General features: G+C 64.2%; 80 protein-coding genes, 2 tRNA genes, 1 other RNA gene and 1 pseudogene. 34 read left to right on the top strand and 50 right to left on the bottom strand.

The window, feature by feature from the left end; all coding sequences use genetic code 11:
- Positions 1-571: 571 nt before the first annotated feature.
- The 3 genes from FHR70_RS23340 to FHR70_RS23330 form a co-directional block, all read right to left on the bottom strand.
- Positions 572-646, bottom strand: a tRNA-Gly gene (locus tag FHR70_RS23340).
- A gap of 57 nt (positions 647-703) precedes the next feature.
- Positions 704-1804, bottom strand: a complete 1101-nt coding sequence (locus tag FHR70_RS23335; protein WP_425487899.1) for a 2'-deoxycytidine 5'-triphosphate deaminase — start codon at positions 1802-1804, stop codon at positions 704-706.
- Positions 1805-1870: 66 nt separating this feature from the next.
- Positions 1871-2500: a CDP-alcohol phosphatidyltransferase family protein gene (locus FHR70_RS23330; RefSeq protein WP_183454747.1), complete on the bottom strand. Its 630-nt coding sequence runs from the start codon at positions 2498-2500 to the stop codon at positions 1871-1873.
- An 88-nt stretch (positions 2501-2588) separates the two neighbouring features.
- Between FHR70_RS23330 and apaG the strand changes: the two genes are divergently transcribed.
- Complete coding sequence (apaG, locus tag FHR70_RS23325; protein WP_183454744.1) at positions 2589-2981, top strand: Co2+/Mg2+ efflux protein ApaG; 393 nt, start codon at positions 2589-2591, stop codon at positions 2979-2981.
- A 9-nt stretch (positions 2982-2990) separates the two neighbouring features.
- On the top strand, positions 2991-4163 hold the full coding sequence (gene argE / locus FHR70_RS23320; protein ID WP_183454742.1) for an acetylornithine deacetylase: 1173 nt from the start codon (positions 2991-2993) through the stop codon (positions 4161-4163).
- Between the two features lie 130 nt (positions 4164-4293).
- On the opposite strand, the gene FHR70_RS23315 is transcribed toward argE, so the two are convergent.
- From FHR70_RS23315 to FHR70_RS23305, 3 genes are read right to left on the bottom strand one after another with little or no spacing between them, the layout of a single operon-like run.
- Complete coding sequence (locus FHR70_RS23315; protein WP_183454740.1) at positions 4294-5283, bottom strand: Hsp33 family molecular chaperone; 990 nt, start codon at positions 5281-5283, stop codon at positions 4294-4296.
- Positions 5280-6206: an ornithine carbamoyltransferase gene (gene argF / locus FHR70_RS23310; RefSeq protein ID WP_183454738.1), complete on the bottom strand. Its 927-nt coding sequence runs from the start codon at positions 6204-6206 to the stop codon at positions 5280-5282. The genes FHR70_RS23315 and argF overlap by 4 nt, the downstream gene beginning before the upstream one ends.
- Complete coding sequence (locus FHR70_RS23305; protein WP_183454736.1) at positions 6203-7408, bottom strand: acetylornithine transaminase; 1206 nt, start codon at positions 7406-7408, stop codon at positions 6203-6205. Before FHR70_RS23305 ends, argF begins: the two co-directional genes overlap by 4 nt.
- A 374-nt stretch (positions 7409-7782) precedes the next feature.
- Between FHR70_RS23305 and FHR70_RS23300 the strand changes: the two genes are divergently transcribed.
- Positions 7783-8322, top strand: coding sequence for a GcrA family cell cycle regulator (locus FHR70_RS23300; RefSeq protein WP_183454734.1), 540 nt, complete (start codon positions 7783-7785; stop codon positions 8320-8322).
- Positions 8323-8400: 78 nt separating this feature from the next.
- Here FHR70_RS23300 and phoB read toward each other — a convergent pair whose 3' ends face one another.
- The 8 genes from phoB to FHR70_RS23260 form a co-directional block, all read right to left on the bottom strand.
- Positions 8401-9117 (bottom strand): phosphate regulon transcriptional regulator PhoB, encoded by a 717-nt coding sequence (gene phoB / locus FHR70_RS23295; RefSeq protein ID WP_183454732.1) that lies wholly within the window; start codon positions 9115-9117, stop codon positions 8401-8403.
- Positions 9118-9119: 2 nt separating this feature from the next.
- Positions 9120-9833: a phosphate signaling complex protein PhoU gene (phoU, locus tag FHR70_RS23290; RefSeq protein ID WP_183454730.1), complete on the bottom strand. Its 714-nt coding sequence runs from the start codon at positions 9831-9833 to the stop codon at positions 9120-9122.
- Positions 9834-9858: 25 nt separating this feature from the next.
- Positions 9859-10677: a phosphate ABC transporter ATP-binding protein PstB gene (gene pstB, locus FHR70_RS23285; protein ID WP_183454728.1), complete on the bottom strand. Its 819-nt coding sequence runs from the start codon at positions 10675-10677 to the stop codon at positions 9859-9861.
- Positions 10674-11579, bottom strand: a complete 906-nt coding sequence (pstA, locus tag FHR70_RS23280; protein ID WP_425487898.1) for a phosphate ABC transporter permease PstA — start codon at positions 11577-11579, stop codon at positions 10674-10676. The genes pstB and pstA overlap by 4 nt, the downstream gene beginning before the upstream one ends.
- 10 nt (positions 11580-11589) lie before the next feature.
- Positions 11590-12564 (bottom strand): phosphate ABC transporter permease subunit PstC, encoded by a 975-nt coding sequence (gene pstC / locus FHR70_RS23275; RefSeq protein ID WP_183454726.1) that lies wholly within the window; start codon positions 12562-12564, stop codon positions 11590-11592.
- A gap of 35 nt (positions 12565-12599) precedes the next feature.
- Positions 12600-13643 (bottom strand): phosphate ABC transporter substrate-binding protein PstS, encoded by a 1044-nt coding sequence (pstS, locus tag FHR70_RS23270; RefSeq protein ID WP_183454724.1) that lies wholly within the window; start codon positions 13641-13643, stop codon positions 12600-12602.
- Positions 13644-13820: 177 nt separating this feature from the next.
- Positions 13821-15119, bottom strand: a complete 1299-nt coding sequence (locus FHR70_RS23265; RefSeq protein WP_183454722.1) for an ATP-binding protein — start codon at positions 15117-15119, stop codon at positions 13821-13823.
- A 57-nt stretch (positions 15120-15176) separates the two neighbouring features.
- On the bottom strand, positions 15177-16238 hold the full coding sequence (locus FHR70_RS23260) for a lysylphosphatidylglycerol synthase domain-containing protein (RefSeq protein ID WP_183454720.1): 1062 nt from the start codon (positions 16236-16238) through the stop codon (positions 15177-15179).
- Positions 16239-16497: 259 nt separating this feature from the next.
- On the opposite strand from FHR70_RS23260, the gene FHR70_RS23255 reads away from it, so the two are divergent.
- The gene (locus FHR70_RS23255; RefSeq protein ID WP_183454718.1) at positions 16498-17889 is read left to right on the top strand and encodes a PAS domain-containing protein; all 1392 of its coding nucleotides are present in this window, start codon (positions 16498-16500) and stop codon (positions 17887-17889) included.
- 6 nt (positions 17890-17895) lie between these two features.
- Entirely contained in the window at positions 17896-18441 is a 546-nt protein-coding gene (cobU, locus tag FHR70_RS23250) for a bifunctional adenosylcobinamide kinase/adenosylcobinamide-phosphate guanylyltransferase (protein WP_183454716.1), read from the top strand.
- Between the two features lie 12 nt (positions 18442-18453).
- On the opposite strand, the gene FHR70_RS23245 is transcribed toward cobU, so the two are convergent.
- Entirely contained in the window at positions 18454-19308 is an 855-nt protein-coding gene (locus tag FHR70_RS23245) for an ABC transporter substrate-binding protein (RefSeq protein WP_183454715.1), read from the bottom strand.
- A gap of 364 nt (positions 19309-19672) precedes the next feature.
- On the opposite strand from FHR70_RS23245, the gene FHR70_RS23240 reads away from it, so the two are divergent.
- Positions 19673-20830, top strand: a complete 1158-nt coding sequence (locus FHR70_RS23240; RefSeq protein ID WP_183454714.1) for a transglycosylase SLT domain-containing protein — start codon at positions 19673-19675, stop codon at positions 20828-20830.
- Here FHR70_RS23240 and FHR70_RS23235 read toward each other — a convergent pair.
- Both FHR70_RS23235 and FHR70_RS23230 read right to left on the bottom strand, forming a co-directional pair.
- A complete protein-coding gene (locus FHR70_RS23235) occupies positions 20785-22107 on the bottom strand; it encodes an MFS transporter (protein WP_183454713.1) in 1323 nt (440 codons plus the stop codon). The genes FHR70_RS23240 and FHR70_RS23235 overlap by 46 nt on opposite strands.
- A 156-nt stretch (positions 22108-22263) precedes the next feature.
- Positions 22264-22494 carry a hypothetical protein gene (locus tag FHR70_RS23230; RefSeq protein ID WP_183454712.1) on the bottom strand — a complete coding sequence of 77 codons (231 nt, stop codon included), beginning with the start codon at positions 22492-22494 and terminating at the stop codon, positions 22264-22266.
- A 190-nt stretch (positions 22495-22684) separates the two neighbouring features.
- On the opposite strand from FHR70_RS23230, the gene ggt reads away from it, so the two are divergent.
- From ggt to FHR70_RS23200, 6 genes are all read left to right on the top strand, one after another.
- Entirely contained in the window at positions 22685-24439 is a 1755-nt protein-coding gene (gene ggt, locus FHR70_RS23225) for a gamma-glutamyltransferase (protein ID WP_183454711.1), read from the top strand.
- Between the two features lie 59 nt (positions 24440-24498).
- Positions 24499-25416 (top strand): dTDP-4-dehydrorhamnose reductase, encoded by a 918-nt coding sequence (gene rfbD / locus FHR70_RS23220; protein WP_183454710.1) that lies wholly within the window; start codon positions 24499-24501, stop codon positions 25414-25416.
- Positions 25417-25484: 68 nt separating this feature from the next.
- Complete coding sequence (locus FHR70_RS23215; protein ID WP_183454709.1) at positions 25485-26675, top strand: O-succinylhomoserine sulfhydrylase; 1191 nt, start codon at positions 25485-25487, stop codon at positions 26673-26675.
- Between the two features lie 306 nt (positions 26676-26981).
- Positions 26982-28118 (top strand): twin-arginine translocation signal domain-containing protein, encoded by a 1137-nt coding sequence (locus FHR70_RS23210; RefSeq protein WP_183454708.1) that lies wholly within the window; start codon positions 26982-26984, stop codon positions 28116-28118.
- Between the two features lie 107 nt (positions 28119-28225).
- Complete coding sequence (locus tag FHR70_RS23205; protein ID WP_183454707.1) at positions 28226-28810, top strand: TRAP transporter small permease subunit; 585 nt, start codon at positions 28226-28228, stop codon at positions 28808-28810.
- A complete protein-coding gene (locus FHR70_RS23200; RefSeq protein WP_183454706.1) occupies positions 28810-30147 on the top strand; it encodes a TRAP transporter large permease in 1338 nt (445 codons plus the stop codon). The genes FHR70_RS23205 and FHR70_RS23200 overlap by 1 nt, the downstream gene beginning before the upstream one ends.
- Here the strand turns inward: FHR70_RS23200 and FHR70_RS23195 are convergent.
- Positions 30138-30473 (bottom strand): hypothetical protein, encoded by a 336-nt coding sequence (locus FHR70_RS23195; protein WP_183454705.1) that lies wholly within the window; start codon positions 30471-30473, stop codon positions 30138-30140. The genes FHR70_RS23200 and FHR70_RS23195 overlap by 10 nt on opposite strands.
- Positions 30474-30925: 452 nt before the next feature.
- A complete protein-coding gene (locus FHR70_RS23190) occupies positions 30926-34411 on the bottom strand; it encodes a cadherin domain-containing protein (RefSeq protein ID WP_183454704.1) in 3486 nt (1161 codons plus the stop codon).
- A 438-nt stretch (positions 34412-34849) separates the two neighbouring features.
- On the opposite strand from FHR70_RS23190, the gene FHR70_RS23185 reads away from it, so the two are divergent.
- On the top strand, positions 34850-35260 hold the full coding sequence (locus FHR70_RS23185) for a hypothetical protein (RefSeq protein ID WP_183454703.1): 411 nt from the start codon (positions 34850-34852) through the stop codon (positions 35258-35260).
- Between the two features lie 287 nt (positions 35261-35547).
- On the opposite strand, the gene FHR70_RS23180 is transcribed toward FHR70_RS23185, so the two are convergent.
- Positions 35548-35623 (bottom strand) — tRNA-Glu (locus tag FHR70_RS23180).
- A gap of 94 nt (positions 35624-35717) precedes the next feature.
- Between FHR70_RS23180 and FHR70_RS23175 the strand changes: the two genes are divergently transcribed.
- On the top strand, positions 35718-36713 hold the full coding sequence (locus tag FHR70_RS23175; RefSeq protein ID WP_183454702.1) for an RluA family pseudouridine synthase: 996 nt from the start codon (positions 35718-35720) through the stop codon (positions 36711-36713).
- Between the two features lie 187 nt (positions 36714-36900).
- On the top strand, positions 36901-37791 hold the full coding sequence (rpoH, locus tag FHR70_RS23170) for an RNA polymerase sigma factor RpoH (RefSeq protein ID WP_183454701.1): 891 nt from the start codon (positions 36901-36903) through the stop codon (positions 37789-37791).
- A gap of 73 nt (positions 37792-37864) precedes the next feature.
- On the opposite strand, the gene FHR70_RS23165 is transcribed toward rpoH, so the two are convergent.
- The 3 genes from FHR70_RS23165 to FHR70_RS23155 form a co-directional block, all read right to left on the bottom strand.
- A complete protein-coding gene (locus FHR70_RS23165) occupies positions 37865-39058 on the bottom strand; it encodes a histidine kinase (protein ID WP_183454699.1) in 1194 nt (397 codons plus the stop codon).
- 33 nt (positions 39059-39091) lie between these two features.
- Positions 39092-40384, bottom strand: a complete 1293-nt coding sequence (locus FHR70_RS23160) for an adenylosuccinate synthase (RefSeq protein WP_183454698.1) — start codon at positions 40382-40384, stop codon at positions 39092-39094.
- Between the two features lie 225 nt (positions 40385-40609).
- A complete protein-coding gene (locus FHR70_RS23155; RefSeq protein ID WP_183454696.1) occupies positions 40610-42496 on the bottom strand; it encodes a hypothetical protein in 1887 nt (628 codons plus the stop codon).
- 912 nt (positions 42497-43408) lie between these two features.
- On the opposite strand from FHR70_RS23155, the gene FHR70_RS23150 reads away from it, so the two are divergent.
- The gene (locus tag FHR70_RS23150; protein WP_183454694.1) at positions 43409-43885 is read left to right on the top strand and encodes a DUF305 domain-containing protein; all 477 of its coding nucleotides are present in this window, start codon (positions 43409-43411) and stop codon (positions 43883-43885) included.
- Positions 43851-44171, top strand: coding sequence for a hypothetical protein (locus tag FHR70_RS23145; RefSeq protein WP_183454692.1), 321 nt, complete (start codon positions 43851-43853; stop codon positions 44169-44171). Before FHR70_RS23150 ends, FHR70_RS23145 begins: the two co-directional genes overlap by 35 nt.
- Positions 44172-44195: 24 nt before the next feature.
- On the opposite strand, the gene FHR70_RS23140 is transcribed toward FHR70_RS23145, so the two are convergent.
- Positions 44196-45059 (bottom strand): type 1 glutamine amidotransferase, encoded by an 864-nt coding sequence (locus FHR70_RS23140; protein WP_183454689.1) that lies wholly within the window; start codon positions 45057-45059, stop codon positions 44196-44198.
- 76 nt (positions 45060-45135) lie between these two features.
- Here FHR70_RS23140 and FHR70_RS23135 point away from each other — a divergent pair, with 76 nt between their 5' ends.
- The gene (locus FHR70_RS23135) at positions 45136-46041 is read left to right on the top strand and encodes a DMT family transporter (RefSeq protein ID WP_183454687.1); all 906 of its coding nucleotides are present in this window, start codon (positions 45136-45138) and stop codon (positions 46039-46041) included.
- Between the two features lie 162 nt (positions 46042-46203).
- Complete coding sequence (gene moaB / locus FHR70_RS23130) at positions 46204-46758, top strand: molybdenum cofactor biosynthesis protein B (protein ID WP_183454686.1); 555 nt, start codon at positions 46204-46206, stop codon at positions 46756-46758.
- 18 nt (positions 46759-46776) lie between these two features.
- Here moaB and FHR70_RS23125 read toward each other — a convergent pair whose 3' ends face one another.
- Both FHR70_RS23125 and FHR70_RS23120 read right to left on the bottom strand, forming a co-directional pair.
- On the bottom strand, positions 46777-47538 hold the full coding sequence (locus tag FHR70_RS23125) for a hypothetical protein (protein ID WP_183454684.1): 762 nt from the start codon (positions 47536-47538) through the stop codon (positions 46777-46779).
- 7 nt (positions 47539-47545) lie between these two features.
- Positions 47546-48037, bottom strand: a complete 492-nt coding sequence (locus FHR70_RS23120; RefSeq protein WP_183454682.1) for a hypothetical protein — start codon at positions 48035-48037, stop codon at positions 47546-47548.
- Between the two features lie 123 nt (positions 48038-48160).
- Between FHR70_RS23120 and FHR70_RS23115 the strand changes: the two genes are divergently transcribed.
- On the top strand, positions 48161-49342 hold the full coding sequence (locus FHR70_RS23115) for a PA0069 family radical SAM protein (protein ID WP_183454680.1): 1182 nt from the start codon (positions 48161-48163) through the stop codon (positions 49340-49342).
- Between the two features lie 242 nt (positions 49343-49584).
- On the opposite strand, the gene purU is transcribed toward FHR70_RS23115, so the two are convergent.
- The 3 genes from purU to FHR70_RS23100 all read right to left on the bottom strand — a co-directional run bounded on the left by purU (position 49585) and on the right by FHR70_RS23100 (position 53435).
- Complete coding sequence (gene purU / locus FHR70_RS23110; RefSeq protein WP_183454678.1) at positions 49585-50457, bottom strand: formyltetrahydrofolate deformylase; 873 nt, start codon at positions 50455-50457, stop codon at positions 49585-49587.
- Positions 50458-50468: 11 nt separating this feature from the next.
- A complete protein-coding gene (gene serA, locus FHR70_RS23105) occupies positions 50469-52061 on the bottom strand; it encodes a phosphoglycerate dehydrogenase (protein ID WP_183454676.1) in 1593 nt (530 codons plus the stop codon).
- Positions 52062-52262: 201 nt separating this feature from the next.
- The gene (locus FHR70_RS23100; RefSeq protein WP_183454674.1) at positions 52263-53435 is read right to left on the bottom strand and encodes a phosphoserine transaminase; all 1173 of its coding nucleotides are present in this window, start codon (positions 53433-53435) and stop codon (positions 52263-52265) included.
- Between the two features lie 245 nt (positions 53436-53680).
- Here FHR70_RS23100 and FHR70_RS23095 point away from each other — a divergent pair, with 245 nt between their 5' ends.
- Together FHR70_RS23095 and FHR70_RS23090 are read left to right on the top strand one after the other, a co-directional pair.
- Positions 53681-54955 (top strand): efflux RND transporter periplasmic adaptor subunit, encoded by a 1275-nt coding sequence (locus tag FHR70_RS23095; RefSeq protein WP_183454672.1) that lies wholly within the window; start codon positions 53681-53683, stop codon positions 54953-54955.
- A 153-nt stretch (positions 54956-55108) separates the two neighbouring features.
- Positions 55109-58270: an efflux RND transporter permease subunit gene (locus FHR70_RS23090; protein WP_183454670.1), complete on the top strand. Its 3162-nt coding sequence runs from the start codon at positions 55109-55111 to the stop codon at positions 58268-58270.
- A gap of 77 nt (positions 58271-58347) precedes the next feature.
- Here the strand turns inward: FHR70_RS23090 and glmM are convergent, their stop codons facing one another.
- From glmM to pal, 5 genes are all read right to left on the bottom strand, one after another.
- Positions 58348-59703 carry a phosphoglucosamine mutase gene (gene glmM / locus FHR70_RS23085; protein WP_183454668.1) on the bottom strand — a complete coding sequence of 452 codons (1356 nt, stop codon included), beginning with the start codon at positions 59701-59703 and terminating at the stop codon, positions 58348-58350.
- 225 nt (positions 59704-59928) lie between these two features.
- Positions 59929-61848 carry an ATP-dependent zinc metalloprotease FtsH gene (gene ftsH, locus FHR70_RS23080; RefSeq protein ID WP_183454666.1) on the bottom strand — a complete coding sequence of 640 codons (1920 nt, stop codon included), beginning with the start codon at positions 61846-61848 and terminating at the stop codon, positions 59929-59931.
- 143 nt (positions 61849-61991) lie between these two features.
- Positions 61992-63017: a tRNA lysidine(34) synthetase TilS gene (tilS, locus tag FHR70_RS23075; protein WP_183454664.1), complete on the bottom strand. Its 1026-nt coding sequence runs from the start codon at positions 63015-63017 to the stop codon at positions 61992-61994.
- A gap of 27 nt (positions 63018-63044) precedes the next feature.
- Positions 63045-64016, bottom strand: a complete 972-nt coding sequence (gene ybgF / locus FHR70_RS23070; RefSeq protein WP_183454662.1) for a tol-pal system protein YbgF — start codon at positions 64014-64016, stop codon at positions 63045-63047.
- Between the two features lie 112 nt (positions 64017-64128).
- Complete coding sequence (gene pal / locus FHR70_RS23065; protein ID WP_183454660.1) at positions 64129-64629, bottom strand: peptidoglycan-associated lipoprotein Pal; 501 nt, start codon at positions 64627-64629, stop codon at positions 64129-64131.
- Positions 64630-64877: 248 nt separating this feature from the next.
- On the opposite strand from pal, the gene FHR70_RS23060 reads away from it, so the two are divergent.
- On the top strand, positions 64878-66389 hold the full coding sequence (locus tag FHR70_RS23060) for a phospholipase D-like domain-containing protein (RefSeq protein WP_183454658.1): 1512 nt from the start codon (positions 64878-64880) through the stop codon (positions 66387-66389).
- An 88-nt stretch (positions 66390-66477) separates the two neighbouring features.
- On the top strand, positions 66478-67092 hold the full coding sequence (locus FHR70_RS23055; RefSeq protein WP_183454656.1) for an HdeD family acid-resistance protein: 615 nt from the start codon (positions 66478-66480) through the stop codon (positions 67090-67092).
- A gap of 68 nt (positions 67093-67160) precedes the next feature.
- On the opposite strand, the gene tolB is transcribed toward FHR70_RS23055, so the two are convergent.
- From tolB to tolQ, 4 genes are read right to left on the bottom strand one after another with little or no spacing between them, the layout of a single operon-like run.
- Positions 67161-68486, bottom strand: a complete 1326-nt coding sequence (gene tolB / locus FHR70_RS23050) for a Tol-Pal system beta propeller repeat protein TolB (protein ID WP_183454654.1) — start codon at positions 68484-68486, stop codon at positions 67161-67163.
- A gap of 25 nt (positions 68487-68511) precedes the next feature.
- Positions 68512-69636: a cell envelope integrity protein TolA gene (tolA, locus tag FHR70_RS23045; protein WP_425487897.1), complete on the bottom strand. Its 1125-nt coding sequence runs from the start codon at positions 69634-69636 to the stop codon at positions 68512-68514.
- Positions 69637-69662: 26 nt separating this feature from the next.
- Positions 69663-70106 (bottom strand): ExbD/TolR family protein, encoded by a 444-nt coding sequence (locus tag FHR70_RS23040; protein ID WP_183454651.1) that lies wholly within the window; start codon positions 70104-70106, stop codon positions 69663-69665.
- 12 nt (positions 70107-70118) lie between these two features.
- Positions 70119-70859: a protein TolQ gene (tolQ, locus tag FHR70_RS23035; RefSeq protein ID WP_183454650.1), complete on the bottom strand. Its 741-nt coding sequence runs from the start codon at positions 70857-70859 to the stop codon at positions 70119-70121.
- A gap of 387 nt (positions 70860-71246) precedes the next feature.
- Here tolQ and FHR70_RS23030 point away from each other — a divergent pair, with 387 nt between their 5' ends.
- Entirely contained in the window at positions 71247-71633 is a 387-nt protein-coding gene (locus FHR70_RS23030) for a nuclear transport factor 2 family protein (protein ID WP_183454649.1), read from the top strand.
- Here the strand turns inward: FHR70_RS23030 and ybgC are convergent.
- From ybgC to FHR70_RS22975, 11 genes are all read right to left on the bottom strand, one after another.
- Positions 71630-72034 (bottom strand): tol-pal system-associated acyl-CoA thioesterase, encoded by a 405-nt coding sequence (gene ybgC, locus FHR70_RS23025; RefSeq protein ID WP_183454753.1) that lies wholly within the window; start codon positions 72032-72034, stop codon positions 71630-71632. The two genes, FHR70_RS23030 and ybgC, sit on opposite strands and share 4 nt — an antisense overlap.
- Before the next feature lie 169 nt (positions 72035-72203).
- Complete coding sequence (gene ruvB / locus FHR70_RS23020) at positions 72204-73250, bottom strand: Holliday junction branch migration DNA helicase RuvB (RefSeq protein ID WP_183454648.1); 1047 nt, start codon at positions 73248-73250, stop codon at positions 72204-72206.
- 142 nt (positions 73251-73392) lie between these two features.
- A complete protein-coding gene (gene ruvA / locus FHR70_RS23015; protein WP_183454751.1) occupies positions 73393-74010 on the bottom strand; it encodes a Holliday junction branch migration protein RuvA in 618 nt (205 codons plus the stop codon).
- 171 nt (positions 74011-74181) lie between these two features.
- Entirely contained in the window at positions 74182-74685 is a 504-nt protein-coding gene (gene ruvC / locus FHR70_RS23010; protein WP_183454647.1) for a crossover junction endodeoxyribonuclease RuvC, read from the bottom strand.
- 108 nt (positions 74686-74793) lie between these two features.
- Positions 74794-75540, bottom strand: a complete 747-nt coding sequence (locus FHR70_RS23005; protein ID WP_183454646.1) for a YebC/PmpR family DNA-binding transcriptional regulator — start codon at positions 75538-75540, stop codon at positions 74794-74796.
- Between the two features lie 132 nt (positions 75541-75672).
- Positions 75673-76368, bottom strand: coding sequence for an exopolysaccharide biosynthesis protein (locus FHR70_RS23000; protein ID WP_183454644.1), 696 nt, complete (start codon positions 76366-76368; stop codon positions 75673-75675).
- Between the two features lie 64 nt (positions 76369-76432).
- Positions 76433-77254 (bottom strand): TIGR00282 family metallophosphoesterase, encoded by an 822-nt coding sequence (locus FHR70_RS22995; protein WP_183454641.1) that lies wholly within the window; start codon positions 77252-77254, stop codon positions 76433-76435.
- A 9-nt stretch (positions 77255-77263) separates the two neighbouring features.
- On the bottom strand, positions 77264-77848 hold the full coding sequence (locus tag FHR70_RS22990; protein ID WP_183454639.1) for a 5-formyltetrahydrofolate cyclo-ligase: 585 nt from the start codon (positions 77846-77848) through the stop codon (positions 77264-77266).
- A gap of 4 nt (positions 77849-77852) precedes the next feature.
- Positions 77853-78008, bottom strand: a non-coding RNA gene (ssrS, locus tag FHR70_RS22985) — 6S RNA.
- Positions 78009-78167: 159 nt separating this feature from the next.
- Positions 78168-78551 carry a cell division protein ZapA gene (locus tag FHR70_RS22980; RefSeq protein WP_183454637.1) on the bottom strand — a complete coding sequence of 128 codons (384 nt, stop codon included), beginning with the start codon at positions 78549-78551 and terminating at the stop codon, positions 78168-78170.
- A gap of 4 nt (positions 78552-78555) precedes the next feature.
- Positions 78556-78849: a DUF4164 domain-containing protein gene (locus FHR70_RS22975; RefSeq protein ID WP_183454749.1), complete on the bottom strand. Its 294-nt coding sequence runs from the start codon at positions 78847-78849 to the stop codon at positions 78556-78558.
- 242 nt (positions 78850-79091) lie between these two features.
- Here FHR70_RS22975 and tkt point away from each other — a divergent pair, with 242 nt between their 5' ends.
- The 9 genes from tkt to FHR70_RS22930 all read left to right on the top strand — a co-directional run bounded on the left by tkt (position 79092) and on the right by FHR70_RS22930 (position 89306).
- On the top strand, positions 79092-81026 hold the full coding sequence (tkt, locus tag FHR70_RS22970) for a transketolase (RefSeq protein ID WP_246408486.1): 1935 nt from the start codon (positions 79092-79094) through the stop codon (positions 81024-81026).
- 45 nt (positions 81027-81071) lie between these two features.
- Positions 81072-82079, top strand: coding sequence for a type I glyceraldehyde-3-phosphate dehydrogenase (gene gap / locus FHR70_RS22965; protein ID WP_183454633.1), 1008 nt, complete (start codon positions 81072-81074; stop codon positions 82077-82079).
- Positions 82080-82092: 13 nt separating this feature from the next.
- Positions 82093-83283 carry a phosphoglycerate kinase gene (locus tag FHR70_RS22960; RefSeq protein ID WP_183454631.1) on the top strand — a complete coding sequence of 397 codons (1191 nt, stop codon included), beginning with the start codon at positions 82093-82095 and terminating at the stop codon, positions 83281-83283.
- A 129-nt stretch (positions 83284-83412) separates the two neighbouring features.
- Complete coding sequence (fba, locus tag FHR70_RS22955; protein ID WP_183454629.1) at positions 83413-84501, top strand: class II fructose-bisphosphate aldolase; 1089 nt, start codon at positions 83413-83415, stop codon at positions 84499-84501.
- Between the two features lie 238 nt (positions 84502-84739).
- Positions 84740-85390 (top strand): thiamine phosphate synthase, encoded by a 651-nt coding sequence (locus tag FHR70_RS22950; RefSeq protein ID WP_183454627.1) that lies wholly within the window; start codon positions 84740-84742, stop codon positions 85388-85390.
- Positions 85390-86289, top strand: coding sequence for a tetratricopeptide repeat protein (locus FHR70_RS22945; protein WP_183454625.1), 900 nt, complete (start codon positions 85390-85392; stop codon positions 86287-86289). Before FHR70_RS22950 ends, FHR70_RS22945 begins: the two co-directional genes overlap by 1 nt.
- A gap of 129 nt (positions 86290-86418) precedes the next feature.
- On the top strand, positions 86419-87213 hold the full coding sequence (locus FHR70_RS22940; RefSeq protein WP_183454623.1) for an inositol monophosphatase family protein: 795 nt from the start codon (positions 86419-86421) through the stop codon (positions 87211-87213).
- A 102-nt stretch (positions 87214-87315) separates the two neighbouring features.
- On the top strand, positions 87316-88278 hold the full coding sequence (locus tag FHR70_RS22935; RefSeq protein WP_183454621.1) for a flagellar motor protein MotA: 963 nt from the start codon (positions 87316-87318) through the stop codon (positions 88276-88278).
- A complete protein-coding gene (locus tag FHR70_RS22930) occupies positions 88278-89306 on the top strand; it encodes a peptidoglycan -binding protein (protein ID WP_183454619.1) in 1029 nt (342 codons plus the stop codon). The genes FHR70_RS22935 and FHR70_RS22930 overlap by 1 nt, the downstream gene beginning before the upstream one ends.
- Before the next feature lie 126 nt (positions 89307-89432).
- Here FHR70_RS22930 and FHR70_RS22925 read toward each other — a convergent pair.
- A pseudogene (locus FHR70_RS22925) lies at positions 89433-89714 on the bottom strand (methyl-accepting chemotaxis protein); the annotation flags it as partial.

The following is an 89714-nucleotide window of genomic DNA, read 5'->3' as shown; positions in this document are numbered from 1 at the left end:
GAACCTCAAACCATCCCAGTCGCCCAAAGCGCTCAGGATCCTCAAGGCCCCGTCAGGCCAGCCACTCAGTGGCCGCCGTCGATGAAGATGTTCTATCCGAACCCCTTCCCTAGGTCAACATCTTTTTCCGAAGATTTTTCGAAATTAGCGTCGCCTAGCGTCAGGATCCAATAGTACGACAAGCTTCATCGTTCGCAAAGACGGTTTTCGTCTTTGCGTCTACTTGATCCAGATCAATGACATCGATCTGAAACGTTCTCGGTTTCGTCAGAGGAGCCATGGAGAACTACCATATACTGGCGCTCATGGCTCGTGCCGCAGATCAGATCCCTCTGGGATCACCGATCAAGACCCGAAAGAACAGCGTGATCCGGAGACCTCGGCAGCGTCGGCGTCTTTTAAGATTGAAGCTCGCCCGAACTGAATTCCGGCGGGGCTGCGGATATGTCGATTCACGGTTGGTTTGTCAACACCCGGGAGCCGCGCAACTAAGCCTTTTTCCTCTCTCCCTGGCAGCCAAGGTAAACGGAAACGCCGTTCCGCCAGCCTTTGCTTCAAATGTGAAAGGTTTTGGAGCGGGCGATGGGAATCGAACCCACGACATTCAGCTTGGGAAGCTGACGTTCTACCTCTGAACTACGCCCGCGCGCCTTTATTCATATCCGGTCTTTCGGCGACCCTGCAAGGGGGCCAGCTCAAAGGATCAGCGGAAGTGCTTCGAGAGCTTCAGCCCTTGGGCCTGGTAGTTCGAGCCTACCCCGGCACCGTAGAGCACCCTGGGCCGCTCGGCCATGCGTTCATAGACGAGGCGACCGACGATCTGTCCATCCTCCAGGATGAACGGCACGTCGCGGGAGCGCACTTCGAGAACGGCCCGGGCCCCCTCCCCTCCTGCCTCCGCATGGCCGAAGCCCGGATCGAAGAAGCCTGCATAATGAACACGGAATTCACCCACGAGAGGATCGAAGGGCACCATCTCGGCGGCGTAATCCGGCGGAACATGCACCGCCTCCTTGGAGGCGAGGATATAGAACTGCCCCGGATCCAGAATCAGGGTGCGGGATGAATCCGCGTAAAGCGGTTCCCAGAAATCGGCGACGCGGCAGGAGCCCGGCTTGTCCACATCGACAAGCCCCGTGTGCCGCTTGGCCCGATAGCCGATCAGGTTGTCCGGCCCAAAGCCGGCAAGATCCACGCTGACCGCCACGCCATCCTGGATCGAGGGCTCGGCGGACGTCACCACCCGCTCGCGCTGATGAAGGTCCAAGAGTTCTGCATCGCTCAGGCGCACCTCGCCCTTGCGCAGGCGCAACTGGGACAGGCGCGTGCCGGTCCGGACCAGCACCGGGAAGGTGCGCGGCGAGATCTCGGCGTAGAGGCGACCGCGATAGCCGGCTCCAATGGTATCGAATTCCTGGCTGTGATCGGTAATGACGCGGGTGAAGACGTCGATGCGGCCCGTCGAGCTCTTGGGGTTTGCCGCCGCTGAGAGATTCTCCGGCAGGGCCAGTTCCTCCTGGAGCTCCGCGATATAGACGCTCCCGGTCTCCAGGATCGCACCCCGGCTCAGGTCGATCTCATGGAAGCTCAGCTGGTCGAGGCGATCCTGAACCGTATGGTTACGCCCCGGCAGGAAGCTGGCACGGACGCGATAGGCCCTTCGGCCCAATCGGAGATCCAAGCTCGCCGGCTGGATCTGATCGGACGCGAAGGGCGTCTCGGGCTTGATGGCTCCCGCTTCCGCAAGGCGCATGATGGCATCAGCCGATTGGATTCCGTCCTTCAACGCAACCATGTCCGTCATCCGAGAGCCCTGCCGTCCTTGAAATATTGAGCCTGACAGTATCCTCTAAGCCTTGTTACGGAATTCTCAATCGCTTTCCTCAATAGGCTCATCCCGAAAGGCGTGCCAAGCCAGGGTGATGCGGGCGAGCGCACTCATCACGGTCAGCCCGGCGAATGCGTAAGCCAGCACCGGAAAATGCCCCGGGAGCGCGATCATGGCAGCGAAGAACAGGATGGTTTCCGTGCCCTCCATGAAGCCGGCCGTGAAGTAGATGGATTTAATGCCCCGGACATCGCTGGTCATACTGCGCTTGGCGGCGACAGCCGCGAAGGCGAGGAAGCTCGCTCCATTGACATAGAAGGAGAACAGGAGGACCGCCGCCGGCAGAGCGAAGGTGCCCGGATCGCGCAGAGCAAAAGCCAGAGGAATGGCCCCGTAAATGGCAAAATCGAGGACGATGTCGAGAAAGCCGCCCCGGTCCGTGCGCCGGGTCGAACGGGCAATGGCGCCATCGAGGCCATCGAGGAGCCTGTTGAGGCCGAAGAGGGCGAGCGCCACAGCCTCAAGTTCAAGCACGATCATGAGGGCTGCAGCCAGTCCCACTCCCAGCCCTGCCAGAGTCACGGCATTGGCGGAGATGCCGGCCTGCGCCAAGCCCTGCCCCAGCCGATCCAGCGGCGGATCGATCCTGCGTCGCACCCATCCGTCGAGCATGGCCCGTTCTCCTTGGCCTCGATTGACGAGGTGTAAGGAGGGCCTTACCACGGTCCGGTCGAACTCCTCTACTGGCTGAAGGCAGCTCATGTACAAGGCTGTGACCCGCGGCATCTCTGTGACGGTGACACCCCGCTACATGCCCGAAGAATCCTCTCCTGACGACGGCCGCTATTTCTTTGCCTATACGGTGGAAATCATCAACACGAGCCTGGAGCGGGTCCAGCTGCGCGCCCGCCACTGGCAGATCACCGACGAGCACGGCCATGTGCAGGAGGTGCGCGGCACGGGCGTGGTCGGAGAGGAGCCGGTACTAGGACCGGGCGAAAGCTTCAGCTATACAAGCGGCTGTCCTCTGACCACGCCGAGCGGCACCATGCAGGGCACCTACCTGATGGAGACCGCGGGCGGCGAGACCTTCGACGCCGAAATCCCGGCCTTCTCACTCGATATTCCGCGCACAAAGCGCGTGCTGCACTGAGGTTCCCCAATGTCATCCAAAGGCCAGCGGCTCACGCCGCTCGAAATGCTGGCGAAGCTCGTGTCGTTCGACACGGTAAGCTCGAAGTCGAATCTGCCGCTCATCGACTTCGTGGAAGATTACCTGCAGAGCTGGGATGTGCCTTATGTGCGGGTGCCGAACGAGGCGGGCGACAAGGCGGCCCTCTATGCAACGATCGGCCCGCAGGATCGCGGCGGGATCGTCCTCTCCGGCCATACGGACGTGGTGCCAGTGACGGGACAGACCTGGACGACGGATCCCTTCACGCTAAGAGTTGAAAATGGGCGCGCCTATGGACGCGGCGCGGTGGACATGAAGGCTTTCGATGCGCTCGCCCTGGCTCTGATCCCGGAGTTCCAGGCCGCGGACCTCACCACACCGATTCACATCCTGCTGTCCTATGATGAGGAGACGACCTGCCTCGGTGTGGTCGACGTGATCCGGCGCCTCGGTCACGATCTGCCGCTGCCAAAAGCCGCCATCGTCGGAGAGCCGACGATGCTCGAAGTGGTCGATGCACACAAAAGCGTCGTCACCTTCAGCACCACGGTGCACGGCTTCGAGGCGCATTCATCTAAGCCCTATCTCGGTGCCAGCGCCGTGATGACGGCGGCCGAGCTGATTGCAGAGCTCAATCGCATCGCCGACGAGATGATGGAGCGCGGCGACACCAGCGGGCGCTTCGATCCGCCTTACACGACCGTGCATGTGGGGACGATTGCAGGTGGCACGGCGCGCAATATCCTGTCAAAATCCTGCAGCTTCCATTGGGAGTTCCGCGGCCTGCCGAGTCTCGACCCGGAAGAGATCCCGAACCGGCTCACCAAGTTTGTGGAGGAGGTCGCGCTCAAGCGCCTCAACCGCTTCGGAGAGTTCGGACGAGTCGAGACGAAGCTTGAGGTGGCGGTGCCGGGCCTTGCACCGGAGCCGGGATCGTTCGCGGAGATCTTCGCCCTCCGGCTTGCCGGCAAGAACCACACGCAGACTGTCCCCTTCGGCACGGAGGCAGGTCACTATCAGGCGGCAGGCATTCCGACTGTCGTTTGCGGCCCCGGCTCCATCGATCAGGCGCATCAGCCGGATGAATACATCACGTTGGACCAGCTTGAGGCAGGCGCGGCCTTCATGCGGCGGCTCGCGGCTGCGTGCGCGAGTTCCTGAGATTCATCCTCGCGTCATGGCCGGGCTTGTCCCGGCCATCCCCGTCTTTAGGACACCGCGCCACCAAAAACGTGGATGCCCGCAACACGTGCGGGCATGACGAAAGTCTGCAACATGACAGAAAGCTACCTTAAGCTTCCGACTTCGCAATCGCGGCTTCAACCTCGACCGGGTCGAGATCGTAGAAGCGCGAACAGAACTCGCAGGTGATGCCGATGCGGCCGTTGTCGCCCACCATGTCGCGGCGGTCTTCCGGAGAGAAGCGGCGCATCATGCCCATGATCCGCTCATGCGAGCAGGTGCATTCCTCATGCACGTGCTGCCCCTCGAAAACACGCACGCCGCGTTCGTGGAACAGGCGATAGAGCAGCGTCTCGCTAGAAACAGCCGGATCGATCAGCTCGTGATCTTCGATGGTGCCGACCAGCGACTTGGCTTCCATCCAGGCATCGTCCTCGGACGGAGCCGCGAGATCGTTGGAGGGATGTCCCTCCGGGATGTCGCCGGGATGCAGGTCCGCCTGCCGAAGGCGTTCCGAAGACGAGGGCAGGAACTGGATCATCAGACCGCCGGCCCGGTAGGTGTGGCGCCCGTTCTCGAACTGCTCGGCGACGGCGAGGCGCACCTGCGTCGGGATCTGCTCGGACTGGCGGAAATACTGGTCCGCCGCCTCTTCGAAGCCTTGGCCGTCCAATGCGACGACGCCCTGATAGCGACTGCGATCGGAGCCCTGGTCGATGGTCATGGCGAGATAGCCGGAGCCGAGAAGCTCGCCCGTTGTCACGGAGGCTGAATCCAAGGCGTCGAGCCGGTCCTTGTCGAAGCGGGCCGTGGCACGCAGGCGGTCCGGCGCGTTGAAGTCCACCACCACCATGTCGATGATGCCGTCGGTCTTGGTCTGCAGCTGGAAGCGCCCCTCGAGCTTGAGGGACGCCCCGAGCATCACGGTCAGTGCCGCCGCTTCGCCGATGACGCGAGCCACCCTGTCGGGATAGCCATGCCGGGCCAGGATCGTATCGATGGAAGGGCCGAGACGCACCACGCGCCCGCGGACATCGAGGGGCTCGACCGCGAAGGGGAGAACGATGTCGTCATGTCCTTCGAACGAGGCTGAACTCATGCGCTTGCTGCTCCGAGGCACCAGGCCAGGATGCCTTTCTGTGCGTGAAGCCGGTTCTCGGCCTCGTCGAAGACCACGGATTGCGGACCGTCCATCACCTCATCCGTCACCTCCTCGCCGCGATGGGCGGGAAGGCAATGCATGAAGACAGCCTCCTTGTCGGCCACGCCCATGAGCCTGCCGTTGACCTGATAGGGCTTGAGCAGGTTCTGGCGGCGGAACTCGTCGTCGTCGCCCATGGACACCCAGCAATCGGTGATGACCGCGTGGGCGCCCTCGGCGGCCTCGAAGGCATCGGTGGTCACGCTGATCTTGGCCCCTTCCTGTTTCGCCCAGGACAAAAGCTCCGGCCGGGGAGCAAGTTCCGGCGGGGACGCGATCTTCAGGGTGAAATCGAGGCGCGCCGCCGCGTGCACCCAGGAGGCGAGCACGTTGTTGGCATCGCCCGTCCAGGCAACGGTTTTGCCTTCGATGGGGCCGCGATGCTCCTCGAAGGTCATGATGTCGGCCATGATCTGGCACGGATGCGTCATCTTGGTGAGGCCGTTGATCACCGGGATCGAGGCGTATTGGGCGAGCTCGGTCACCATCGCATGGTCCAGGGTGCGGATCATGATCGCGTCCACGTAGCGGGACAGCACCCGCGCGGTGTCGGCGATGCTCTCGCCGCGGCCGAGCTGCATTTCCTTGCCGGTGAGCATCAGGGTCTCACCGCCAAGCTCGCGCATGCCGACGTCGAACGAGACGCGGGTGCGGGTGGAGGGCTTGTCGAAGACCATCGCCAGGACCTTGCCCTCGAGCGGGCGGTCCTTAGCCCTCTCACCGCGGCGGCGCTTGGCCTTGATCTCCGAGCCAATGTTCAGAAGACCCCGGATCTCCGCTCCGGAGAAGTCGCTGAGGTCGAGAAAATGACGAGTCTTCATTGGGCTGCTCCCAGCCGGGCCGACTGCTGCCCAGCTTCAATGGCCGCACAGGCGGCCTCGATGCGTTTGACGGCCTCGCCGATTTCCGCATCGCTGATGATCAGCGGCGGCAGGAGGCGAGCCACGTTGTCGCCGGCCCCGATCACGAGCAGCTTCTCGGCCCGGGCGGCGGCAATGAACTCGGTATTGGGCACGACAATGCGCAGGCCCATCATGAGGCCGTGGCCGCGCACATCCGCGATGACGCCCGGATGGCGATCCTTCAACTCCGCAAGGCGCTGCTTGAGCAGCAGGCCCTTGCGCTCGACCTCCTTCAGGAAGCCGGGTTCCAGGATCACGTCGAGCACCGCGTTGCCCACAGCCATGGCGAGCGGGTTGCCGCCGAAAGTGGTGCCGTGGGTGCCAACCGTCATGCCCTTGGCGGCCTCAGCCGTAGCCAGGCAGGCGCCCATCGGAAAGCCGCCGCCGATGCCCTTGGCCACCGCCATGATGTCGGGCGTCACGCCGGTCCATTCATAGGCAAAGAGCTTGCCGGTGCGCCCGACGCCGGTCTGGATCTCGTCGAAGATCAGGAGAAGGCCGTGGCTGTCGCAGAGATTGCGCAGCTCGCGCAGGAAAGCGTTCGAGACGGTCCGGATGCCGCCCTCGCCCTGGATCGGCTCGATCATGAGAGCCGCGGTCTCAGGACCGATCACCGCCTTCAGGGCGTCGAGATCCTCGACGGGAACCTGATCGAAGCCCTCCACCTTGGGGCCGAAGCCCTCCAGGTACTTGGCCTGACCGCCGGCCGCGATGGTCGCCAGTGTCCGGCCATGGAAGGCACCCTCAAACGTGACAATGCGGAAGCGTTCCGGATGGCCGTTCACGGCATGGTATTTGCGGGCCATCTTGATGGCGGCCTCGTTGGCCTCGGCGCCGGAATTGGAGAAGAAGACCACGTCCGCAAAGGTGTTCTCGACCAGACGCTTGGCCAGCCGCTCACCCTCGGGGATCTGGAAGAGGTTGGAGGTGTGCCAGACCTTGGAAGCCTGCTCCGTCAGGGCCTGCACGAGGTGCGGGTGGGCATGACCGAGGGCATTGACCGCAATGCCGGCCCCGAAATCGAGATATCGCTCGCCATCTCGGCCGAAAAGCCAGGGCCCCTCCCCTTTCTCGAAGGAAAGCTCGGCGCGTGCGTAAGTCGGCAGCAATGGCGATGTCACAGGTTGTCTCCGCCTCCAAGGACCCAAGGTCGCACCCGGGTCCGAAAAAGAAAGCGCCGCCCCAGCGGGGGCGGCACGGCTGGGGATTCTACCGAGGTGCGGGACCCTGTCAATTCAAGAGAAATGAAGTGACTCATCACAAGGAATTTTTACCAAAGGTGAGTTCCTTGGGGAAAACGGCAGGGCTTGTTCGGGGACTCTTGCGCCCGAGTCCACCCATCCTGTAACTTCAGGTCAGTCGAGTACATCATTCGTGCGGCGGCAATCACCCTCAGGAGCGACCCTCGCAACGCGGTCGGACATCAAAACCCTGTCCGCGAGGCATCCGGGATTCTGAGTGTTTGAGGGCCGCCTCCGATGGAGGCAGGTTAAAAATGATAGATGCGGGCGCAACTTGGACGGACGAACGGGTCGAGCTCCTCAAGAAGCTCTGGACCGATGGTTTGAGCGCGAGCCAGATCGCCGCCGAGCTTGGCAACGTGACCCGTAACGCAGTGATCGGCAAGGTTCACCGCCTCGGCCTGTCCGGCCGCGCCAAGGATGCCAAGCCTGCCGCTTCCACTGCGACCGCCCGCCCCCGCAAGGCCACCCGTGCGCCGAGCGCCCCGGCTCCCCTGCCGCCTCAGCCGCATCCCAATAATGTGGTCGTCGCTCCCATCGCCCTCCAGCCCGTCACTCAGGAGCCGAGCGTCTACATCGAGGACGACCTTGCCGTTCCGGTCTCCGAGCGCGTGACCATCATGGACCTGCGCGAGTCCATGTGCCGCTGGCCCATGGGCGATCCGACCAAGCCCGAGTTCCGCTTCTGCGGCGCCCGCTCCATCACCGGCCTGCCCTATTGCACCCATCATGCCCGCGTCGCCTACCAGCCGGTCGCCGACCGCAAGCGCGACCGCAGGCTCGCCAGGGCATAAGCCGATCCATCCATCAGGCAAAAGGGCCACGCTGAAGCGATCAGCGTGGCCCTTTTCTTTATTCAATATCCTTACGGTTCAGGCCTCCAGCGCCTGCTCCTCGCGCGCGAAGGTCTCGTCGAAGGAATAGCCGGCGCCCCGCACGGTGCGGATGGGATCAGGCTTGCGCGGCAGGTTGATCGCCTTGCGCAGGCGGCCCACATGAACGTCCACCGTGCGCTCGTCGATATAGACGTCGTGGCCCCAGACGGCATTGAGCAGATGCTCTCGGGAAAAGACCCGGCCTGGGCTCTGCATCAGGAACTCCAGCAGGCGGAACTCCGTAGGACCCAGGTGAAGTTCCTGACCGGCGCGGCGCACTCGGTGGGTTTCGCGGTCGAGCTCGATATCGCCGGCTCTCAGAAGAGTTGCGATATGGGCAGGCTTTGTCCGGCGCAGGAGCGCCCGCACCCGAGCCAGCAGCTCCGGCACCGAGAAGGGCTTGACGATGTAATCGTCGGCACCGGTGGACAGGCCGCGGATGCGGTCCCCCTCCTCACCGCGGGCGGTCAACATGATCACCGGCAGGCGTTCGGTTTCCGACCGCGCGCGGATGCGGCGGCACAGCTCGATGCCGGACAACCCGGGCAGCATCCAGTCGAGCAGCACGATGTCGGGCACCTGCTCGCGCAGGCGGATCTCCGCCTCGTCGCCGCGGGACACGCTGTCCACCTCGTAGCCCTCAGCCTCGAGGTTGTAGCGCAGGAGGAGCATCAAGGGCTCCTCATCCTCCACGATCAGAACGCGCGGCCCCATGATCAAACTCCGGCTTCAACCGATGCATCGATGGACCGGTCGTTCTTGGGCCGGTCGATGGCCAGCGTCTCGCCCGTGACGAGGTAGTGGACCGTCTCGGCGATGTTGGTGGTGTGATCGCCGATGCGCTCGATGTTCTTGGCGCAGAAAAGGAGATGCGTGCAGAACGAGATGTTGCGCGGGTCTTCCATCATGTAGGTGAGGAGTTCCCGGAACAGGGACGTGTAGAGCGCATCGATGGCGCCATCGCGCTTCCAGACGTCGAGCGCCTTCGCCGTGTCCTTCTGCGCATAGGCATCGAGCACGTCCTTGAGCTGGCCCATCACCAAGTCGTTCATGTGCCGGAGCCCGACCACGATCTTGTGCGGCTGGAAGTCGTCGCCGATGGCAAGCGCCCGCTTGGCGATGTTCTTGGCCAGATCGCCGATGCGCTCTACGTCACCGGCGATACGGATCGCCGAGATGGTCTCGCGCAGATCGACCGCCAGGGGCTGACGGCGGGCAATGGTGAGAATGGCGTTCTCCTCCACCTCGCGATGGAGAACATCGAGGCGTGGGTCCGAGGCGATCACCGTCTGGGCCAGAGGCTTGTCGTGGCGGGCCAGCGCGGCGACGGAATCAACCAGCATCTTCTCGGCGATACCGCCCATTTCGGCGATGCGCTGTCGGAGCCCCTGGAGATCGGCGTCGTAGGAGCTGACGATATGCTCTGACATGGAAGTCCTCCGTGAACCGCTTCAATCAGCCGAAGCGGCCCGTGATGTAGTCCTGGGTCTGTTTCTTAGCGGGGTTCATGAACATCTTCGTGGTCGGGCCGAACTCCACGAGTTCGCCGAGATACATGAACGCCGTGAACTGCGAGATGCGCGCCGCCTGCTGCATGTTGTGCGTGACGATCACGATGGTGAATTCGGAGCGGAGCTGCTCGATCAGCTCTTCGATCTTGCCGGTGGAGATCGGGTCGAGCGCCGAGGTCGGCTCGTCGAGAAGGATCACCTCGGGACGCTGAGCGATGGTGCGCGCGATGCACAGGCGCTGCTGCTGGCCGCCGGACAGACTCATGCCGGACTGACGCAGCTTGTCCTTCGCCTCGTCCCACAGAGCCGCCTTGCGCAAGGCCTCCTCGACACGTCCGTCGAGTTCGGATTTCGGCAGCTTCTCATAGAGTTTGATGCCGAAAGCGATGTTGTCGTAAATCGACATGGGGAACGGCGTCGGCTTCTGGAACACCATGCCGACGCGGGCGCGCAGCTCGTTCACGTCGATGGACGGTGACAGGACGTTCTGGCCGTCGAGCAGGATCTCGCCATCGGCGCGCTGCTCGGGATACAGGCTGTAGATACGGTTGAACGTGCGCAGCAGCGTCGACTTCCCGCAACCGGAGGGACCGATCAGCGCGGTCACCTGCCGGTCGTAAAAATCGAGGTTGATATCCTTGAGACTGCGGAAGTCGCCATAATAGAAGTTGAGGTTTCGAACGGCGATGCGCACCGGCGCTTCGGCATTCCCGGCGGCAGCTTTTCCGACGGCGCTGCTCGTGTTGAGGGCAATCGTGCTCATCGGACTTTATCCTTCCTCAGGAGCAGGCGCGCCACGACAGACAGCGCCAGGATCGACATGGTGATGATGAGGGCACCGGCCCATGCCAGTTCGCGCCAATTCTCATAAGGCGAGAGGGCGAACTGGTAGATCATGACCGGAAGGTTGGCGACCCCCCCCATCAGGTTGGGGTTGAACCAGAAATTGTTGTTGAGGGCCGTGAACAGCAGCGGGGCGGTTTCGCCCGCGATGCGGGCGGTGGCCAGCAGCACGCCGGTGACCATGCCGGCGCGCGCCGCCTTCCAGCTGATCTTGATAATGACGGTCGACATGGGCGCGCCGAGTGCGGCACCAGCCTCACGGAGCGAACCCGGCACGAGGCGCAGCATGTCCTCGGTGGTGCGCACGATCACCGGTACGGCGATAATCGCAAGCGCAACGCCCCCGGCCCAGCCGGAATATCCGCCCATGGGCTGCACCATGAGCATATAGACGAACAGGCCGATGAGAATGCTGGGTGCCGCGAGCAGGATATCGTTTACGAAACGGATAACCTCCGCGAGCTTAGAGTTCTTGCCGTATTCGGCAAGATAGGTCCCTGCCAGCACGCCGATGGGCGTTGCGACCACGATGCCGAGAACCGTCAGGATGAGGCTGCCGACGATGGCGTTGGCGATGCCGCCGCCTTGGCTCCCCGGTCCTGGCGTCGTCTCGGTGAACACCGCCGGCGACAGGCCGCCGATGCCTTCGACGAGCAGCATCAGAAGGATCCAGCCGAGGACGAAGGCGCCCAGAACCGTGAACAGGGTGCAGATGATCTTGAGGGCGCGGTCGGCCACATGGCGGCTGCGACGCACCCGCCCCCAGGGGGCAGGAGCCGTCATCGGCTCGGGTGAGGCCCGGTGCTGCAGAGCGGTGTCCATCATCGTCTCCTCAACCTACCTTCACCCGTGACACCAGCAGACGGGCGAGCACGAGCACGGCGAACGTGACCAGGAACAGGATGCAGCCCAGCGCCATGAGCGCGTTCAGCTGCAGGCCGATGGCCTCGTTGAATTCGTTGGCGATGCGCGACGCGATGGTGGAGCCCGGATCGAAGAGCGAACCCGACAGGCGGTTGGCGTTGCCGACCACAAAGGTCACGGCCATGGTCTCGCCGAGCGCGCGGCCGAGCCCGAGCATGACCGCACCGATGATGCTGACGCCCGCCTGCGGCAGGAGCACGTTGCGCACAACCTCCCAGGTGGTGCAGCCGATACCGTAGGCGCTCTCCCGCAGCACGGACGGGATCTGATCGAGAATGTCCCGTGCGATGGAGGCGATGAACGGGATGATCATGATCGCCAGGATGATGCCGGCCGTCAGGATGCCGACGCCGGAGGGCGTGCGGGCATACAGGATGGTGCCGATGATGGGCATGCCCTCGACGATGTTGGAGACGGGGATCTGCACGTAATTCGCGAACAGAGGCGCGAAGACGAAGAGGCCCCACATGCCGTAGATGATGCTGGGGACAGCCGCGAGCAACTCGATGGTGGTCGCCACCGGCCGTTTCAGCCAGGGCGGGCAGAGCTGCGTCAGGAAAATGGCGATACCGAGTGACAAAGGCACGCCGATGACCAGGGCGATCAGTGCCGTGGTCAGGGTGCCGACGATGGCCACCCAGGCGCCGTACTGGTCCTCGTTGACGTTCCAGACGCTTGACGTGATGAACCCGAGGCCGAATTCACGGAAGGCCGGCATTCCGCCGTAGATCATCGATCCGATGATCCCAAGGAGCACGATCAGCACCAGAAGAGCCGATGCGAGGCTCGCTAAGCGGAAGAGTGCATCGAAGCTTGGAGGAGAGGACCGGCGAGCGGGAGCATCCGCGCTCGAAACGAGACGTTCATGCGAGAGAGCTACCATTCGCCGATCCGCTATGCTGGTTGATCGAGGTCAGATTACTGCGTGAAGACAGGCTGACCCGAAACGTTCTTGATCTCGCTCTTCCAGGTCGCGCGCACCTGATCCTTCAGCTGGGCGGGAAGCGGCACATAGTCGAGATCAACAGCCATCTTGTCGCCGTTCTTGAACGACCAGTCGAAGAATTTCAGGGCCTCGGCCACCTGCTCCGGCTTCTCCGGGCTCTTGGGAACGAGGATGAAGGTCGGAGCCGTGATCGGCCAAGCCTCGTCGCCGGCCTGGTTCGTCAGCGAGATGCCGTAGCCGGGGGCCGACTTCCAATCGGCATTGGCGGCGGCAGCCTGAAAGGTCTTGGCTTCCGGCGAGACGAACTTGCCGTTCTTGTTCTGGAGCTGGGCGAACGGAATGCTGTTCTGCTTGGCGTAGGCATATTCAACGTAGCCGATCGAGTTCGGCACCTGCTTCACGAGAGCGGCAACGCCCTCATTGCCCTTGCCGCCCTGGCCGACGGGCCATTGCACCGAGGAGCCGGCGCCCGGTCCGCTCTTCCAGCCTTCCGAGACCTGGGACAGATAGGTGGTGAACACGCTGGTGGTGCCCGATCCGTCGGAGCGGTAGACCGGGGTGATCGAGGCGTTGGGAAGCGTCACGCCCTGGTTCGCCTGCGCGATCTTGGCATCGTTCCACTTGGAGATCTTGCCGTTGAAGATATCGGCAAGAACTTCGCCCGTCAGCTTCAGCTGGCCGGCGGAAACGCCCTGAACGTTATAGACGGCGACCACGCCGCCCATGACCGCCGGGAACTGGACGAAGCCGTCCTTCTGAAGCTCTTCGCCCTTCAGCGGAGCATCGGTGGCGCCGAAATCGACAGTCTTGGCCCGGATCTGGCGGATGCCGCCGCTGGAGCCGATGGACTGATAGTTCAGCCGGTTGCCCGTTTCCTTGTTATAGGCCTCGGCCCATTTGGCGTAGATCGGGAACGGGAACGTCGCGCCTGCGCCGGTAATGTCAGCGGCAGAGGCCGTGGTCGTGAGGCTCGCGACGGCAAGGCCGGCCGCAATGGCGTAGGACATGATCTTCAAGGGTCAATCTCCTGTTCATGCACTGTGACAGGCGGCTTGAAAGCGCTGGGCCGTGTCACGCGATGGGACAGCTAGGCCCGACGGATGTCTCCTCTACGACAGTTGGATGACAATTACATGACACCCCCAAAGGATCCCTTGTGGGGTCTCGATTTCGTCTCTGGGAAAATCGCCCGGTCAGGAGCGGGCTTCGGGCAATGTCACCGTAAAACGTGCCCCCTGCCCCGGCTCGCTCGCAATATCGAAATGGCCGCGGTGGCGGTTGACGATGTGCTTGACGATGGCGAGCCCCAGGCCCGTTCCGCCCTTGTCGCGGCTCTGCGCCACATCGGCCCGGTAGAACCGCTCGGTCAGGCGCGGCAGGTGCTCGGGCGCGATGCCCGGCCCGTAATCCTGGACGGCAAAGGTGACGTGGGGCCCCTGCTCGCCATGGGAGGGACCGATGCTGGCGATCTCCACGTCCACCCTGCCACCGCTCTCGCCATATTTCACGGCATTCTCGATCAGGTTCTCGGCGACGCGCAGGAGCTCGTCGCGGTCGCCGCGCACGAGGATGGGCTGCCCTGGCAGCTTGGCCTGGATGACGACGCCCCTCTCCCGTGCCATGGGCGACAGGGTTTCGATCATCTGGGACACGATGGAGGCCAGATCGACATTCTGGGTCGGGGAGAGATGCGCCCGCATCTCGATGCGGGACAGAGACAGGAGATCGTCGATCAGGCGCTTCATGCGCTCGGCCTGCCCCTTCATGATGTCGAGAAAGCGCTCCCGGGCCTTCACATCATCGCGGGCCGGGCCCTGAAGGGTCTCGATGAAGCCGAGCACCGAAGCCAGCGGGGTGCGCAGCTCATGGCTCGCATTGGCCACGAAATCGGCCCTCATTGCCTCCAGCCGGCGAGCCGAGGTGAGATCGCGAAAGAACAGGACAACCCCGGCCTGGACCCCGGTGCTGGGCGCATCGGCCTGGAGGGGCCCGAGATGGACTTCGAAGGTGCGCTCGGTGGGAATCCGCTCCGAATACTCCACTTTCAGAGGTTCACCCGTCTCCAGAGCCCTCTGGATGCCGTCGAGCACGTCGGGGCTACGGAGCGCGAAGGACAAAGGGTGCCCGGTCTTCAATCCGCTCAGGAGCCCGTACGCGGCTTTGTTGCCCTCTAGGACGACGGCACGCTGGTCCACCAGGATGACCGGATCGGGGATCTGAGCCAGGACGGCTTCGGCGATGCTCGATTGCTGGGGTTTGCTTGTCTGCGACCGGGCTCCGACCCCCAGGCTGCGCTTGGGCCCGGCGACCACAAAGCCCGCGAGTATGGCGATGGCCGCCCAAAGCAGAAGCCAGGCATCCCCGTTGCCCTGCACCAGCGCGACGACCACCATGACGAAGCACGCAACCACCGCAGCCCGCAGGGCTGCATCACGCAAGAGCGCGGCGCCCTGAGGTTTGGGTTCCGGCGTCGGATCGTCGGGAGCGCTCATGGAACAGGAGGTCTCGGAGAGGTTGCACGCCTTCTTTAAGGCAGGCTCCCGCAGGTGTCATCTCCCGCCAAGCTCTGCTCCGGCGACCTCATCCTCATCGGGCTTGAAAGCGAGCCGAGCTCCCCGGATCCGGTTGCGGATCTCGTAGCCGCCGAGGAGCGCCAGGGCGACCACGAACGGAATGAGGTAATAGCACAGGCGGTAGAGGAGCAGCGCCCCGAGAACCGGCTCCCTCGGATAGCTCGAGAGGGCGAGAAGGATGGTCGCCTCGAAGACGCCCAGGCCTCCCGGCGCATGGCTCGCCACCCCAAGCATGACGGCGAAGATGTAGACCGCCACGAAGGTTTCGAAGCCGAGATTGTGCCCGCCCGGCAGGAGCACGAAGAGCACGCCCGCGCCGGCGCAGACGTCGGCTGCGCCGATCAGGATCTGCGCAAGCGACAGACGAAAACCTGGCAGCTCAAGCTTCCAGCCCTGGATCTTGACCGAACGGCGCTTGAGAGAAACCCAGATCATGTAGGCGGCGACGAAGACGGCCGCGCCCAGGCCGACAAGCTGGTTCATCCAGATATGGGTGTAGACGAGGCTCGCCAGTTCGTCGGCCTTGCTGATCAGGCTCCAGGCGAGCACGAGGGCCATGCCGAGCCAGAAGGTCACCCCGGCGATGACGGTGAGGCTCGCCACCCGTCCCGGCTTCACACCCTTGGGCGAATAGATCCAGTAGCGGACCGTTCCGGCCGTGAGCAGCGGGAACCCCAGGGTGAAGCTCACCGCGTAGCTCGTGAAGGAGGCGAGCGCCGTAGTGCGGTAGGGTATCTGCAGCTTGAGCTGGCGGAGCGCAATGGCGTCGTAGCAGGTCAGCAAGCCATAGCTGATCGCCGTGAAGAGCACCGCCAGTCCGATCTGACGGAAGCTTGCGGCCGTGAACGCGGATTTCAGCTCGTTGATGTCGATATCAGACACAATGTGCCAGAGGACGACGAGCGAAGCGCCGAACAGGAGAATGCTCGCTGCCATTCCGATCCAGGCAAAACGGCGGGAGCGGCGCTCCTTCGGCTGAAGGGCCTCGGCAGATGACATCTCCGGCGGAGACACCGGGCGGGAGCTCATATCGTTCATGAAAACTGTCAATCAGCCTCAGCGTAGGAAAGGCCGCGGGTGCGTGGGCTGTCCTGCATCTAGGCGCTGGCGAGGAGAACTACCAGACGCAGGCGGCCTTTTAATGGTTTCGCAAGACTGGCGCTACTCTCTGGGCCGAGAAAATCCACATCGGAGCGGATGTGGGTTGTCAGCCTCGAAAAAGGCCTACAACAATGCTTCCCTGATCGAAGCCGGCTTGTGAGTGACTTTGGCCGCATGGATGGCCCGGGAGTTCTGCGTGGATTTCAAGGATACAGAGACCCAATATGCCGTTCTGGCGGAATCCCTGCCGCAACTCGTCTGGTCGGCCCGACCTGATGGATCTGTCGACTATGCCAACCGCCGCTGGCGTGAATATACGGGACGTTCAAGCGAGCAGATTCTCGGAAACGGCTGGCAGGAATCCATCCATCCGGACGATCTGGCGCAGACCCGGGACCATTGGCAGCGCTCGCTAGATGCCGGGCAGGCGTATGAGTGGGAGCACCGGATCAGGAACGCAACCGGCGACCATCAATGGTTCCTGAGCCGCGCCATTCCGATCCAGGACCTCACCGGCAAGATTACCCGCTGGTTCGGCACGAGTACCAATATCGACGAGCAGAAGAAGGCTGACGAGGCGGTCCGAATGCTCGAAAGCCAGTATCGTTTGGCTCTCGAGGCGGCCAATCTCGGAACCTGGCAGATCGATCTGAATAACAACCAGATCACCTGGGATGAGGAAAGCTGCGCGCTCTACCACATTCCTCACAATGGATTGTACAGCCTCTCGCTCGACGAAGCCTTGAACATCATCCATCCCGAGGACCGGGAGGATGTGAGGACACGGATCGCCGCTGCAGCGGCCCCGGGATCGGATGGCAAGTACGACAATCGCTACCGGGCGCAGCTCCCTGACGGGAGCCTCCGCTGGTTCCGTTCCCACGGACGAGCCCTTCACGTGAATGACGGCGGCACGCGCCGCGCCATCAGCCTTTACGGCGTGATCAGCGACATCACGGAGCGCCATACGCTCGAAGAGGCGCAGAAGCTTCTGACCAGGGAACTCAATCACCGCGTGAAGAACCTGTTCGCCATCGCGAACGGCATGGTCTCGATGACGGCCCGCACGGCCAAAGACACCAAGGAAATGGCGACGGCCCTGCGGGGGCGGCTCAGCGCCCTGTCACGCGCCCATGAGCTGGTCCAGCCTGCATCCGCAACAGAGCCGGGCTCCGGCACCGACGTTGAGCTCTCCCGGCTGATCGAAGCTGTCCTTGAGCCCTACAGGCAGTCTGGCCAGAACAGGATCGCCATCGAAGGACCCAGCGTTGCCGTGGGCTCCAACACGACGACGAGCCTTGCCTTGGTTCTGCATGAGCTTGCCACCAATGCGGCCAAATATGGGTGCCTGTCCTGTGCGGAGGGTGAGCTCACCATCCATTGGACGCTTCGGGAGGAGAACGTGGATCTCCTCTGGACCGAAAGCGGCGGACCGCCCATTGCCGCTCCGCCAAGCTTTGAGGGCTTCGGCACGCAGCTGTCCCAGCGCAGCATCGCCGGGCAACTCGGGGGCACCCTCGAGCGCGAGTGGCGGCCGGACGGCCTGCGTGTTCACATGGTCATTCCCGTCAACCGGCTGAGCGCCTGACCGGCCATGCCCGTCCACCGTCGTGTCCTGGTTTTGGGCGGAGCGCGTTCCGGCAAGAGCCGCACCGCCCTGCAGCTTGCCGAGCAGACCTCATCGCAGCGGATCTATATCGCGACGGCGCAAGCCTTCGACGACGAGATGCGCGAGCGCATTGCTCTCCATCGCCTGGAGCGCGACCGCTCCTGGCAGACCGTGGATGCCCCATTAGAGCTGGTGCAGGCCATCCAGACTCAGACAAATCCTGAGAAGGCCGTGCTTGTCGATTGCCTGACCCTTTGGCTCTCCAACGTCGTGCTTGCCGAGCGCGACCCGTCCCGTGAGGCCGATGAACTGATCCGCGCGACTCGGGAAGCCCAGGGGCCCCTCATCCTGGTCTCGAACGAAGTGGGTCAGGGCATCGTCCCCTCGACCCCTCTCGGGCGTTCCTTCCGCGATGAGCAGGGCCGCCTGAACCAGAAGATGGCGGAAGCCTGCGATGCGGTGATCTTCGTGGCCGCAGGCTGCCCCATCCTGCTGAAGCCCGCTCCCCGGCTGGATCTGAGACTGGCCTGAACACGGCAACAATCAGGGCAGCTTGGACCTCACCTCATCGGCCAAGGCTTCGATCATGGCAGGCGTCGAGGGACCTCCGCAGATCGTGAGACGGCCCGGAACGGCGAGGCGCCGCTCGCGCGGCACGGCGGCGGCCAGCGCGGGATGGGCGAAGAGAGCCGTGCCATTGTCGATCGCCTGCTGCGACCCAGCATCGACGAGCATCAGGTCCGGCGGGGTGATGACGATCGTCTCCAGGCGTACGACGCCTCCGTTTTTCTGACCCAGAACCTCCTGATGCAGCGTGAAGCCCATCTGCGTCAGCACTTCGCCTAACGGCGAACGGGCATCTGTCACCCACCCTCCCCGCTCGTAGACCAGAATGCTGCGCCCGTCCGGGATAATAGCCTTCGCCCGATCCAAAGCCGCATCGATTCGGGCAATGAGGGCCTCGCCGCGATCCACATGTCCGAGCCGGCCGGCAAGGAGCCGGATCTGCTCGCGCCCTTCCGTCAGTCCCTGCCAGGGGCCAAGCTGGAGAACCTCCAAGCCCTGCCGCTTCAGGACGGCCACCTGATCCTGCTGGCCGTAGGTTCCGGTCAGCACCAGATCGGGCCTGCTGAACAGAAGAGCCTCTGCTCCACCCTTGTTCAGAGGCAGGCCTGCCGCCTGCTCTGCCATGAAAGAGACAGATGGATCGTGGGCAAGCCGGCTCAAAGATGCGATCTGGTGACGATCAGCCAGAGCCAGCAGCAATTGGTCCGTGCAGAGATTGAGGGAGGCGACCTGCTGCGGCTTCGGCTGAGCTACAGCCGTAGAGATTCCCCAGAGGCAGCCGATCAGAAAGGCCCATCCGATACGGCCGCCATCGCAAAGCTTCGAGATCATCCGCCAACACCTATGAAGCCTGTTCGCTGAGGCCTGCGGCCTCACAATCAAAGCAGGATGCCATGCTTCAGGGCAAGCTGAGCAATTTCCCAAGTGCGGCGGAATGACCCGCAACATTGAGATAATCGTCTGTCTCAGAAGCGTTTTCGAACGTGTATTTCCTTAGACTTTAGAGAATTCTTGAAGATTATCCCCTTCGTCCGGATAGTTGCAAAAGGTCGCACGTGGGAACAAAGTCCAAATTCACCGTTAAGCTGACCCATTCTGGACATATCTGGCACGCACATACTGACCTCGCTTGAACGAAGAACAACCGCAAACCTGTCTCGGCAGCGAAGCGGCGCATTCTAGGGGGCTTCTTCATATGCTGATTGCTCTGACGGCGTCTCGCGACGCATGCCAGCAGAAGACTACTTGTCTCGATTTCGGAAAGGACGGCGGCTTCCAGACCCGCCGTACGGCTCAGAAGCACCCCACCTTTCAAGGTGGTCAGACCCTGCTCAACCTTACCAAGATGCTCGGCCTTGGCGCCTGCATGACCCTGGCCCTCGGCACCGCTGCCATGCCCCAATCCGCTTCCGTCGCGGAGCAGAAGTCAACTCTTCCGGCAGCTTTCGATGCTGGCGAAAAGTCCATCAGGATCCCGGATCAGCACGCGCAGCCGTTCACTCTATCTGTCACCGATGCCGCTTCGGCTGATCCGCTCGAAGCTATCGCTCCAGTGCCGGCAGCTGAGACCAATCAGGCCTACCTGCAAAGGCAGATCATCCTGTCCATTCCTCTGACCAATCCGCCGACCACGGAAGGCAGCGAGGACGACAAGCCCGTCTCGCGGGAGCTCACGGATCACATGGAATTCGAGGAAATGCGCGTTCCCGTGTGGATCGTGGATACGATCCTGCGCGCTTCCAAGATGACCGGCGCTGACCCTGTCTACATGATGGCTCTTGCGGACAAGGAATCGAGCTTCCTGCCGGGCAACAAGGCCTCGACATCCTCGGCCGTCGGCCTGTTCCAGTTCATCACGAGCACATGGCTCGAGGTCGTGCGCTCCTTCGGCCCCACCCACGGCTTGGATGCGGAAGCACAGGCGATCGAGCGGGTCGACGGCAAGCTCGCCGTGGCTGACGAGACCATGCGCGAGCATATTCTCGGGCTTCGCCGCAATCCTTACATCTCGTCCCTCATGGCCGCCGAGATGATGAAGCGCGACAAGGCGAAGATTGAAGCAAAGCTTGGCCGCAAGCTCAATCGTTCCGAATTCTACATGTCTCACTTCTTCGGCGTCGATAGCGCCAGCAAGTTCATCGCCTTGGTGGATGACACCCCGAAGAAGAGCGCGCCGGCCGCCTTCCCGGCCGCGGCGAAGTCCAACAAGTCGCTGTTCTTCACCAAGGATGGCAAGAAAACCCGCCAGCTCAGCGTGGCGGAGGTCTACGGCAAGATCGACGACATGATCGACAAGCGCCTCAACCGCTACGGCGATGTCTCGACCCGTGTGGCAGGCGACCTTCCATTCTGATCAACCGCCTCTTCGCCTTCAGGTTCGGGGCTATGCGCCAGATCCCCTGTGGCGCCGATCTCCGCCCGAGGTGCCAAACCCGCCGAGGCGGAGCTGGTGGGGGCGATATCGGCAAAGCCGCCTTTGGCCGGCGGGCGCTGCACGCGAATGATCCGCATCACGATGAAGGCGGCCAATCCCAGTGAGGCCAAGGCTGCATAGATGAAGAGACCTTGAGGCCCAAGGACCTCCATGGCCAGCGCCCCGATCAGTGGACCAACGGTCACCCCGGTCGCCCAGGAAAACAGCAGGGTGCCGACGGTGGACACGATCTGCCCGGGATCGACGATGTCGCAGGCATGGGCCACGCAGACCGAGTAGATGCACAGGGCAAGGCCACCCCAGGCCGCAAACGACCACAGAATCAGCAGGCTTGCATTCTGCGCACTGGCCCAGAGGATCAGGAGCGAGACCAAGCTCGTGCCTAGGGCCAAGCCAGCAATCACGTAGCGCCGGTCCGCTCGATCGGAGAGCCATCCGAGCGGCCATTGCATGGCGAGGCTCCCAGCCTGCAAGGCGAAGAGAAGCGCGGCCGCCTGATCCTGGCTCAGCCCGATGCTGACGCCGAAGACCGGCGTAATCGCAATCACCGGGCCATTGACCAAACCGACCACGAAGGCTCCGACCACCGCTGATGGAGCCGTGGCGAACAGCTTTCTGACCTCGATCCGCACCCCCTGCGGGGCATTCGGCTCCTTTGTCGTGGTCGCCGCAATGGGAAGGAGCGAGAGCGTGATCAGCGCGCTCACCGCCATGAACAATCCATCCGTACGGATATCGCCGAAACTGATCCCGAGCGGGGACAGCATCAGGGCGACCTTGGTGCAGATCATATAGATGGAGAGAATTCGCCCGCGATGAGTCGACGTAGCCCGGGCGCTGATCCAGCCATCGGTCACGGTGAAGATGCAGGCGAGCGTGATGCCTGTCAGCCCGCGCAGCAGGATCCAGGCCAGCGTCGAATGAGCCTGGGTCATCGCCAGGATCAGCACGGACACCATGGCCGCCAGGCTGGCGAAAGCCCGGATATAGCCCACGTGGCGGATGAAGCTTGGGGCGAAGAAGCAGCCTGTCGAGAAGCCTACGCCATAGGCGGCAGCCACGACGCCGATGGAAGCGACGGAAATGCCCTCCGCCTGCATCCGCAACGGCATCAGGGCCTGCAGGAGACCGTTACCCGCCTGGAGCAGGGTCGTGGCGGCCGTAATGGTCCAGATCAGAGCAAGGGAGGAGTTCACAATCGAATCGGCAATGCGGGGCGGCGGGCGCGAGGATCAGCAAGATAGAGAGCAGGTGCCGCCTAAGATCAAGAGTCGATCCGGTTCCAATGATGGCCTTGTCAGTCGGCATGCCCGGCCAAAGGGCCAGACATGCTCGCGATTGGGCTCAGGAGCCTATTGGCTCGGCTGATCTTTCTGGAAGCTGGCGAAAAGATAGAAGCCGTTGAAACGCACGCCTTCCATGGCGGCTTTCCGGTCGAAACCCAAGGGAGCGTCCTGACCATGGACCCGCCCGCCGAACCGCCAGTTCGGCTCCACGACGAAGGGAGGAACGCTACGCTCCTCCGGAACGGCACAGACGAGGCCATCCAGTTTCGTACTTCGGAACAGATTATATGAGTACATGTCCTGCTCCTTTTCTTCTCATGACGAATCGCATCCTGCCGGACAACGGTGACAGGAGTGTGATATTGCAGCGCAACATCAGCAGAATTTCTTCTTTTTCGGTGCCGAATGGAAGTGGCGCAAAGGGATGATCCTTTGTTAGGCTCGCCTCATTGACGGAATAATCCAGGTCAATCAGGGAGCGCGTCGCATGATGATTCAGAGCACCCTTCGCCGAAGCCTCATGAGCCTCGGTCTTCTGGCCAGCCTGCCCTTTGCTCCCTTGGCATGGGCTCAGGCCGTCGCCCCCTCTCCCGAAGCACCGACAGGTCGCACCCTCAAATCCAGCGGCACGGCAACGAAGGACATGGTTGCGGCCGCCAATCCATTAGCCGCCCAGGCAGGCCGTGAGATCCTTGCAGCCGGCGGCAGCGCGGTCGACGCCGCCATCGCCGTTCAGCTGGTTCTCAACCTCGTCGAGCCGCAGAGTTCCGGCATCGGCGGCGGTGCTTTCATGGTCTTCTGGGATGGGCGGACCATGACAACCCTCGACGGGCGCGAAACAGCGCCGGCTGCGGCCAAGCCCGAGCGCTTTCTCGGACCTGACGGCAAACCGATGAAGTTCTACGACGCGGTGGTGGGCGGTCGCTCGGTCGGCGTGCCGGGAACGCCGCGCCTGCTCGAAATGGCGCACAAGAATTGGGGCAAGCTGTCCTGGCAGCAGGTCATCGAGCCGGCTGCACGCTTGGCCGAGGAAGGCTTTACCATCTCGCCGCGCCTCAACGGCCTGCTGACCCAAGAGAAGTACCTTCAGAACGATCCTGTAGCGCGGGCCTATTTCTATGAAGCTGACGGCAAGCCCAAGGCGGTCGGAACCGTCCTGAAGAACCCGGCCTTCGCCAAGACGCTCCGCACCGTCGCCGAAAAGGGGGCAGAGGCCTTCTACACAGGCGAGATCGCCCAGGACATCGTGGCGACCGTGACGGGACATCCGACCAATCCCGGCGACATGACCCTTGACGATTTGAAGGGCTACAGGGTGCAGGAGCGTGAGGCCCTGTGCGGCAGCTATCGCGTCTACAGGGTCTGCGGCATGGGCCCGCCGAGTTCCGGCCAAGTCGCCGTGCAGCAGATCATGGGCGTCCTCGAAACCCAGGACATGGCCGCCATGAAGCCCGGCCCTGACGCGGCGCACTTGTTCGCCGAGGCGGGCCGCCTGGCCTATGCCGACCGCGCCCTCTTCCTGGCCGATCCGGCCTTCGTGAATGTTCCCGTCAAGGGACTGACGGATCCCGGCTACATCAAGAGCCGTGCTGCTCTGGTCGATCCAAACAGGTCCATGGGCAAGGCCAAGCCCGGCGACCCGCCGTTCCAGAAAACCTTCCTCTGGGGACCGTCAGAGGGGATTGAATACGGCACGAGCCACATCTCCATCGTCGACCGCAACGGCAATGCCGTGTCCATGACGACCACCATCGAGGATGGGTTCGGAGCACGGATCATGACGAAGAGCGGGTTCCTGCTCAACAACGAGCTGACGGACTTCTCGTTTGCCACGACCGAGGACGGCAAGCCGATCGCCAATCGTGTCGAAGCCGGCAAGCGCCCACGTTCATCCATGGCGCCGACCATGGTGCTCGACGGCAGCGGCAAGCTCTACGCGGTGGTGGGCTCACCGGGCGGAAGTCTTATCCCCAACTATGTGGCAAAGACCCTTGTCGGCATCCTGGACTGGAAGCTCGATCCGCAGGTGGCCGCCGATCTGCCCAACATGGGCAGCCGCAACGGACCGACGGAGCTTGAAGCCGGCACCGAGGCGGAAGCCTGGAAGGCCGCGCTGGAAGCGAAGGGCCATGAGGTCAAGCTGATCGACCAGAACTCCGGCATCCATGCCATCGTTGTCACCCCGGCAGGACTTGTGGGCGGTGCTGACAGCCGCCGCGAAGGTGTTGCCATCGGCAATTGACATGTGCTTGGCAGCTCCTGTGAGAAAGCTGCTTCCAGATCGAAGAGGGTTCGAGTTTCATGCGTATCATCGTCATCGGCAAGGAAGGGCAGGTCGCCCGCTCCCTGGCGGAGCGGGCACGGGCCCATGGTGCACAGGCCGTGCTCGTGGGCCGTCCCAAGCTCGACCTTGCCGATCCGTCCGGCATCGAGGATGCCCTGATCGAGACCGGCGGCGACGTGATCGTGAATGCGGCCGCCTATACCGCCGTCGACCAAGCCGAGTCCGTCCCGGAACTGGCCGAGGCCATCAACGGCATCGGTGCCGGTGTCGTGGCCGGCACTGCGGCTGCCATGAACGTGCCCCTGATCCACATCTCCACCGACTACGTCTTCGACGGCACCGCCGATCACCCCTACCGGGAGGATGACCCCGTTGCTCCGTTGGGCGTCTACGGCGCCTCGAAGCTCTTAGGGGAAGAGGCGGTTGCGGCCGAGGCCGAGAACTACGCCATCCTGCGCACCGCCTGGGTCTACAGCCCCTTCGGCAAGAATTTCGTCAAGACGATGCTGCGCCTCGCTGGCGATCGCGACGAGGTTGGAGTCGTGGCCGACCAGCACGGCTCGCCGACCAGTGCCCTGGACATTGCCGACGGCATCATCGCGGTCAGCCGCAACCTGCTGGAGAGACCCGACGACAAGAACCTTCGCGGGCTGTTCCACATGGCCGGAACGGGCTTTGCCAGCTGGGCGGAGTTCGCGACCGAGATCTTCACCCTGTCGGCTCATCTCGGCGGGCCTTCGGCGAAGGTGCGGCCGATTGCGGCCGCGGATTACCCGACCCCGGCCAAGCGGCCAGCCAATTCACGGCTCGACTGCACCAGGCTCAAGGAGACGCACGGCGTGGTGCTGCCGCACTGGCGCTCGTCGCTCGAGCCCTGCGTGAAGCGTCTCATCGAGGAAACCCGCAAGGAGTTTCTCCGGGGCGATGTGCGCTAAGAAAAGACCAGACTTTCCGGCAAAATAATACGGTTGTTCTTTATAAAGAACAACCGTAGGATTGCTTCATGACCACGCCTCAAGAGCCATCCTACCGCCTCGAAACCCGCCTCGTCCACGAGGGCAACCAGCGCACGCCGTTCGGGGAGACGTCCGAGGCGCTGTTCCTCACGCAGGGCTTCATCTACGAGAGCGCCGAGAGTGCCGAGCGGCGCTTCCTGAACGAGGAGGCCGGCTACAGCTACAGCCGTTACTCGAACCCGACCGTGGACGCCTTCGAGCAGCGCATTGCCGGTCTCGAGGGCGCGGAGGCGGCCCGGGCCACGGCGAGCGGCATGGCGGCCGTGACAGCCGCCATGGTTGGGCAGGTGCAGGCCGGCGATCATGTGGTGGCGGCGCGTGCGCTCTTCGGCTCCTGCCGCTGGGTGGTGGAGGATTTCCTGCCCCGGTTCGGCGTCGGCTGCACGCTGGTCGACGGCGCGGATCTCAACCAGTGGCGCAATGCCGTGAGACCGGAGACCAAGGCCTTCCTGCTGGAGACGCCGACCAACCCCAGCCTGGAGATCTTCGACATCGCGGCGATTGCCGAGATTGCCCATGCGGCCGGCGCGACGCTCACCGTCGACAATGTTTTCGCCACGCCGCTTTTCCAGAAGCCGCTCGCGCTCGGCGCCGATTGCGTCGTGTATTCGGCGACCAAGCACATCGACGGCCAGGGCCGATGTCTGGGTGGCGTGATCCTTGGCTCCACCGAGTTCATCGAGAACAAGGTGCAGCAATTCCTTCGCATGACGGGACCATCGATCTCGCCCTTCAATGCGTGGGTTCTGCTGAAAGGTCTTGAGACGCTTCCCCTGCGCGTCGAAAAGCAGACGACCACCGCCGGCTTCCTCGCGGATATGCTCCACGACCATCCGAAGCTGCGGCGCCTCACCTATCCGGGTCGCCCCGACCACCCTCAGGCGGACCTGATCCGGCGCCAGATGAGCGGCGCCTCGACCATGATCGCGCTGGACGTCCAGGGCGGCAAGGAAGGCGCTTTCCGCTTCCTGAACGCCCTGAAGCTGATCCGGATCTCCAACAATCTGGGCGACGCGAAAAGCCTCGTCACTCACCCGGCCACCACCACGCACCAGCGCTTCACGCCCGAGCAGCGTGCCGAGATGGGCATCACGGATGGCCTAGTACGCCTGTCGGTCGGACTGGAGCACAAGGACGACCTGCTCGAGGATCTTGCTCAAGCCCTTGAGAGTGCCTGATCATCACAAGCGCGTGATGCATGGCCGAGACGGCTTCGATGCAAGCGGCTCATCGAAGGGCCATGCGCGCGACGGCGAGCCGCTCTGCCCAGGGAGCGACGGTTTCCTGAAGGTCTTCGCATCGCAAAACCGACGCAGAAAGACGACCGGGAAAGTAAAACGTATCTAATCCAGATGTCTATGCCGCATGCCCACCTGCACCCCTTGAAGTCATAGGGGAAATGACACACCATCCTCTGCGGAATAACGCGTTCCAGCATAAGAAAACGCGGTCCTTCACAATGATAAATGTCGAGGGAGGAAGCAGTGAAGAAAGACAGTTCGTCAGCGTCCAAGACTTCGAGTGCATCCAAGCAGTCCCGCCGTCGTTTCCTGCAAGTTGCCGGCCTCGGAGCCGCAGCTACGGTCGCAGCCCCCCAGGTATCCAGAGCTCAGACAGCCACCTGGAAATTCCAATCGACCTGGCCGAACCGCGACATCTTTCATGAATTCTGCAACGACTTCGCCAAACGCATCAACGATATGTCTGGCGGGCGCCTGAAGATCGACGTTCTCGCCTCCGGCGCCGTCGTGCCGGCCTTCCAGCTGCAGGATGCGGTGCATGCCGGCATCCTCGACGGCGGCCACGGCGTCGCCGCCTATTGGTACGGCAAGAACAAAGCCTATGCCCTCTTCGGCACGGGTCCATCCTTCGGTTGGAACGCCAATTCGTTCCTCGGCTGGATGAATTATGGTGGCGGCTACGATCTCTACAACGAGCTGCAGAACCAGATCCTGAAGCTCAACATCGTCGGCTTCGTCTCCGGTCCCATGCCGGCGCAGCCTCTCGGCTGGTTCAAGAACGAAGTGACCTCGGCCGATGCCTTCAAAGGCCTGAAATACCGCACCGTCGGTCTGGCTGCCGACCTCAACCGGCAGCTCGGCGCCGCCGTCACCATTCTCGCCGGCGGCGAGATCGTGCCTGCGCTGGAGCGTGGCGTCATCGACGGCGCCGAGTTCAACAATCCGTCCTCGGATCTTGTGCTCGGCTTCCCGGACGTGTCGAAGAACCTGATGCTCCAGAGCTATCACCAGTCTGGCGAGACCTTCGAGCTCATCTTCAACAAGGCGAAGTACGATGCCCTTCCGGCGGAGCTGAAGGCGATCATCAAATATGCCGCCGAGTCGGAATCGGCGGACATGTCCTGGAAGGCTCTCGATCGCTACTCCAAGGATCTTGAGGCCATCCGCGCCCGCGGCGTCAAGGTAACGAAGACGCCCGACGCCGTGCTGAAGGCGCAGCTCGATGCCTGGAACAAGGTCATCGAGGAATTCTCGAAAGACCCATTCTTCAAGAAGGTGATCGACAGCCAGAAAGCTTGGGTGCAGCGCACCTACGCCTATGAGCGCCTGAACGAGCCTTCGCGCGACATGGCCTACGACCACTTCTTCAAGACGACCTGAAGAACGGTGCGAAAACCTTTCTGAAAAGCACTGCTCAAGACGAGGGCGGCATTGTCTCATGCCGCCCTCGCTACACGCTCCGAAGGCTCGTGAAAGGGCTTCGATCCATGCGCTTTGTCTATTTCATCGACCGCATCAACACGTTCATCGGCAAGACAATCGCCTGGTCGATCGTCGCCCTGACCTTCGCCGTCTGCTACGAGGTGTTCTCGCGCTATGTGCTGCGAGCCCCGACCGAGTGGGCCTTCGATGCGAGCTACATGCTCTACGGCCTGCTCTTCATGGTGGCGGGTCCCTATGCGCTGGCCCGCAACAGCCATGTGAGAGGCGACTTCCTTTATCGCAACTGGCGGCCGCGCCGGCAGGCGGCTCTGGATCTCGTGCTCTATTTCCTGTTCTTCTTTCCCGGCATTCTCGCTCTCATCTATGCCGGTCTGCCGTTCACCCAGATGTCCTGGATGATGAACGAGCATTCCATGAACTCGCCCAACGGACCGCCGATCTACCCGTTCAAGGCGCTCATCCCGATCGTCGGCGTGCTGATGGCCTTCCAGGGCATTGCCGAGGTCATCCGCTGCATCCAATGCCTGCGCACCGGCGAGTGGCCTCCCCGACTTCATGACGTCGAAGAAACCGAAAAGCTCATTCTCGAGCAAGCCGAACAACAAGGCCTTACGAAGGGGACCGTCTGATGCTGGCATCTTGGGGGCTGGGAAATCCCGAACTGGGCGTGGTGATGCTCGGCCTGTTCGTGGTCTTCATCATGTTCGGATTTCCCATCGCGTTCACGCTGATGGCGCTCGGTTTTGGCTTCGGCTATTTCGCCATGGGCGACATCGTGTTCGCGCTCGTGGTGCAGCGCGCCTATTCGGTGATGACAAACGACACCCTCGTGGCCATCCCGCTCTTCGTCTTCATGGGCTACATCATCGAACGAGCGAACATCCTCGACCGGTTGTTCCACTCCATCCAGATCGCGGTCGGCGGTCTGCCCGGATCGCTCGCCATCGCGACACTGCTGACCTGTGCTCTGTTTGCCACTGCGACTGGTATTGTCGGCGCGGTCGTCACGCTGATGGGGCTTCTCGCCTTCCCGGCCATGCTGCGCGCCGGATACGATGTGCGTCTGTCGGCCGGCGTGGTCTGCGCCGGCGGATGCCTCGGCATTCTCATTCCGCCCAGCGTGATGCTCATCCTCTATGGCGCCACCGCCGGCGTATCCGTGCCGAAGCTCTATGCAGGCGCTCTCTTCCCTGGCCTGATGCTGGCCGGATTATACATGGGCTACGTGCTCATCCGATGTGCTATCAATCCGAGCCTCGCCCCCAAGCTGCCGGCGGAGCAACGCAAGGTTCCACTCGTCAAAATCTTCTGGTCGCTGGCCACGTCCTTCTTCCCCCTGGCCCTCCTCATCCTCTCCGTGTTGGGCGCGATCTTCTTTGGCATTGCGACACCGACCGAAGCGGCAGCCGTCGGCGCGCTGGGCAGCCTTCTGCTCGCCGCAGCCTATCGCTCCCTCTCGTTCGGCAAGCTCAAGGAATCCGTCATCCTCACCGCCCGTACCTCCGCCATGGTGTGCTGGCTCTTCGTCGGATCCTTCATCTTCTCGTCGATCTTCGCCTTCCTTGGCGGCCATCAGCCCATCGAGAATTTCGTCACGCATCTGAACCTCTCGCCGTTCTGGTTCCTGATCCTGACCCAGGTGATCATCTTCGTGCTCGGATGGCCGCTGGAATGGACGGAGATCGTCGTGATCTTCGTGCCGATCTTCCTGCCGCTTCTCGACAATTTCGGCATCGATCCGATCTTCTTCGGCGTGCTGATCGCCCTCAACATCCAGACGTCGTTCCTCTCGCCACCCGTCGCCATGGCGCCTTTCTACCTGAAGGGCATCGCGCCGCCGCATGTGAGCATCAACGACATCTTCGCAGGCGTCATGCCGTTCCTGTTCCTCGTCATCGTCGCCATGGCGATGTTCTACATCTTCCCGGAGCTTGGCCTGTGGCTGCCGCGCTACCTCTACGGCTGAGGTTCGAGCAACGTCGAATGGAAAGCTTCTAAACAGGACCGGAACTCCGACCGCACCCTCACGTTGGCCTCCTGTTCGTGCCAAAGGAGGCCATCATGAAATGCCAGTTCTGTCAGCAAGACGTGAGCGACCCTTGCCATAACACCCAGGAAATGCAGCAGCGCGCCGCAAGCCATGTGGACCGATGCGAGCATGCCCTCAAGGATCAGCAGGGCATGAGTTCCGGAGCCAACCGTCGCGACATCCAGAGCGGCAGCTGAGGCTATGCCAGGCAAAGGCGAAGACGGCGCCCAGGGCTTGGCCGAGCAGAGCGTGAACACCAGCATCGTGCATCCAGGCCGAGCCGGCCGGGATCATGTCGAACAGGGCGACCGCTCATCCGGCAACCGGAGCTTGACCGGGAACGATCAGCGGAAAGGTCTCGAGAGAACCGACCGTCATGCTCCCGGCGCCAAGCAAGGCAGCAACCCATAGGAGAAGCCCGTGGCCCGCAAAGCCCGTATGAGACCATCCTGGAAAAAGGCCAGCAAACGCAAGCAGAAGGCCTCGGACTCCCGCAAGGAGCGCGTGACCCAGCGCAGCTGATCGGCAATGGTTCCAAACGGCCCGCACGCGCGGGCTGTTTGCGTTGGCAGATGGAGCGACAGCGTCGATGAGGAGCCGAGGCACGGCCCAATCATGCTCGTGCGGGGGCCATATGGACCATCCTTAAAGGATGACGGGGAGTGTTGGCTCCCCGTCATATGCTCTGCCTCCATGCGGCGGAGCTCCAGATCAGTTACAGCACGAACCAGCCCTTTTGCAGGTCCATGGCGCCTTTGAGCTTGATCACGCCTTCCGCCGCCTTGTCGCTGTCGGTGTTGAGATAGACGTAGGTGTCCTTGCCGGTCTTCTCGTAGCGCACCTGACCGGCCTTGGTGAAGGCGTTCTTGCCGATGAACGAGAAGGCCTGATCGCCCTTCTTCTTCACATCGGCATCGATGAGCTTCAGGTCGATCTTGTCTCCTCCCCGACCGGAGAAGTCGGTGATGTAGTCGGCCGTTCCCTTGCTGGTGCCCGTGTCCTTGTTGGCGAACACAAAGATATCCTTGCCAGACCCTCCGGTGAGCGAGTCCTGGCCGGATCCGCCAATGATCCTGTCATTGCCGGTGCCGCCGTTGATCTTGTCCTTGCCGCCACCGCCGTTGAGGCTGTCGTTGCCGGCACCGCCGGAGAGATTATCGGTGCTGGAGCCGCCAGAGATCGTATCGCCTCCGCTGGTGCCGGCCGTGGTCTCCTTCGCTATGTCCTTGAGGACAACGGTCAAGGTTTGATCGACGCTCTTGCCGAACTGATCGGTCGCACGCACCACGACCGTGTGGGTCATCGCCTGCTCATAATCGAGCAGAAGCCCGTTCTTCACCTCGATCGTCTTGTTGTCGCTCGCAAGCTGGAAGCGTCCCCCCGCGTCGTTGATGAGGGTGTAGGTGTGCGTGCTCAGGGCATCCGGATTGGCGACCGACAGGGTGCCGACATCCTCACCGGTCTTGCTGTTCTCGAACACCATGCCGCCGGCCAGATTGATGGCCGAGCCGTGATTGATCACCTCGGCGAGATTCAGGACCGTCCCGTTGAAGTTGAAGACCTCGACATCGATGACGGTATCGGTTCCCTCTCCGCCGACTTTGTCCGCGATGGTCAGAGTCGTTCCGTTGTTCGCGACGTGGTAATTGGATCGGGCACCGCTGTAGACCGCCGTGTCGGCCCCGACACCACCATCCAGGGTGTCATCGCCTGCTCCGCCGGACAGGGTATCGCTTCCACTGTCGCCGCGTAGGCGGTTGTGGAGATTATTGCCGAGGATCCGGTCGGCCGCTTCCGTGCCGCGGATCCGCTCGATCCTGGTGAGGGTATCCATGTCACCAAACAGATCGGCAACCGTCACGGTATTTCCGGTGCTCAGATCGATGGTCATGCCCTTCTTCAGGTTGGCAGGAGCTGCCCGATAATCAGCCCGGTAGTCGACCTCATTGACACCGTCAGTGCCGTCGAAGACATCCGCACCGGCCAGACCGATGAAGCGCTGGGGAACCGGGCTTTCGGCCGGGCTCGTGGCGCCTATGAATTTATCAGCTCCAGACGTGCCCCGCACGACGTGAATGTTGAAGAACTGATCGGTGCCGACGATCTCTCCGTTATCGCCCCTCTTCACGACCGTTCCGGTGCCATACCGTTCGCCCGGCGTGAATACGACCTCGATGCTGGAGAAAATCCCGCTACCATAGCCAAGGTCGTTCCAGTTGGTGTCTGGGTTGTCCTCCTCCGTCACCTCGCCGCCATAGATCGTGTCGTTGCCGGTGCTGCCCACGAAGTAATCTTCATCTGTGTCAGCGCCAACGCCGCCAATCAGAACATCGTTGCCCGAGCCGCCATCCAGGGAGTCCCATCCGGCACCGCCTTCGAGCCGATCGTTCCCGTCTTCACCCGTCAGACGGTCGTCGCCATTGTCACCGCGCAGGCGGTTGTCGAGATCGTTGCCGAATATGTCGTCATCCGTTTCCGTGCCGCGGATGCGCTCGATCCTGGTGAGCGTATCCATGTCACCAAACAGATCGGTCACCGTCACGGTATCCCCGCCCCTCAGGTCAATGGTCATGCCCTTCTTCAACTCGTCCGGAGCAGCTCGGTACTCGGCCCGATAATCAACTTCGTTCACGCCCTTCGAGCCAACGAAGGTGTCGGCACCACCATACCCGACGAACCGCTGGGAGACGCTCGACTCACCACCAATGAAGGTGTCATTTCCATTCGTGCCGCGCACCACATGGATGTTGTAGAAGGTGTCGGTGCCGCCTCCCTCCGGCTTCACGACGGTTCCCGAGCCGTACCGATTGGCGTTATCGGCGAAAGTGACCGTAATCCCCGACAGGCCGCTGTCCAGGTAACTGAGATCGTTCCAGTTGGTGTCAGGTTTGTCGTCCTGCGCGACCTCGCCGCCATAGATCGTGTCGTTGCCAAGGCCACCTACGAAGTAATCCTCGTCTGTGTCGGCCCCAATGCCGCCGATCAGGACGTCATCGCCTACACCTCCGTCGAGCGTATCCCAACCTGCACCTCCATTAAGCGTATCGCTGCCTGCACTGCCTTCTAGACGATCATCGCCACCTAGCCCTTTGATCCCGTCATCGCCCGCGTCGCCGCGCAGGCGGTTGGAGCCGTTGGATCCCGTGATCGTGTCGCTGTCGCGGCTGCCACGGATGTACTCGATGCTGAAGAGCCTGTCGGTGTCGCCGTTCACGCCCTGCACGAGAACGGAGCCGTCATCCTCCACTTGCGACAGATCCACGCGAATCCCCGCCCCGTCAATCTGGCGGGTATCGTTCCTGTAATCGACCTCGTCGTCACCCTCACCACCATCGAAGGTGTCGTTACCGGCAAATCCGCGGAATCTCTGGTAACCTTCCGCCCCTGTGAACCTGTCGCCAAACTGGGTTCCGTAGACAGCCTCGATCTCGGAGAAGGTGTCGGTTTCACCGTCCTCTCCGACCACCGTGCCGGCCTGATCGGAGGCGAATTCCACAACGATGCCCTTCGTGCGGGTCTCGGGGCCGTTATAGCCGATGACATCGAAGCCCCCGCCGCTATTGATCGTGTCGTTTCCGAGCCCGGCCCAGAACTCGTTATCGCGATCGTCACCGATCAGGTGATCATCATGCCTGGTGGCATAAACGCCGTTGATCGAATGCAGGATGTCGGTTTCCGGTGCCCCGCCCCGGCTCGTGACCTTGCCCACATCGTCTTCGGCATCACCATCCACGAGGTCAACCGTGATGCCGTGCTGGCGATTATCGGCCGCATAGTTCACGTAATCATAATCGTTGATGCCGTTGTCGCCGCCGCCGAACACCTCGTCGTTGCCGAGACCGGGCACGAATGTATTCTCGGCGTCATTGCCATCCATCTGATCATTGCCGCTGAAGATGAAGGCAAAGACCTCCGCCCCCGACTGCGCAGTGTCAAACCACATGGCTTCGAAGGCCGTCAGAGGAATAGAGGTCTCAAGGATCTCTCCAAGGGATTCCTCATCCGCATCATACAACCCGATTGCATAGATATTGAGAGTATCCGGATTCCAGTACACTCGAACGATCCGGGTCTCGCCTCCGACCGTGAAGGTATAATCCCGGCCGTTCCCCGCGATATCCGCTTGGCTGATTGTGACGCCAATCGGGAAGAAGCCCTCCGCGGACAGAGCGGTATTGTTGTAGATGCTGTACGTGGCCATAGATTGCCCCTCTCGATAGCCTGCCGGCCAATCCTTGAGCCGACAAGGCGGAAATACCCTCCCTTGCCGGCTGTAATCTGTTGTTTGAAGGAATTTATCCAGAACTTCTGATGGCAGGCAAGCACCACCAAAGAAGAGTATTTCAGCTCACGGCCCCGCAAAGCTGAATAGTACCCCTTTTCCGCAGGCTTCTTGCATCCATGCTCTCTTTCAGAATCTAAGTATAATGCCAGTTTATCGAGTAATACTTTCATTATCTTTAGCTTCCCAATGATTCTGATCCATCAATCGGCCTAGTTAGGCGATCAATGCAATGTTACTATAAATACGAATTGAATTATTTGGAGTTGTGATTTCACGCACATCCTTCACTGTGACCTCGGCTGTAATCAAAAAACGCAAATCAGCCAGGGATTACTTTCCGGAGGACCATCAATCATGCACGCTTCTTCGCTGAGCTTCAGGCTCGCCGTTCTGTTCGTCATTGCCGGCATGGCCATGGGAATTGGCATGGCTGCGACCCAGAACCACGCCCTCATGCCGGCTCACGCCCACCTCAATCTGCTGGGATGGGTCTCGCTGTTCCTCTTCGGCATCTATTACGAGCGCCGTCCTGCCCTCGACGTGAGCCGGTTGGCCATGATCCAGGTGGTCCTTTGGTCGATCGGCACCGTCGTGCTCACGGTTGCCGTCTCGGCCATTCATCTCGGCTATCAGGCGGCCGATCCCGTTGCCGCCCTTGCGTCCCTCATAGTGCTGGCCGCCATGATCCTTTTCGCCTACTTTGTCTTCCGCCCGGCGCGGGATGTTGCACACGGCAGGGCCGCTCATCTGACGCCGGCCGAATGACATCCTCATCTCCGAGGGCGGTCGCTGCCGCCCTCGCATGAACCGGAGCCAGCATGACTTGCTTGTGTTCGACACGAATCTCGGCTCGACCGGCGATGCCCGGATCTCCCCGATACTGTGACAGAGCATTTCAACGCCACACCGAGGGCTCACGTCTGAGAACGGCACGCCAGTTCATCTCTTCCGAGAAGAAGGCCAACATCACCAAGTCCGATTTCACCGTGATCTGGCGCCATTGGTTCGAAACAGAAAAGCCCCGCCGAAGCGGGGCTTTTTCCTAGAACCTTTGGCGCTCCCTAGGGGACTCGAACCCCTGTTTTCGCCGTGAGAGGGCGACGTCCTAGACCGCTAGACGAAGGGAGCTAGCAAGGTGGAGGCCGCTCGTATAACCACCCTTCTGATTTGCTTCAAGCCCTTTTGCTGAAAAAAGCAGGGGCCAGCCGGAAATGAGGACGCGGTGGACGCGACGCAGCATGAGTGGACGTTGGAGGATGGGCTGGCGCCCGAGCGGCTCGATCGGGTGCTGGCGCGGCTTCAGGGCAACCTGTCGCGCAGCCGCCTCCAGGCGCTGATCCGCGACGGCAAGGTGACTGTCGACGGCGCGCCGGTGCTGGATTCCAACCGCAAGGTGGGCGGCGGCGCACGCATCGGATTGAACGTGCCGCCTCCGGTGCCGGCGGAACCCGCGGGCGAGGTGATGGCGCTCAACATCGTCTACGAGGATGACGACGTGATCGTCATCGACAAGCCGCCCGGCCTCGTGATCCATCCGGCAGCGGGACACGATTCCGGCACCCTGGTGAACGCGCTCATCGCCCATTGCGGCGACAGCCTGTCGGGCATCGGCGGGGTAAAGCGGCCCGGGATCGTGCACCGGCTCGACAAGGACACCTCGGGCCTGCTGGTGGTGGCCAAGAACGATCTTGCCCACCAAGCCCTGGCGGCGCAGTTTGCCGACCATGGCCGCACCGGCCCGCTGGAGCGGGCCTATCTCGCCATCGTCTGGGGCGTGCCCGAGCGGCGGCGCGGAACCGTGGAGGCGGCGCTCGCCCGCTCCACCCACAATCGCGAGAAGATCGTGGTCGTAGGTGAGGAGCGCGGGCGTTACGCCATCACCCATTACGAGCTCCTGGAGAGCCTGCCGTCTAAGCAGCCCTTGGCGGCCCTTGTCCGGTGCGAGCTGGAAACGGGCCGCACGCACCAGATCAGGGTCCACATGGCCCATCTCGGTCACCCGCTCCTGGGCGATGCAACCTACGGCTCCGGCTTCAAGACCAAGGCAAACCGCCTGTCGGAACGCTCGAAGGAGGCACTGACCGCCCTGAACAGGCAGGCGCTCCATGCCGCAATCCTTGGGTTCGAACACCCGCGCAGCGGCGAGTTTCTGCGCTTCGAGAGCCCTCTCCCGGCTGACATCACCGCCTTGCTTGAGGCCCTGAGGGCAGAGATTTAGCGTCAATCGGTCGCAAAATCCGGCCACGCTGGCACCCTTGCGATTCTGATGCGTTCACCACGTCTTGAAGCCTGACGCCTCTATTCGGACAAGGTTGAACCGATTATATGGAGAGGTCGGGCGGCCAGCCATGGAGGGGGCCGCCGCAGGCTTGCCTCGCGGTGAGGGAGCCAAAGGAGGAGACACGATGGCTACAGCGCTTCCAGTGCTTGCCAATGAAGGAGGCCTTTCGCGCTATCTCGACGAGATCCGGCGCTTCCCCATGCTTGAGCCGCATGAGGAATACATGCTCGCCAAAAGCTGGCGCGAGCATGGAGATCGCGAAGCTGCCCACAAGCTCGTCACATCCCACCTGCGCCTAGTCGCCAAGATCGCCATGGGCTATCGCGGCTACGGCCTGCCGATCGGCGAGGTGGTGTCGGAAGGCAATGTCGGCCTGATGCAGGCCGTCAAGCGCTTCGAGCCCGACAAGGGCTTCCGCCTCGCCACTTATGCCATGTGGTGGATCAAGGCGGCGATTCAAGAATACATCCTGCGGTCCTGGTCCCTCGTGAAGATGGGCACCACCGCAAACCAGAAGAAGCTGTTCTTCAACCTGCGCAAGGCGAAGGGCCGCATCTCCGCCTTCGAGGAAGGCGACCTGCACCCTGACAACGTCAAGCAGATCGCCACCCAGCTCGGCGTGACCGAGCAGGATGTGGTGGACATGAACCGCCGGCTCGGTGGCGACGCCTCTCTCAACGCTCCTCTGCGCGATGAAGGCGAAGGCGGCGGCGAATGGCAGGACTGGCTCGTCGATCAGGGTCAGAGCCAGGAGCAGGTGCTGGTCGAGGAAGAGGAAGGCCAGAACAGGCTGAAGGCCCTGCGCAATGCGCTCTCCGTCCTCAACCCGCGCGAGCGCCGCATCTTCGAGGCCCGGCGCCTCTCGGACGATCCGATCACCCTGGAGGAGCTCTCCACCGAGTTCGGCGTCTCCCGCGAGCGTGTCCGTCAGATCGAGGTGCGCGCCTTCGAGAAGATCCAGGACGCGGTCAAGAAGAACCTGACCCAGATCGAGACCTCTTCGGCCGAAGCCTAAAGCTTCGAAGGCACGTCTAATAAAAAAGCCGCGCTCCATGCGCGGCTTTTTGCTGTCTCTTATCTACCTCGGTCTATTGCCACTGGCTGAAGGCGTCGTTGATGACCTGTTCGCCGGAGCCGCCCTTCTCGAAGCTCAGGATGGCGCGCTGGCCCGAAGCCATCCGCACCGGCAGGTCGACCCAATTGCGGCGCACGAAGAGCTGCGTGTTGCGCGCCACGTCGGCCTGCAGGTTGGAGAGGCCGATCAGGAACAGGTTCTCGCGCACGGGCACCGGCAGGCCGGCGACCGGGGTGCCGCGTGCGGCCTCCTCGCTCTTGAACTGCAGGAGCCCCACGTCACGGATCACGCGGTTGGTATCGCCAGCCCGCGTCGTGAAGGTGAGCTCGACCGTGTGTGAGGCCGGCAGCGTGGTGTCGAGATTGCGCCGCAGCACCATCTTCATGGTCAGCCCGGCATCCGGCACGTCCACATTGGCGATCACGGCCCGCTCCAGCGGCTGGCCCTGGCCCGGATTGACGTCTTCGAGGCGCCACGTCACGCGCCCGACCTGCGCCTTGGGGGCCTGCGGATTGGCTGGGTCCTCCTCGTAGAAGACCGCGCGCTGCGCGACGCCCGTTTCCTGGCGCGGCGCCGGGCTGGGGGTGGCGGCCGGGGGTGGCGCCTGCCCTCCCCCGACGCGCTCGTTGATCTTGGAGTCGGCCGGCGGCGCCACTGGAGCCTCCGCCACCGGGGTCTCGGGGGCGAGGTCCTCGGGCCGGTCGCGCCACAGGAAGGCGAAGGCCGCAATCGCCGCGATCACGAGGGCCAGGACCGAGCCGAAGATGATGGTGCGTGTGCGGCCCTTGTTCTGCATGGCCGGATGAGGCCGGCTGTCGATCTTGGGCCGGGCCACGGCCGGCTCGGCGTAGGAATCCTCGATCCCGTCATCCTGAACCGGCTGGGGCGCCGGCGCCCGCAATCCGTGAACCGAGCCCGCGCCGCGTGCGCCATCAGGCCCCGGTCGGGCCGGCGGCTCGTCAGCCGGAATGGACGAGGCGTCGTCAAACCCGGTTGACGGCGCATAATCCGCCTCCACCCTGGCGATGGCCTCGTCGAGGGAGCGGCTCTCGTTCTGAATCTCCGCCTCGGACAGAGGCGGGTTGAGCGAGCGCAGCTGCGCGATCAGCGCCGTGCGGGCACGCTCATAGACAGCGTGCCGCTTGTCGGGATTCTGCTCAGGCAGGCCTTCGACGGCCCGGGCGATGAGAGGGTAATAATCTGCCATTTGCCTTCGGAATGACCCGCCGGGGCTTTGCCGTCAACCCTCAAAGGGGTTCTTCATGAGGATTGTGTCGTCACGCTCGGGCGAGGTGGACAGCACCGCGACCGGCGCCCCGATCAGCTCCTCGACGCGGCGGACATACTTGATGGCCTGTGCCGGCAGGTCCGCCCAGGAGCGGGCGCCCGCGGTCGAGCCGCTCCAGCCTTCGAACTCCTCGTAGATCGGCTCGACCCGGGCCTGTGCGCCCTGGCTTGCCGGGAAGTAGTCGATGGTCTGGCCATCGAGCTTGTAGCCGACACCGATCTTGATGGTCTCGAAGCCGTCGAGGATGTCGAGCTTGGTGAGCGCGATGCCGTCGATGCCCGAGGTGCGCACCGTCTGGCGCACGAGGGTCGCGTCGAACCAGCCGCAGCGGCGCTTGCGGCCCGTGACCACGCCGAACTCCTTGCCCTTCTGGCCGATCAGCTCACCGGTCTCGTCGAAGAGCTCGGTCGGGAACGGCCCCTCGCCCACCCGGGTCGTGTAGGCCTTGGCGATGCCGAGCACGTAGCCGACGGCTCCGGGGCCCATGCCCGAACCGGTCGCCGCCTGGCCGGCCACCGTGTTGGACGAGGTGACGAAGGGATAGGTGCCGTGATCGACATCGAGCAGCGCCCCTTGCGCGCCCTCGAACAGGATGCGCTTGCCGGCCCGGCGCTCCTCGTCGAGCAGGCGCCACACGGCATCCATGTAAGGCAGCACTTTCGGCGCGACCGAGGCCAGCTCCTCGTAGATCTCCTCGGGCTTGAACTCAGCGAGGCCGAAGCCGCGGCGCAGGGCATTGTGGTGCGTGAGCAGGCGGTCGATCTTGTCGCGCAGCGACGAGAGATCGGCGAGGTCCATGAGGCGGATGGCACGGCGGCCTGCCTTGTCCTCGTAGGCCGGGCCGATGCCGCGCTTGGTGGTGCCGATCTTGGTGCCGGCGCTGCCGCTCTCGCGCAGGGCATCGAGTTCGCGGTGGATCGAGAGAATCAGCGTGGCGTTCTCGGCCACGCGCAGGTTCTCGCGGCTGATCGCGACGCCCTGCTCGGCCAGACGCTCCACCTCGCCGGCGAGCGCATGCGGATCGAGCACGACGCCGTTGCCGATGACCGAGAGCTTGTTCGGGCGCACGACGCCGGAGGGCAGGAGCGAGAGCTTGTAGACCTTGTCGCCGATCACGAGGGTATGGCCGGCATTGTGGCCGCCCTGGAACCGTACGACCACATCCGCCTGTTCGGACAGCCAGTCGACGATCTTGCCCTTGCCTTCGTCGCCCCACTGGGCGCCCACGACAACCACGTTCGCCATCGCTCAAACCCTCACATGAAAAAACCCCGGCGCAAGGCCAGGGTTGGGTTAAAAACCTTGCAAACCCTCATGGTGGATCACGCGCCTCAGGTCAAGGCGGAATGAGCCCTGCACCCATGCATCATAGGCATCGGAAAGGCGGGAATGTGGTTCTCCATGGTTGGCGACCGACGAAAACCGCCACGGCCAGGCCATGCGGTTGCCGGCCGAGCTGCCCGAGCCTGATCAGATCACGATAAGATCGGAGGCTTTCAAGTTGAGCTTCGCCTTCACCTTGGCGAATTCGATCGCCTTCCTGGCCCCCGAGCCGTCCGGATCGTAGGACAGAACGCCGGTCTTCTTGTTGTAGACGATGTAGTCGTTCTTATCCTTGGCCTTGTCGCCGATGGTGAAGAACGATGTGCTCAGCTTGCCTGCCTTCTTGAGCTTGGAGAAGACCGCGTTCTCCAGGTGGATCTTGTCCTCCCTCAGTTTGAAATCGCTGATCGTATCGAAGTTCACCTTCCGGTTCGTCTTGGAGGTGCCGAGCTTCGCGGTGAATGCGAACGCATCCTTGCCCTTGCCGCCGATCAGAATGTCATTGCCATAGCCACCGCTGAGCGTGTCGTTGCCGAGTCCGCCATCGAGCCTGTCGCGGCCATTGTCTCCGACAAGCCTGTCGTTGCCGCCGAGGCCTGAGAAGGAATCCGCTCCCACATCGCCCCACAGCACATCGTGACCGTTGCTGCCCCTGATCTTCTCAGGCGACCGGTCCGTCACGCCGACCGTAAAGGTCTTCTCCTCGCCCAGGCCGTCCCGGTCCGCCACGCGCACCTTGATGGTGTGAGAGGCTGCCTGCTCATGATCGAGCCTCAGGCCATCGGCGACGACGAGCTTGTCGCCCTGGATGGCGAAACGCCCTCCCGCATTGTCGAGCAGGGTATAGGTGAGCGTATCGCCCGCTATCGCCACATCGGCATCCTTGGCAGACAATGTGCCCACAACCATGTCGCTGGTCTCTGCCTCCATGACGGTCGCGGCGCTCAAGGCGAGATCGCTCGGCGCCTCGTTCATCTTGAAGCGCTGCTGATAGATCTCATGGGAGCCAGTCTGATTAGACTGCCATGCGACGACCCAGCTTCCATCGTTCAGCGCCGTGACGACGGGCCAAGTCCCATCACCGGCTGTATCGGTATTGACCGGCATGTGCGCGTCGGATGCCGCCCGTCCGAACTTGTCGAACGCCTTCTGATAGATGCCGCGACCCTGCCCATCGTCCGCGGACCAAGTGACGACCCACCCGCCATCCGCCAGGTCTGTGACGTGGTGGACAAAACCATCGGTAGCCGCCGCAACGACGGCCTCGACATCGGCTGCCTGACCGTTCTTGTCGAAGCGTTTCTGGTGAAGGCCGCCAGCGCCGCTCCAGGTGACGATCCAGCCCCCATCGCTCAAGCCGGTTATGCTTGGAAAAGCGCCGGCGGCGGAGACGACGACATCATCGGAGAGGACCTCGCCATCCGCATCGAAGCGTCTTTGGTAAATGCCTGAGCTGCCCTGCCAGATAACGACCCAGCCGCCCTCCGCGAGGGCCGCGATCTGGTGATTGGCCTGCGTTCCAGCCGTGTTCTGCGGGATGGGTCGATCCCCATCCGGATTGGGGTTGCCGCTGCTGTCGAAAATGCGTTGATAAATATCGCTGTCCTGATTGGAGTACCAAGTGACGACCCAGCCTCCATCGGGAAGCACGCAGACCTCGGGTTCATTGACAGACCCGGTACCCGTATTGACACGGATCGCCCCGGCGACCGGGTTTCCGCCGCTATCGAATTGTCTTTGAAAGATCCCGGTGCCGTTGGCCCAAAAAGCAACCCATCCGCCACCCGGCAAGGCCAGAACAGACGGGCTGATGTTGTATCCTCCGTCTTCAGATACTCTTATGGGGCCTCCAACTGGCTCGCCGTTCTGACCGTATCTCTGGCCGAGAACATCTTCGCCGCCTGCAATCTCTCGACGCCAGACGACCAGCCAGCCGCCATCGTCCAAGGCGGTGATGGCTGGTCTCTGCTCACGGCCTGTGCCGCCGAGCGCTGAGATCATCGTTTCCACGTCAACCTTATAGACCTTACCCATCATCAACCCCCATGAGGACGCACGTGATAACATAGGTCGATCAGCCTTAGAACCGGGTCCGAAACATCAGAGATCGCGTGGACTCCGCTTCGTTTGATAGTCTGTCGGGCAATGTGCAGAGCCTGGATAGGCCTGAGCACATCCCGTTCTCGATCAGACGCGCTTGGATGGAGATGCGGATAAAGCGAAAGGCCGGGATGGTTCCTCCCACGCGTTAACCGCCTTGAGCAGGGATCCGTGTCCTTGCAGCGTTACCGTTCTCAGGGCATGGGTCTTCGGGATAGCTGTTGCTCTGGTTGTCAAACGGCCAGCACCTTCGGGCCCGCAGCGGGTGGGCTGCGAGCCGTCAGGTGAGATCGAGGGAGGCGTGCTGGGCAGCCCGGCTCGATGGGTGGTGAGAAGTGAAGAGCCGGATCTGCTCGTCACGCGCGGTTTGTTTCAGCGGACCTGGATCTGCGCCAGGATCGGCCACCCGCGATCACAGGCGTGCGAGACCTGCGGCGGGACCGCGCCCCGTCCCGCATCTGCGACGCCTCGCGAGCGCGCCCCTCTGTGGACGAGGATGAACCATGATATAGCCCAGCTTAGGACCAAAGTCAAGAACAAAGTGAGAACAAGACGTGGCCTCACACCCGTAGCCCTCATCCTGAGGAGGTCACGTCAGTGACCGTCTCGAAGGAGGCTCCAGAGGGTGCTGGACGATCCTTCGAGACGCAGCTTCGCTGCTCCTCAGGATGAGGCTGGAGAGATGGACAGCAGAGACAGAAATCCCCGGATCAAGCCCGGGGGTGACGCGGAGGGTGTCATCCCTGGCCGGTGTCGCTCCCGGCCGGAGCGAAAGCGGAAGGGAACCCGAACCCGCCGCCCCTGTTGATCGTCAGGTCCCTGCCGCATGAAGGACAAGGACATCCCATGTCGAAATATCTGCGCTTCGCCGCGATGATCGCGACCTCCACCATCGTGATGTTCGGTCTCATGTACCTGAACGTCTACTCCCTCGATCACGTCTATTGGAGCGAGACGCGGGCCTATATGGCTCTGATCATGGGCGCTGCGATGGCCGTCGTGATGCTGGTCTTCATGCTCGGCATGTACACGAACAAGGCGGCGAATCTCGGCATTCTCCTCGTCGGTGTGATCGCCTTTGCAGGAGCCCTCTATCTCGTCCGCAGCCAAGCCACCGTCGAGGATGTGTCCTGGATGAAGGCGATGATCCCGCATCATTCCATCGCGATCCTGACGAGCGAGCGGGCCCACATCTCCGACCCACGCGTCAGAAAGCTCGCCGACGACATCATCAGCGCCCAGCGCCGCGAGATCGACGAGATGAAGGCGCTGATCCGGGAGTTGGAGAATGGTGGACGGACGCCATCCGCCAAGGCTTCCTGAGGTCGGCGGCGTCATCAGCATGGAGGAAGCGATGCAGGCTCACCCGAACGCCCCGAAGACAGACGACTTCCGGCTCGAACGTGACGGCGATGCGCTTATCGTGACTTTCACGCCGGATGGACGGTCCTACACCTTCGCGATTGACGGTGACCGTCTGTCCGACCCCGAGGCCTCACCGGCCCAGACCCGGGCCACCGACTATGCGGAGGATGACGTTCGCAGGACCGCAGCCGAACTGGCGCGGCTCGCGCTGACCGGCTCCCCTTCGGGAAAACGAGACCCTTGACGGACAGGCACTCCCTGCCCGGCCTCAAGCCCGCCCGCGTGCGCTCTTTTCGGTCCTGACCCGGTGCTCGATAAAGTTGCGGATCTCGCGGGTGCGGCGATGAGGCTCCAGAACCTCGGCGTCGATGCCGTGGCGCCAGGCGAGGTCGAACCGCGCCGGATCCTTGTCGAGCACGGCCAGATCCTCCGCATAGGCCGCAGCCTCCTCGTGCGTGCGGCAGAAGCCCTCCCGCACGAGGATGTCGGTGCGGCGGCTGAGGATGGCCGCGAGTTCGCCGAGCGAAAACTCGGGATGATATTGCACACCCCAGAAGGTGCCGCCGTCGCGGCGGATTTCGGCCGCCTGAACCGGCGAGATCGCGTTGCTCGCGAGCACGGTGCAACCCTCCGGCACGGTGGTCACCATGTCGAGATGGATGGCGGGTGCGTCGTAGGAAGCCGGGCGGCCCTCGAGCAACGGATGTCCCCTGCCCGCCTCCGTCCGAGTGAGCCTGCGGGCGATGCCGACCTCACGACCGAGAGGGTTCTGCTGCACGTCGCCCTCCGCCGCAACCGTTGCCACCTGCAGGCCCCAGCAGGAGCCGAAGGCAGGGGTGCGGGAGGCGAAAATCGCCCGCATCAGGTCGATCTGGCTCAGGATGTCGGGCGTGCGGTCGTAGATGTTGAGATGGGAGCCGGTGAGCACGATGCCGTCATAGGATTCGAGCCCCGCCGCATCCGGCAGGTTCGCTCCCTCGTCCGTCGGGAAGGCGATGTCGCACACAGCGTCCTGCGCAATTCCATGGATGACCTCCGCATAGGACTCGGAGAGAGTGAGTCCATAGGCTTCCTTGTGGGCCTGCCTTGCGCCCCGCGTATTGCCCTCAACCACCAGAAACCGTAAGGCCATGCATGCCACCCGCTTGCTTTTTTGTCGGTTTAGCCGAACGGCGCGCGGCGACAAGTGCAATAAGGTCGAGCCTCCGATGAATATCCTGCACGCGTTTTGGAAGGGAACATGGGGGCAGGCTTATGTGCTCCTGACCCTCACCACGCTGATGTGGGGCGGCAATGCCATTGCCGGGCGGCTCGCCGTGGGCGAGGTCTCGCCCATGATGCTCACCTGCCTGCGCTGGGTCATCGTCGTGGTCGTGCTGCTGCCGCTGGTCGGCCGGCAGGTGGTTGCGGCTTGGCCGCGGATCCGGGAGCGCTGGGTGTTCACGGTCCTGATGGGGGCGTTCGGCTTCACTGGCTTCAACGCCCTGTTCTACGCGGCCGCCCACCACACGACCGCCGTGAACCTCACGATCTTCCAGGGCTCGATCCCGGTTCTCGTCCTTCTGGGCACCGTCCTGTTCTTCAAGGCTCGCGTGATCCCGCTGCAGGTCATGGGCATGATCGTCACGATCCTCGGCGTGATCCTGGTCTCGGTCAAAGCCGATTTCGAGATCCTGCGGACGCTCGCGCTCAATATCGGCGATGTCTGGACGCTGATCGCCTGCGTGTTCTACGCGGGCTACACGCTTGGCCTTCGACACCGCCCTGCGCTTCCGGGCCTCATCTTCTTCGCGGCGCTGGCGGTTGTGGCCTTTGCGACCTCACTGCCCCTTCTGTGGATCGAGGCGGCGCAGGGCAGCCTGCAACTCCCGACCGCGAAAGGATGGCTGATCCTGCTCTATGTGGGCCTGCTGCCGTCCCTGCTGTCGCAGGTGTTCTTCATGCGCGGCGTGGAGCTCATCGGACCAGCCAGGGCAGGCCTTTTTGTCAACCTCGTGCCGGTCTTCGGCGCCCTGCTCGCCGTGGTGCTGCTGGGCGAGCCCTTTGCGCTCTATCACGCGCTCGGCCTCGTGCTGGTGCTCGGCGGCATCTGGCTCGCGGAGCGGAAGCGGTAGCACAGAGCCGTCACGAACCTATTTTTTCACGTTAGGGCCGTCCCCGGACGGGATCCGAAATCAGTCCCGGCCATTCACGTCTTGAACGATTTGAGACGTGGATCCCCGGCCCAAGGCCCGGTATGACGGGAGAGGCGAACGCTTCTGGATCAGAGTCCCATCATGCCCGGCATCGACGACACCCTCCCCTTCGTCCCGCTCAGCATCGCCGTGCTGACGGTTTCCGACACGCGTTCGCTGGAGGAGGACAAATCCGGCACCACGCTCGCCGAGCGGCTGACGAAGGCAGGGCACAGGCTCGCCGACCGCGCCATCGTGACGGACGACGTGGAGGCGATCCGCGCGAAGGTACAGGGCTGGATCGCCGAGCCCACCATTGATGTGATCATCACCACGGGTGGCACGGGCTTCACCGGCCGCGACGTGACGCCGGAGGCGATCGAGCCCCTGTTCGACAAGCGGATGGAGGGGTTCTCCGCCGTCTTCCACCGCATCTCCTACGACAAGATCGGCACCTCGACGATCCAGTCGCGGGCGACGGCCGGGGTGATCGGCACGACCTTCGTGTTCGTGCTGCCGGGCTCGCCCGGCGCCTGCAAGGATGCCTGGGACGGCATCCTGTCGACCCAGCTCGATTACCGCCACAGGCCCTGCAATTTCGTCGAGATCATGCCGCGCCTCGACGAGCACCTGAAGCGCGGGAAGCTGAAAGCCTGAGGACGCGACCGTTCTGCGTCACACCAGCTGGATGGTCTCTTCAATCGCGGAGTCGAGGACGAGGTCGTCACAGGCTCCCATGAGCCACAGATGATCGACAGTGAACTGCAGGATCGTCCTGTCCCACCAGTTCTCGATCAGGGAGGCGAGCGCCGCGGTCTCATCGGGATCGAGATCGTCCGTCATGTTGTAGAGACCGACCACATAAAGATCAGTTTCGCGGCAGCCCAGGCTGCGCTGAATGCGCCGGAAGACGTTCTCTCCCTGCCGGCTCTCAGGATAGGCCCGGAGATAGAGCCTTCCGCGATTCACATTGCCGGAGAACAATCCCCGCAGCGCGACATGGATGGGACCGAACTTTACCAATTCCTGCCGCTGCATCGGGGAGAGAACAGGCGGTTCTCCGGATGAAAGCGAACCGCAGATCGTTGCATGCAGCTTGTCCTGGCGTCTGCCCAGAAGATCCCAGGCAATCTTCCGAGCGAATGGCGCCGCCCTCATCGCCTCGTTCAACTCGCAAAAGGCTGCGGATTCGAACAGGAGGTCGCCGGAGATCGGCAGCACGAGGGAGAACACCCGCTCATGCCGGCCCATCACGTAGGACGAGCCTTCCCGCGTCCTGATGACGCGCGGATGATCCGGCGCCACGAGCGGGAGATGCGCGAGCCGATAGGTTTCATCAAGGATGAGACCCTCGCCCGACGTGAAACGCGTGCGGCTGCGCTCGTAACCGAGCTCCGCATCCTGGCAGAACGCACTTGGGGAGGAGGAATCGTTCATCGATGGCTCAACCGAAGACAGGATCGCGTTCGATGGTGGCGGAGAGCCGCACCGGCATGCGGGCCCTCACCTCTTTCATCAGTACCCGGCGGTGAACCAGATCGCCGGCCCGCACCCTTGAATCCGCGAACAGATTGGTAAGGGCACTCGCCACGCCGCCGCGCCGACGCCGCATCCTGGCAAGCCCCTGCTCGGGCCTGGACAAGGCCACGAAGCGGTCGAGCACCCGGATCCAGCCCTCCTGCGGGATGTCGCCGTCATCGAGGCACAACAGCCAGTCGCGCCGCGCAACCGTCGCCCCTTCGGTCCAGGAGCCCCGCTCGGCCGTCACCAGGGTTGCGCCGGCGGCATCGGCGACCTTCGCCAGGGTTTCATCCTGCCTGTCGGCCAGGATCACGGCATCGCCGATCAGCCCTGCGGCAACGGCCGGAACGAGAGCACTCAAGGTGGCGGCCAGAGCCTCGGGCCCATGGGAGACGCGAACGAGAACGGTAATCATCTGAACACTATAGCGGCTCTTTGCCGGCTCGTCGCCAGGGCAATTTGCCGATCACCTCTTGATTTTGTTCCTGTTTTGTTCTTAAACTTATGGCTTCCAAAAACAGATTCGCTCGAGGCCGCCATGCGTGTTCGCGCCAAAGACAATGCCCGCGATCCCCTCCTCTCCAGGCCCGTGAAACGCACGCCCCTGGAGGCGGCCGAGGCTGCCCGGCGGCGCATGGACGACCCGGCTTATCGCGTCGAGGTGGACCGCCGCCGCGGCCGCGGCGCCTCGGCCAATCCGTCCGGCCGCTATGAGCCCGCCCAGCGCGAGGCTTTTGACGACGGCTGGGACATCGAGGAGGAGCTTCCGACACTGCCCACCGAGGTGATCGTCGAGAAGCCGCGCACCATCATCACCCGCAACGATTCGCCCGACATCCTGTTCGAGAAGTCGATCAATCCCTATCGCGGCTGCGAGCACGGCTGCTCCTATTGCTTCGCCAGGCCCACCCATGCCTATCAGGGCCTGTCCTCAGGCCTCGATTTCGAGACCAAGATCTTCGCCAAGCCCAATGCGGCAGAACTCCTGGAGAAGGAGCTGCAATCCTCGAAGTACCAGCCGACACCCATCGCGCTGGGCTCGAACACCGATCCTTATCAGCCGGTGGAGCGGCGCTTCCGCATCACGCGGTCCATTCTGGAGGTGCTGAACCGGATGAACCACCCGGTCGCCATCGTGACCAAATCGGCCTTGGTCACCCGGGACATTGATCTCTTAGGTCCCATGGCCGAGCGGCAGCTCGCCAAGGTGGCGATCTCGGTGACGACCCTCGACCCGAAGCTCGCCCGCCGCATGGAGCCCCGTGCAGCCACGCCGGCCAAGCGGCTCGAGACGATCCGCAAGCTCACCGAGGCGGGCATTCCCGTGACGGTTCTGGTCGCCCCGATCATTCCGGCCATCAACGATCACGAGATCGAAGCCATCCTGAAGGCCTGCGCGGAGGCAGGCGTGCAGGAGGCCGGCTACGTGCTCCTGCGGCTGCCGCACGACCTGAAGGACCTGATGCGCGACTGGCTCGTCGACCATTACCCCGACAAGCTCAACCACGTCTTCACGCTGCTTCAGGAAGCCCGCGGCGGCAAGGATTACGACGCGAACTGGAGCACCCGTCAATCCGGAGTCGGCCCCTATGCCTGGATGCTCGGACGCCGCTTCGAGACCACAGCCGAGCGGCTCGGGCTCAACAAGCGGAACCTGCGCCTGCGCACGGATCTGTTCAAGGTACCGCCAAAGGAGACGGGACAGTTGAGCCTTTTCTAGGGCATCGGATCAGTCCCAAAAGTGGGCCCCACTTTTGGGACTGATCCGATGCTTCCTCCATCAATGGAGGCATCGCCGGGTCCGCACGATGCTCTGGCCGGCTTGAAGGACGAGGGCGTCTCCCGTGCACTCTGGATCCTCCTTCAAGACGCCCGCTCCGCAGGCCTCTCAGGATGAGGGTTGAGCGATGTGAAGCGATGAAGCATTGGATGCCCGCAACATGTGCGGGCATGACCCCTGTGCTAATCCGCAAACACCACCGTCTTGCGGCCGTTGAGCAGGATGCGGTCTTCCAGGTGGTAGCGAACGGCGCGGGCCAGCACGCGGCGCTCGATGTCGCGGCCCTTGCGCACGAGGTCGTCTGCGGAGTCACGGTGTGTGATCGACTCCACGTCCTGCGCGATGATCGGGCCTTCGTCCAGATCAGACGTGACGTAATGCGCCGTCGCCCCGATCAGCTTCACGCCGCGCGTATGCGCCTGATGGTAGGGCTTGGCACCCTTGAAGCTGGGCAGGAATGAATGATGGATGTTGATGCAGCGGCCTGACAGCTTTGCGGCGAGTCCGTCCGAGAGAACCTGCATGTAGCGGGCAAGCACCACGAGATCGGCTTTCGACTCGCGGATGATTTCCCAGACCTTCGCTTCCTGCTCGAGCTTCGTGTCCTTCGTGACGGGAAGGTAGTGGAACGGCACATCGCCCAGATCCACGTGGCTGTAGGTCTCGACCGGATGGTTGGCGATGACGCCGACGGGCTCGAAATCGAGCTCGTCGATGCGCCAGCGGTAGAGCAGATCCGCGAGGCAATGGTCGAACTTCGAGACCAGCAGCATGACGCGGCGCTTCTCGGCCTGATCGCGCAGGGTCCAGGTCATGGAGAAGCGCTGAGCCAAGGGCGCAAAGCCCTCTTTCAGCGCATCGAGATCGCCTTCTCCTGCGACGGGATTGAAGACGACACGCATGAAGAACCGGTCCGTCTGCGTGTCGTCGTATTGCTGGGCGTCGAGGATGTTGAGGCCCGCATCCGACAGATGCCCTGCCACGGCGGCCACGATTCCGGGACGGTTCGGGCAGGCGAGCGTCAGAACGAAGCGCTGCGACAGGGGTGAAGCCATTGCCCTGACCTCTAGAACCGCACGGCGCGGGCGCGCTTGACCTGCGGGATCTCCTCGATCCGGCGCAGGAGCTCGTCGGAGACAGGCTGATCGACCGACACGAAGCAGATGGCGTCTCCGCCGGGCTTGTCGCGGCCGAGCGCGAAGGTCGCGACATTGACGCCGGACTCGCCGAGCAGCGTGCCGAAGCGGCCGATGAAGCCGGGCTTGTCGTCGTTGCGCACATAGATCATGTGCGGGGCGAACTCCGCGTCGACCGCGATGTCGCGGATGTCGACCACGCGCGGCTTGCCATCCTGGAACACGGTGCCGCCCGCATGGCGCGACATGTCCTCCGCATCGACGATGATGCGGATGAAGCTCTCGTAGTCGCGGGCTGCGTTCTCGCGCTTGACCTCTTCCACCATGATGCCGCGGTCGCGGGCCACGAGCGGCGCCGACACCATGTTGATGTCCTGCAGGAAGGGCCGCAGCACGCCGGTCACCGCAGCCGAGGTGAGCGCGCGCGTGTTCATCTCCGCGACATTGCCCTCGTACTCGATGCGGATACCCTTGATCGGGGCTTCCGTGAGCTGGCCGAGGAACGAGCCGAGCTTCTCGGCGAGCGCGACGAACGGCTTCAGGCGCGGCGCCTCTTCCGCAGTGATGGACGGGAAGTTCACCGCGTTCTGAATCGCGCCCTGCAGCAGGTAATCCGACATCTGCTCGGCCACCTGCAGGGCCACGTTCTCCTGCGCCTCCGTGGTTGCGGCGCCTAAGTGAGGCGTGCAGACCACGTTGGGATGGCCGAAGAGCGGGTTCGAGGTCGCCGGCTCCTCGACGAAAACGTCGAAGGCCGCCCCCGCCACATGGCCGGAATCGAGCGCAGCGCGAAGCGCCGTCTCGTCGACGAGACCGCCGCGGGCGCAGTTGACGATGCGCACGCCCTTCTTGGTCTTGGCGATGTTCTCGGCCGAGAGCACGTTCTTCGTCTTCTCCGTCATCGGCACGTGCAGCGTGATGATGTCGGCGCGGCGCAGCAGGTCGTCGAGCTCCACCTTCTCGACACCGAGCTCAAGCGCGCGCTCCGGCGACAGGAACGGATCGTAGGCGATCACCTTCATGCGCAGCCCGATGGCGCGGTCGGCCACGATGGACCCGATATTGCCGCAACCGATGACGCCGAGCACCTTGCCAGTCAGCTCGACGCCCATGAAGCGGTTCTTCTCCCACTTGCCGGCCTGTGTCGAGGCATCCGCCTGCGGGATCTGGCGGGCGAGCGCGAACATCATGGCAATGGCGTGCTCGGCCGTGGTGATGGAATTGCCGAAAGGCGTGTTCATCACGATGATGCCCTTCGCGGTCGCTGCGGGAATCTCGACATTGTCGACGCCGATGCCGGCGCGGCCGATCACCTTCAGGTTTGTGGCCTGCTCAAGGATCTTCGCCGTCACCTTGGTGGCGGAGCGGATGGCGAGACCATCGTAGTTGCCGATGATGGCGGCGAGTTTGTCCTTGTCCTTGCCGAGGTCAGGCTGGAAATCGACCTCAATGCCGCGATCCTTGAAGATCTGCACGGCGGCGGGAGAGAGAGCGTCGGAAATGAGAACGCGGGGAGCGGGCATGGTGCACCTGTTGTTTATCGCCGTTCCCACCCTCCCCTTGAGGGGGAGGGTCGGCTCGAAGAGCCGGGGTGGGGTGAACGGCGCAGTCGGTTTGAATTATTGGCGTTAGGCCCGAGGACAGTCGGCTAGTGTGGTGTCTCCACCCCACCCCGCCGCCCTGACGGGCGTCGACCCTCCCCCTCAAGGGGAGGGTGAAGAACATCAAGCCGCTTTCGCGAGCTTCGCCTTTTCCTGCGCGAAGGCCCAGTCGAGCCAGGGCGTCAGGGCTTCGAGATCGGATTGCTCGACCGTCGCCCCGCACCAGATGCGCAGGCCCGGAGGAGCATCGCGATAGGCACCGATGTCGAGGGCGACGCCTTCCTTCTCCAGAGCCGAGGTGATGCCCTTGGCGACCTGCACCACGGCCTCGGGGCCCTTGGCCACCACGTCAGGATCGGCAATCACCAGGCACACGCTGGTGTTGGAGGCGGTGGCCTGATCCTTGGCCAGATTGGCGATCCACGGAGTCTTGGCGACCCAGTCGGTGATGACCTTCGCGTTGGCATCGGCCTTGGCGACGAGCGCATTCAGCCCACCGATGGACTTCGCCCATTCGAGGGCGTCGATGTAATCCTCGACCGCCAGCATGGACGGTGTGTTGATGGTCTCGCCCTCGAAGATGCCCTCGATGAGCTTGCCGCCCTTGGTCATGCGGAAGATCTTGGGCAGCGGCCAGGCCGGCTTGTAAGTCTCCAAACGCTCCACCGCGCGGGGCGAGAGAATGAGCATGCCGTGGGCCGCCTCGCCGCCCAGCACCTTCTGCCAGGAGAAGGTGACTACATCGAGCTTCGAGAAGTCTAGCTTCTGTGCGAAGGCCGCCGAGGTGGCATCGCAGATGGTCAGGCCCTCGCGATCAGCCGCGATCCAGTCGGCGTTCGGGACGCGCACGCCGGAGGTGGTGCCGTTCCAGGTAAAGACCACGTCGCTGTTCTTGCTGTCGACCCGTTTGAGATCGGGAAGATCGCCATAGGGCGCGCTGATGACGCGGGCATCGGACAGCTTGAGCTGCTTGACCACATCCGTGACCCAGCCCTCGCCGAAGCTCTCCCAGGCTAGCATGTCGACTGGACGGGCGCCGAGCATCGACCACAGCACCATCTCCACGGCGCCGGTATCGGAGGCGGGCACGATGCCGATGCGGTAATCGGCCGGCACCTCCAGCACCTCGCGGGTGAGGTCGATGGCGAGCTTCAGGCGCGCCTTGCCGAGCTTGGCGCGGTGCGAGCGACCGAGGCTGTCGGTTTTCAGGTTCTGGAGAGACCATCCGGGGCGCTTCGCGCAAGGGCCGGACGAAAAGAAGGGCGCGCGCGGACGCGCGGCGGGCAGGTCTGTCATGTGATCCATCCTTACAGATGGGCGCCTCTCGGTGGGGAGAGGTGTCCCGCCGACCGGTATGACGGAGCCGAAGGTCATGGTCAAGGCGATTACTGGAGGATCTGTCGTTGCGGCAGCCCTCCAGATTACGAAATCGTAATACAAAACATCGTGTTCAGAAGGATCCGATCAGGTAATTGGCATATATTGTGCTAGGACGAGTTCCGATCTTTCGAACGATAAAGAACGACGTGTAAGGAGCAAGCATGCGTGTGTCCGGTCAACTTGCTGTCATCGCCATGCTGGGGGCGGCAGGCTTTGGCGGCTGGTACGCCTACAAGGGCGGCCATCTGGCCAATGTGCCCGTGATCGGCGCCTATGTGAGCCAGCCCGCCGGTCAGCAGGCCGGCGCTCCGAGAGGCCCGGGCGGCCGCGGCGGTCCCGCCGGTCCGGCGACGGTCGACGTCGACACGGTCAAGACCGGCCGCATCGTCGAGATCAGGGAATCGGTGGGCACGGTGCGTGCCTATGAATCGATCACGGTGACCGCCAAAGTGGCAGGCATCATCGGCGAGATCGGCTTCGACGAAGGCCAGAAGGTCAAGGCCGGTGACACGCTGGTGCAGTTCGATGCCGCCGAGCGCCGCGCCGCCATCGAGCAGGCTGTCGCCGAGGCCAACCGCGCCACGGCGCTCCGCAACGAAGTCGCCATCAAGCTCGAGCGCGCCCAGGCGCTCAACCGCACCGGCGCCGGCACCGGCGCCCAGGTCGAGGATCTGACGGCGCAGATGAAGTCCCTCGAAGGCTCGATTGCCTCCGCCCAGGCCCAGCGCAAGGCCGCCGAGGCGCGGCTCGAGGAGCTGACGATCCGCGCCCCCTTCGCCGGTCGCGTCGGCACCCGCTCCGTCTCCCTCGGTGCCTATGTGGCGCCCGGCACCCGGATCACCTCCCTCGACGACCTGTCCAAGGTGCGTCTCGACTTCGCCGTGCCGGAAAACCTCCTGGGGCGTCTGAAGCCCGGTCAGGCGGTCAACGCCGTCTCGGCAGCCTACCGGGGCCGCACGTTCAGGGGCACCGTGTCGACCATCGATCCCCGCGTGGACCAGACGACCCGCACGGCGCGTCTGACGGCCGAGTTCGAGAACCCTGACGAGGCCCTGAAGCCCGGCATGTTCCTGTCCGTGGCGCTCGAAGTGTCCACGAAGGACGATGCCGTCGTGGTGCCGGAAGAGGCCGTCGTCAGCGAAGGTCTGCGCCACATCATTTATCCGGTGAAGGACAATAAGGTGGAGCGCCGCGTCATCATCATCGGCCAGCGCCAGGGCGGCAAGGTGGAGGTGGTGGAGGGCCTGAAGCCCGGCGAGACCATCGTGGTGCTGGGCGTGCAGCGCGTGCGGCCCGGCGCCGAGGTTGTCGCCCGCCCGGTGGGCTCGGGCGCACCTGCCGCCCCTGTTCCGGCGGCGAACCGGGAGCAGCCCTCCCGCTCCTCACTGAACGTTCCGCAGGCCATCGGCAGCGCCCAGGCGGCTGAGCGGAAGTGAACCAGTTCGTGTCATCCCCGGCGGTCCGCAGGACCGGGAAGGGGATCCATAGCTCCGAGCGTGTGAGTGGATCCCCTTCCCTCGCTGCGCTCGCCGGGGATGACACCGAAGACACAGTCGAAAGACTTGACCCTAACGGGATCGAATAAAGCCATGCAGGTTTCCGACCTCTTCATCCGCCGCCCCGTCTTCGCCGTCGTGGTCAGCCTGCTGCTGATCGTGGGCGGCTTGGCCGCGCTCCTGAATCTGCCGGTTCGCGAATATCCGCAGGTGGACCGCCCTGTCGTGTCGGTGTCCACCGTCTATCGCGGCGCCTCGAACGAGGTCATCGAGAGCCGGGTGACGGAGATCATCGAGGGTGCGGTCGCCGGCATTGAAGGCATCCGCCAGATCACATCGCAAAGCCAGAACGACCGCTCCTCGGTGTCCATCGAGTTCGAGGTGTCCCGCGAGCCGGAAGCGGCGACCTCGGACGTTCGCGACGCCGTGTCCCGCGTGACCGGACGCCTGCCCGACGACGCCGATACGCCGGTGGTGCGCAAGGTCGATGCGAATGCCTCGGCCATCATGTGGGTAGGCGTCACCTCCACCACGCTCGATGCCCTCGAGCTCAGCGACTTCCTCAAGCGCGTTTATGTGGACCGCCTGTCCACCGTTCCGGGTGTGGCCAACGTGAACCTGAGCGGCGAGCGGCGCTTTGCCATGCGCATCTGGATCGACCGGCCGGCGCTCGCGGCCCGCGGGCTGACCGTGCAGGATCTCGAGACCGCCATCAAACGCCAGAACGTGGAACTGCCCGGCGGCCGGATCGAGTCGAGCCAGCGTGAATTCACCGTCAAGACGGATTCCCGCCTCGCCACGCCCGAGGAATTCCAGCAGGTCATCGTCACCAACAAGAACGGCTATCTGGTCCGTCTCGGCGAGGTGGCCCAGGTCGAGGTGGGTCCGGAAGACACGCGCTTCGAGTTCTACCAGTCCGGCGAGACCGCCATCGGGCTGGGCGTGGTGCGCCAATCGACCGCCAACACGCTCTCCGTCGTCGAAGGCGTGCGCAAGGAGCTGGAGGAGCTCAAGTCGGCGCTTCCGCCCGGCACTGTGACGGAAGTGGCCTATGATGAGAGCCAATTCATCCGCGCCTCCATCGATGGCGTCCTGAAGACTCTTCTGGAGGGCGTGGCGCTGGTGATCCTCGTGATCCTGGTCTTCCTGCGCGACTGGCGCTCGACCATCGTGGCCATGGTGGCGATCCCGGTCTCCATCACGGCAGCCTTCATGGTCATGGCCTTCTTCGGCGCGTCCATCAACGTGCTGACCCTGCTCGCCATCGTGCTCGCCATCGGCATCGTGGTGGACGATGCGATCGTTGAGATCGAGAACGTGCACCGGCGCATCGAGGAAGGGCAACCGCCGCTGCTCGCCTCGTTCGACGGCGCCCGCGAGATCGGCTTCGCGGTGATCGCCACCACGGCCACCCTGATGGCCGTGTTCGTGCCGCTCGCCTTCATGACCGGCAACACGGGCAAGCTCTTCCGCGAGTTCGGCATCACGCTGGCGGCCTCCATCTTCTTCTCGGGCGTGGTGGCGCGAACCCTTACACCGATGATGTGCTCCAAGCTGATGGTCCCGGCCCACGGCCGCATCCAGCGCATGACCGAGCCGGTCTTCGAGAAGATGAACAGCGGCTACCGCTGGCTGCTGTCGCGCGCCTTGCGGATCCCGGTCGTCATCCTGTTCATCGGCTTCCTCGTTTCGCTCTCGGCCTATGGCCTGTTCCAGTCGCTGCCGAAGGAATTCGCCCCCACGGAGGATCGCGGCGCGATCATCGTGCGAATTCAGGCTCCGGAAGGCGCAAGCCTCGACTACACCCGCGACCGGGTGAAGGAGGTCGAGAAGGCCATCATGCCCCTGCAGGAGCAGGGCGTCATCGGCTCCATGCTGAGCCAAGTCGCGCCGGGCTTCGCGCGCCCCTCCCCGGTCAATGAAGGCCTCGTGATCGTGCGTCTCGTGCCCTGGGAGGAGCGCACCGAGAGCCAGCAGGACATCGTGCGCCAGTTGACCCCGAAGGTGTCGAACTTCCCCGGCGCGCGCGTGTCGGTGGTCAACCCGCCCGCCTTCGGCGGGGCCGGCGGTTTCGGCCAGCCGATCCAGTTCGTGCTTGGCGGGCCCGATTACGAGACGATCCGGGGCTGGCGCGACATCGTCATGCAGAAGGCCCAGGAGACGGGCAAGTTCATCAACATGGACTCGAACTACCGCGAGTCGCAGCCGGATATCCGCGTGCAGATCGACCGCCAGCGCGCCGCCGATCTCGGCGTCTCGGTGGAGGATATCGGGCGCACGCTCCAGCTGATGTTCGGCGAGACCGAGGTCTCGACCTTCGTCAGCCGTGGTGACGAGTACCCGGTGATCATGCGCGCCCGCGCTCAGGACCGGGCGACGCCGAACGATCTCACCAACACCTTCATCCGGGCCGCCAACAACGAACTGGTTCCGCTCTCCTCCTTCGTCACCCTGACGGAATCGGCCGCGCCACAGGCCCTGAACCGCTTCGACCGCCTGCGCTCGATCACGATCCAGTCGTCGCTCGCTCCGGGCGTCTCCATCGGCGAGGGCCTGGAGATCCTGCAGCAGATCGTGCGCGACAACCTGCCGGCGGAAGTGCGCATCGGCTATAACGGCCAGTCGAAGGACTTTCTCGACTCCACCGGGGCGATCTACGTGACCTTCGCCATGGCGCTGCTCGTGGTGTTCCTGGTGCTGGCGGCGCAGTTCGAGAGCTGGATCAATCCGTTCATCATCATGCTGACCGTGCCGCTCGCGGTGACCGGCGGATTGCTGGCGCTGTTCGTCACCGGGCAGACGCTCAACATCTACAGCCAGATCGGCATGATCCTGCTCATCGGCCTCATGACCAAGAACGGCATCCTGATCGTCGAGTTCTCGAACCAGCTGCGCGAGCGCGGATATTCGGTGCACGATGCGGTGCTCGAAGCCTCGGTCCTGCGCCTGCGGCCGATCCTGATGACATCCATCGCCATGATCGGCGGCGCGATCCCGCTCGCCTGGTCCACCGGCGCCGGTGCCGAGGCGCGCAACGCCATCGGCACGGTGATCGTGGGCGGCGTGACGGTCTCGACCATCCTGACCATGCTGGTGGTGCCCTCGATCTACCTGCTCATCGGCGGCTTCACCAAGCCCGCCACCTATGTGGGCGAACTGATCGACAAGCTGCGGGCGCAAACAGGTCAGGTTGCGCACGGCGAGGATCTGCCATCGCGGCGCAAGGACGTTCCTCCGGCTCATCCGGCGGAGTGAGCCTCTCCGTGGAGAAGAAATGAAAAAGCCCCGGCGATCATCTCGCCGGGGCTTTTGTTTCGAACCGGAATCTTATCTTACGCGGCAACCTTCGAAGCCGCCTGGGTCACGGCAGCCACGACGTCGTCCACCACGCGGTTGACCACATCCTCGTTGTCGCCCTCGCCCATCACGCGGATGACCGGTTCGGTGCCCGAGGGGCGGATCACGAGACGGCCTGCCTGGCCGAGGGTCTCGCGCCCGGCCTCGATGGCCTTGATGACCGAGGCGTCCTGCAAGGGCTTCCCGGCCTTGTAGCGCACGTTCTTGAGCACCTGCGGCAGGGGCTCGAAGCAGTGGCAGACCTCCGAGACCGGCTTGCCGAGGCTCTTGACCACCGCGAGAAGCTGGAGCGCCGCCACGAGCCCGTCACCCGTGGTGGTGTAGTCGGACATGATGATGTGGCCGGACTGCTCGCCGCCGAGGTTGAAGCCGTGGGCCCGCATGTGCTCAAGCACATAGCGGTCGCCCACCGCCGTGCGCACGAGGCCGAGGCCCATCTCACCCAGGAAACGCTCCAGGCCGAGATTGGACATGATCGTCGCAACGATTCCAGGTTGGGAAAGGCGGCCGTCGTCCTTCCACGAGCGGGCGACCACGGCCATGAGCTGGTCGCCGTCGACCTTGTTGCCCTTCTCGTCGACGATGAGCACCCGGTCCGCATCGCCGTCGAGGGCGATGCCGATATCGGCCCGCAGCTCGCGCACCTTCTGGATCAGGGCATCGGGCGCGGTGGAGCCGACATCGTGGTTGATGTTGAAGCCGTTCGGCTCCACGCCAATCGACATCACCTCGGCGCCGAGCTCCCACAGGGCTTCCGGGGCCACCTTGTAGCCGGCGCCGTTGGCGCAATCGATCACGACCCGCATGCCCTCCAGGTCGACCTGGCGCGGCAGGGTGCGCTTGGCGAACTCGATGTAGCGGGCCTGGACGCTCTCGATGCGCTTGGCGCGGCCGAGCGCGGCGGAGCCGGACAGGCGGCGGGTCAGATCGGAATCGATCAACGCCTCGATCTCGCGCTCCATGTCGTCATTGAGCTTGAATCCGTCCGGGCCGAACAGCTTGATGCCGTTGTCCTCGTAAGGGTTGTGCGAGGCCGAGATCATCACGCCGAGGTCGCAGCGCATGGAGCGGGTCAGCATGGCGACCGCGGGCGTCGGGATCGGGCCGAGGAGGAGCACGTCCATGCCCACCGAGGTGAAGCCCGCCTGAAGGGCCGACTCGATCATGTAGCCGGAGAGCCGCGTATCCTTGCCGATCACCACCCGGTGGCGGTAATCGCCCCGTTGCTGGAACATGAGGCCTGCTGCTTGCCCGACCCTGAGGGCGAGGTCCGGCGTGATGATGCCGTTGGCGCGGCCCCGAATGCCGTCGGTCCCGAAGTATTTACGCACGTGCTTTGTCTCCGCATTCCGTTGCGCTGATCCGCGCTTTTGCTTTTTCAAAGCAACCTCCCCCACTCCGGTCAAGGCATGGAGGCGAATCCGCGCCATCACAAGTGATAAGCGATTGTTACAGACCTTATGCCCCGCCCATGTGTAGTATTAGTACTTCGAGGTAAACAAAAAGAACGCCCGCTGGTGGAGCGGGCGTTCGTGGATTTCACAAATACTGACGTTTTATGCCTGCGGCTGGGGCTCCATGCCCCCGTCGGTTTCGCGTGGGCGTCCTGGGCGGGTGGTGGGCACGGCGGAGCCGCGGCTGGGGGTCGCCGCCTCTCCGGTGTCGCGCACCGGCGGCTGGCCGTCCATCAGGTTGCGGATCTCCTCGCCCGTCAGCGTCTCGTATTCCAGAAGCCCGCGCGCCAGAGCCTCAAGCTCGTGCCGCTTCTCGGTCAGGATCCGGCGGGCGTCGTTGAGCCCGTCCTCCACCAGACGGCGCACCTCCGAGTCGATCTTCTGCGACGTCGCCTCGGAGATGTTCTGCTGGCGCCCCATGGACATCCCTAAGAACACCTCGTCCTGGTTCTCGCCATAGGCCACCGTGCCCAGCTCGGGCGAGAAGCCCCACTTGGTCACCATCATGCGGGCCAGGCGCGTCGCCTGCTCGATGTCCGACTGGGCGCCCGACGTGACCTTGTCCTTGCCGAAGATCATCTCCTCGGCAATGCGCCCGCCCATCATGATCGCCAGACGCGAGGTCATCTGCTCGTAGCTCATCGACAGCTTGTCCCGCTCGGGCAGCTGCATGACCATGCCCAGAGCCCGGCCGCGCGGGATGATCGTGGCCTTGTGCACCGGGTCGGTGGCCGGCACATTGAGCGCCACCACGGCGTGTCCCGCCTCGTGATAGGCGGTCAGGCGCTTCTCGTCGTCGGTCATCACCAGGGTGCGGCGCTCGGCGCCCATCATCACCTTGTCCTTGGCGTCCTCGAACTCGCGCATGGTCACGATGCGCTTGCCGCGCCGCGCCGCCAGCAGGGCCGCCTCGTTGACCAGGTTCATCAGGTCCGCGCCCGAGAAGCCGGGGGTGCCCCGCGCAATCACCTTCAGGTCCACGTCGGGCGCCAGCGGGACTTTTCGCACATGCACGCGCAGGATCTTCTCGCGGCCGACCACGTCGGGGTTGGGCACCACGATCTGGCGGTCGAAGCGGCCCGGGCGCAGGAGCGCCGGGTCGAGCACGTCGGGCCGGTTGGTGGCAGCAATAATGATCACGCCCTCATTGGCCTCGAACCCGTCCATCTCGACAAGGAGCTGGTTGAGGGTCTGCTCGCGCTCGTCGTTGCCGCCGCCGAGACCCGCGCCGCGATGGCGGCCGACCGCGTCGATCTCGTCGATGAAGATGATGCAGGGGGCGTTCTTCTTCGCCTGCTCGAACATGTCGCGCACGCGGGAGGCGCCGACGCCCACGAACATCTCGACGAAGTCGGAGCCCGAGATGGTGAAGAACGGCACGTTGGCTTCGCCGGCCACCGCACGGGCGGTCAGCGTCTTACCGGTGCCGGGCGGGCCCACCAGCAGCACGCCACGGGGGATGCGGCCGCCCAGGCGCTGGAACTTCTGCGGATCGCGCAGGAACTCCACCACCTCCTGAAGGTCCTCCTTCGCCTCGTCAATCCCCGCAACATCGTCAAAGGTCACGCGGCCATGCGCCTCGGTGAGGAGCTTCGCCTTGGACTTGCCGAAGCCCATGGCCCGGCCTGCGCCGCTCTGCATCTGGCGCGACAGGAACACCCAGGCGCCGATGAAGAGCGCAATCGGCAGGATGTTCATGAGCACGGCGATGAACCAAGGGGTCGAATCCGACTGCGGACGGGCCGTGATCTGCACGCCCTTCTGCTGCAGCTTCGTGACCAGCATCGGGTCGCTCGGCGCGTAGGTCGTGAAGGTACGGCCATCCGTATAGGTGCCGCTGATCTCGGGGCCGGAGATGACCACGCTGGTGATGCGGCCGGCATCGGCCTCGCTGAGGAGCTGGCTATAGGCGATATCGCTGCCGCCGCCGCGCTGGCCGGGGCTCTGGAACAAGGTCACGAGCGCCAGCACAAGGAGGAAGATCACCACCCACAGGGCGAAGTTGCGGAAATTTGAATTCATCTGATCAGGTTCTGCCCCAGAGGGAGAGAAAGCGTGAGGAGGTCTCCCCGCGCGGCTAAACTCAATGTAGGCACACCGTCTCGCCTTGCCAAGGGAATGCGGCGCCTCTGCGACATATCCGATGGCTTTAGCTAAGATTTCGGCTAACGGCCTCGCTGACGTGGCGGTTCCGGCCCGACGGACACCCTTCCGGATGAGGTCAGGCGCAGGTGGGCGCCCGCGATGGTGAGGCTCAGGGCCTCTCCCGCCCCGGCGGCCTGACGCAGACGCTCCGTGCAGACCTCGAGCCGGTGCAGACGACTGTTCTCAAGATCCATGCCAGCCTGCGCCAAGGCCAGCTCCAGCACCCGCAGGGCAATGTCAAAGGGCTCTTCCGTGAAAATTTGGCCCTGGAACGACAGGGTCCCGGCTTCACGATGAGGCTCGCTGCGCTCAAGAGCCTCCCGGGCCTTGAGATCAAGTGCCTCGTCGGCTTGGGCGATCCTCTCGGCCAGACGCGCCAGACGCTCGGCCGTGAGCCCTTCTGCGGCAAGCAGCGGCATGAGCCTGCGCCAGCGGACCCGGGCATAGCGCTCGTCCGCATTCGACGGATCGGTGACGGAGCGCCATCCCTGCTCCCGACACCGATCGAGAAGACATGATTTCGGGACGCCGAGGAGCGGCCGCACGTGGCGGATGCCCCGCCGGTCCGTTTCCCGGCGCATCCCGGCAAGGCCCGCCAATCCCGACCCGCGCGACAGGCGGATCATTACCGTCTCGGCCTGGTCGTCGAGGGTATGGGCGGTGACGAGATGGGAGGCGCCGGCCTCGCGGGCATGCTCGACCAGGAGGCCGTAGCGGGCCTCGCGGGCAGCCTCCTGGATCCCGGTCGCGGGCTTGTTGCCCGTCCAGACAAGCGTCCGGTGCGGCAGCCCCAAAGAGGCGGCTTCCCGCGCCACGAAGGCAGCCTCCTCGGCGGCCTCGGGCCGGAGACCATGATCGACGGTGGCAACGTGAACGGGAGGACGACGTTCGATGGAGGACCAGCGGGCGAGGCCATGCATCAGGGCCATGGAGTCCGGCCCGCCCGATACGGCGGCGACAATGCCGGAGGCTTGGTTCAGAGAGGAAAAGAGACGCTCAAGCCCTTCATCCGAGAGCGGATCATCGGGGGGCGAGGATGGAGCCACAGCGCAGAGCCTGCAACGATCAGCGGATCAGCTGCACTTGATCCGCTTCTGCTCACGCTCGGAGGCTTGGCGGACGGGAGCGGAGGCCTGCGGATACTTGCGGTCGAGTTCGGCGAAGACCGCGCAGGCGCGATCCTTGGCGCCGAGACCGTTCAGGGAGATGCCGAGCCGCAGCAGCGCGTCGGGCGCCTTGGGCGTATCCGGATGCTCGGCCGAGACGTTCAGGAACTGCTCCGCGGCCTCGCGATAGCGGCTGCGCACGAGATAGGTCTCGCCGAGCCAGAAGGTGGCTTCCGGCACCAGCTTGTCGCGCGGGTTGGATTGCAGGAAGCGGCGAAAGCCCATCTCGGCCTGATCGTACTGCCTCGCGGTGAAGGAGGCATAGGCCGTGTCGAAGTCAGACCGGGGATTGCCGACGCTGGTGGCCGCCACACTCGGGTTGGCACGCTCGGCAATGGCGCCCTGAGGCAGGGTTGCCTGAACATCGGCATGCTGGTCGAGCGGCGCGCCCTCGGCGTCGTCCTGCTCGATCAGTTCCCCGATCCCGGCCAACTGCCCGCCTGGTAGCGGCATCGGACGTCCGGCATCGGCTTGAGCGAGCGGCTCGGATGGCGGGGTCGAGCCGAGCGGACGCGGCGCGCCGGGGGCGCCCGGCGCCTCCGACGGATCGAATACGTCGCTGCGGCGCTGCGGCTGGGCCGGCTGCGCCTGAGGCGTGGCCGGACGGGACGGCGTCGTAGTCGACGGCGCAGGAGCGGACCTGGAGCCACTGCCGCCGCGTCCCTCTTGGAAGCGGAACTCCACATCCTCCTGGAACTTGCGCAGCTGCTCCTTGAGCTGGCGGTTCTCGTACTGGAGCTGCTCCATCTGGCCGGAGAGCTGCCGGAACTGGCTCTCGAGCCGGTTCAGGCGCACAATCGCGTCGGCCGCATCCTGCGCGGCAGCGGGGGCGGCCAGAGCCAAGGCAAAGGCGAAAAAGACAAACAGGCGTCGGAACATGCTGGGAATACCGTAAGGATCCTCGACAGAGGGGCCGATAACACAAAAGCGCCGCCACGGCGAGATTGTGGCGGCGCTCTGCGATTTCACGAGACGTGATGCCGGTGAGGCCTTATGCCCCGGCGCCGCCGCCGAGCACCGTCACGGCGCGACGGTTCTGCGACCAGCAGGAGATGTCGTTGCAGACCGCCACCGGGCGCTCCTTGCCGTAGGACACGGTGCGGAAGCGGTTACCCGGGATGCCGCGGGAGATCAGGTAGTCGCGCACGACCTGGGAGCGGCGGGCGGAGAGCGAGAAATTGTACTCGCGGGTGCCGCGCTCATCCGCATGGCCCTCAAGGATGAAGGTGTATTGGGGGTAGCGCTGCAGCCACTGGGCCTGCTTGTCTAGGGTCGCCACGGCCGTGGGGGTCAGATCCGTCGAGTCGGTCTCGAAGAACACGCGGTCTCCGACGTTGACGACGAAGTCCTGGGCGCTGCCCGGGGTGGCGGCGCCACCGGCCCCGAAGCCACCGGCTCCGCCAGCCATCTCATCTTTGTTGGACGAACACGCCGCCGCCCCAAGGGCGAGGACGAAGGCAGCGGCGAATTTGACGGCGCGCAACGTCATCATGGGCAATACTCCTTACACATACGTTTGCCGAACGTTGTGTCTTTCATATCGGGAGGATGGTTAAGGGAGGGTTCCGTCAACCTTGAGGAGAGGCTCCGGATTAAGGTGAATTATGGCCAAGTTGTGGAAGTTATGGTCATGGTAAATCAACTGTGAATGAATTCCGGAGCAGCCCGCCATACATACCGTTAAGACAGCCGCGCCAAGCTGGGCTGCTGCCGATTGTCCGTCTTATGCGTTGAGAGGTCATGAATATCGTGACGACCCCGCCCGGCACCCTTGGACAACGCTACCGCAAGGCTCTCGACGATCTGCGTCTGGAGCGGGCTTTCGCGCGCATCGCCGACAGCGATCTGCGGCACGGCAATGCGGTGTCGCTGCTCAGGGACTCGCGGGAGAACTACCCGGCTTGGCTCGAGGCCATCCGCTCGGCGAAAGACGTCATCCACTTCGAAAACTTCATCATCGCCGACGACGAGAGCGGCCGCGCATTCGCCGAGGCCCTGATGGAGCGGGCCCGGGCGGGCGTGACAGTGCGGGTGCTCTACGATTGGCTCGGCTCGTCGTTCCGGGCCCTGCCCGGCTATTGGAGGCGCCTGCGCGAAGCCGGGGTCCAGGCCAAGGTCTTCAACCCGCCCCGGCTGACCGACCCGTTCTGGGTTCGTCGCAACCACCGCAAGGTCATCACCGTCGATGGGCGCATCGGATTCGTGTCAGGCCTGTGCATTTCGGACAATTGGGTGGGCAAGAACGGGCATGAGCCCTGGCGCGACACCGGGATCTGCCTGGAAGGCCCTGTGGTGGCCGATCTCGATGCGGCCTTTGCGGAGACTTGGCGGCTCGCCGGCATGCGGGCGATCCCGAAATCCGAACTGCCCCACCCCGACCTGATTCCGCTCGCTGGTACGATGGCCGCCCGCGTGATCAGCGGCGAGCCGGGGATGCTGCGCACGTACCGGGTCGATCAGTTCATCGCGGCTACCGCCCAGCGCAACCTCTGGCTGACCGACGCCTATTTCGTCGCCACCACCTCCTATGTGCAGGCGCTGGGCGAAGCGGCGCGGGACGGGGTGGACGTGCGCATCCTGGTGCCGGGCTCGAGCGACGTTCCTGCGCTCCAGCCTGTGGTGCGGGCCGGCTACCGGTCCCTGATCGAGGCGGGCATTCGCGTCTACGAATGGAACGGGTCGATGCTCCACGCCAAGACCGCCGTTGCGGACGGGCGCTGGTCCCGGGTGGGCTCCACCAACCTCAACCTCGCGAGCTGGGCCACCAACTGGGAGCTCGATGTCGTCGTCGAGGATACCCAGTTCGCAGAGGCCATGGAGGCCATGTATCTCGAGGACCTCGCCAACGCCACGGAGATCGTTCCCGGCTGGCAGTCCCGTCGCCGTCAGGCGAAGAACATGCGCTCCCGCCGCGGGCATCGCTACACCAAGGGTGGCGTCCGCAGGCTCGCGGCCGGCGCCCTGGCGCTGTCGACCACGCTCGGCAAGTCGGTGAACTCGCGGTCGCTGACCGCCACCGAGGCGAGCAGCGTTGCCATCATCGGCTTCGCCCTGCTGGCGCTCGCCGCGCTCATCTCCTTCTTCCCGGTTCTCATCATCTCGCCGGTGGTGATCGCCCTCGTGTGGCTGAGCCTCGCCCTGCTCATCCGGGCCTTCCGCCTCAAGCGGAGGGTGCGGCTGAGACGACGCAAGCTTGCACTTCGACGGAAATTGACGAAGATCAGGGACGGCGAGGCTTCGCCAGGAGAGTAGGACCCGGGAAGAGCAAAACGAAACCAACGGTCAAGCTTGGCGTGGATCTTGTGCAAGGCAGTGCATTCCTTTTCCGAGGAGGACTCCTATGACAGCAGGGACGACCGGCTCTTTCGATACCCTTGATCGCACTCACGCAATGAGCGCCCTTCTGGCTCAGAACTGGTGGGCCTTGGCGCTCCGCGGCGTCTTCGCCATCATCTTCGCGCTCATTGCCTTCTTCATGCCCGGAGCCACGCTCCTATCCCTGGTCTGGGTCTTCGCGGCCTATATGCTGGTCGACGGGATCTTCGGCATCGTCTCCGGCATTCGGGCGGCCTCCAACAACCAGCGCTGGGGCCTCCTGATCCTGGGAGGCATCCTGAACATCCTGGTCGGCATCATCGCCTTCGTCATGCCGGGCCTGACGGTCCTGTTCTTCGTCACCCTGATGGCGGTGTGGTCGCTGATCACCGGCATCCTGACGATCGTGGCCGCGTTCAAGCTGAACCCGACCTATGGCCGCGGCTGGCTGATCTTCAGCGGCATTGTCTCGGTCCTGTTCGGTATCGCGCTGCTGCTCGGCCCGATCGTCGGCGCCGTGGTGCTGACCTGGTGGCTGGGAGCCTATGCCCTCGTGTTCGGCATCTCCCTGATCGCTCTCGCCTTCAAGCTCAAGGGCCACAAGGACGAGACCGTTGGGGCGGCTCCGATGAGGGCTTGAACGAAAATATAGTTTGCAGGATTAACGCGCTTTCCCTCCCCTTGTGGGGAGGGAGGGAAGGTTGAGGTTTACCGCGACTCGCTCAGCAGCGGCGACCAGGTCGGGTCGGACGCGAAGGACGGCGTCGGGACCGGCTGCTCCACGCGACCGGTGATGTCGACCATGTAGAGCTTGCCGCCGGCCTGTCCGCCCGGATCGCGGAAGAACAGGATGTACTGGCCGTTGGGCGCCCAGGTCGGGCTCTCGTTGTGGAAGCCCTCGGTAAGGATGCGCTCGCCCGAACCGTCCGGCTTCATGATGCCGATGGCGAAGCCGCCGGCGCGCTGCTTGGTGAAGGCGATGTAGTCGCCGCGCGGCGACCAGGCCGGCTGCGAGTAGGAACCGTCGCCGAAGGAGATGCGGCGCTGGTCCGATCCGTCCACGTTCATGGAATAGATCTGCTGCTTGCCGCCGCGATCGCTCTCGAACACGATCTGCTTTCCGTCCGGTGAGAAGGACGGCGAGGTGTCGATGGCCGCGGTCGAGGTCAGGCGCGTGGTGGCCTGCGAGCCGAGATTCATCATGAAGATGTTGGCATTGCCGCCCTGCTGCAGGCTCATGACGATGCGGCTGCCCTCAGGCCCGAAGCGCGGCGAGGAGGCCATGTCGGGGAAGTTGCCGAGCACCTGGCGCGAGCCGGTCTCCAGGTTGATCACCTGAACGCGCGGCTGCTGGCCCTCGACCTGGGACATGTAGGTGATGTCCTGCGTGGCCGGCGAATAGCGCGGCGCCACCACGGAGGTGTCTCCTTGAGTCAGGTAGCGCACGTTCGCGCCGTCCTGATCCATGATGGCGAGGCGCTTGCGGCGGCTCTCCTTCGGGCCCGATTCATCGACGAACACGATGCGCGTGTCGAAGAAGCCGCCGAAGCCTGTGATCTTCGAATAGACCGCATCCGAGATGATGTGGCCGACGCGGCGCCAGAAATTGGCGTCCGTCACATATTGCTGGCCGGTAAGCTGCTGGCCCGTCTCGATGTCCCACAGGCGGAACTCGGCGCGCAGCCGCCCCGATGGATCGCGCGACACACGGCCGGTCACGAGCGCCTGGGCGCCCGCCATCTTCCACGCATCAAAACGCGGCGCGGCATCGAACGACGGACGCTCGGGGAAGCGCGACTTGTCGAGCGGCGCGAAATAGCCGGAGCGCTGCAGGTTGTTGCTGATGATGCCCGACACGCGCTGCCCCATGTCGCCCTCGCCGGAGAAGTCGGCAACGGCGATCGGCATGGGCTGGAACTGCCCGCCGGGTCCGACGCGGAAGGAGAGCTGCGCTTGGGCCGAGGGGGCGAGCGTCGCCATCGGCAGGACGACGGCCAGCGCGAAGAGAAGACGGGAGATAAGGCGAGTGATCATGGGATGCTGTCTCAAGCTTTGGGCTTTAAGAGAGAGGAGGATCGAACTGGACGTTCAGGATCTTCCAGTCGGTGTAATAGGGCGCGAATTTCGCCGGGATCTCGAACTGGCGGCACTTGCGGATGGCCCTGACGGCCGCATCCGCCACCGCGCGATCAGTCGATGAGCTTCCTGCCTGCAGGACTCGCGGCTCGGTGCTGAGCGATCCATCCTGGTTCAGGCGGATGTCGAGAACCGGCGCCGTGACCTGCCCGCCCGAGGCTGCGATCGGTGCGCTGTAGCAGCGCTCGATCTGCGACACGAGAATGCCGATCAGCGCATCGCGCAGGCTCGGAGAGAGCTTTGCGGCCGATCCGGTCGCGGTCCCAAGCGAGGCGGTCTTCTGGACCTCCGCGCCGGTCGCGCCGGTGGACTGGCTCTTGTCCTTGCTGTCGAGAAACTGCTTCAGGTCGCCCATGTCGAGTTTCTTGGCGAGCTGGGCCTCCTTGCGCGCCTTGGCCTCGGCCTCTTCCTTGGCCTTGGCTTCCGCGAGCTTCTTCGCCTCGGCTTCAGCTTTTGCCTTCGCGTCAGCCTCGGCCTTCGCCTTGGCTTCGGCGACCTTCTTGGCTTCGGCCTCGGCCTTGGCTTTTGCCTCCGCTTGCGCCTTTGCCTTGGCTTCAGCCTCGATCTTCGCCTGCTCGGCCGCCTTGGCCTTCTCGATGGCCTCGGCTTCGGCCTTTTCCCGCAGCTGCTTTTCCTCCGCGGCCTTGGCCTCGGCGGCAGCCTTCTCTTCCTGCGAGCGGGTCGGCGGCGCGGGCGGCGGGGGCTGGGCGGCCACCGGCTCTTCCTTCTCGGCGACCTTCATCTCGGCCGGACGCTTCGGCGGGGCCGGCGCGTCGCGCTTGTCTTCGCCGGGATCCTTCAGTTCGGTCTTGTCGGCCACGCGCTCGGCGCGGGGCTTGGGTTGCGGTGCCTTGGCGTTCGTCTCGCCCTTGGTGATCTGGGACAGCTGGGCATCGGTGATGACTTCGACCGGGATGCCTTCCTGCGCTTCGGGAAATTCGGCAACGGAAGACAGACCGATCATCGCGGCCGTCAGCAGCGCCGCATGCGCGACGCCCGAGACCCAGAAGCCCGGCTCCGAAGTGCTGAATTTCAGCTTCAACGCCACGTGTGTGCCCCTTGCTTTCATCCGCCTCAGCGCTGGTCGACCTCGGTCACGAGGGCGACGCGCTTGTAGCCTGCCGTGGTGACGATCGACATCACCTGGGCGACGCGCCCGTAATCCACCTTCTTGTCGCCGCGCACGAAGACCCGCTCGTCAAAGCCCGCCTTCGACACTTCCGCGAGCTTGCCGACGATGGCCTCGTCCGTGAGCTCCGTCTCGCCCAGGAAGACCTGGCCGTTGGCCTTGATCGACAGGGTCACCGGCGTCGCGTCGGAATTGAGCGGCGCGGCCTTGGTCTGCGGCAGGTCGAGCGGCACGCCCGCTGTCATCATGGGGGCTGCCACCATGAAGATGATGAGCAACACGAGCATGACGTCGATGAACGGCGTCATGTTGATCTCGTTGATCACCCCCGACTGCCGGGAGCGCCTGCGGCGGCGTCCGCCTCCTGCCGATCCTGCCATCATGGCCATGCCGAACCCTCCTTAGGCCGCGTTGGCGGGGGAGCGGCCCGCATGGCCGATGCGCTCGTCCACCTGACGGGACAGGATGGCCGAGAACTCGTCGGCGAAGCCCTCGAGCCGCGTCTGCAGCTTGCCGACCTCCGAGTTCAGCTTGTTGTATGCCAGCACCGCCGGGATAGCCGCGAAGAGGCCGATGGCGGTGGCAAACAGCGCCTCGGCGATGCCGGGGGCCACGACCGCAAGGCTGGTGTTCTTGGAGGCGGCGATGGAGGTGAAGGAGTTCATGATGCCCACCACCGTGCCGAACAGGCCGATATAGGGACCGGCCGATCCGATGGAGGCCAGCACCGTCAGGCGGGCATTCAGCCGCTCCACCTCGCGCTGGATGGTGACGTCGAGCACCTTGTCGATGCGCTGCGGCAGGGTCTGGAACGAGCGGCCCGAACCCTCGAAGGAGCGCTTCCACTCCCGCATGGCGGCGACGAACACGGCGGCCAAGCCCGTGGCCGGGCGGCTCTGGAGGTTGCGGTAGAGCTCCTCCAGGGACTGGCCGGACCAGAACACGTCCTCGAACCGATCCATGGCGCGCTTCGACCGGCGGTAGAGCAGGGTCTTGTCCACGATGATGGCCCAGCACCAGACCGAGGCCGCCAGCAGGCCGATCATCACGAGCTTGACGATGAAATGGGCCTGCCAGAACAGGCCAAAGAAGGACAGGTCGTGGGCCACAGGAGCGGCCTGGGCCACATCAGCCGGATTCATGAATCTCGTCCTCGCTCTTCGAGCAGCCTTGGGTTGCCCCAGGGCTCACCGCAGATTGGTTCTAGGAAAATCTGTTTCTTTATCACTGCTCGTTCGCCCTTGAATCTGTCGAAAATAAGGGCAGCCGACCAATGGGGTTCAGATCATCCTGGACCGTTACCTGTTAGGCACAGAGTAAGGTTAAGGTCTGGTTTAAGTGAGGCCGCGCAGAGGCGGAATACCCTGAAATTGATAAAGAAATTCCGGGTAGTATGCACTGAAGGCAGAGCAGATACGTGTCCTGTCGATACGGCAACCGACGAGCTTCGCTGCAGGCTTTGGGTTGCCCTGGGTCTAAGCTTGGCCGTAACTCCATTCTTGACCCGATCACGAGCAAGAGAGACGAGCATGGCAAAAGGGCAAGAGGCCGATCCCACCGAAGTGGTGAACCGGCAGCTCAATGCGTACAACGCGAAGAATATCGACGCGTTCATGGCCTGCTGGGGCGAGGATGCGCAGTACTTCGCGTTTCCTTCCAATCTCCTGGCTGAAGGCGCGCAGCAGATCCGCGAGCGCTATGTCGTCCGGTTCAAGGAGCCCAACCTCTTCGGCCAGCTCATCCACCGCATGAATGTCGGCAATCTGGTGATCGACCGGGAGGTCGTGACCCGCACATTCCCGGACGGCCCCGGTCGCGTGGATGTGATCGCGATCTACGAGGTCGATGGAGGAAAGATCACGAAGGCTTGGTTCAAGATGGGTGCGCCAGTGCTCGATGGGGCATCACAAGCCTAAGGCGTCGAGAGCGCCGCCCGCAGCTCGTCCGGGATCCGCACGGCGCGCCCTCCCCTCACGGCCGCGACCATGACATCGGCTGCGACCAGGACCTCTTCGCCCCGCCGAACCTCTTGAGCGAGGGTCATTGACGCGCCGCGCATCTCCTTGGGGCGGGTCACGATGGTGAGCACGTCATCCATGACGGCGCCGCCGCGGAAATCGATATTCATCTTGCGGACCACGAACGCGAGGCCATCCATGTCCGCGTGTAGATCGGACTGCGCCACCTCGACCGCCCGCAACAGCTCCGTGCGACCCCGCTCCATGAAGCGGAGATAGCTGGCGTGATAGACGCGGGCCGAGAAATCCGTGTCCTCGTAATAGACGCGAATCGGCAGGATGTGGGCGCCGTCCTGCATGAAGCCGGAGAGATGAGGATAGTGCCCACCCTCCCCTTGAGGGGGAGGGTCAGCCGGCAGGCTGGGGCGGGGTGGCACCACAACGTTCGGAGATGTCGCGCTACTCACCCCCTCCCGCGCCTCCGGCGCGACCTCCCCCCTCAAGGGGGAGGTGTTGGCGTCGCGCTTCTCACTCATCCGCATCTCCGCCGAACAGCCCGAACTGCGCCACGGTCTCGCGGGTGGGCTCCGGAATGCCGAGGTGCTTGAAGGCATGGGGGGTGAGGATGCGGCCGCGCGGGGTGCGCTGCACGAAGCCCTTCTGGATCAGGTAGGGCTCGATGATGTCCTCAATGGCGTCGCGCGGCTCGGACAGGGCCGCAGCAATCGTCTCGATGCCGACCGGGCCGCCCCCGAAGGAATTGGCGATCATGGTCAGGTACTTGCGGTCCATGAGGTCGAGGCCGATGGGGTCCACGTCGAGGAGGCGCAGGGACTTGTCCGCAAGGTCGCGGGAGACGGTCTGGACGCCCTCGACGATGGCAAAATCCCGCACGCGGCGCAGGAGGCGGCCGGCAATGCGGGGCGTGCCGCGGGAGCGCCGCGCAATCTCGTTGGCGCCCTCCTCGCTCATGCCTAAGCCCAGCACCCGGGCGCCGCGGCGCACGATGAGCTCCAGTTCGTCCACGGTGTAGAACTCGAGCCGGATCGGGATGCCGAAGCGGTCGCGGAGCGGCGTGGTGAGCAGGCCCGCCCGGGTCGTGGCGCCGACCAGGGTGAATTTCGGCAGCTCGATCTTCACCGAGCGGGCGGCCGGGCCCTCGCCAATGATCAGGTCGAGCTGGTAATCCTCCATGGCCGGATAGAGAATTTCCTCCACTGCCGGGTTGAGGCGGTGGATCTCGTCGATGAAGAGCACGTCGCGCTCTTCCAGGTTGGTGAGCTGGGCCGCCAGATCGCCCGCCTTGGCGATCACCGGGCCGGAGGTCGAGCGGAAATTGACCCCGAGCTCGCGGGCGACGATCTGGGCCAGAGTGGTCTTGCCCAGCCCTGGTGGGCCGACGAAGAGCACGTGGTCGAGGGCATCGCCGCGCGCCTTGGCGGCATTGATGAAGATCTGGAGATTGGCCCGCGCGGCCTTCTGGCCCGTGAAATCGTCGAGCGAGAGCGGCCGGATCGACGCATCAACATCGTCCTCGCGCTTTTCGGGGCTGATCAGGCGGCGGGAATCGGTCAAAGAGGCTTACCTTCCAAAGGCTTCATATAGTCGTTTTGCATGTAATGCGCCATCTTTAACAAGATCAAAACAGGAACGCCCTCGGGGCGAGCGCGAACCTTCCTGTCATTCCCAGCGAGCGCAGTAAGGAGAAGAAATCCACTTACCGCGCCAGTTCCCTCAGCCCCAGCCGAATGAGCGTCTTGGCTTCCGCTTCGTCGCCCGCCTGCTTCATGGCGGCGGCGACGGCCGCGGAGGCCTGGACCTGGGGATAGCCGAGGTTGACCAGCGCCGAGATGGCGTCCGCCACGGGCGCCGGAGCGCTGTTGTCCTCGACCGCGCCGGTGAGGCGGATCAGGGCCGGGTCGACGGCCGCGAAGGCCGGGGCCTTGTCCTTGAGTTCCGAGACGATGCGCTGGGCGAGCTTGGGGCCGACGCCAGGGCCACGGGCGACCGAGGCCTTGTCTCCGGTGGCGATGGCCGTTGCCAAGCTGCCGGGATCGAGCACCGACAGGATGCCGAGCGCCACCTTGGAGCCCACGCCCTGCACGCTCTGGAGCAGCCGGAACCATTCGCGCTCGGAATCCGACCGGAAGCCGAAGAGGCGGATCATGTCCTCGCGCACATGGGTCTCGATGGAGAGCACCGCCGCCTCGCCCGTGGGCGGCAGATTCTGGAGGGTGCGGGAGGAGCAGTGGACCACATAGCCGACCCCGTGCACGTCGAGGATCACGAAATCCTCGCCGTAGGAATCGACTGTCCCTTTGAGTTTGCCGATCACGTTGTTCTTCACCCCTCGCGGTCATCCCGGGGCTGCGGAGCAGAACCCGGGATCGTCAGCCGGATAAAACACTGTTTCCCCTGGAAGGGAAGCCTTTGGTCGCGCTTTGTTCTCACAGCGCTCCCGGATCTGCGCTTCGGTCCGTCCGGGATGACACCTTTTCAAACGGTCTCAGTAGCTCGCCGCCAAAGCGCGGGCCTTGCGGTGGTGGGCGTGGGCGATGGCGATGGCGAGCGCGTCGGCGGCGTCCGCCTTCTTGAAGTCGGCCTTGGGCAGCAGGATCCTCACCATGGCCTGGACCTGATCCTTGTCCGCGTGGCCGACGCCCACCACGGTCTTCTTGACCTGATTGGCGCCGTATTCCGCCACCGGCAGGCCGTGGAGGGCCGGGACCAGCAAGGACATGGCGCGAGCCTGGCCGAGCTTGAGGGTCGCCTGCGCGTCCTTGTTGACGAAGGTTTCCTCGACGGACACCTCGTCGGGCGTCCAGGCCCGGATCACATCGGTGAGCCGATCATGGAGCTGCTTGAGGCGCAGCGCCAACTCAAGGTCCCCATCGGAGGTCACGACCCCGCAGGCGACGTAGGAGAGCTTCGTCCCCTCGACGGTAATGACGCCCCAGCCCGTGTTGCGCAGGCCGGGATCGAGGCCGAGGATGCGGACGCGCTCAGTCACTTCTTGTTCTCCACCGTCATGGCCGGACCTGATCCGGCCATCCACGCCATCAACCGTTAAGAAGACGTGGATACCCGGGACGAGCCTGGGCACGACGCACACCTTAAATCAACCAGCCATCTTCTGCATGAGGGCGTCGGAGAGCTCGAAGTTACCGTAGACGTTCTGAACGTCGTCGTGCTCCTCCAGCGATTCCATCAGCTTCATCAGCTTCTCGCCGGTCTCGTCGTCGACAGCCACCGGGGTCTGGGGCTTCCAGACGAGCTTGGAGGCCTTGGGCTCGCCGAACTTGTCCTCGAGCGCCTTGGTCACCTCGTTGAGAGACCCCTGGTCGCAATAGACCTCGTGGCCGTTCTCGGAGGAGGACACGTCATCGGCGCCGGCATCGATGGCCGCCTCCAGCATGGCGTCGGCATCAGCCACGTCCGGGCCGAACTCGATATAGCCGACGCGGTCGAACATGAACGAGACCGCGCCGGTCTCGGCGAGGTTGCCGCCGCTCTTGGTGAAGTAGGAGCGGATATCGGAAGCCGTGCGGTTGCGGTTGTCGGTCATGGCCTCGACGATGATGGCAGCACCCCCAGGGCCGTAGCCCTCGTAGCGGATCTCGTCGTAGTTCTCCGCGTCGCCCCCGGAGGCCTTGTTGATGGCGCGCTGGATGTTGTCCTTGGGCATGTTCTCGGCGCGGGCGGCGAGGATCGCGGCGCGCAGGCGCGGGTTCATGTTAGGGTCGGGCAGGCCCATCTTGGCCGCCACGGTGATTTCGCGGGCGAGCTTGGAAAACACCTTGGACCGCACCGCGTCCACCTTGCCCTTGCGGTGCATGATATTCTTGAACTGTGAATGCCCGGCCATGGGGGCCTCCGGAATGTCGGCCGAGAGCCGCCTCATGGGGAGGCGCCCGTCAGGCCGGAGAAGTTGACGATGGCAGGCTTATAAGGCGGCGAAGGGCTTCAGGCAAAGCCCTCTTGCGCAGGTCCGGCAAAACTAGAACCCGAGCCAGCCCGGCAGATTGTGAATAGCGGCCAGGATGAGATGGTAGGACGCGCCCAGGACCGTCACCGTATAGGCGAGCCCCGCCAGACCGATAAGGTAGCCGACGATGAGCAGATAGCCGTCCTCCTCCATGACCGCGATGGACGCGATGACGAGGGCGATGGAGGGCGGGAAGTTGGTGCCGGGGAACGGGATCAGGACCGACACGGCGACCAGGAAGGCGAAGAGCCCCACGACCCGGTCGCCGAGGGGACCGAAGAGCGTGAGCAGCCGCGGCTTGCAGTAGCTTTCGAGCTTCTGCATCCTGGGCTCCGCGACGTCGATGAGGCGCTTGAACTTTGAAACGGAAACCGTCTGGCGCAGGATGAAGCCTGGCAGCCAGGGGCGCTTGTGGCCCAGCATCATCTGGATGCCGAAGATGAGCACGGGCGTACCGACGATGCCGGCAATCCCGGGAACGTTCGGCACGCAGTTTGGCAGGGAGAACAGGATCAGCACGAAGCCGAAGGCGCGCTCGCCGAAAGCCTCGATAATCTCGCGGATCGAGATCGTCTCGCCCTTGGCTTCGTCGATCACGGCCCGCAGAACGGCCGAGGCGCTCTGGTGCTCGTGCGCCCGGTGGAACTCGCTCTCCTCGCGATAGATGCTCGTCTTCGGCCCTGCCGTCTTCTCTAGATCCGCGTCCACCGGTCCCTCCGTGCCGGGAGAGATGGGAACGGCGACGCTCCGCGCCAAGAGACGGAGAGTTCCCTCAGTCCCAGAACCGGGGCCAGGTCTCTTCCAGGTTCGGCCCGAGACGAACCGCCGCCACGCGACGGGCCAGGCCGGTGCGATCGTCGGTCTCGACCGCAATGCCGGAGAGCGTGCCCTCGCCCAGGGCCGGCTCCATGCGGGCGCCGGGTGTCTTCTGGATGAAGCGGCGGATCGATTCCTCCTTCTGCATGCCGAGCACGGAATCGTAGTCGCCGCACATGCCCGCGTCCGACATGTAGGCCGTGCCGCCCGACAGAACCCGGTGATCGGCCGTGGGCACATGCGTGTGGGTGCCGACCACGAGGCTCGCCCGCCCGTCGAAGTAATGGCCCATGGCCTCCTTCTCGCTGGTCGCCTCTGCATGGACGTCGATGATGACGGCATCGGCCACCTGCCCCATCGGGCAGGTCTCGAGCTCCCGGTCGACGGCCGCAAACGGATCGTCCAGCGGGTCCATGTAGAGGCGACCCATGACGTTGACCACGAGCACCCGATGGCCGGAGCGGGTGTCGATGAGGTTGGCGCCGCGCCCCGGCGTGCCCTGCGGGTAGTTCACAGGCCGCAGGAGCCGCGGCTGGCGCTCAATAAAGACGAGCGTCTCGCGCTGGTCCCAGGAATGGTTGCCCAGGGTGATCGCGTCGGCACCGGCGGCCAGGATCTCGTCGCAGATCGCCTCATTGATGCCGAAGCCCCCGGCGGAGTTCTCGCCGTTGATGACCACGCAATCGAGCCGCCAGCGGTCACGAAGACCGGGCAGGCGTTCGGTCACCGCATTGCGGCCAGGCCGCCCGACAATGTCGCCGAGGAAAAGAAGACGCATGATGGACCTTTAAGCGGTTTTCGTCCGAATGAGTTCGGCTTCCGTGATGATAACGTCGAGGAGCCGGTCGTGGGGTTCGACCGGAACCTCGTCGATCTCCTGAACCGCATAAGCCAGGCCGATGGTCAAGACGGGATGCTGGTCTTCCAGCACGGCGATGGCCCGGTCGAAATGTCCCTTGCCGTAGCCGATGCGCCCTCCCCGGCGGTCGAAGGCCACCAGCGGAACGAGCAGGGCTTTCGGGAAGACTTCCGGCGCGTCAGGTCCGGGCTCGCGCACGCCGAAGCCGCCTTTGACCAGCACGTCGCCAGGCTGCCAGAGACGCCAGCTGAGATGAGGATGGAGGATCTGGGAGAGCGCCACGTCCTGCCCGCGCTCGAGCAGCGCTTCCATGAGCGGACGCGGATCGACCTCGGTGCGAATCGGCCAATAGCCGCCCACCGGCGTCACGTCCTGGAGATCGGGAAGGTCGAGGGCCTGGGACTTGATCCGCCCCGCAGCCTCGTGGCGGAACTCCTTGTCGAGCCCGTCGCGCCGGGCGAAGGCCTCTTGGCGAAGCCGCTCTTTCAGTTGGGGAGGGGACGGAGAATGCATAAAGTGCGGAGCCACAAAAGCCGTCGGAGAAGCGATCCCGGGAACCTACAAAGTAGGTGGGCGCCGTATGTTCCGGTCCACGGACCGGGCAGGGACAGCTCCCGTTGGGATCGATAAGGCCCCGGGGAATATGAACTCCTAACGCGCCTCGCAGCCCCGCCTTTCCTATGTAGGGATTGGGACGCGCCGGGGGAAGGGGGAAAGTGACGGATCGGCGAGATCTTTCAGGCCCGCCTCCCCGGCTCGCTTGGCAAGGCGAATGTCTGAGAGGGAAGTCATCCGAGAATGAGAGCAGCCCCCCTGCACATTCGCAACAGGATCACCTGGAACCCGCCTCGACCTGCCCTGCCCCGTTGAGGCTGCGGGCCAGCTCCTCAATGCGCTCGGCAGCCCGCTGGATGCCCTCCGCGAGCCTTGCCTCGATTTGCTCAAGGCGCTCATCCCGATAGATGTGGACGCTGTTGAGCATCGCCACTTCCTCGGCAAGCGCCGTGATCCGCTTTCTCGCTTCGTGCAGTTCGTCGGCCTGTGCGATCGCCGCCATGACGTGGAGGCGCATATCGTCGACTTGGCCGAAGGTGGCCCGCATCTCCTCGACGCGGGCGTTGTAGGAGGCGGCCAGCCCTTCGAGGTGGCGCTCCTCGCCCTCGGCGCAGGCGATCCGGTAGGTTCTGCCGGCAATGGTCACCGTCACCTGGGACATGGCTTCAGCCTTCCTCGGGTTCGAGCTGCCCGGCCTGGGCCAGAACCGTCTCGACGGCCCCGATGGCTTGGCGAACCCGCCGGCTCACGTCGTCGGTGGCGGCCTCGAAGCGATGCAGGCGGGTGAGCGCTCCGTCGAGTTCCACCGCCAGGCGGGCTCGGTCGTCCTGCATGAGCTGAAGCTCGGTCTCCAGGCCGCCGCGCCGTCTGTCGGCCTCCAGGCGCCGGGAAACCGATGCCTCAAGGAGGCCCAGGGCCATGTCCAGCCGCTTCATCGCTTCTTCGAGTGTGGGCGCCATCATGCCTCCGGGAATCGCGGAAGACACTAGGCCTGGAGGGCTCGACGAGCAACGGCCCAGAAGGGGATTACGCCCCTTCGAGCCTTTGACTCCCCCCTGCCCCGTGATAAGGAGCCCGGGCCTTTTCCAGACAGCCGCCCCGTTGCGGGGCCTCAAGACTTGTGGATCTCGCCGTGCAAGATACCGTCTCCGCCGATCGCGTCACCCATTCCGATCTGGCGAACGCCGTGCGCGTCCTCGCCATGGACGCCGTCGAAACAGCCAAATCCGGCCATCCGGGCCTGCCCATGGGCGCGGCCGACATCGCCACGGTGCTGTTCACCAAGTTCCTGAAATACGATGCCGCCGACCCGACCTGGCCCGACCGCGACCGGTTCATCCTGTCGGCCGGCCACGGCTCGATGCTGCTCTACGCGCTCCTGCACCTCACCGGCGTGAAGGGCATGACGGTCGAGGAGCTGAAGAACTTCCGCAAGCTCGATTCCAAGACCCCGGGCCATCCCGAGAACTTCATGACGCCGGGCGTCGAGACCACCACCGGGCCGCTCGGCCAGGGCATCGCCACGGCGGTGGGCTTCGCCCTCGCCGAGCGCATGCTGAATGCCGAATACGGCAGCGACCTCGTCGACCACTACACCTATGTGCTCGCCTCCGACGGCGATCTGATGGAAGGCATCAGTCAGGAGGCCATTGCGCTCGCCGGCCACCTGAAGCTCAACCGCATGATCGTCCTGTGGGACGACAACGAGATCTCCATCGACGGCCCCCTGTCGCTCTCCGACTCGGTCGATCAGGTGAAGCGCTTCCAGGCCTGCGGCTGGAACGCGGTTCGCGTGGATGGCCATGACGAGAAGGCGATCCAGCGCGCCATTTCCCGCGCCCAGAAGTCGGACCGCCCGACGCTGATCGCCTGCAAGACCACCATCGGCTACGGCGCCCCGAAGAAGGCCGGCACCTCAAAGGCCCACGGCGAGCCCCTCGGCGCCGAGGAACTGGCTGGTGCCAAGGCCTCCTACGGCTGGAGCCATGCGCCGTTCGAGATCCCGGACAACATCCGCAGCGCCTGGGCGAAGGCAGGCAAGAAGGGCAGCCGCCAGCGCAAGGCCTGGGCCGAGCGCCTGAAGGCATTGCCGGCCGAGAAGCGCGCCGAGTTCGAGCGCCGCGTGAAGGGCGTGCGCCCGCAGGGCTTGGCCGACGCGGTCGCCAAGCTGAAGGACCGGCTCATCGCCGAGCCGCAGGCCGTCGCCACCCGCAAGGCCAGCGAGATCGCCCTGGAGGTGATCACCGAGGCGGTGCCGGAGCTGGTGCTGGGCTCGGCGGACCTGACGCCCTCCAACAACACCAAGACCAAGAACCTCAACGCCATCTCGCCGGGCAATTATGCGGGCCGCTACATCCATTACGGCATCCGCGAGCACGGCATGGCGGCAGCCATGAACGGCATCGCGCTCCATGGCGGCTACGTGCCGGCCGGCGCGACCTTCCTGGTCTTCACCGACTATGCCCGTCCCGCGATGCGCATCGCAGCGCTCGCCGGCATTCCGGCCGTCTATGTGATGACCCACGATTCCATCGGCCTCGGCGAGGACGGCCCGACCCACCAGCCGGTGGAGCATCTGGCGGCGCTTCGCTCCATGCCGAAGATGCGCGTGTTCCGCCCGGCCGACGCGGTCGAAACCGCCGAGTGCTGGCAGATGGCGCTAGAGCGCACCGACGGCCCCTCGACCCTGGCGCTGACCCGCCAGAACCTGCCGCAGGTGCGGAAAGTAGGCGGGGCTGAGAACCTCTCGGCCACCGGCGCCTACGAGCTGTCGCCTGCTCAGGGCAAGGCCCGCGCCACGATCTTCGCCTCGGGTTCCGAGGTGGAAATTGCGCTCGCGGCCCAGAAGCTGCTGGCCGAGAAGAACTTCGAGGCCCGCGTGGTCTCGGTCCCCTCCCTCGACCTGTTCCTGGCCCAGCCCGAGAAGGTTCGCGCCGAGATCGTCGGCGATGCGCCGATCAAGGTGGCGGTCGAGGCGGCCGTGCGCTTCGGCTGGGATTCGGTCATCGGCCCCGACGGAATTTTCGTCGGCATGCATGGGTTTGGCGCCAGCGCGCCCTACAAGGACCTTTACAAGCACTTCGGCATCACCGCTGAAGCCGTGGCCGAGAAGGTTCTCCGGACACACAATCTCTAAGGCCCGGGAGACTTCTGAGCCTTAAAACACAAGGGAGCTAAGACTATGACGGTGAAGGTCGCGATCAACGGATTCGGTCGCATCGGACGCAACATCCTCCGCGGCATCGTGGAGAGCGGCCGCAAGGACATCGAGGTGGTTGCCATCAACGATCTCGGCCCGGTCGAGACGAACGCTCACCTTCTCCGCTTCGACTCCGTCCACGGCCGCTTCCCGGCGGACGTGCAGGTCGACGGCGAGTTCCTGGTCATCAACGGCCAGAAGATCCGCGTCACGGCGATCAAGGACCCGGCGACACTGCCGCACCGGGAGCTCGGCGTCGACATCGCCATGGAATGCACCGGCATCTTCACCTCGAAGGACAAGGCCTCGGCGCATCTTACCGCCGGCGCCAAGCGCGTCATCGTGTCGGCTCCCGCCGATGGCGCTGACCTCACGGTCGTCTACGGCGTCAACCACGACAAGCTAACCAAGGACCACGTGGTCATCTCGAACGCCTCCTGCACCACGAACTGCCTCGCCCCCGTGGCGAAGGTGCTTCATGAGGCGGTGGGCATCGAGAAGGGCTTCATGACCACGATCCACTCGTACACCAACGACCAGCCGACGCTGGATCAGATGCACAAGGACCTCTACCGCGCCCGCGCGGCGGCCCTGAACATGATCCCGACCTCGACCGGCGCCGCCAAGGCCGTGGGCCTCGTGCTCCCCGACCTCAACGGCAAGCTCGACGGCTCGTCGATTCGCGTGCCGACCCCGAACGTCTCCGTGGTCGACTTCAAGTTCGTGGCCAAGAAGAACACCACGAAGGAAGAGATCAACCAGGCGATCAAGGCTGCCGCCGACGGCCCGCTCAAGGGCATCCTCGGCTACACGAACGCCCCGAACGTCTCGTCGGACTTCAACCACGACCCGCACTCATCCGTGTTCCACATGGACCAGACCAAGGTCATGGAAGGCAACTTCGTGCGCGTCCTGTCCTGGTACGACAACGAGTGGGGCTTCTCGAACCGCATGGCGGACACCGCCATCGCCATGGCGAAGCTGATCTAAGGGAGGCTGCTCAATGACCGCCTTCCGCACGCTCGACCAGGCCGACGTCAAGGGTAAACGCGTTCTCGTCCGGGTGGACCTCAACGTCCCCATGGAGAACGGCCGGATCACGGACGCGACGCGCGTCGAGCGCGTCCTGCCCACCATCCGGGAAATCGCCGACAAGGGCGGGAAGGTGATCCTTCTCGCTCATTTCGGACGCCCGAAGGGACGCGATCCCAAAGAGTCCCTGAAGCCGGTTGCGGAAGCGGTCTCGCAACACCTCGGAAAACCCGTGGCCTTCGCCGATGACTGCATCGGCGAAGCAGCCTCCAGCGCCGTCAACGCCCTGAAGGACGGCGACGTGCTTCTCCTCGAGAACACCCGCTTCCATGCGGGCGAGGAGAAAAACGATCCGGCCTTCGTCCAGGAACTGGCGAAGCTCGGCGACCTCTTTGTGAACGACGCCTTCTCGGCGGCCCACCGGGCGCATGCTTCGACGGAAGGCCTCGCCCGCGTTCTGCCCGGTTACGCCGGCCGCACCATGCAGGCCGAACTCGACGCCCTGACCAAGGGCCTGGAAGCGCCGAAGCGCCCGGTCGTCGCCATTGTGGGCGGCGCCAAGGTCTCGACCAAGATCGACCTCCTCGAAAACCTCGTGACCAAGGTTGACGCCCTGGTGATCGGCGGCGGCATGGCCAACACCTTCGTGCATGCGACAGGACTCGGCATCGGCAAGTCGCTGGCCGAGAAGGATCTCGCGGCCACCGCCATGCGGATCATCGAGAAGGCGCGCGAGGCCAACTGCGCCATCATCCTGCCGGTCGACGGCGTCTGCGCCTACGAGTTCAAGGCGGGAGCACAGAACCACACCTACGGCATCGATGCGATCCCCGAGGATCAGATGATCCTCGATGTGGGTTCGCAATCCATCGAGCGCATCCAGGCTGCCATCAACGACGCCGCCACGGTGGTGTGGAACGGCCCGCTCGGCGCCTTCGAGATCACGCCCTTCGACCAGGGCACGGTGGCGGCTGCCCGCCATGCGGCCCAGCGCACCAGGGAAGGCAAGCTCGTGTCGGTTGCCGGCGGTGGCGACACGGTGGCGGCCCTCAACCATGCGGGCGTGGCGGACAGCTTCACCTATGTGTCGACGGCCGGCGGTGCCTTCCTCGAATGGCTGGAAGGCAAGTCGCTCCCCGGCGTGGAAGCCCTGCGGGCCTGAGCCCAAGCCTCGGCAAAGTAGGTAGTCACTTTGCTGGGCGCAAACGTGGCCTAAATAGCTTCACCAGATGGCTTAAGCTGAGGTTCAGCTTCTGCGCTGTTTAAGAGCAAAACCAATACGGAGGACCAAATGGCCCGCATCACGATGAGGCAGCTTCTGGATCACGCAGCCGAGCAGGGCTATGGCGTGCCTGCCTTCAACATCAACAATATGGAGCAGGCGCTGGCGATCATGGCGGCGGCCAGCGAGGTCGATGCCCCGGTGATCATCCAGGCATCCCGCGGCGCACGCTCCTATGCCAACGACGTCATGCTCAAGCACATGATGGACGCGGTCACCGAGATCTATCCGCAGATCCCGGTCTGCGTGCATCTCGATCACGGCAACGAGGCCGCCACCTGCATGACCGCCATCCAGGCCGGCTTCACCTCGGTGATGATGGACGGCTCTCTGAAGGCCGACGGCAAGACCCCGGGCGACTGGGACTATAACGTGGGCGTCACCCGGAAGGTGGTCGAGATGGCCCATCTCGGCGGCATCTCGGTGGAAGGCGAGCTCGGGGTGCTCGGCTCCCTGGAGACCGGTGAAGGCGAGGCCGAGGACGGCCACGGCGCCGAGGGCAAGCTCTCCCACGACCAGCTGCTGACGAACCCCGACGAGGCCGTGAAGTTCGTGGCCGAGACCAAGGTCGACGCGCTCGCCATCGCCATGGGCACCTCGCACGGCGCCTACAAGTTCACCCGCAAGCCCGACGGCGCCATCCTGGCCATGCACGTGATCGAGGAGATCCACAAGAAGCTCCCGAACACCCACCTGGTGATGCACGGCTCGTCCTCGGTGCCGCAGGACCTGCAGGACATCATCAACCAGTATGGCGGCCAGATGAAGCCGACCTGGGGCGTGCCGGTGGAGGAGATTCAGCGCGGCATCAAGCACGGCGTGCGCAAGATCAACATCGACACCGACAACCGCATGGCGATGACCGGCCAGATCCGCAAGGTTCTCAGCGAAAACCCGGGCGAGTTCGACCCGCGCAAGTATCTCAAGCCCGCCATGGACGCGATGACGAAGCTCTGCAAGCAGCGCCTGCAGGAGTTCAACACCGCCGGCCAGGCCTCGAAGATCAAGCGCGTGTTCACCCTGGCCGAAATGGCCAAGCGGTACGCCTCCGGCGAGCTCGACCCGACCTTCGGCGCCACCCGCCAGGCGGCGGAGTAACCTAAACCACCCTCATCCTGAGGAGCAGCCGCTAGGCTGCGTCTCGAAGGAGGGTCCAGAGAGCACTGGAGACGCCTCGTCCTTCGAGACGGCCTGACGGCCTCCTCAGGATGAGGCTACGGGTACGATCCCACGATCAGGCTTTCGCCTTAATCATGATCGACAAGCGGGGCCTCGCAAGATGGCCCCGTTTTCGTTATGGGAACGGTGTCTTTCGTTTTCTCAATCTTTGTGACCCATGGCCGATACCGCCGCCCGCCTCTATCTCATCACCCCCGTTCTGGAGGATTCCTCCTTCGCGCCGCAGCTGTCCGAGGCCTGCGGGACCGGAGCCGTGGCCGCAATCCTGCTGCGACTGGCGCCTGCCGACGAGCGCACCCTGACCAACCAAGTGAAAGCGCTGGCTCCCGCCGCCCAGGAACATGGGGCCGCCGTCATCGTCACCACGGACGCCAAGGCCGATCTCGCCACCATCGCAGCGCGCGGCGGGGCCGACGGGGTTCATATCGCGGGGGACCCTTCTCTCGTGCGCGAGCTGCGTGAAAGGCTGAAGGCGGAGCGGGCGTTGGGCGTCGGGGCAATCCGCACCAAGGACGATGCCATGACCTTCGGCGAGGCCGGGGTCGATTATCTGCTTTTCGGCGAGCCGCGCCCGGACGGGTCCCTCCCCTCCTTGGAGAGCGTGGTGGAGCGGGCTGCCTGGTGGGCCGAGATCTTCGAGACACCCTGCGTGGCCTATGCCCCGAGCCTTGAGGCGATCGAGCCGCTCGCCGCCACAAACGCCGAGTTCGTGGCCCTTGGCGACGCGGTCTGGTCCCATCCGAACGGGCCCGCCGCCGCGGTGAAGGCCGCGGCCGAGATCCTGGAGCGCCAGGAGGCGTCACGCTGATGCGCCTCTCCTGGATCATCGGCGGCGCGCTCCTGCTGGCCTCCGCCACCGCAGGCGCTGCGGCCCAGCCTGATGCGGCTTACGGTGCCTATCAGCGCGGCCTCTATCAGACGGCCTTCCGCGAGGCGACCCTGCGGCTGGAGAAGAACAACAACGACGCCGCCGCCATGACCCTGCTGGGCGAGCTCTACAACCAGGGCCTCGGCGTCACGATGGACCCGAAGAAGGCGTCCGAATGGTACCGACTCGCGGCGCAGCGTGGCGATGCCCATGCGCTGGCGGCGCTCGGCCTCATGGCCCTCGACGGGCGCGGCATGCCGAAGAACCAGGCGCAGGGCCGGGCCTGGCTGGAGGAAGCGGCAGCCAAAGGCAACGCGACGGCCTCCCACAACCTCGCCCTGCTCCTGCTCACCAGCGAGGCGAACGCGGACCTGCAGAAGGCGGTCCAGCTCTTGAAACGGGCCTCCGAGGCGGAGATCCCGGACGCGCAGCATGCCCTGGGCGTCCTCTACCTGAAGGGCAGGGGCGTCGAGCGCAACGCCACGGAGGCCGCGCGCCTGTTCGAGCGCGCCGCCCGCAACGGCAGCTCGGTCGGCGAGGTGGAATACGCCATCCTGCTCTTCAACGGCGACGGCGTTCCGGCCAGCGAGTCCCAGGCCGCCCGCTACTTCCGCCGTGCGGCCGCCAAGGGCAATGCCATCGCCCAGAACCGCCTCGCCCGGCTTCTGGTGGCTGGCCGGGGTGTGCCGGCCAACAAGGTCGACGCCGCCGCCTGGCATATCCTGGCCGCGGCCCAGGGGCTTGCGGATCCCTGGCTCGACAATGCACTGAAGGACCTCTCTGTCGACGAGCGCACCCGATCCGAAAAGCTGGCGGCCGAGCGCCTCGGCATGCGCTGACCGCATCAATTCGCCTTTCCGGTGGATCAATTCGGCTGCCGGCCCGGTTATCCACCGCTTGACGCCAACCTTTGGGTGGTCCATCGACCACATTCTCTTTCAAAACCGCTCTTTGTCAGGACCTGCACGATGATCCGCTCGCCCCTCATGACCGTTATGACCGATGCCGTGATGAAGGCATCACGCTCGCTCAAGCGCGATTTCGGCGAGGTCGAGAACCTGCAGGTCTCGCGCAAGGGTCCTGGCGACTTCGTGTCCGCCGCCGACCGCAAGGCGGAAAAGATCCTGCGCGAGTCCCTGGAGAAGGCCCGTCCCGGCTACGGCTTCGTCATGGAGGAGGGAGGCGTCATCCAGGGCACCGACACCAGCCACCGCTGGCACATCGATCCGCTCGACGGCACCACCAACTTCCTGCACGGCCTGCCGCAATTCGCCATCTCGGTCGGACTCGAGCGTGACGGTCAGATCGTCGCCGGCGTGATCTACGACCCGGCCAAGGACGAGCTCTTCATCGCCGAGCGCGGCAAGGGCGCCTATCTCAACAACCGCCGCATCCGCGTGGCGGCCCGCGGTGATCTCGCCGACGCGGTGGTGGCCTGTGGCCTGCCCCATATCGGCAAGGGCGATCACGGGCTCTTCCTGCGTGAGACGGCCGCCGTCATGGGCTATGTGGGCGGCATGCGCCGCTGGGGAGCGGCCGCCCTCGATCTCGCCTATGTGGCCTGCGGGCGCTTCGACGCCTATTGGGAGCGCGGCCTGAACTCCTGGGACATGGCCGCCGGCATCCTCATGGTCCGCGAGGCGGGCGGCTTCGTGTCCGACGCCGACGGCGGCAGCGACCCGATGGCCAAGGGCTCGATCGCCTGCGGCAACGAGCTGATGCATCGAGACCTCCTCAAGCTCCTGAAGAAGGCCAAAGGGTAATTTTCTGTTCGTGCTGGGGCGGGATCCGATGGTCGCGCTTGATCCTTCGGACGGGCGCGGTCACATTGGAGCCGTCCCGAAGCACGAATGCACAGGATAACGATGGCGGACCAACCCCTTACCCCACCGCGGATTTACCTGATCCGCATGGCGGTCTTCCTTATTCTGGCAGGGTTTGTCGCCTTCATCCTCTACCGGCAGATCTGGGAGGCCTTCCAGGCCAATCCGGGTCTTAACGCCCTGATTCTGGGCGTCATGTTCATCGGCATCGCGCTGGCCATCCGGCAGGTCTGGCGCCTTCGGCCTGAGGTGCGCTGGGTCAATACGCTCCAGCGTACCGAGGAAGGGCTGGTTGCTCCCGAGCAGCCGGCGCTTCTTGCCCCCCTGGCCGCTCTTCTGGGCAATCGGCCCGGCCAGTCCGGCTTCTCGGTCGCGGCGACCCGCTCGGTGCTCGACTCCATCGGCGCCCGCCTGGACGAAAGCCGGGAGATCGTGCGCTATCTTGCCGGCCTCCTGGTCTTCCTCGGCCTGCTCGGAACCTTCTGGGGCCTCATCGATACAGTCGGCTCGGTCGGCCGGATCATTTCTTCGCTGCGGACGGGACAGGATTCGGCGGTTCTCTTCGACGAGTTGAAGAATTCGCTCGCCGGCCCGCTCCAGGGCATGGGCCTGTCCTTCTCGGCCTCCCTGTTCGGTCTCGCCGGCTCCCTCGTCCTCGGCTTCCTCGACCTTCAGGCCGGTCAGGCTCAGAACCGTTTCTACACGGAGCTGGAGGATTGGCTCGCCACCTCCACCATGGACACCCCGGCCGAGCCCGCCTTGCGCGCCGGCGCTACGCCGGATCTGACGCTCGCCCTTAACCGGCTCACTGCCGCGGTCAATGATGGCGGCGGCGGCCGGGCGGCCACCCAGGCCATGGCGAACCTTGCTGAGGGCGTGCAGGGCCTCGTTCAGCACATGCGGGCCGAGCAGCAGATGATCCGTGATTGGGTCGAGGCTCAGGCCGCCCGCGAGAAGGAGCTGAAGCAGGTGCTCGACCGCCTCTCCCGTGAAAGGCTGCCCTGATGCCGGTCTCGAGCGCGGGCGGACGGCGACGCGGGCGCGGCGGCCAGATCAACTACTGGCCGGGCTTCGTGGACGCCCTGTCCACGCTCCTGCTCGCCATCATCTTCCTGATCTCCGTCTTCACCGTCGGCCAGTTCTTCCTGTCGCGCGAGCTGTCGGGCCGCGACACGGTGCTCGACCGGCTCAATCGCCAGATCGCCGAGCTCACGGACCTCCTTTCCCTCGAACGCTCGAGCAGGCGGACCATCGAGGAGACGGTCACCTCTCTCCAGACGACCCTGCGGGCCAACGAGGCCGAACGAGCGCGCCTCCAGAGCCTTCTCGACAGCGGCGGTGCGGCCCAAGTTGAAGCGCAGCAGCTGAATACGCAGCTCGAAACCGAGCGCCAGGCGACGGGCCGCGCGCTCAGTCAGGTCGAGATCCTCAACCAGCAGATCGCCGCCATGCGCCGCCAGCTCGCCGCCCTAGAGGAGGCGCTGGCTGCTTCCGAGAACCGGGACAAGGAAAGCCAGGCCCGCATCGCCGATCTCGGCAGCCGCCTCAACGTGGCGCTGGCCCAGCGGGTGCAGGAACTCGCCCGCTACCGTTCCGACTTCTTCGGCCGGCTGCGCCAGATCCTCGGCAACCGCCCGGACGTGCGCATCGTCGGCGACCGTTTCGTATTCCAGTCGGAGGTGCTGTTCCCGGCCGGTCAGGCCACCCTACGCCCCGAAGCCTCGGGCGAGATCGATCGCATCGCCAGCGCCCTGGTTGAACTCGAACGCCAGGTGCCACCCGATATCCCGTGGGTGATCCGAGTCGACGGCCATACCGACCAGCGCCCCATCAACACCCCGCAATTCCCGTCGAACTGGGCCCTGTCGTCCTCTCGCGCCATCGCCGTCGTGCAGGCCCTCATCGCCCGCGGCGTCCAGCCCCAGCATCTTGTCGCCGCCGGCTTCGGCGAGTTCCAGCCCCTGGACAACGGCACGACCGAAGAATCCTACGCCCGCAACCGGCGCATCGAGCTGAAGCTGACGGAGCGGTAATCCGGATCTGGGCGCCAAAAGCAAAGGAGCCGCTGTTTCCAGCGGCTCCTGCTTGAGGATGTTTCCGTAACCCGGGATGCGAACCGCGTGGGGCTGGTCCGATGCCGGTCCGGAAGCTCCCCGATTTTAAGCGGCTTTGACGCCTTGGAGGAAATCGGAGACCTCGCGGGAGAGGTCGGAGGAGTGGCGCGAGAGCTCCTGGGCGGCACCCAGAACCTGGGAGGCCGCCGAGGTGGTCTCGCCGGCGCCCTGCTGCACGTCCACGATGCTGCCGGTCACGGCCTCGGTGCCGCGCGCCGCCTCCTGCACGTTCCGGGCGATCTCGGCCGTGGCCGCGCCCTGCTCCTCCATGGCGGCGGCAATCGAGGTCGAGATCTGGCTCATCTCGGTGATCGTGCGGGCGATCTC

It is taken from the genome of Microvirga lupini, from assembly GCF_014191055.1.
Classification (GTDB): domain Bacteria; phylum Pseudomonadota; class Alphaproteobacteria; order Rhizobiales; family Beijerinckiaceae; genus Microvirga; species Microvirga lupini_A.
This window is presented reverse-complemented; position numbering and strand designations above follow the sequence as displayed.

Excerpts from the sequence above, each read along its gene's own strand:
- FHR70_RS23335 (WP_425487899.1), bottom strand. The coding sequence starts at position 1,804 with ATGACGGACATGGTTGCGTTGAAGGACGGAATCCAATCGGCTGATGCC.
- FHR70_RS23330 (WP_183454747.1), bottom strand. The coding sequence starts at position 2,500 with ATGCTCGACGGATGGGTGCGACGCAGGATCGATCCGCCGCTGGATCGG.
- apaG (WP_183454744.1), top strand. The coding sequence starts at position 2,589 with ATGTACAAGGCTGTGACCCGCGGCATCTCTGTGACGGTGACACCCCGC.
- argE (WP_183454742.1), top strand. The coding sequence starts at position 2,991 with ATGTCATCCAAAGGCCAGCGGCTCACGCCGCTCGAAATGCTGGCGAAG.
- FHR70_RS23315 (WP_183454740.1), bottom strand. The coding sequence starts at position 5,283 with ATGAGTTCAGCCTCGTTCGAAGGACATGACGACATCGTTCTCCCCTTC.
- argF (WP_183454738.1), bottom strand. The coding sequence starts at position 6,206 with ATGAAGACTCGTCATTTTCTCGACCTCAGCGACTTCTCCGGAGCGGAG.
- FHR70_RS23300 (WP_183454734.1), top strand. The coding sequence starts at position 7,783 with ATGATAGATGCGGGCGCAACTTGGACGGACGAACGGGTCGAGCTCCTC.
- phoB (WP_183454732.1), bottom strand. The coding sequence starts at position 9,117 with ATGGGGCCGCGCGTTCTGATCGTGGAGGATGAGGAGCCCTTGATGCTC.
- phoU (WP_183454730.1), bottom strand. The coding sequence starts at position 9,833 with ATGTCAGAGCATATCGTCAGCTCCTACGACGCCGATCTCCAGGGGCTC.
- pstB (WP_183454728.1), bottom strand. The coding sequence starts at position 10,677 with ATGAGCACGATTGCCCTCAACACGAGCAGCGCCGTCGGAAAAGCTGCC.
- pstA (WP_425487898.1), bottom strand. The coding sequence starts at position 11,579 with ATGGACACCGCTCTGCAGCACCGGGCCTCACCCGAGCCGATGACGGCT.
- pstC (WP_183454726.1), bottom strand. The coding sequence starts at position 12,564 with ATGGTAGCTCTCTCGCATGAACGTCTCGTTTCGAGCGCGGATGCTCCC.
- FHR70_RS23265 (WP_183454722.1), bottom strand. The coding sequence starts at position 15,119 with ATGAGCGCTCCCGACGATCCGACGCCGGAACCCAAACCTCAGGGCGCC.
- FHR70_RS23260 (WP_183454720.1), bottom strand. The coding sequence starts at position 16,238 with ATGAACGATATGAGCTCCCGCCCGGTGTCTCCGCCGGAGATGTCATCT.
- cobU (WP_183454716.1), top strand. The coding sequence starts at position 17,896 with ATGCCCGTCCACCGTCGTGTCCTGGTTTTGGGCGGAGCGCGTTCCGGC.
- FHR70_RS23245 (WP_183454715.1), bottom strand. The coding sequence starts at position 19,308 with ATGATCTCGAAGCTTTGCGATGGCGGCCGTATCGGATGGGCCTTTCTG.
- FHR70_RS23240 (WP_183454714.1), top strand. The coding sequence starts at position 19,673 with ATGCTGATTGCTCTGACGGCGTCTCGCGACGCATGCCAGCAGAAGACT.
- FHR70_RS23230 (WP_183454712.1), bottom strand. The coding sequence starts at position 22,494 with ATGTACTCATATAATCTGTTCCGAAGTACGAAACTGGATGGCCTCGTC.
- ggt (WP_183454711.1), top strand. The coding sequence starts at position 22,685 with ATGATGATTCAGAGCACCCTTCGCCGAAGCCTCATGAGCCTCGGTCTT.
- rfbD (WP_183454710.1), top strand. The coding sequence starts at position 24,499 with ATGCGTATCATCGTCATCGGCAAGGAAGGGCAGGTCGCCCGCTCCCTG.
- FHR70_RS23215 (WP_183454709.1), top strand. The coding sequence starts at position 25,485 with ATGACCACGCCTCAAGAGCCATCCTACCGCCTCGAAACCCGCCTCGTC.
- FHR70_RS23205 (WP_183454707.1), top strand. The coding sequence starts at position 28,226 with ATGCGCTTTGTCTATTTCATCGACCGCATCAACACGTTCATCGGCAAG.
- FHR70_RS23200 (WP_183454706.1), top strand. The coding sequence starts at position 28,810 with ATGCTGGCATCTTGGGGGCTGGGAAATCCCGAACTGGGCGTGGTGATG.
- FHR70_RS23195 (WP_183454705.1), bottom strand. The coding sequence starts at position 30,473 with ATGCTGGTGTTCACGCTCTGCTCGGCCAAGCCCTGGGCGCCGTCTTCG.
- FHR70_RS23190 (WP_183454704.1), bottom strand. The coding sequence starts at position 34,411 with ATGGCCACGTACAGCATCTACAACAATACCGCTCTGTCCGCGGAGGGC.
- FHR70_RS23185 (WP_183454703.1), top strand. The coding sequence starts at position 34,850 with ATGCACGCTTCTTCGCTGAGCTTCAGGCTCGCCGTTCTGTTCGTCATT.
- rpoH (WP_183454701.1), top strand. The coding sequence starts at position 36,901 with ATGGCTACAGCGCTTCCAGTGCTTGCCAATGAAGGAGGCCTTTCGCGC.
- FHR70_RS23165 (WP_183454699.1), bottom strand. The coding sequence starts at position 39,058 with ATGGCAGATTATTACCCTCTCATCGCCCGGGCCGTCGAAGGCCTGCCT.
- FHR70_RS23160 (WP_183454698.1), bottom strand. The coding sequence starts at position 40,384 with ATGGCGAACGTGGTTGTCGTGGGCGCCCAGTGGGGCGACGAAGGCAAG.
- FHR70_RS23155 (WP_183454696.1), bottom strand. The coding sequence starts at position 42,496 with ATGGGTAAGGTCTATAAGGTTGACGTGGAAACGATGATCTCAGCGCTC.
- FHR70_RS23150 (WP_183454694.1), top strand. The coding sequence starts at position 43,409 with ATGTCGAAATATCTGCGCTTCGCCGCGATGATCGCGACCTCCACCATC.
- FHR70_RS23145 (WP_183454692.1), top strand. The coding sequence starts at position 43,851 with ATGGTGGACGGACGCCATCCGCCAAGGCTTCCTGAGGTCGGCGGCGTC.
- FHR70_RS23140 (WP_183454689.1), bottom strand. The coding sequence starts at position 45,059 with ATGGCCTTACGGTTTCTGGTGGTTGAGGGCAATACGCGGGGCGCAAGG.
- FHR70_RS23135 (WP_183454687.1), top strand. The coding sequence starts at position 45,136 with ATGAATATCCTGCACGCGTTTTGGAAGGGAACATGGGGGCAGGCTTAT.
- moaB (WP_183454686.1), top strand. The coding sequence starts at position 46,204 with ATGCCCGGCATCGACGACACCCTCCCCTTCGTCCCGCTCAGCATCGCC.
- FHR70_RS23125 (WP_183454684.1), bottom strand. The coding sequence starts at position 47,538 with ATGAACGATTCCTCCTCCCCAAGTGCGTTCTGCCAGGATGCGGAGCTC.
- FHR70_RS23120 (WP_183454682.1), bottom strand. The coding sequence starts at position 48,037 with ATGATTACCGTTCTCGTTCGCGTCTCCCATGGGCCCGAGGCTCTGGCC.
- FHR70_RS23115 (WP_183454680.1), top strand. The coding sequence starts at position 48,161 with ATGCGTGTTCGCGCCAAAGACAATGCCCGCGATCCCCTCCTCTCCAGG.
- purU (WP_183454678.1), bottom strand. The coding sequence starts at position 50,457 with ATGGCTTCACCCCTGTCGCAGCGCTTCGTTCTGACGCTCGCCTGCCCG.
- serA (WP_183454676.1), bottom strand. The coding sequence starts at position 52,061 with ATGCCCGCTCCCCGCGTTCTCATTTCCGACGCTCTCTCTCCCGCCGCC.
- FHR70_RS23100 (WP_183454674.1), bottom strand. The coding sequence starts at position 53,435 with ATGACAGACCTGCCCGCCGCGCGTCCGCGCGCGCCCTTCTTTTCGTCC.
- FHR70_RS23095 (WP_183454672.1), top strand. The coding sequence starts at position 53,681 with ATGCGTGTGTCCGGTCAACTTGCTGTCATCGCCATGCTGGGGGCGGCA.
- FHR70_RS23090 (WP_183454670.1), top strand. The coding sequence starts at position 55,109 with ATGCAGGTTTCCGACCTCTTCATCCGCCGCCCCGTCTTCGCCGTCGTG.
- ftsH (WP_183454666.1), bottom strand. The coding sequence starts at position 61,848 with ATGAATTCAAATTTCCGCAACTTCGCCCTGTGGGTGGTGATCTTCCTC.
- ybgF (WP_183454662.1), bottom strand. The coding sequence starts at position 64,016 with ATGTTCCGACGCCTGTTTGTCTTTTTCGCCTTTGCCTTGGCTCTGGCC.
- pal (WP_183454660.1), bottom strand. The coding sequence starts at position 64,629 with ATGATGACGTTGCGCGCCGTCAAATTCGCCGCTGCCTTCGTCCTCGCC.
- FHR70_RS23060 (WP_183454658.1), top strand. The coding sequence starts at position 64,878 with ATGAATATCGTGACGACCCCGCCCGGCACCCTTGGACAACGCTACCGC.
- FHR70_RS23055 (WP_183454656.1), top strand. The coding sequence starts at position 66,478 with ATGACAGCAGGGACGACCGGCTCTTTCGATACCCTTGATCGCACTCAC.
- tolB (WP_183454654.1), bottom strand. The coding sequence starts at position 68,486 with ATGATCACTCGCCTTATCTCCCGTCTTCTCTTCGCGCTGGCCGTCGTC.
- FHR70_RS23040 (WP_183454651.1), bottom strand. The coding sequence starts at position 70,106 with ATGGCCATGATGGCAGGATCGGCAGGAGGCGGACGCCGCCGCAGGCGC.
- tolQ (WP_183454650.1), bottom strand. The coding sequence starts at position 70,859 with ATGAATCCGGCTGATGTGGCCCAGGCCGCTCCTGTGGCCCACGACCTG.
- FHR70_RS23030 (WP_183454649.1), top strand. The coding sequence starts at position 71,247 with ATGGCAAAAGGGCAAGAGGCCGATCCCACCGAAGTGGTGAACCGGCAG.
- ybgC (WP_183454753.1), bottom strand. The coding sequence starts at position 72,034 with ATGCAGGACGGCGCCCACATCCTGCCGATTCGCGTCTATTACGAGGAC.
- FHR70_RS23005 (WP_183454646.1), bottom strand. The coding sequence starts at position 75,540 with ATGGCCGGGCATTCACAGTTCAAGAATATCATGCACCGCAAGGGCAAG.
- FHR70_RS22995 (WP_183454641.1), bottom strand. The coding sequence starts at position 77,254 with ATGCGTCTTCTTTTCCTCGGCGACATTGTCGGGCGGCCTGGCCGCAAT.
- FHR70_RS22990 (WP_183454639.1), bottom strand. The coding sequence starts at position 77,848 with ATGCATTCTCCGTCCCCTCCCCAACTGAAAGAGCGGCTTCGCCAAGAG.
- FHR70_RS22980 (WP_183454637.1), bottom strand. The coding sequence starts at position 78,551 with ATGTCCCAGGTGACGGTGACCATTGCCGGCAGAACCTACCGGATCGCC.
- FHR70_RS22975 (WP_183454749.1), bottom strand. The coding sequence starts at position 78,849 with ATGGCGCCCACACTCGAAGAAGCGATGAAGCGGCTGGACATGGCCCTG.
- tkt (WP_246408486.1), top strand. The coding sequence starts at position 79,092 with ATGGACGCCGTCGAAACAGCCAAATCCGGCCATCCGGGCCTGCCCATG.
- gap (WP_183454633.1), top strand. The coding sequence starts at position 81,072 with ATGACGGTGAAGGTCGCGATCAACGGATTCGGTCGCATCGGACGCAAC.
- FHR70_RS22960 (WP_183454631.1), top strand. The coding sequence starts at position 82,093 with ATGACCGCCTTCCGCACGCTCGACCAGGCCGACGTCAAGGGTAAACGC.
- fba (WP_183454629.1), top strand. The coding sequence starts at position 83,413 with ATGGCCCGCATCACGATGAGGCAGCTTCTGGATCACGCAGCCGAGCAG.
- FHR70_RS22950 (WP_183454627.1), top strand. The coding sequence starts at position 84,740 with ATGGCCGATACCGCCGCCCGCCTCTATCTCATCACCCCCGTTCTGGAG.
- FHR70_RS22945 (WP_183454625.1), top strand. The coding sequence starts at position 85,390 with ATGCGCCTCTCCTGGATCATCGGCGGCGCGCTCCTGCTGGCCTCCGCC.
- FHR70_RS22940 (WP_183454623.1), top strand. The coding sequence starts at position 86,419 with ATGATCCGCTCGCCCCTCATGACCGTTATGACCGATGCCGTGATGAAG.
- FHR70_RS22935 (WP_183454621.1), top strand. The coding sequence starts at position 87,316 with ATGGCGGACCAACCCCTTACCCCACCGCGGATTTACCTGATCCGCATG.
- FHR70_RS22930 (WP_183454619.1), top strand. The coding sequence starts at position 88,278 with ATGCCGGTCTCGAGCGCGGGCGGACGGCGACGCGGGCGCGGCGGCCAG.